This window comes from Micromonospora sp. MP36, from assembly GCF_008119785.1.
GTDB lineage: Bacteria > Actinomycetota > Actinomycetes > Mycobacteriales > Micromonosporaceae > Micromonospora.
Genome location: NZ_VSFA01000004.1, coordinates 1 through 113,616, shown reverse-complemented (window position 1 = coordinate 113,616; position 113,616 = coordinate 1). Strand labels below are relative to the sequence as shown.

General features: G+C 73.3%; 99 protein-coding genes, 2 tRNA genes, 3 pseudogenes and 1 riboswitch (1 of these 105 only partly in view). Of the genes and pseudogenes, 50 read left to right on the top strand and 54 right to left on the bottom strand.

The window, feature by feature from the left end:
• The 3 genes and pseudogenes from FXF52_RS06950 to FXF52_RS06945 all read right to left on the bottom strand — a co-directional run.
• Positions 1-901: pseudogene (locus tag FXF52_RS06950) on the bottom strand (thiamine pyrophosphate-dependent enzyme); its annotated part reaches 1,064 nt to the left of the window's first position; the annotation flags it as partial.
• A 240-nt stretch (positions 902-1,141) separates the two neighbouring features.
• Positions 1,142-1,636, bottom strand: a pseudogene (locus FXF52_RS43995) (transketolase); the annotation flags it as partial.
• 51 nt (positions 1,637-1,687) lie between these two features.
• The gene (locus FXF52_RS06945) at positions 1,688-2,170 is read right to left on the bottom strand and encodes a MarR family winged helix-turn-helix transcriptional regulator (RefSeq protein ID WP_148794566.1); all 483 of its coding nucleotides are present in this window, start codon (positions 2,168-2,170) and stop codon (positions 1,688-1,690) included.
• Between the two features lie 93 nt (positions 2,171-2,263).
• On the opposite strand from FXF52_RS06945, the gene FXF52_RS06940 reads away from it, so the two are divergent.
• Entirely contained in the window at positions 2,264-2,851 is a 588-nt protein-coding gene (locus tag FXF52_RS06940) for an NADPH-dependent FMN reductase (RefSeq protein ID WP_148794564.1), read from the top strand.
• 107 nt (positions 2,852-2,958) lie between these two features.
• Here the strand turns inward: FXF52_RS06940 and FXF52_RS06935 are convergent, their stop codons facing one another.
• Positions 2,959-3,363, bottom strand: a complete 405-nt coding sequence (locus tag FXF52_RS06935) for a YjbQ family protein (RefSeq protein WP_148794562.1) — start codon at positions 3,361-3,363, stop codon at positions 2,959-2,961.
• Between the two features lie 194 nt (positions 3,364-3,557).
• Between FXF52_RS06935 and aceE the strand changes: the two genes are divergently transcribed.
• On the top strand, positions 3,558-6,302 hold the full coding sequence (gene aceE, locus FXF52_RS06930) for a pyruvate dehydrogenase (acetyl-transferring), homodimeric type (protein ID WP_148794560.1): 2,745 nt from the start codon (positions 3,558-3,560) through the stop codon (positions 6,300-6,302).
• Between the two features lie 198 nt (positions 6,303-6,500).
• On the opposite strand, the gene FXF52_RS06925 is transcribed toward aceE, so the two are convergent.
• Both FXF52_RS06925 and FXF52_RS06920 read right to left on the bottom strand, forming a co-directional pair.
• Positions 6,501-7,202 (bottom strand): MBL fold metallo-hydrolase, encoded by a 702-nt coding sequence (locus FXF52_RS06925; protein WP_148794558.1) that lies wholly within the window; start codon positions 7,200-7,202, stop codon positions 6,501-6,503.
• 90 nt (positions 7,203-7,292) lie between these two features.
• Positions 7,293-8,102, bottom strand: coding sequence for an alpha/beta fold hydrolase (locus FXF52_RS06920; protein WP_148794556.1), 810 nt, complete (start codon positions 8,100-8,102; stop codon positions 7,293-7,295).
• A 75-nt stretch (positions 8,103-8,177) separates the two neighbouring features.
• On the opposite strand from FXF52_RS06920, the gene FXF52_RS06915 reads away from it, so the two are divergent.
• Positions 8,178-8,717: a PadR family transcriptional regulator gene (locus FXF52_RS06915; RefSeq protein ID WP_148794554.1), complete on the top strand. Its 540-nt coding sequence runs from the start codon at positions 8,178-8,180 to the stop codon at positions 8,715-8,717.
• Between the two features lie 85 nt (positions 8,718-8,802).
• On the opposite strand, the gene FXF52_RS06910 is transcribed toward FXF52_RS06915, so the two are convergent.
• Positions 8,803-9,249: an SRPBCC family protein gene (locus tag FXF52_RS06910; RefSeq protein WP_148794552.1), complete on the bottom strand. Its 447-nt coding sequence runs from the start codon at positions 9,247-9,249 to the stop codon at positions 8,803-8,805.
• A 184-nt stretch (positions 9,250-9,433) separates the two neighbouring features.
• Between FXF52_RS06910 and FXF52_RS06905 the strand changes: the two genes are divergently transcribed.
• The 3 genes from FXF52_RS06905 (at position 9,434) to gltX (ending at position 13,541) form a co-directional block, all read left to right on the top strand.
• Complete coding sequence (locus tag FXF52_RS06905) at positions 9,434-10,765, top strand: GH1 family beta-glucosidase (protein WP_148794550.1); 1,332 nt, start codon at positions 9,434-9,436, stop codon at positions 10,763-10,765.
• A complete protein-coding gene (locus tag FXF52_RS06900) occupies positions 10,762-12,039 on the top strand; it encodes an MFS transporter (protein ID WP_148794548.1) in 1,278 nt (425 codons plus the stop codon). Before FXF52_RS06905 ends, FXF52_RS06900 begins: the two co-directional genes overlap by 4 nt.
• 92 nt (positions 12,040-12,131) lie before the next feature.
• A complete protein-coding gene (gltX, locus tag FXF52_RS06895) occupies positions 12,132-13,541 on the top strand; it encodes a glutamate--tRNA ligase (RefSeq protein WP_148794546.1) in 1,410 nt (469 codons plus the stop codon).
• A gap of 58 nt (positions 13,542-13,599) precedes the next feature.
• Here the strand turns inward: gltX and FXF52_RS06890 are convergent, their stop codons facing one another.
• Positions 13,600-14,199, bottom strand: coding sequence for a copper resistance CopC family protein (locus tag FXF52_RS06890; protein WP_148794544.1), 600 nt, complete (start codon positions 14,197-14,199; stop codon positions 13,600-13,602).
• 226 nt (positions 14,200-14,425) lie between these two features.
• On the opposite strand from FXF52_RS06890, the gene FXF52_RS06885 reads away from it, so the two are divergent.
• Positions 14,426-15,097, top strand: coding sequence for a hypothetical protein (locus FXF52_RS06885; protein ID WP_148794542.1), 672 nt, complete (start codon positions 14,426-14,428; stop codon positions 15,095-15,097).
• A gap of 30 nt (positions 15,098-15,127) precedes the next feature.
• Here the strand turns inward: FXF52_RS06885 and FXF52_RS06880 are convergent, their stop codons facing one another.
• From FXF52_RS06880 to pyrE, 3 genes are all read right to left on the bottom strand, one after another.
• Positions 15,128-16,054 carry an NADP-dependent oxidoreductase gene (locus FXF52_RS06880; protein ID WP_187413359.1) on the bottom strand — a complete coding sequence of 309 codons (927 nt, stop codon included), beginning with the start codon at positions 16,052-16,054 and terminating at the stop codon, positions 15,128-15,130.
• Positions 16,055-16,109: 55 nt separating this feature from the next.
• Positions 16,110-16,433 carry a hypothetical protein gene (locus FXF52_RS06875; protein WP_148794540.1) on the bottom strand — a complete coding sequence of 108 codons (324 nt, stop codon included), beginning with the start codon at positions 16,431-16,433 and terminating at the stop codon, positions 16,110-16,112.
• Between the two features lie 121 nt (positions 16,434-16,554).
• Complete coding sequence (gene pyrE, locus FXF52_RS06870) at positions 16,555-17,097, bottom strand: orotate phosphoribosyltransferase (RefSeq protein ID WP_148794538.1); 543 nt, start codon at positions 17,095-17,097, stop codon at positions 16,555-16,557.
• Between pyrE and FXF52_RS06865 the strand changes: the two genes are divergently transcribed.
• The 6 genes and pseudogenes from FXF52_RS06865 (at position 17,057) to FXF52_RS06840 (ending at position 23,647) form a co-directional block, all read left to right on the top strand.
• Entirely contained in the window at positions 17,057-18,454 is a 1,398-nt protein-coding gene (locus FXF52_RS06865) for a PucR family transcriptional regulator (RefSeq protein WP_370517883.1), read from the top strand. The genes pyrE and FXF52_RS06865 overlap by 41 nt on opposite strands.
• 78 nt (positions 18,455-18,532) lie before the next feature.
• The gene (locus tag FXF52_RS06860; protein WP_148794535.1) at positions 18,533-19,702 is read left to right on the top strand and encodes an acyltransferase domain-containing protein; all 1,170 of its coding nucleotides are present in this window, start codon (positions 18,533-18,535) and stop codon (positions 19,700-19,702) included.
• Positions 19,699-20,643: a beta-ketoacyl-ACP synthase III gene (locus tag FXF52_RS06855; protein WP_148794533.1), complete on the top strand. Its 945-nt coding sequence runs from the start codon at positions 19,699-19,701 to the stop codon at positions 20,641-20,643. The genes FXF52_RS06860 and FXF52_RS06855 overlap by 4 nt, the downstream gene beginning before the upstream one ends.
• Before the next feature lie 87 nt (positions 20,644-20,730).
• On the top strand, positions 20,731-20,970 hold the full coding sequence (locus tag FXF52_RS06850) for an acyl carrier protein (protein ID WP_007072348.1): 240 nt from the start codon (positions 20,731-20,733) through the stop codon (positions 20,968-20,970).
• A gap of 2 nt (positions 20,971-20,972) precedes the next feature.
• Entirely contained in the window at positions 20,973-22,199 is a 1,227-nt protein-coding gene (gene fabF, locus FXF52_RS06845) for a beta-ketoacyl-ACP synthase II (protein ID WP_148794531.1), read from the top strand.
• A 10-nt stretch (positions 22,200-22,209) separates the two neighbouring features.
• A pseudogene (locus FXF52_RS06840) lies at positions 22,210-23,647 on the top strand (acyl-CoA carboxylase subunit beta).
• A gap of 58 nt (positions 23,648-23,705) precedes the next feature.
• Here FXF52_RS06840 and FXF52_RS06835 read toward each other — a convergent pair.
• The gene (locus FXF52_RS06835) at positions 23,706-23,927 is read right to left on the bottom strand and encodes a hypothetical protein (RefSeq protein ID WP_148794529.1); all 222 of its coding nucleotides are present in this window, start codon (positions 23,925-23,927) and stop codon (positions 23,706-23,708) included.
• 92 nt (positions 23,928-24,019) lie between these two features.
• Between FXF52_RS06835 and FXF52_RS06830 the strand changes: the two genes are divergently transcribed.
• Positions 24,020-24,730 (top strand): bifunctional 2-polyprenyl-6-hydroxyphenol methylase/3-demethylubiquinol 3-O-methyltransferase UbiG, encoded by a 711-nt coding sequence (locus FXF52_RS06830; RefSeq protein ID WP_148794527.1) that lies wholly within the window; start codon positions 24,020-24,022, stop codon positions 24,728-24,730.
• A 54-nt stretch (positions 24,731-24,784) separates the two neighbouring features.
• Here the strand turns inward: FXF52_RS06830 and FXF52_RS06825 are convergent, their stop codons facing one another.
• The 8 genes from FXF52_RS06825 to FXF52_RS06790 all read right to left on the bottom strand — a co-directional run bounded on the left by FXF52_RS06825 (position 24,785) and on the right by FXF52_RS06790 (position 34,227).
• The gene (locus FXF52_RS06825) at positions 24,785-25,705 is read right to left on the bottom strand and encodes an ROK family protein (protein ID WP_255471779.1); all 921 of its coding nucleotides are present in this window, start codon (positions 25,703-25,705) and stop codon (positions 24,785-24,787) included.
• Positions 25,702-27,159 (bottom strand): lyase family protein, encoded by a 1,458-nt coding sequence (locus FXF52_RS06820; RefSeq protein ID WP_148794525.1) that lies wholly within the window; start codon positions 27,157-27,159, stop codon positions 25,702-25,704. The genes FXF52_RS06825 and FXF52_RS06820 overlap by 4 nt, the downstream gene beginning before the upstream one ends.
• A 64-nt stretch (positions 27,160-27,223) precedes the next feature.
• A complete protein-coding gene (locus tag FXF52_RS06815; RefSeq protein ID WP_148794522.1) occupies positions 27,224-28,174 on the bottom strand; it encodes an amidohydrolase family protein in 951 nt (316 codons plus the stop codon).
• Positions 28,171-29,001 carry a creatininase family protein gene (locus tag FXF52_RS06810; RefSeq protein ID WP_148794520.1) on the bottom strand — a complete coding sequence of 277 codons (831 nt, stop codon included), beginning with the start codon at positions 28,999-29,001 and terminating at the stop codon, positions 28,171-28,173. The genes FXF52_RS06815 and FXF52_RS06810 overlap by 4 nt, the downstream gene beginning before the upstream one ends.
• Complete coding sequence (locus FXF52_RS06805; protein ID WP_148794517.1) at positions 28,989-30,773, bottom strand: iron ABC transporter permease; 1,785 nt, start codon at positions 30,771-30,773, stop codon at positions 28,989-28,991. The genes FXF52_RS06810 and FXF52_RS06805 overlap by 13 nt, the downstream gene beginning before the upstream one ends.
• A complete protein-coding gene (locus FXF52_RS06800) occupies positions 30,770-31,843 on the bottom strand; it encodes an ABC transporter ATP-binding protein (protein WP_148794515.1) in 1,074 nt (357 codons plus the stop codon). Before FXF52_RS06800 ends, FXF52_RS06805 begins: the two co-directional genes overlap by 4 nt.
• A gap of 125 nt (positions 31,844-31,968) precedes the next feature.
• Complete coding sequence (locus FXF52_RS06795; protein WP_148794513.1) at positions 31,969-33,012, bottom strand: extracellular solute-binding protein; 1,044 nt, start codon at positions 33,010-33,012, stop codon at positions 31,969-31,971.
• A 51-nt stretch (positions 33,013-33,063) separates the two neighbouring features.
• Entirely contained in the window at positions 33,064-34,227 is a 1,164-nt protein-coding gene (locus tag FXF52_RS06790; RefSeq protein WP_148794511.1) for an ROK family protein, read from the bottom strand.
• A gap of 417 nt (positions 34,228-34,644) precedes the next feature.
• Between FXF52_RS06790 and FXF52_RS06785 the strand changes: the two genes are divergently transcribed.
• Complete coding sequence (locus tag FXF52_RS06785) at positions 34,645-37,332, top strand: sugar-binding protein (protein ID WP_187413358.1); 2,688 nt, start codon at positions 34,645-34,647, stop codon at positions 37,330-37,332.
• A 57-nt stretch (positions 37,333-37,389) separates the two neighbouring features.
• On the opposite strand, the gene FXF52_RS06780 is transcribed toward FXF52_RS06785, so the two are convergent.
• The 4 genes from FXF52_RS06780 to FXF52_RS06765 all read right to left on the bottom strand — a co-directional run bounded on the left by FXF52_RS06780 (position 37,390) and on the right by FXF52_RS06765 (position 42,994).
• Positions 37,390-39,669: a DUF2298 domain-containing protein gene (locus FXF52_RS06780; RefSeq protein WP_148794507.1), complete on the bottom strand. Its 2,280-nt coding sequence runs from the start codon at positions 39,667-39,669 to the stop codon at positions 37,390-37,392.
• Positions 39,666-40,652: a glycosyltransferase family 2 protein gene (locus FXF52_RS06775; RefSeq protein WP_255471778.1), complete on the bottom strand. Its 987-nt coding sequence runs from the start codon at positions 40,650-40,652 to the stop codon at positions 39,666-39,668. The genes FXF52_RS06780 and FXF52_RS06775 overlap by 4 nt, the downstream gene beginning before the upstream one ends.
• Before the next feature lie 81 nt (positions 40,653-40,733).
• On the bottom strand, positions 40,734-42,455 hold the full coding sequence (locus FXF52_RS06770; RefSeq protein WP_148794504.1) for a glycoside hydrolase family 3 protein: 1,722 nt from the start codon (positions 42,453-42,455) through the stop codon (positions 40,734-40,736).
• A 47-nt stretch (positions 42,456-42,502) separates the two neighbouring features.
• Positions 42,503-42,994, bottom strand: coding sequence for a DUF3145 domain-containing protein (locus FXF52_RS06765; protein WP_148794502.1), 492 nt, complete (start codon positions 42,992-42,994; stop codon positions 42,503-42,505).
• A gap of 323 nt (positions 42,995-43,317) precedes the next feature.
• On the opposite strand from FXF52_RS06765, the gene FXF52_RS06760 reads away from it, so the two are divergent.
• Positions 43,318-43,647, top strand: coding sequence for a hypothetical protein (locus FXF52_RS06760; RefSeq protein WP_148794500.1), 330 nt, complete (start codon positions 43,318-43,320; stop codon positions 43,645-43,647).
• Between the two features lie 147 nt (positions 43,648-43,794).
• Here the strand turns inward: FXF52_RS06760 and FXF52_RS06755 are convergent, their stop codons facing one another.
• The 3 genes from FXF52_RS06755 to FXF52_RS42415 are packed head-to-tail and all read right to left on the bottom strand — an operon-like array spanning position 43,795 to position 45,779.
• Positions 43,795-44,415: a carbonic anhydrase gene (locus tag FXF52_RS06755; RefSeq protein ID WP_148794498.1), complete on the bottom strand. Its 621-nt coding sequence runs from the start codon at positions 44,413-44,415 to the stop codon at positions 43,795-43,797.
• Between the two features lie 18 nt (positions 44,416-44,433).
• Positions 44,434-45,531, bottom strand: a complete 1,098-nt coding sequence (locus FXF52_RS06750; protein ID WP_222870439.1) for a zinc ribbon domain-containing protein — start codon at positions 45,529-45,531, stop codon at positions 44,434-44,436.
• Positions 45,528-45,779, bottom strand: a complete 252-nt coding sequence (locus FXF52_RS42415) for a hypothetical protein (protein ID WP_222870438.1) — start codon at positions 45,777-45,779, stop codon at positions 45,528-45,530. Before FXF52_RS42415 ends, FXF52_RS06750 begins: the two co-directional genes overlap by 4 nt.
• A 336-nt stretch (positions 45,780-46,115) precedes the next feature.
• Between FXF52_RS42415 and FXF52_RS06745 the strand changes: the two genes are divergently transcribed.
• The 5 genes from FXF52_RS06745 (at position 46,116) to FXF52_RS06725 (ending at position 52,487) form a co-directional block, all read left to right on the top strand.
• Complete coding sequence (locus FXF52_RS06745; protein WP_148794496.1) at positions 46,116-47,078, top strand: alpha/beta fold hydrolase; 963 nt, start codon at positions 46,116-46,118, stop codon at positions 47,076-47,078.
• A 142-nt stretch (positions 47,079-47,220) separates the two neighbouring features.
• The gene (locus FXF52_RS06740) at positions 47,221-49,338 is read left to right on the top strand and encodes an AAA family ATPase (RefSeq protein ID WP_148794495.1); all 2,118 of its coding nucleotides are present in this window, start codon (positions 47,221-47,223) and stop codon (positions 49,336-49,338) included.
• A 165-nt stretch (positions 49,339-49,503) separates the two neighbouring features.
• A complete protein-coding gene (locus FXF52_RS06735; RefSeq protein ID WP_148794493.1) occupies positions 49,504-50,418 on the top strand; it encodes a cation diffusion facilitator family transporter in 915 nt (304 codons plus the stop codon).
• Positions 50,419-50,562: 144 nt separating this feature from the next.
• Positions 50,563-50,695: riboswitch (cyclic di-AMP (ydaO/yuaA leader) on the top strand.
• 4 nt (positions 50,696-50,699) lie between these two features.
• Positions 50,700-51,773 carry a hypothetical protein gene (locus FXF52_RS06730; RefSeq protein WP_148794491.1) on the top strand — a complete coding sequence of 358 codons (1,074 nt, stop codon included), beginning with the start codon at positions 50,700-50,702 and terminating at the stop codon, positions 51,771-51,773.
• Between the two features lie 108 nt (positions 51,774-51,881).
• Positions 51,882-52,487: a hypothetical protein gene (locus FXF52_RS06725; RefSeq protein WP_148794489.1), complete on the top strand. Its 606-nt coding sequence runs from the start codon at positions 51,882-51,884 to the stop codon at positions 52,485-52,487.
• Here the strand turns inward: FXF52_RS06725 and FXF52_RS06720 are convergent.
• Entirely contained in the window at positions 52,484-52,936 is a 453-nt protein-coding gene (locus FXF52_RS06720; RefSeq protein ID WP_148794487.1) for an SRPBCC family protein, read from the bottom strand. The genes FXF52_RS06725 and FXF52_RS06720 overlap by 4 nt on opposite strands.
• A gap of 102 nt (positions 52,937-53,038) precedes the next feature.
• A complete protein-coding gene (locus tag FXF52_RS06715; protein ID WP_370517885.1) occupies positions 53,039-53,377 on the bottom strand; it encodes an STAS domain-containing protein in 339 nt (112 codons plus the stop codon).
• Between the two features lie 453 nt (positions 53,378-53,830).
• Here FXF52_RS06715 and FXF52_RS06710 point away from each other — a divergent pair, with 453 nt between their 5' ends.
• Complete coding sequence (locus tag FXF52_RS06710) at positions 53,831-54,235, top strand: hypothetical protein (RefSeq protein WP_148794483.1); 405 nt, start codon at positions 53,831-53,833, stop codon at positions 54,233-54,235.
• Between the two features lie 52 nt (positions 54,236-54,287).
• Here FXF52_RS06710 and FXF52_RS06705 read toward each other — a convergent pair whose 3' ends face one another.
• Positions 54,288-54,926, bottom strand: coding sequence for a maleylpyruvate isomerase N-terminal domain-containing protein (locus tag FXF52_RS06705; RefSeq protein ID WP_148794481.1), 639 nt, complete (start codon positions 54,924-54,926; stop codon positions 54,288-54,290).
• Between the two features lie 245 nt (positions 54,927-55,171).
• On the opposite strand from FXF52_RS06705, the gene FXF52_RS06700 reads away from it, so the two are divergent.
• Entirely contained in the window at positions 55,172-55,852 is a 681-nt protein-coding gene (locus tag FXF52_RS06700) for a BON domain-containing protein (RefSeq protein WP_148794479.1), read from the top strand.
• Positions 55,853-56,012: 160 nt separating this feature from the next.
• Positions 56,013-56,564: a DsbA family protein gene (locus FXF52_RS06695; RefSeq protein ID WP_148794477.1), complete on the top strand. Its 552-nt coding sequence runs from the start codon at positions 56,013-56,015 to the stop codon at positions 56,562-56,564.
• A gap of 91 nt (positions 56,565-56,655) precedes the next feature.
• Here FXF52_RS06695 and FXF52_RS06690 read toward each other — a convergent pair whose 3' ends face one another.
• Positions 56,656-59,541: a LuxR C-terminal-related transcriptional regulator gene (locus tag FXF52_RS06690; protein WP_255471794.1), complete on the bottom strand. Its 2,886-nt coding sequence runs from the start codon at positions 59,539-59,541 to the stop codon at positions 56,656-56,658.
• 347 nt (positions 59,542-59,888) lie between these two features.
• Here FXF52_RS06690 and FXF52_RS06685 point away from each other — a divergent pair, with 347 nt between their 5' ends.
• From FXF52_RS06685 to serS, 5 genes are all read left to right on the top strand, one after another.
• Positions 59,889-60,323, top strand: a complete 435-nt coding sequence (locus tag FXF52_RS06685) for a hypothetical protein (RefSeq protein WP_148794475.1) — start codon at positions 59,889-59,891, stop codon at positions 60,321-60,323.
• Positions 60,320-61,471 (top strand): alcohol dehydrogenase catalytic domain-containing protein, encoded by a 1,152-nt coding sequence (locus FXF52_RS06680; RefSeq protein ID WP_148794472.1) that lies wholly within the window; start codon positions 60,320-60,322, stop codon positions 61,469-61,471. The genes FXF52_RS06685 and FXF52_RS06680 overlap by 4 nt, the downstream gene beginning before the upstream one ends.
• A 31-nt stretch (positions 61,472-61,502) precedes the next feature.
• Entirely contained in the window at positions 61,503-62,678 is a 1,176-nt protein-coding gene (locus tag FXF52_RS06675) for a trans-acting enoyl reductase family protein (protein ID WP_148794470.1), read from the top strand.
• Between the two features lie 54 nt (positions 62,679-62,732).
• Positions 62,733-63,812: a MerR family transcriptional regulator gene (locus FXF52_RS06670; RefSeq protein ID WP_148794800.1), complete on the top strand. Its 1,080-nt coding sequence runs from the start codon at positions 62,733-62,735 to the stop codon at positions 63,810-63,812.
• Positions 63,813-64,375: 563 nt separating this feature from the next.
• Entirely contained in the window at positions 64,376-65,662 is a 1,287-nt protein-coding gene (gene serS, locus FXF52_RS06665; RefSeq protein WP_148794468.1) for a serine--tRNA ligase, read from the top strand.
• Positions 65,663-65,815: 153 nt separating this feature from the next.
• On the opposite strand, the gene FXF52_RS06660 is transcribed toward serS, so the two are convergent.
• On the bottom strand, positions 65,816-65,941 hold the full coding sequence (locus tag FXF52_RS06660; RefSeq protein WP_370517882.1) for a hypothetical protein: 126 nt from the start codon (positions 65,939-65,941) through the stop codon (positions 65,816-65,818).
• Positions 65,942-66,230: 289 nt separating this feature from the next.
• Between FXF52_RS06660 and FXF52_RS06655 the strand changes: the two genes are divergently transcribed.
• Together FXF52_RS06655 and FXF52_RS06650 are read left to right on the top strand one after the other, a co-directional pair.
• Positions 66,231-67,730, top strand: coding sequence for an alpha-amylase family protein (locus FXF52_RS06655; RefSeq protein WP_148794466.1), 1,500 nt, complete (start codon positions 66,231-66,233; stop codon positions 67,728-67,730).
• Positions 67,731-67,829: 99 nt separating this feature from the next.
• Positions 67,830-68,753, top strand: a complete 924-nt coding sequence (locus tag FXF52_RS06650; RefSeq protein ID WP_148794464.1) for a L,D-transpeptidase — start codon at positions 67,830-67,832, stop codon at positions 68,751-68,753.
• A gap of 6 nt (positions 68,754-68,759) precedes the next feature.
• Here FXF52_RS06650 and FXF52_RS06645 read toward each other — a convergent pair whose 3' ends face one another.
• From FXF52_RS06645 to FXF52_RS06625, 5 genes are all read right to left on the bottom strand, one after another.
• Complete coding sequence (locus tag FXF52_RS06645) at positions 68,760-69,383, bottom strand: response regulator transcription factor (protein WP_148794462.1); 624 nt, start codon at positions 69,381-69,383, stop codon at positions 68,760-68,762.
• 49 nt (positions 69,384-69,432) lie between these two features.
• Positions 69,433-70,563, bottom strand: a complete 1,131-nt coding sequence (locus tag FXF52_RS06640) for a sensor histidine kinase (protein WP_148794460.1) — start codon at positions 70,561-70,563, stop codon at positions 69,433-69,435.
• 30 nt (positions 70,564-70,593) lie between these two features.
• Entirely contained in the window at positions 70,594-71,400 is an 807-nt protein-coding gene (locus FXF52_RS06635; RefSeq protein ID WP_148794458.1) for an ABC transporter permease, read from the bottom strand.
• 1 nt (position 71,401) lies between these two features.
• Positions 71,402-72,325: an ABC transporter ATP-binding protein gene (locus FXF52_RS06630; RefSeq protein ID WP_148794456.1), complete on the bottom strand. Its 924-nt coding sequence runs from the start codon at positions 72,323-72,325 to the stop codon at positions 71,402-71,404.
• Positions 72,326-72,413: 88 nt separating this feature from the next.
• Complete coding sequence (locus FXF52_RS06625) at positions 72,414-73,871, bottom strand: MFS transporter (protein ID WP_148794455.1); 1,458 nt, start codon at positions 73,869-73,871, stop codon at positions 72,414-72,416.
• Between the two features lie 163 nt (positions 73,872-74,034).
• On the opposite strand from FXF52_RS06625, the gene FXF52_RS06620 reads away from it, so the two are divergent.
• Positions 74,035-74,706: a TetR/AcrR family transcriptional regulator C-terminal domain-containing protein gene (locus tag FXF52_RS06620; protein ID WP_255471777.1), complete on the top strand. Its 672-nt coding sequence runs from the start codon at positions 74,035-74,037 to the stop codon at positions 74,704-74,706.
• A 56-nt stretch (positions 74,707-74,762) separates the two neighbouring features.
• Positions 74,763-75,614, top strand: coding sequence for an alpha/beta hydrolase (locus FXF52_RS06615; RefSeq protein ID WP_148794451.1), 852 nt, complete (start codon positions 74,763-74,765; stop codon positions 75,612-75,614).
• Positions 75,615-75,845: 231 nt separating this feature from the next.
• Here the strand turns inward: FXF52_RS06615 and FXF52_RS06610 are convergent, their stop codons facing one another.
• A complete protein-coding gene (locus FXF52_RS06610; RefSeq protein WP_148794448.1) occupies positions 75,846-77,825 on the bottom strand; it encodes a hypothetical protein in 1,980 nt (659 codons plus the stop codon).
• Between the two features lie 254 nt (positions 77,826-78,079).
• On the opposite strand from FXF52_RS06610, the gene FXF52_RS06605 reads away from it, so the two are divergent.
• Both FXF52_RS06605 and FXF52_RS06600 read left to right on the top strand, forming a co-directional pair.
• Positions 78,080-79,342, top strand: coding sequence for a trypsin-like serine protease (locus FXF52_RS06605; protein ID WP_148794446.1), 1,263 nt, complete (start codon positions 78,080-78,082; stop codon positions 79,340-79,342).
• A 374-nt stretch (positions 79,343-79,716) separates the two neighbouring features.
• A complete protein-coding gene (locus FXF52_RS06600; RefSeq protein WP_148794444.1) occupies positions 79,717-80,865 on the top strand; it encodes a site-2 protease family protein in 1,149 nt (382 codons plus the stop codon).
• A gap of 174 nt (positions 80,866-81,039) precedes the next feature.
• Here the strand turns inward: FXF52_RS06600 and FXF52_RS06595 are convergent, their stop codons facing one another.
• From FXF52_RS06595 to FXF52_RS06575, 4 genes are all read right to left on the bottom strand, one after another.
• The gene (locus FXF52_RS06595) at positions 81,040-84,774 is read right to left on the bottom strand and encodes a S8 family serine peptidase (RefSeq protein WP_148794442.1); all 3,735 of its coding nucleotides are present in this window, start codon (positions 84,772-84,774) and stop codon (positions 81,040-81,042) included.
• 218 nt (positions 84,775-84,992) lie between these two features.
• Positions 84,993-86,225: an FAD-binding protein gene (locus FXF52_RS06590; protein WP_148794440.1), complete on the bottom strand. Its 1,233-nt coding sequence runs from the start codon at positions 86,223-86,225 to the stop codon at positions 84,993-84,995.
• On the bottom strand, positions 86,222-86,950 hold the full coding sequence (locus tag FXF52_RS06585; protein WP_148794439.1) for a hypothetical protein: 729 nt from the start codon (positions 86,948-86,950) through the stop codon (positions 86,222-86,224). The genes FXF52_RS06590 and FXF52_RS06585 overlap by 4 nt, the downstream gene beginning before the upstream one ends.
• A gap of 297 nt (positions 86,951-87,247) precedes the next feature.
• Positions 87,248-88,177, bottom strand: a complete 930-nt coding sequence (locus FXF52_RS06575; RefSeq protein WP_148794435.1) for an LLM class F420-dependent oxidoreductase — start codon at positions 88,175-88,177, stop codon at positions 87,248-87,250.
• A gap of 119 nt (positions 88,178-88,296) precedes the next feature.
• Between FXF52_RS06575 and FXF52_RS06570 the strand changes: the two genes are divergently transcribed.
• Both FXF52_RS06570 and FXF52_RS06565 read left to right on the top strand, forming a co-directional pair.
• Positions 88,297-88,605, top strand: coding sequence for a helix-turn-helix transcriptional regulator (locus FXF52_RS06570; RefSeq protein ID WP_148794433.1), 309 nt, complete (start codon positions 88,297-88,299; stop codon positions 88,603-88,605).
• Between the two features lie 2 nt (positions 88,606-88,607).
• The gene (locus FXF52_RS06565) at positions 88,608-89,135 is read left to right on the top strand and encodes an SRPBCC family protein (RefSeq protein WP_148794431.1); all 528 of its coding nucleotides are present in this window, start codon (positions 88,608-88,610) and stop codon (positions 89,133-89,135) included.
• A gap of 52 nt (positions 89,136-89,187) precedes the next feature.
• Here the strand turns inward: FXF52_RS06565 and FXF52_RS06560 are convergent, their stop codons facing one another.
• The gene (locus tag FXF52_RS06560) at positions 89,188-90,393 is read right to left on the bottom strand and encodes an FAD-dependent monooxygenase (protein WP_148794429.1); all 1,206 of its coding nucleotides are present in this window, start codon (positions 90,391-90,393) and stop codon (positions 89,188-89,190) included.
• Between the two features lie 71 nt (positions 90,394-90,464).
• Between FXF52_RS06560 and FXF52_RS06555 the strand changes: the two genes are divergently transcribed.
• Positions 90,465-91,052: a TetR/AcrR family transcriptional regulator gene (locus FXF52_RS06555; RefSeq protein WP_148794427.1), complete on the top strand. Its 588-nt coding sequence runs from the start codon at positions 90,465-90,467 to the stop codon at positions 91,050-91,052.
• Here FXF52_RS06555 and FXF52_RS06550 read toward each other — a convergent pair.
• Genes FXF52_RS06550 through FXF52_RS06540 form a run of 3 tightly spaced genes read right to left on the bottom strand, consistent with a single transcriptional unit; the run spans position 91,043 to position 94,563 of the window.
• Positions 91,043-91,696: a response regulator transcription factor gene (locus FXF52_RS06550; RefSeq protein ID WP_222870436.1), complete on the bottom strand. Its 654-nt coding sequence runs from the start codon at positions 91,694-91,696 to the stop codon at positions 91,043-91,045. The genes FXF52_RS06555 and FXF52_RS06550 overlap by 10 nt on opposite strands.
• Positions 91,693-93,852, bottom strand: a complete 2,160-nt coding sequence (locus FXF52_RS06545; protein ID WP_148794425.1) for a histidine kinase — start codon at positions 93,850-93,852, stop codon at positions 91,693-91,695. The genes FXF52_RS06550 and FXF52_RS06545 overlap by 4 nt, the downstream gene beginning before the upstream one ends.
• 24 nt (positions 93,853-93,876) lie before the next feature.
• Positions 93,877-94,563, bottom strand: coding sequence for a hypothetical protein (locus tag FXF52_RS06540; protein ID WP_148794423.1), 687 nt, complete (start codon positions 94,561-94,563; stop codon positions 93,877-93,879).
• A 150-nt stretch (positions 94,564-94,713) separates the two neighbouring features.
• Here FXF52_RS06540 and FXF52_RS06535 point away from each other — a divergent pair, with 150 nt between their 5' ends.
• The 4 genes from FXF52_RS06535 (at position 94,714) to FXF52_RS06520 (ending at position 99,701) form a co-directional block, all read left to right on the top strand.
• A complete protein-coding gene (locus FXF52_RS06535; protein ID WP_255471776.1) occupies positions 94,714-95,943 on the top strand; it encodes an acyl-CoA dehydrogenase family protein in 1,230 nt (409 codons plus the stop codon).
• A gap of 635 nt (positions 95,944-96,578) precedes the next feature.
• Entirely contained in the window at positions 96,579-97,850 is a 1,272-nt protein-coding gene (locus FXF52_RS06530) for a glycine betaine/L-proline ABC transporter ATP-binding protein (protein WP_370517884.1), read from the top strand.
• Positions 97,847-98,740 carry a proline/glycine betaine ABC transporter permease gene (locus tag FXF52_RS06525; protein WP_148794418.1) on the top strand — a complete coding sequence of 298 codons (894 nt, stop codon included), beginning with the start codon at positions 97,847-97,849 and terminating at the stop codon, positions 98,738-98,740. The genes FXF52_RS06530 and FXF52_RS06525 overlap by 4 nt, the downstream gene beginning before the upstream one ends.
• A 76-nt stretch (positions 98,741-98,816) precedes the next feature.
• Positions 98,817-99,701, top strand: a complete 885-nt coding sequence (locus FXF52_RS06520) for a glycine betaine ABC transporter substrate-binding protein (protein WP_148794415.1) — start codon at positions 98,817-98,819, stop codon at positions 99,699-99,701.
• 75 nt (positions 99,702-99,776) lie between these two features.
• Here FXF52_RS06520 and FXF52_RS06515 read toward each other — a convergent pair whose 3' ends face one another.
• Both FXF52_RS06515 and FXF52_RS06510 read right to left on the bottom strand, forming a co-directional pair.
• Complete coding sequence (locus FXF52_RS06515) at positions 99,777-100,166, bottom strand: hypothetical protein (protein WP_255471774.1); 390 nt, start codon at positions 100,164-100,166, stop codon at positions 99,777-99,779.
• A gap of 68 nt (positions 100,167-100,234) precedes the next feature.
• Positions 100,235-101,242, bottom strand: a complete 1,008-nt coding sequence (locus FXF52_RS06510; protein WP_255471773.1) for an RNA polymerase sigma-70 factor — start codon at positions 101,240-101,242, stop codon at positions 100,235-100,237.
• 194 nt (positions 101,243-101,436) lie between these two features.
• On the opposite strand from FXF52_RS06510, the gene FXF52_RS06505 reads away from it, so the two are divergent.
• Positions 101,437-101,922 (top strand): carboxymuconolactone decarboxylase family protein, encoded by a 486-nt coding sequence (locus FXF52_RS06505; RefSeq protein ID WP_148794413.1) that lies wholly within the window; start codon positions 101,437-101,439, stop codon positions 101,920-101,922.
• A gap of 158 nt (positions 101,923-102,080) precedes the next feature.
• Here the strand turns inward: FXF52_RS06505 and FXF52_RS06500 are convergent, their stop codons facing one another.
• A complete protein-coding gene (locus FXF52_RS06500) occupies positions 102,081-102,803 on the bottom strand; it encodes a VOC family protein (protein ID WP_148794411.1) in 723 nt (240 codons plus the stop codon).
• Positions 102,804-103,000: 197 nt separating this feature from the next.
• On the opposite strand from FXF52_RS06500, the gene FXF52_RS06495 reads away from it, so the two are divergent.
• The 5 genes from FXF52_RS06495 to FXF52_RS06475 all read left to right on the top strand — a co-directional run bounded on the left by FXF52_RS06495 (position 103,001) and on the right by FXF52_RS06475 (position 106,480).
• Positions 103,001-103,534 (top strand): ribbon-helix-helix protein, CopG family, encoded by a 534-nt coding sequence (locus FXF52_RS06495; protein WP_148794409.1) that lies wholly within the window; start codon positions 103,001-103,003, stop codon positions 103,532-103,534.
• Positions 103,535-103,608: 74 nt separating this feature from the next.
• Complete coding sequence (locus FXF52_RS06490; RefSeq protein WP_148794407.1) at positions 103,609-104,448, top strand: DUF4097 family beta strand repeat-containing protein; 840 nt, start codon at positions 103,609-103,611, stop codon at positions 104,446-104,448.
• Positions 104,449-104,472: 24 nt separating this feature from the next.
• Positions 104,473-105,432 (top strand): ATP-binding cassette domain-containing protein, encoded by a 960-nt coding sequence (locus FXF52_RS06485; RefSeq protein ID WP_148794406.1) that lies wholly within the window; start codon positions 104,473-104,475, stop codon positions 105,430-105,432.
• The gene (locus FXF52_RS06480; protein WP_148794404.1) at positions 105,429-106,268 is read left to right on the top strand and encodes an ABC transporter permease; all 840 of its coding nucleotides are present in this window, start codon (positions 105,429-105,431) and stop codon (positions 106,266-106,268) included. Before FXF52_RS06485 ends, FXF52_RS06480 begins: the two co-directional genes overlap by 4 nt.
• Positions 106,199-106,480, top strand: coding sequence for a hypothetical protein (locus tag FXF52_RS06475; RefSeq protein WP_148794402.1), 282 nt, complete (start codon positions 106,199-106,201; stop codon positions 106,478-106,480). Before FXF52_RS06480 ends, FXF52_RS06475 begins: the two co-directional genes overlap by 70 nt.
• Here the strand turns inward: FXF52_RS06475 and FXF52_RS06470 are convergent.
• The 5 genes from FXF52_RS06470 to FXF52_RS06450 all read right to left on the bottom strand — a co-directional run bounded on the left by FXF52_RS06470 (position 106,475) and on the right by FXF52_RS06450 (position 111,144).
• Positions 106,475-106,915, bottom strand: coding sequence for a hypothetical protein (locus tag FXF52_RS06470; protein ID WP_148794400.1), 441 nt, complete (start codon positions 106,913-106,915; stop codon positions 106,475-106,477). The two genes, FXF52_RS06475 and FXF52_RS06470, sit on opposite strands and share 6 nt — an antisense overlap.
• Before the next feature lie 286 nt (positions 106,916-107,201).
• A tRNA-Ile gene (locus FXF52_RS06465) sits at positions 107,202-107,278 on the bottom strand.
• 143 nt (positions 107,279-107,421) lie between these two features.
• On the bottom strand, positions 107,422-108,663 hold the full coding sequence (locus tag FXF52_RS06460) for an NAD(P)/FAD-dependent oxidoreductase (RefSeq protein ID WP_148794398.1): 1,242 nt from the start codon (positions 108,661-108,663) through the stop codon (positions 107,422-107,424).
• The gene (locus tag FXF52_RS06455) at positions 108,653-110,791 is read right to left on the bottom strand and encodes an MMPL family transporter (RefSeq protein WP_148794396.1); all 2,139 of its coding nucleotides are present in this window, start codon (positions 110,789-110,791) and stop codon (positions 108,653-108,655) included. The genes FXF52_RS06460 and FXF52_RS06455 overlap by 11 nt, the downstream gene beginning before the upstream one ends.
• Positions 110,792-111,071: 280 nt before the next feature.
• Positions 111,072-111,144: transfer RNA gene (locus FXF52_RS06450), tRNA-Asn, on the bottom strand.
• A 285-nt stretch (positions 111,145-111,429) separates the two neighbouring features.
• On the opposite strand from FXF52_RS06450, the gene FXF52_RS06445 reads away from it, so the two are divergent.
• Both FXF52_RS06445 and FXF52_RS06440 read left to right on the top strand, forming a co-directional pair.
• Positions 111,430-111,810 (top strand): hypothetical protein, encoded by a 381-nt coding sequence (locus FXF52_RS06445; protein WP_148794394.1) that lies wholly within the window; start codon positions 111,430-111,432, stop codon positions 111,808-111,810.
• Positions 111,811-112,074: 264 nt separating this feature from the next.
• The coding region (locus FXF52_RS06440; RefSeq protein WP_187413357.1) for a ThuA domain-containing protein at positions 112,075-113,616 on the top strand (1,542 nt) is incomplete at its 3' end.

The window sequence follows — 113,616 nt, the reverse complement described above, 5'->3', positions numbered from 1 at the left end:
CGGCCCGGGCGCCCGCGCGAGGCCCGGCCGCCCGGTCCGCCGCCTCGGCCACCGCGCGCGAGATCCGTACCGGCCGGCGGGGGGCCAGCTCCGCCACCACCTCGACCGGCGACGCCAGCTTCGGCTCGTCGAGTACCTCCTCGGCGAGCCGGCGGATCTGCCAGCCGCGCTCGTCGTACCGGGCTAGCAGCTCCTCGCCGGTGGCGTAGCCCGCTGCCACCAGCAGCCGGGCGGTGGCCAGCAGGGGGTCCCGCGCCACGTCCGCGGCGATCTCGGCCGGGCTCCGGTACGCGGTCTCCGCGTCGGCCCCGGCATGCCCCATCAGCCGTACGGTGCTCAGGTGCAGCACGGCCGGCCGCCGGTGCCGGCGCACCCAGGCGGCCGCCTCCCCCGCCACCCGGTACGCCTCGACCGGATCGGTGCCGTCGGCGACGAAGTAGCGGATCCCCGGCTTGGCCCGCAGGGTGGCGGCCACCCAGCCCTGCGGGGAGCGGACGCTGATGCCGAGCCCGTTGTCCTCGCACACGAAGAGGACCGGGATGCGCAGCCCGGTGTGGTCGTACCAGCCGGCGGTGTTGAACGCGGCCGTGGCGGTGGCGTGGTTGACCGAGGCGTCGCCGAACGAGCAGACCACGATGGCGTCCGGCGGCCACGGCGAACCGGTGGCGGTGTCCCCGCCGGCCTCGGCCGGCGACCCGGGCACCCGCCGGCCGCCGACCCGACGCAGCCGCTCCAGGGCGAGCCCCATGCCGACCGCCCGGGGCAGGTGGGACGCGATGGTCGAGGTGGTCGGGATGACCGCGAGATCCGCCCGGCCGAACACCTTGTGCCGGCCCCCGGCGATCGGCTCCTGCGCCGAGGCGACCATCCCGCGCAGCACGTCCCGCGCCGCCACCGCGTACGCGTCGTCGGGATCCGGCGCGGGCAGCGCCGGCCGGCCGGCGGCCACGACCACCCCGGCCTGGGCGGGTGCCGGGCGACCGGTGGCCTCCGGGTGCTCGCCGGGCCCGGTGGGTACGCCGGCGGCCGGCTCGGGCCCGACCGCGTCGGGTACGGCGTCGGGCGAGGTCTCCGGGCCACCGGTCGGGAGCGCGGTCGACGGGGCAGACGTCCCGATCTCCGTGGCGTCCTCGGCGGAGTCCCCGTCCCCCGTCCCGGCGTCGGACGTGTCGGCCGCGCGCCGGGGTTCGGGTATCCGTGCCGCCGCGGGGGCCTGCGCGCCGGGCTCCGCATCCTCGGGATCGTCGTCGCCGGCCGCCTCGGCGCCGGCGGGCCCATCAGGGAAGCCGCCTGCCGCCTGGGCGGCGCGCAGGCAGTAGAAGGCCCCGGACCGGTAGTGCAGCAGGGCGGGATCGGTCGGCCGCAGGGCGGCGGCCACGGCGGCGTTGCCCTCGTGGCCCGCCGAGCCGATGGTGTAGTACCCCTCGCCGAAGCTGCGCAGCCACCGTCCGGCGAGGTCCAGCAGGCGGCTGGTCACCTGGGCGTCGAAGAGGGCCAGCACCTGCGCTCCGGTCAGCGACGCGCCGTCGGGCAGCGGTTCGCCCAGGTCACGCCGCCGGGCGGGCGCGTCGAGCGCGGCCAGGGCCGCCCGGAAGCGGTCGTCGAGATCTTGCGGGGTGGTCACGTCGGACAGCATTACCGACGGAGGGCCAGGTCGCCCAGCCGGACACGTTCCGCCTGGCTGGGATCAGACCTCGCCGCACTGCTCCGGGCAGCCGCCGTCGGAGACCTTCCAGACCAGCTCGCGCAGGGTGGCCAGCTCTGCGGTGCTGAGCCCGCCGAGGAGTCGGGAGTCCGACATCACCTGGCGCACCCGGTCCCGGACGCGTCGGCCCGCCTCGGTGACCACCAGCGTCTTCTGCCGCCGGTCGGCCGGGTCGACCCGGCGCTCCACCAGCCCGGCCTGCTCCAGCTTGTCGACCAGGGCGGTGACGTTGGAGCGGTCGCAGCCCAACTGCTCGGCCAGGTCGCGGCCGGGCAGCGGACGGTCGGGGTCGAGCTCGTGCAGGGCCCGGGCGGCGGCCGGGGTGAGCCCCAGCGCGGCGATCTCCTCGTCCTGGTAGTGCCGCATCGCCGCGGCGATGTGCAGGATTCGGCGCACGGTGTCCCCGGCCAGGCCGGAGCGGTCGCCCGCGGCCGGGCCGGCGGTGGAGACGAAGGGTTGCGCCATACCTCACATCGTACTTGCGAACCAATAGTGGAGGTGCTCAACTATTGACCGGCTCACGCAAGTCGTGTCGAGTTCCGTCACTGGAGGCGCAACATGTCCGAATTCTCTGTCCTGGCCCTTGCCGGCAGCCTGCGCGAGGCGTCGTTCAACACCGCCCTCATCCGGGCGGCGCAGCGGCTCGCGCCCGCGGGCATGACCATCGAGCGATACCGCGACCTCGGCGCCATCCCGCCGTTCAACGAGGACGTCGAGCCGGCCCCGCCGGCCGCCGTGGTGGACCTGCGGGAGCGGATCGCCGCCGCGGACGCCCTGCTCATCGCCACTCCGGAGTACAACTACGGGGTGCCCGGCGTACTCAAGAACGCCCTCGACTGGGCCTCCCGGCCGAGCTTCCCGATCACCTCGTGGGTCTCCCCGCTCGCCCACAAGCCGATCGCCATCGTCGGGGCCGCCCCGACCGGGATGGGCACCGTCCGGGCCCAGCTCCAGCTCCGCCAACTCTTCCTCTGGACCGACTCCGCCGTGGTCACCAAGCCGGAGATCATCGTGACCAACGCCCACGAGAAGCTCGCCCAGGACGGCACGGTCAAGGACGAGACCACGGAGACCCTGCTCCGCACCCTGCTCGACGCCCTGGCCACCAAGATCCGCGTCACCCAGCTGGCGGCCACCGCCGCCTGACCCGGATTCCCTCCCGAGCACCCGGATTCACGGAAAGAGTGGCCAGTCCGCGCCGGATGGCCACTCTTTCCGTGAAAGCGGGCCCCGCGCTGGCGCGGGGGTCCGGGTCAGCCGGGGAGGAAGGAGAAGCGGACCTTGCGGGTGGGGTTGTCGCCGTTGGTGTCGACCAGGCAGAGGGACTGCCAGGTGCCGAGCGCCAGCCGCCCGCCGAGCACCGGCAGGGTCGCGTACGGGGGGACGAAGGCCGGCAGCACGTGGTCCCGGCCGTGCCCGGGCGAGCCGTGCCGGTGCCGCCAGCGGTCGTCGGTGGGAAGCAGGTCGTCCAGCGCGCGCAGCAGGTCGTCGTCGGAGCCGGAGCCGGTCTCGATGAGGGCCAGCCCGGCGGTGGCGTGCGGCACGAAGACGTGCAGCAGCCCGTCCCCCTGGCCAGAGACGAATCGCTCGGCCTCGGCGGTGATATCCCGGACGGTCGGCCGGGACCCGGTCTGGACGCTGATCTCCTCACTCCGCATACGGCGCATTCTGCCGCAGCCGCCCGGAGCGCGCCGCGAACCGCGCAGCACTAGCGCAGGCGCCGGTAGCGCCAAGTTACTGGCGGGTACCTGTGTTCAGCGTCGCGTCTGGGGGAGGGAGACGTGACGACATGCGCCACGAGGGGGCAGGATGGCGCTAGAGACCTATCCCACACAGAACCGAGGGAACGCCTGTGGCTACGGAACGCAAGCGCCCGGTGATCACCGCTGGTCTGCCGAGCCAGCTTCCGGACATCGACCCTGAAGAGACCAGCGAATGGGTCGAGTCACTCGACGGTGTCATCGACGAGCGCGGGACAAAGCGCGCCCGCTACGTCATGCTGCGCCTGCTGGAGCGGGCCCGCGAGCGCCAGGTCGGGGTGCCGTCCCTGACCACCACCGATTACATCAACACCATCCCGCCGGAGCGCGAGCCGTGGTTCCCGGGTGACGAGCACATCGAGCGGCGGATCCGGGCGTACATCCGGTGGAACGCCGCCATGCTGGTGCACCGGGCCCAGCGCCCGGAGATCGGCGTGGGCGGCCACATCTCCACCTTCGCCAGCTCCGCGTCGCTCTACGAGGTGGGCTTCAACCACTTCTTCCGGGGCAAGGACCACCCGGGCGGCGGCGACCAGATCTTCTACCAGGGCCACGCCTCCCCCGGCATGTACGCGCGGGCCTTCATGGAGGGCCGGCTCAGCGAGGACCAGCTCGACGGCTTCCGCCAGGAGCTGTCGCACCCGGGCGGTGGGCTGCCGTCGTACCCGCACCCGCGGCTGATGCCGGACTTCTGGGAGTTCCCCACCGTCTCGATGGGTCTCGGCCCGATCAACGCGGTCTACCAGGCCCGATTCAACCGCTACCTGCACCACCGCGGCATCAAGGACACCTCCCAGCAGCACGTCTGGGCGTTCCTCGGCGACGGAGAGATGGACGAGGTGGAGTCGCTCGGCGCGATCGGCGTGGCCGCCCGCGAGGAGCTGGACAACCTCACCTTCGTGATCAACTGCAACCTGCAGCGGCTGGACGGCCCGGTCCGCGGCAACGGCAAGGTCATGCAGGAGCTGGAGGCGTTCTTCCGGGGCGCCGGCTGGAACGTGATCAAGGTGGTCTGGGGCCGGGAGTGGGACCCGCTGCTCGCGGCGGACACCGACGGCGCCCTGGTCAACCTCATGAACACCACGCCCGACGGCGACTACCAGACCTACAAGGCGGAGTCCGGGGCGTACGTGCGGGAGCACTTCTTCGGCCGCGACCCGCGGACCCGCAAGATGGTCGAGCACCTCAGCGACGACGAGATCTGGAACCTCAAGCGGGGTGGCCACGACTACCGCAAGCTCTACGCGGCCTACAAGGCGGCGATGGAGCACACCGGCCAGCCGACGGTGATCCTGGCCAAGACCATCAAGGGCTGGACGCTGGGCTCGCACTTCGAGGCCCGCAACGCCACCCACCAGATGAAGAAGCTGACGCTGGAGGACCTGAAGCTCTTCCGCGACCGGCTCTACCTGGACATCCCGGACAAGCAGCTGGAGGAGAACCCCTACCTCCCGCCGTACTACCACCCGGGTGCGAAGTCCGAGGAGATCGAGTACCTGCACGAGCGGCGGAAGCAGCTCGGCGGCTACCTGCCGACCCGCCGGACCGCCGGCAAGGTCCTGCAGATCCCGGGCAGCGAGCGCTTCTCCGACGTCAAGCGCGGCTCGGGCAAGCAGAAGGTCGCCACCACCATGGCCTTCGTCCGCCTGCTCAAGGACGTGATGAAGGACAAGGAGTTCGGCAAGCGCTGGGTGCCGATCATCCCGGACGAGGCCCGCACCTTCGGCATGGACTCGCTCTTCCCGACCGCGAAGATCTACTCGCCGCATGGCCAGCGCTACACCTCGGTGGACCGGGAGCTGTTCCTGTCCTACAAGGAGGCCACCGGCGGCCAGATCCTGCACGAGGGGATCAACGAGGCCGGCTCGGTCGCCTCGTTCACCGCGGCCGGCACCTCGTACGCCACCCACGGCGAGCCGATGATCCCGATGTACATGTTCTACTCGATGTTCGGGTTCCAGCGGACCGCCGACGGGCTGTGGGCCGCGGCCGACCAGATGGCGCGGGGCTTCCTGCTCGGCGCGACCGCCGGCCGGACCACGCTCAACGGTGAGGGCCTCCAGCACGAGGACGGCCACTCGCTGCTGATCGCCGCCACCAACCCGGCGGTCGTCGCCTACGACCCGGCGTTCGCGTACGAGATCGCGCACATCGTGGAGAACGGCCTGCACCGGATGTACGGCGAGGCGCAGGAGAACGTCTTCTACTACCTCACCGTCTACAACGAGCCGATTTTCCAGCCGGCCGAGCCGCAGGGCGTGGACGTCGAGGGCATCCTCAAGGGCATCTACCGCTACTCGCCCGCCCCGCAGGTCGGCGGGGACGCGCCGAAGGCGAACATCCTCGCCTCCGGCACGGGCATGCAGTGGGCGCTCAAGGCGCAGCAGCTGCTCGCCGAGGACTGGGGGGTGGCCGCCGACGTCTGGTCGGTGACCTCCTGGACCGAGCTGCGCCGGGACGCGGTGGAGTGCGAGGAGCACAACCTGCTCAACCCGGGCGCGGAGCAGCGGGTGCCGTACATCCAGCGGAAGCTGGCCGACGCCGAGGGGCCCAAGGTCGCGGTCAGCGACTGGATGCGCGCGGTACCGGACCTGATCGCCCGCTGGGTACCCGGCGACTACACCTCGCTCGGCACCGACGGCTTCGGCATGTCGGACACCCGGCACGCGCTGCGCCGCCACTTCCACGTGGACGCCGAGTCGGTGGCCGTCGCGACGCTGCGCCAGCTCGCCCTCCGCGGCGCGGTGCCGGCCCACGTGCCGGCCGAGGCCGCCAGCAAGTACGCGCTGGAGGACGTCAACGCCGCCCCGGTCGGCGAGACCGGCGGCGACAGCTGACCCATCCGGCACGAAGGGCCCGGCGCGGGTGCGCCGGGCCCTTCGTCGTTCGTCGGGTCCCTCTCCCGGGACTCGTCCGGCCGCCGTTCGCGATCGCGCTCTATCCCGGATGTAGTGGCCTCAGCCGCACCCGGGATGCCACTACCTCGTCTAAACAGCACGATCTTGCCAGCGCGGGCACGCGCCGGGACCGGGGCGTCAGTCCTCGGCGAGCGTGCCGGCCGCCGCTCGAAGGCGATCGCCGGCGCCGCCGAGGACCGGCTCGCCGTGACCGAAGCAGGCCAGGTCGACGTCGAGGGCCGCCAGGCGGCGGAAGGACTCCGCGGCCCGGGCCCGGTCGACGTGGAAGACCCCGAAGATCACCTCACCGCCGTACTCGGCGGCCACGTCGCCGGTGAAGAGCAGCCGGTGCCGGGGCAGGTGTAGCGCCACACTGCCGTCGGTGTGCCCGGGCGTACCCACCACCTCGGCGCCGCCGCCGAAGTCGAGCAGGTCCCGGTCGGTCACCTCCCGGTCGACCCGCACGGGCGGGGCCGGGGGCAGCCCGGCGGCGACCCGGGCGTGCAGGTCCCGCTCGGCCTCGGTGAAGGCGGGCGGCGGGCCGGGCCGCTCGCCGCGGAGCACCGGCGCGTCGGCGGCATGGGCCACCACCTCCACGTCGCCCCAGGCGGCGACCTCGGCGGCCGCCCCGGCATGGTCGTCGTGGAAGTGGGTGAGCACCACCCGGCGCAGGTCGGCGCGGCCGAGGCCGAGGTCGCGTAGCGAAGCCTCGATCGCCGGCCCCGACCCGGCCGGCCCGGTGTCGACCAGCGTGACGCCGTCGTCGTCGAGCCAGAGGTACGCCTGGAAGGCGCCGAGGAGGAGCCGGTACAGCCGGGGGTGGAGCCGTTCGCTGCTCATCGGGCCAGACTAGGCGTCACGGTGGGCCGGCGGCCCGCCCATCTGCCACGGGCAGAAGCGCCCCGACGACCCGGTTTCGGCGCGCTCGGTTCACGCCGGCGCGGCTGCCGCCACCAGTTCGGCCACGAACGGCTCGACGGCGGCCCGCCAGCCGGCCGGGTTGTCGTAGTGCAGCACGTGGCCGGCGCCGGGCACGAGCGCGAAGCGGCCGTCGGGGAGCAGTTCGGCCGTCTCCCGCTGCCGTTCGACCGGCTGGTCGCTCTCCGCGCCGGCCACCACGAGGGCGGGGCAGCCGACCCCTGCGAGTTCCGGCCGGTGGTCCCGGTCCGCCCAGTGCGACAGGGAGGCGAGCAGGTGCTCGGGCCGGGCCAGTGGGTGCCACCCGGCCGGGCCCTCGGCCATCACCTCCACGAAGGACTCCCCCTCCGTACGCCGCTCGGCGCCGAAGTAGTCGCGCACGTCGGCCAGGGTCGGGAACGGCACCGGCCAGTCGGCCAGCCAGCGCCGCCACCGGGCCACCAGGTCGGGCGGGGTCACCGGGCTCATGTCGGCGATCACCACCCCGCGGACCAGGTCCGGCCGGGCCGCGGCGAGCTGCCAGGCGGTGAGGCCGCCCATCGAGTGCCCAATCACCAGGGCCGGCGCCAGGTCGAGCGCCTCGATCACCGCGACCGCGTCGCCCACGTACGCCGCCCGGTCGAATGGGCCGTCGGGCTTGTCGCTGTGGCCGTGCCCGCGGGCGTCGTAGCCGATCACCCGGCCGTGGCGGGTCAGCCATCGGGCGGTCGCGGTCCAGTTCGCGGCCCGGCCGGTGAGTCCGTGCAGCAGCAGGATGCCGGGTCCGTCACCGCCGAAGTCGACCACGGTCAGCCCCGTCCCGCCGGATCCCTCGACCCGCATGCGCTCCTCCTCATACCTCGATTCGAGGTACACCGTATCGAGGCATGCGAGCGGCGGGCAAGGCAGAATGCGGGGGTGCTGGAGTTGGCGATCCTGGGGTTCCTGGGCGAGGGGCCGCTGCACGGGTACGAACTGAAGACCCGCATCTCGCGGCTCGCCGGGTATGCCCGGCCGGTGAGCGACGGCAGCCTCTATCCGGCGATCAATCGGTTGGCGCGCGCCAGCCTGGTCAGCCGGCAGCGGGAGCCGGGAGCGGCGGCGGCGCCCCGGCACACCCTCTCGCTCACCGAGGCGGGGCGGGCAGAGCTGCGGCGGCGGCTGTGCGAACCGGCGGAACTGGATGTCACCGACCAGAACCGGTTCTTCAGCCTGCTCGCGTTCCTCGGGCAGTTGGCCGATCCGGCGGCGCAGGCGGCGGTGCTGGAACGGCGGCTGGCGTTTCTCGACCAGCCGGCCAGCTTCTTCTACGCCGGCGACCGACCGCAGCGCGCGGCCGAGCAGGAGGATCGATTCCGGCGCGGCATGCTGGTCATGGCCGCCGCGATCAGCCGCGCCGAGAAGGCATGGCTGCGGGAGACCATCGCCGCGCTGCGCGGGTCCGAGCAGACCCGCTGACCGGGAGGTGAGTCGACGATGGTCCGGCGTCCCTGGCGGGAACGCCGGACCATCACCATCGCGGGCGACGCCGGGACCGGCTCGGTCAGCCGACGGCGGCCAGGTCGGTCAGCCGGGCCAGCGAGTCCTCCAGGTCGGCGCCGACCCGGCGCAGGCCGAGGCGGAGCAGGGCGGCCTTGACCGGCCCGGCGGGCCACCGTACGACGATGAGCCGCACGAGCGTCCCGCCCTCCTCCTCGTCCGGGGTCAGCTGCACGTAGATCTCGGTGCGCGCCTCGGCCCGGGCGCCAGCGCCCCTGGCCCGTTCGCGCCACCCGATCAGGGTCGGCTCCTGGTAGGCGATCACCTCGGCCTCGTGTGCCGCGCCGCGCCCGGCCTGGACCAGTTGTCGCCGGCCGAAGCCCTCCCCCGAGAGGACCTCGGCCGCGCGGACCCCCGCCAGCCAGGCCGGCAGTTGCTCGGCCCGCTGTACGACGTCCCAGACCGCTTCCACCGGCGCCATCACGTGCGCACTGCGTTCCACGAGGATCATGTCGTCTTTCCCCCACTAAGGACATCCGCGATATTACGCACTGTATGCGCAAATTCGGACTTACCCGGACGGGTTCGGAAAAGACACGCCGAAAACCCTTACGCCACCAGGCTTCCCGGCCTATGGCGCATCATCAATCCGCGCCCTAAAGTCCCGAACACGATTCGCGTTTACGGAGGGGCGAATGACGACCGCGCCGATGCCCGAATTCCCCAGCGGATTCCGATGGGGAGTGTCCACCTCCGCGTACCAGATCGAGGGCGCGGCCGGCGCCGACGGCCGGGGAGCGTCCATCTGGGACACCTTCGCCCGCTCCCCCGGCTGGATCGCCGACGGCAGCACCGGCGACGAGGCGTGCGACCACTACCACCGGTACGCCGAGGATGTGGCGCTGCTCGCCGGGCTCGGGGTGTCCGCGTACCGGTTCTCCATCGCCTGGCCACGGGTGCGGCCCACCGGCACGGGCGCGGTCAACCCGGCCGGGCTGGACTTCTATGAGCGGCTGGTGGACGCGCTGCTCGACCAGGGTGTGGACCCGGTGGCCACCCTGTTCCACTGGGACCTGCCGCAGGCCTTGGAGGACGCCGGCGGCTGGCTCAACCGGGACACCGCCCACCGCTTCGCCGAGTACGCCGACCTGGTCGCCGCCCGCCTCGGCGACCGGGTGAAGCTCTGGATCACCCTCAACGAGCCGTTCATCCACATGAGCCTCGGGTACGGCACCGGTGTGCACGCCCCCGGCCGGATGCTGCTCTTCGACGCCTTCCCGGTGGCCCACCACCAGCTCCTCGGGCACGGCCTCGCGGCCTCCGCGCTGCGCGCCCGCAACAGCGGCCCGGCCGCCATCGCGAACAACTACTCCCCCGTGCGGCTGGCCGGGGACACCGACGCCGACCGGGCCGCCGGGGCGGCGTACGACGCGCTGCACAACCGGCTCTTCACCGACCCGCTGCTCGGCCTCGGCTACCCGGCGGGGCTGGACTTCGACCCCGGGGTCGTCCGCGACGGGGACCTCAAGGTGATCGGCGCCCCGATCGACGTGCTCGGGGTGAACTACTACAACCCGACCGGCATCCGGGCCGCCGAGCCGGGCTCCCCCCTGCCGTTCGAGATCGTGCCGCTGGACGGTTACCCGCGGACCGCCTTCGACTGGCCGGTGGCCCCGGACGGGCTGCGCGACCTGCTGCTCCAACTGGGCGACACCTACGGGGACCGGCTGCCGCCGATCCAGGTGACCGAGAGCGGCTGCGCGTACGACGACGTGCCGGACGCCGAGGGCCGGGTGGCCGACCCGGAGCGGATCGCGTACCTGGACGCGCACCTGCGGGCAGTGCGGGAGGCGATCGACGCCGGGGTCGAGGTCACCGGGTACTTCGTCTGGTCCCTGCTGGACAACTGGGAGTGGGCCGAGGGCTTCACCAAGCGGTTCGGCCTGGTGCACGTCGACTACGCCACCCAGCGGCGTACCCCGAAATCCTCGTACGCCTGGTTCCGCGACCAGGTCGTGCGGCCGTGACCACGGTCGACCCGACGCCGGCCGCGTTGCCGGCAGCGCTGGCCGAACCGACCGTGCCGGTCCGGCGGAGCTGGATCGCACTGATCTTCGCGGCCAACCTCGGCGTCTGGATGGCCTTCTTCACCCCGATCCAGGTGCTGCTGCCGCAACAGGTGGAGCGCATCGCGCCGGGCGACAAGGAGGCCATGCTGGCTGTCGTCACCGGCCTCGGCGCGCTCGCCGCGGTCCTCGCGAACCCGCTCGCCGGGGCGCTGTCCGACCGGACCGTGCTCCGGGTGGCGAACCGGCACTTCGGTCGGCGGCACATCTGGACGGCGTCCGGGGCGGTCCTCGGCGCCCTGGCGCTGGTGCTGCTGGCCCGGCAGGACAGCATCGCCGGGGTGGCCGTCGGCTGGGTCGCCGCGCAGGTGTGCTTCAACGCGATGCTGGCCAGCCTCACCGCCGCGATTCCGGACCGGGTGCCGGTCGCCCAGCGTGGCGGCGTCTCCGGCTGGGTGGGCATCCCGCAGGCGCTCGGTCTGGTGCTCGGGGCGGTGCTGGTCACCGCCGTGGTCACCGGCAACGCCGCCGGGTACGCCGCCATCGCGCTCGCGGTGCTGCTGCTGTCGCTGCCGTTCACGCTGCTCACCGAGGACGACCCGCTGCCCCGGGAGCACCGGCCCGCGCTGCGGTTACGCGGGCTGCTCGCCTCGATGTGGATCAGCCCGCGCCGGCACCCGGACTTCGCCTGGGCCTGGTTCACCCGGTTCCTGGTGCAGACCGGCAACGCGCTGGGCACGCTCTACCTGCTGTACTTCCTCACCGACGGGGTGCGCGTCGCCGATCCCGAGGGCGCGCTGCTGGTGCTCATCCTGCTCTACACGCTCGGCATGATGCTGACCGCCGTGGTGGCCGGGCGGCTGTCCGACCGGTCCGGCCGGCGCAAGGTCTTCGTGATCGTCTCCGGGCTGATCATGGCGGTGGCGGCGCTGCTGCTCGCCGTGGCGGCGACCTGGCCCATGGCGGTTGCCGCCGCACTGCTGCTCGGTGCCGGCTACGGCGTCTACCTGGCAGTCGACGCGGCGCTGATCACCCAGGTGCTGCCGGCCGCCACCGACCGGGCCAAGGACCTCGGGGTGATCAACATCGCCAACTCCGCGCCCCAGGTGCTCGGCCCGGCGCTGTCCGCCCCGATCGTGGTCCACCTGGGCGGCTACCCCACCCTGTACGCGGTCACCGCGGCGGTCACCCTGCTCGGCAGCGCCCTGGTCCTCAAGATCCGCTCGGTTCCCTGAGGGGTGCCAGGAGGGGCCCCTCTACCCGCACGAGGCGGCGTTGAGAAGGGGCCCTTCCGTATTCGGTCGCGGCCGGCCGTAGGCTTGGGGGCGTGACGGTACGTGTACGCTTCGCCCCTTCCCCGACCGGTATGTTCCACGTCGGCGGCGCCCGCTCGGCCCTGCAGAACTGGATCTACGCCAAGCAGCAGGGCGGGGTGTTCGTGCTCCGCATCGAGGACACCGACGCCGCTCGCAACAAGCCCGAGTGGACCGAGGGCATCCTGTCGGCGCTCGACTGGATCGGCATCGAGCGGGGCAGCTACGAAGGCCCCTACTTCCAGTCGTCGTACGCCGGCGAGCATCGCGCCGCGGCCCTGCGGCTGTACGAGAGCGGCCGGGCGTACTACTGCGACTGCACCCGGGAGGACGTGCAGGCGCGTACCGGCTCCCAGTACGCCGGTTACGACGGCTTCTGCCGGGACCGGGGGCTCGGGCCCGGCGAGGGGCGGGCGCTGCGCTTCCGTACCCCGGACGAGGGCGAGACCGTGGTGGTCGACCTGATCCGCGGCGAGCCCACCTTCGAGAACAAGCTGATCGAGGACTTCGTCATCGCCCGCAGCGACGGTTCGCCGGTGTTCCTGCTCGCCAACGTGGTCGACGACATGACCATGGGGATCACCCACGTGATCCGGGCCGAGGAGCACCTGCCCAACACCCCGAAGCAGCAGCTGCTCTGGGACGCGCTCGGGGTCAAGCCGCCGGTCTGGGCGCACGTGCCGGTGGTGGTGAACGAGAAGCGGCAGAAGCTGTCCAAGCGGCGGGACAAGGTCGCCCTGGAGGCGTACCGGGACGAGGGCTACCTCGCCGACGCGATGCGCAACTACCTGATGCTGCTCGGCTGGGCCCCCTCCGGCGACCGGGAGATCGTGCCCTGGTCGGTGATCGAGGAGGAGTTCCGGCTGGCGGAGGTGAACCCGTCGCCGGCGTTCTTCGACGAGAAGAAGCTGCGCGCGTTCAACGGCGAGTACATCCGGGCGCTCGCGGTGGAGGACTTCATCACGGAATGCCAGCCCTGGCTGACCGGCACCGGCACCATCGCCCCGCCCCCGTGGCAGCCGGAGGAGTTCGACCCGGCCGCGTTCGCCGCGGTGGCGCCGCTGGCGCAGACCCGGATCGCGGTGCTCAGCGAGATCGTGCCGAACGTCGACTTCCTCTTCCTGGCCGACCCGCTGATCGACGAGGCGGCCTGGGCGAAGGCGATGAAGGAGGGCGCGGCCGACCTGCTGGACGCGGCGATCGCCGCGTTCGAGGCGCTGGAGTCGTGGCACGCCGAGTCGCTGAAGTCCACGCTGGAGGCGGTCGGCGCGGAGCGGGGCCTGAAGCTGGGCAAGGCGCAGGCGCCGGTCCGGGTGGCGGTCACCGGGCGTACCGTCGGCCTGCCGCTCTTCGAGTCCATCGAGGTGCTCGGCCGCGAGCGCACCCTGACCCGGCTGCGCGCCGCTCGGGTGCGCCTGGTCTGACGTCGGATCGCGACGGGCCCGCCGGTCGTCCGGCGGGCCCGTCGTCGTACGGCGGGGCTCAGCGGCTCGCGGAGCGCCGGCGCAGCAGCAGCCCGCCGCCCAGCGCGACGAGCGCCACCACGGCCCCGAGCGCCCACCACAGGCCGCTGCCGCCACCCTCGTCCGAGCGCGAGGCGACCGGGTCGGCGCTCGCCGCCGGGGTCGCCCCGGCGGCCGGGGTCGGGGGCGCCGCGGTGGTCGGCGACGCGCTGGCCGAGGGGGTGGCGGGGGCCGCGCCGGTGGTCAGGGTGAAGCTGACCTTCCCCTTGATCGGGTGCCCGTCGGTCGAGCCGACCTGGTACGCGACGGTGTAGACGCCGGCCGGGCCCGGGGTGAACGGCAGGCTCACCCGGTTGCCGGAGAAGGTCGGTTCGCCACCGGAGCCGGAGGCGTCGTCCGGCCCGGTCACCGTGATCTTCGTCGTACCGGGGGACAGCCTGGCCAGGAAGCGGAGTTCGATCCGCTTCGGCGCGGTCGCCACCGTGGCCCCGTCCTTCGGATCGCTGCCGGTCAGCGAGTTGTGCGCGGCGGCGGGGCTGGCCGGCAACACCGTCGCCCCCAGCGCCACCCCGAGAACGACCAGCCAGGTACGCGCCGCACGGGCGATCCTGCCCCCCATGAGCCCCTCCGTCCGGGTACGATCCGGCCGCTGATCAACAGCCGCTCACATTAGTCGGCCGCAGATCGCAAATAGTTCCAAATACTCTTCCAGCAGCTGCAACCGAACGGCGTTCTGCGGAGTCTTTGAGGTGGGCACCGGTGCTTCTTCCGGCGGCCACCACCGTCGGCCGATCCAGCGTGACCTGCAACGGAAGCCAGCCATCGAACGGGGCGAGGAGGCGGCGATGATCCGAAGGGTGACGCGACTGCTGGCAGCCGTGGCCGGCGCGGTGCTCGCGACCACGTGCGCACTGCTCCTGACCGGCCCGGCGGCGGCCCGGGCGGCGGGCCCCGGACCCAAGCTCGCACCGGCACCGGCCGGGGTGGACATCACCGGCGACCGGCTGGACCAGCCCCTGCAACTGCGCGCCGACACCCACCCCGCCGAGGTGAACGCGGTCATGGACCAGGTGAGCTGGCTGGCCAAGACCGGGCAGCAGCGCGGCCCGGAGGCGCAGGACCTCGGTCCGAAGTACACAGTCGTGGTGCTCACCGGCGGGGTGGCGATCAAGACGTACGACCTCTACCCACTCGCCAAGGGCGGGCCCCGGATCTACCGGCCGGCCAAGCAGCCCGACCTGAGCAAGACCCGGGCCGGCTGGTTCTTCGGCCGGCTGAACATGTCCGAGACGCTGCGTTCCGTCGGCGTGCCGCTGGAGCGGCAGTTCGACACGCTCAGCGGCGGCATCGGCGGCGGCGAGCGGGTCCTCCCGGAGGAGACGCTGAACCCGGCTCAGGACATCGACGCGGCGATGAGCGAACTCCAGCGGCTGCTGCTGCTCAACGTCGGGGTCGTGGTGGTCATCACCGCCGGGCTCGCCGGCATCGCGCTGCTGGTCCGCCGCCGCACCCGCTGAGCCGACCGCGCGGCGTCGCCGGGGCCCGGCTCAGATCTCCAGCACCACCTTGCCCCGGACGTGCCCCGCCGCCACCAGCCGCTGCGCCTCGGCCGCCTCGGCCAGCGGGAAGGTCCGGGCCACGTGCACGGTGAGCCGGTCGGCGTCGACCAGCCCGGCCAGCACACTCAGATCGGCGGTGGACGGCTTCACGAAGAGGTAGCTGCCGCCGAGCCGGGTGACGTGCTCCGGGTCGGCGGTGGAGACCAGCCGGGCCGGCCGGGCGAGCAGCTCGGCCGAGACGTCTAGCGCCTCGCCGCCAAAGAGGTCCAGCGCCACGTCCACCCCGTCGGGCGCGACCGCACGGATCCGGTCCAGCAGGCCGGCGCCGTAGCTGACCGGCTCGGCGCCCAGCGACCGGACGAAGTCGTGGTTGGCCTCGCTGGCCGTGCCGATCACCTTGCCGGCACCGAGCGCCCGGGCCAACTGCACCGCCAGGTGCCCCACCCCGCCGGACGCACCGTGCACCAGGACCGTGTCGTTGGCGCCCGTCCGGGCCAGCTGCAACGCCTGGTACGCGGTCAGCCCGGCCAGCGGCAGGGCACCCGCCTCCGCCCAGGACGCCTGGACCGGCTTGTCGGCGAGGCACCGCTCCGGAGCCGGCACCAGCTCCGCGTACGTGCCGTACTGGACGTCGTCGCGCCGGACGTACCCGATCACCTCGTCGCCCACCGCGAAGCCGGTCACCGCGGGGCCGACCGCCTCCACCACGCCGGCCGCGTCCCAGCCGGGCACCAGCGGGAAGTGCGCCGGCATGGCACCGGCCAGGTGGCCCTCGCGGACCTTCCAGTCGACCGGGTTCACCCCGGCGGTGCGCACCCGGACCAGCACCGTGTCCGGCCCGACCGGCGGGGTGGGCAGCTCACGCAGGGTGAGCTGGTCCGCCGAGCCGTACGCGTCGATCGCGATCGCCTTCACGGTGCCCACGCTAGCGGTGAACCTCAGCCGGGCTGGCCGGCCAGGCAAATTGGGGTCAGCACCAGCGGCGCGGGGGCCGCTCGCGGCGGACCACCCGGTTGCGCGGCCGCACCGCGCCGTGCCGGTGGGCGCCCGCCCAGCCGGACAGGTCGCTGCGGCAGCCCTGGCTGGGCGCCGGCTCGGGCAGGGCCGGCTCGGCGGCCCGCTGCCGCGGCGCAGGCGCGTCGTCCTCCCCGCGCTCCGGCCCCCAGCAGGCGGCCGTCTCGGCCGGATGCGGCAGGCCGGCCCGTCTCGGGTGCTTGGCGGACGCCGGCTGTTCGTGGCCCGGCCGGCCGGGCTCGCCCTGGGCGCAGCCGTGTTCGGCCTCCCCGTGCGCCATCCCGGTCTCCTCACCTTCGCCATCGCCCATCGGGCGGTCACCCCGACGTGCTCTGACACCGTACTGGCCGGGCCCGACGGGCTGGACGGCGCGTACCCGTGGAGATCAGCTGCGGCCCGGGTCAGGCCCGGCGGGCGGCGTCCAGGTCGGCGCGGGTGAGCAGGGCCCGCAGGCTGATCCCGTGCGCGGCCAGCGCCTCCGCGCCACCTTCGCCCCGGTCGATCACGCAGAGGGCGTGCGCGACCGTCGCCCCCAGCTCGCGGAGCTGGCCGGTGGAGATCACCACCTGGCCGCCCGAGGTCACCACGTCCTCGACCACCAGCACCCGCCGGCCGGCGACCTCCGCGCCCTCCGCCAGCCGCGCCGTCCCGTACGCCTTGGCGGTCTTGCGGACGAAGGCGCACGGCAGCCCGACGTGCCAGGCCAGTGCGGTGACCACGGGGATGCCGCCGAGCTCCAGGCCGGCCAGCACCTCGGTGCCGGGCGGGACCAGCTCGGCCAGCCCGGCCGCCACCCGGTCCAGCAGCACCGGGTCGGCTTCGAACCGGTACTTGTCGAAGTACTCGTCGGCGATCCGGCCGGACCGGAGCACGAACTGCCCGGTGAGCCGGCAGCGGACGGCGATGTCGCGGGCGAGGTCCGCCGCGGGTGAGGGGTCGGTCACAGGAGATCATTGTGGCATCGCGCCGCATGGCGGTCCGGCCGCCGCGACCCTCGGTGTGCACGCCCAGGTCAGGCCGTGTCAGGCTAAGGCGGTGAGCGAACCGGGCGGCACCGAACTGTCGGCCACGCTGCGCCGGATCGAACGCGCGGCGGGCGCGTTGGCCACCGCGAGCGTGGCCCGGATGGACGAGGCGCTGCCCTGGTTCCGGGAGCTGCCGGCGGACCAGCGGTCCTGGGTAATGCTGGTCGCCCAGGCCGGCGTCCGGTCCCTGGTGCAGTGGCTGCACCAGGGCGGCGGCGCGACCGACAGCACCCAGGAGGTGTCGGACGAGGTCTTCGCCGCCGCGCCGCAGGCCCTGGCCCGCTCGATCAGCCTCCAGCAGACCGTCGCGCTGATCAAGGTGACCATCGAGGTGGTCGAGGAGCAGGTGGCGCACCTGGCCGCCGAGGGCGAGGAGCAGCCGCTGCGGGAGGCGGTGCTGCGCTTCTCCCGGGAGATCGCCTTCGCCGCCGCCCGGGTGTACGCCCGCGCCGCCGAGTCGCGCGGCTCGTGGGACGCCCGGCTCCAGGCACTGCTGGTGGACGCGCTGCTGCGCGGCGACTCGCCGGACGTGCTGGCCAGCCGGGCGGCGGCACTGGGCTGGACCGACGCGCCCCCGGTGGCGGTCGCGGTCGGCCGCTCCCCCGGCGGCGAGGTGGCCGCCGTGCTGCACACCGTCTACCGGCAGGCCCGCCGGATCGGGGTCGAGGTGATCGGCGGCGTGCACGGCGACCGGCTGGTCATCGTGCTCGGCGGGGCGGCGGACCCGGTGACCGCGACGGACATGCTGCTGACCGCGTTCGGTGAGGGGCCGGTGGTGGTGGGCCCGGCCGTACCCAGCCTGGACGAGGCGACGGACTCGGCGCGGGCCGCGCTGGCCGGGTTCCGCGCGGCGCCGGCCTGGCCGACCGCGCCCCGCCCGGTGCCCGCCGCCGACCTGCTGCCCGAGCGGGCCCTGGCCGGCGACGCCGAGGCCCGCCGCCGGTTGCGCCACGACGTGTACGCGGCGCTGGTCCGCGCCGGGGGCGAACTGCTGGAGACCCTGGACGCCTTCTTCGCCGCCGGCGGCACGCTGGAGAGCGCCGCCCGGGCCCTCTTCGTGCACCCCAACACGGTGCGCTACCGGCTCAAGCGGGTCGCCGAGGTGACCGGGTTCTCGCCGCTCGCGCCGCGCGACGCGTTCGCCCTGCAGGTGGCGCTGACCGTGGGTCGGCTCGACCCGGTGGTCCCGGCCGTCGCACCGGTCCCGAGCCAGACAATGGCCGCAGGGGTCAGGAAAACATCACACACAGGTGATGATCGCCGCCGATTTTTGTAGGTTTCCTCTAAAGCTTCTAGTACGGTTTGGTGCCGTGCGTTACAGCGCGACTCGCGAGTATCCGTCAGAGTCGTAGACGTGCTCGCCGTTCTCTCACCCGGACAGGGTTCCCAGAAACCCGGCTTCCTGACTCCCTGGCTCGACCTGCCGGGCGCCGAGGCGCGCCTGCGCTGGTGGTCCGCGCTGGCCGGCGTCGACCTGGTCCGCCTCGGCACCCAGGCGGACGCGGACGAGATCAAGGACACCGCCCGCACGCAGCCGCTGCTCGTCGCGGCCGCGCTGCTCGCCGCGGAGCACCTGCCGATGTACGACGTCGCGCTCGTCGCCGGGCACAGCGTCGGCGAGCTGGGCGCCGCCGCCCTGGCCGGGGTGCTGCCCGCCGAGGCGGCCGTGACCCTCGCCGGCGTACGCGGCCGGGAGATGGCCGCCGCCTGCGCGCTGGAGCCGACCGGGATGGCCGCCGTGCTCGGCGGCGACCCGGCCGAGGTGCTCACCGCCATCGAGGCGCACGGCCTGCACCCGGCCAACCGCAACGGCACCGGCCAGGTCGTCGCCGCAGGCGCGGTGGCCGGCCTGGAGAAGCTGGCCGCCGAGCCGCCCGCGAAGGCCCGGGTCATCCGGCTCCAGGTCGCCGGCGCCTTCCACACCCCGTACATGGCCCCGGCCGAGGCCGCCCTGGCCGCCGTGGCCGGCGGTATCGTGCCGGCCGACCCGGCCCGGATCCTGCTCTCCAACCTGGACGGCGCCGCGGTCAACCACGGCCGGGAGCTGGTGCAGCGGCTGGTCCGGCAGGTCACCGCCCCGGTCCGCTGGGACCTGTGCATGCGGACCCTGGCCGACCTCGGGGTCACCGGCGTGATCGAGCTGCCGCCGGCCGGCACCCTGGCCGGCCTGGTCAAGCGGGAGCTCAAGGGCGAGGGTGCGCCCGAGATCGTCACCCTGAACACCCCCGACGACCTGCCCGCCGCGCGGGACCTGATCGCCCGGCACAGCGGCCCGGGCGGTCACGAGCCGGTGATCCAGTTCCGGGTGGTGGTCTCCCCCGCCGCCGGGACCTTCGAGCCGCTGACCGACCTGGCCGAGGGCGTCGACCTGCGCACCGGTCAGGTCATCGGCCACGTCGCGACCCGGCAGGGGCCGGTCGAGGTGACCGCGCACCACAGCGGGCTGCTCACCGAGTGGCTCGCCCACCACAACGACCCGGTCGCCCCGGGCCAGCCCCTCGCCCGCATCGGAGGACAGGCATGACCGCCAGCAAAATCGTGGCGATGGGGCACTACCAGCCCTCCCGCGTGGTGACCAACGACGACATCGCGCAGCTGGTCGACACCAACGACGAGTGGATCCGGGACCGGGTCGGCATCGTCACCCGGCGGATCGCCGGTGACGAGACGGTGGCCGACATGGCCACGGCCGCGGCCGGCAAGGCGCTGGCCAACTCCGGCCTGAGCGCCGCCGACATCGACCTCGTCGTGGTCGCCACCTGCACCTCGGTCGACCGCAGCCCGAACGTGGCCTGCCGGGTCGCCGCGAAGCTGGGCATCACCGCCCCGGCCGCGTACGACATCAACACCGCGTGCTCGGGCTTCGCCTACGCGCTGGGCACGGTCGACCACGCGATCCGGGCCGGGGTGGCGCGCAACGCGATCGTCATCGGCGCGGAGAAGCTGTCCGAATTCACCGACTGGACCGACCGCTCGACCTGCATCATCTTCGGCGACGGCGCCGGGGCCGCGGTGGTCACCGCGACCGCCGAGGGCGAGCCGGCCGGGGTCGGGCCGGTGGTCTGGGGCTCGGTGCCGGAGAAGAGCGACGCGGTCCGGATCGAGGGCTGGCGGCCGTACATCGCGCAGGAGGGGCAGGCCGTGTTCCGCTGGGCCACCACCGCGCTGGCGCCGCTCGCGCTGGAGGCCTGCGAGAAGGCCGGGGTGACCCCGTCCAAGCTGGCCGCGTTCGTGCCGCACCAGGCCAACGGCCGGATCATCGACGGCATCGCCAAGCGGCTGAACATCCCCGACGCGGTCATCGCGAAGGACATCGTCGAGTCCGGCAACACGTCGGCGGCGAGCATCCCGCTGGCCCTGTCCAAGCTGGTCGAGCGGCGTGAGGTGCCGGCGGGCGGGCCGGTGCTGCTGTTCGGCTTCGGCGGCGGTCTGACCTACGCCGGTCAGGTCGTCCGCTGCCCCTGAAGACCCCCTCGGGCGCGAGCGCGCCGAGGAGTGACGACCGGCGTCGCCGGCCGTCGAGTGAACCCCCGATGAGAGGAACCAACCGCAATGACCCGTGACGAGATCACCGCCGGCCTCGCCGAGATCCTCGAAGAGGTTGCCGGGGTGAACCCGGACGACGTGGCCGAGGGGAAGTCCTTCACCGACGACCTCGACGTCGACTCGCTCTCCATGGTGGAGGTCGTGGTGGCGGCCGAGGAGAAGTTCGGCGTCAAGATCCCGGACAACGAGGTGCAGAACCTGAAGACCGTCGGGGACGCCGTCAGCTACATCGAGGCGCAGTCCTGATCATGAGTCGCCCCGACGTCGTCGTCACCGGGCTCGGCGCGACGACCCCGCTCGGCGGGGACGTCGCGTCGACCTGGGACGCCATGCTCGCCGGCCGCTCCGGGGTGAGTGCGCTCACCCAGGAGTGGGCGGCGCAACTGACGGTCCGGATCGCGGCCCAGCTCGCCGTCGAGCCCACCGAGGTGCTGGACCGGGTCAAGCTGCGCCGGCTGGACCGGTCCGAGGCGATCGCGCTCATCGCGGCCCAGCAGGCCTGGGCCGACGCCGGGTTGGCCGACGCCGGGCTGGACCCGGAGCGGCTGGCGGTCAGCGTCGGCTCCGGCATCGGCGGGGCCACCACCCTGCTCGCCCAGGACGACATCCTGGAGGCGTCCGGCCCGCGGCGGGTCTCCCCGCACACCGTGCCGATGCTGATGCCGAACGGCCCGGCCGCCTGGGTCGGGTTGGAGCTGGGCGCCAAGGCCGGGGTGCACTCGGTGGCCAGCGCGTGCGCGACCGGCGCGGAGGCGATCGCGCTCGGGCTGGACATCATCCGCGCCGGCCGGGCCGACGTGGTGGTGGCCGGCGGCACCGAGGCGGTCATCCACCCGCTGCCGATCGCCGGTTTCGCCTCGATGCGGGCCATGTCGACCCGCAACGACGAGCCGGAGAAGGCCTCCCGGCCGTGGGACAAGGGCCGCGACGGCTTCGTGCTCGGTGAGGGCGCGGGCGTGGTGGTCCTGGAGCGCGCCGACCACGCCGCCGCCCGCGGCGCCCGGGTGTACGCCCGGCTCGCCGGCGCCGGCATCACCTCGGACGCGTACGACATCGTGCAGCCGCACGCCGAGGGCGAGGGCGCGATCCGGGCAATCGGGAAGGCGATCGCCGACGCGGATGTCGCCAAGATGGACATCGTGCACGTCAACGCGCACGCCACCTCGACCCCGGTGGGCGACATGCTGGAGATCGGCGCCCTGCGCAAGGCGCTGGGCGACCACCCCGTGCTGTCGGCCACCAAGTCGATGACCGGGCACCTGCTCGGCGCGGCCGGGGCGCTGGAGTCCATCGCCACCATCCTGTCCATCCGGGACGGTGTGGTACCGCCGACGATCAACCTCGACGACCCGGACGACGGCCTCACGTTGGAGGTGGCCGCGCACAAGGCGCGCCACATGGAGGTCCCCGCCGCGCTGAACAACGCGTTCGGCTTCGGCGGCCACAACGTGGCGCTCGTCTTCACGCGGGCCTGACCCCGCAGCCCTGGAGGCATCCGTGACCACCACCACCGCCGTCGGCGCGGACAGCGCGACCGTGGACCACCGGGATCCCGAGGCCCGGCTGCGGGCCCTGTTCGACGCCGGCTCGCTGCGCCTGCTGGCGCCGCGGGACGGCTCCGGCGTGCTCTGCGCGCGGGGCACGATCGACGGTACGCCGGCGATCGCGTACGCCAGCGACGCCACGAAGATGGGCGGCGCGATGGGCACCGAGGGGTGCCGGCACATCGTGGACGCCATCGACGCGGCGGTCCGGGAGCGGGTGCCGGTGCTCGGCCTCTGGCACTCCGGTGGTGCCCGGCTCGCCGAGGGCGTGGTCGCCCTCGACGCCGTCGGGCAGGTCTTCGCCGCCATGGTCCGGGCCTCCGGCCGGGTGCCGCAGATCTCCGTGGTGCTCGGGCCGGCCGCCGGTGGCGCCGCCTACGGGCCGGCGCTGACCGACATCGTGGTGATGAGCGGGGCCGGCCGGATCTTCGTCACCGGCCCCGAGGTGGTTCGCAGCGTCACCGGTGAGCAGGTCGACATGGAGCGGCTGGGCGGGCCCCGAGCCGCACGGCCGGCGCTCCGGCGTGGCGCACGTGACGTGCCGGGACGACGAGGAGGCGCTGGCCGAGGCGCGCAGGCTCGCGGCGCTCCTCGGTCGTCCGGGCCGGATCTCCCCGGACGACGTGGCCACCGGCGCGGACGGGCACGACCTGGCCGCGAGGATGCCGGCCGAGCTCAACCGGGCGTACGACGTGAAGCCGGTGGTCAAGGCGCTGCTCGACGCCCCCGGCGTGGAGCTGCACGCCAAGTGGGCGCCGAACATCGTCACCACGCTCGGCCGGTTCGCCGGCCGTACGGTCGGCGTGATCGCCAACAACCCGCTGCGGCTCGGTGGCTGCCTCGACGCGTCCAGCGCCGAGAAGGCCGCCCGGTTCGTGCGGATGTGCGACTCGCTCGGGGTGCCGCTGATCGTGCTGGTCGACGTCCCCGGCTACCTGCCCGGCTTGGGTCAGGAGTGGGAGGGCGTGGTCCGGCGCGGGGCGAAGCTGCTGCACGCCTTCGCCGAGGCGGTGGTGCCGCGGGTGACGCTGGTGACCCGCAAGGCGTACGGCGGCGCGTACATCGCGATGAACTCCCGCTCGCTGGGCGCGACCGCGGTGTTCGCCTGGCCGAACGCGGAGCTCGCGGTGATGGGGGCCAGCGCGGCGGTGAACATCCTGCACCGCAAGCGGCTGGCCGCCACCCCGGTCGAGGAGCGGGAGGCGCTGCGGGCGCAGCTGATCGAGGAGCAGGTCCGGGTCGCCGGCGGCGTCAACCGGGCGCTGGAGATCGGCGTGGTGGACGACGTGATCAAGCCGGCGGAGACCCGGCGGCGGATCGCCGAGGCGCTGGCCGCGGCGCCGGCCGCCCGGGGCGCGCACGGCAACATCCCGCTGTAGCCACCGGTCAAACCCTTCAGGGTCCGCGCCCACCCCGGGCGCGGGCCCTGACGTCTGCTCAGCCCTGGTTGCGGGGGTGCTGGCGGGCGGTCCGCTCGTTGCCCCGCCGGTAGTTGCCGGTCCACCGGGCCATCACCAGCTGCGGGTCGTCCTCGACCTCGGCCAGGAACTCCGTCGCGCGGCCGCCGCGCAGCGTGCCGGCCACCCGGCCGTGGTGCGTGATCACGACGGAGCCGTCGGCCCGCTCGACGTAGCGGAAACCCTGTGCCTGCTGTCCCATGGTCGGTCACCCTGCCAGGGTCGGTCGCGCGCCGCACCCGGGTTTGCCGCCGCCCGAGCCGCTAGGGTGAGGGCGCCGAGAAGGAGTACGCCCTGGAAGCCACCGAGATCCGCAAGCTCGCCGCGCTCGAGGACAGCCACTGGTGGTACCGGGAGCGGCGGGCCCTGCTGGGCCGGGCGCTGCGGCGGCTGGCGGCGGCCGGGGTGCGCCCGGGGCGGGCGCTGGACATCGGCGCGGCCGGCGGCGGCAACACCCGGGTGCTGTGGGCGTACGGCTGGCGGCCGCTCGCCCTGGAATACAGCGCGGCGGGCGCCGGGGTGGCCCGGGAGCGGGGCCTGGACGTGATCCGGGCCGACGCCCGGCACCTGCCGGTCCCCTCGGCCAGCCTGGGCCTGGTGGTCGCCTTCGACATCCTGGAGCACTTCGACGAGGATCACCTCGCCGCCGGCGAGATCCGCCGTGCCCTGCGGCCGGGCGGGACGGCACTGATCGCGGTGCCGGCCGACATGCGGCTCTGGTCTGCGCACGACGTGGCCGTCGGGCACGTCCGCCGCTACGACCGGGCCGGGCTGCGCGCGGTGGTGGAGAAGGCCGGGCTGGTGGTGGACGAGCTGTGGAGCTGGAACGTGCTGCTGCGCCCGGTCGCCGCCTGGCGGCGGCGCAGGTCCACCGGCAGCGACCTGGACGACCTGCCTCCCGTGGTCAACCTGGGGTTGCGCACGATCATCACCGCCGAGCGGTACCTGCCGGTGCGGGCGCTGCCCGGCGTCTCGCTGATGCTGCGCGCCCACCGCCTGAGCTGACCCGCCGGGCGCGCCCGCGCACGTAGCGCGCGGGCGGGCCGGCAGGTCACCAGGTCAGTGGGGCGCGGGCACCGCCTCGCGGGCCAGGGTGAGCGCGCCGAGCAGCGCGGCGTCGTCGGCGTGCCGGGAGAGCACCACGTCGGGTCGGTGCGGTAGCACCTCGTTGAGCCGGTCGACCAGCAGCCTGCGGATCAGCGCGCTGCGGGCCACCCCGCCCACCAGCACCACCCGCTGCGGGTCGAGCAGCAGGCAGCAGGTGGCCAGGTGCCGCGCTACCTCGTCGACCCGGGCGGTCAGCGCGTCGCGCGCCGGCCCGGGGCGTTCCGCCGCGTCGGCGAGCCCGGCCGCCCCGCCCGGCACGCCGAGGTCCCCGGCGAGCCGGTCCAGCGCCCGGCCGGAGAAGTCCAGCTCCAGCATGGTGCCGGGCCAGGGCCCGCCGGCCACGGCGTACCCGATCTCGCCGGCTGCCCCGCGGTGTCCGGCCAGGACGGTCCCGCCGACCGTCACGGCGGCCGCCACGCCGGTGCCGATGCCCACCACCAGGCCCGGGTCGGCGTCCCGCAGCGCGCCCAGCCGCAGCTCGGCCAGGGCGGCGGCGTTCAGGTCGTTGTCCACCGCCACCCGGGCGACGCCGAGCGTGTCGCGGACCGCGTCGGCCAGCCGCAGCCGCTCCCAGCCGGGCACGTTGGGGGCCAGGTCGATGCCGTCCGGACGGACCACGCCGGGCGAGGCCACCCCGGCCGCGACGAGCGGCCCACCCACCCCGGCGACCAGCTCCGCGGCGAGGTGCAGGGCGCGTTCCAGGGCCTGCGGCGCGCCCTGCTCGGCGTGGGTGGGGACCCGGCGCTGGACCAGGAGGTGGCCCTCGGCGTCGGCCAGCCCGACGGCCATCTTGGTGCCGCCGAAGTCGATGCCGAGCAGCAGCCCGCCGGTCCGGGTGCCGACCCCGGGGGACCCCGCCAGCCCCACGCTCACCGGGCCACCAGCTCGGCGGCGACGGCGTCCAGCGCCTCGTCCGCCCCGCGGAGCCGGTCGCGCACCGCCGCCAGCCGGTCGGCGACCGCCTCGAACGCGACGCGCAGCGTACCCACCTGGGCGCGGACCGCGGCGGCGCCGGGGCCGTCCACCTGGGCCCGGTGCAGCACCAGGTCGGGGCGGACGGCGGCGGCGATCAGGTCGGCGACGGCGGCGTCGTCGAGCGGGCCGGTCAGCCCCTCGGCGGCGGCCCGGACGCCCTCGGGGGTCCAGGTGTCCGGGCCCCCGGCCCGGACCAGCCGGCCGACCACCGAGTGGGCGGCCCGGAACGGCACCCCGTGGCGGGTCAGCGCGTCGGCCGCGGCGGTGGTGGTGGCGCCGGAGGCGACGATCTCCTCCCGGCTCGGCGGCGACAGCGGCTCCACCTCGGCCAGGAAGCCGCCGACCAGGGCGAAGAAGCGCTCGGCCCGGTCGTTGCTCTCCCAGAGCCGGACCTGCACGTCGGTGGTGGCGTTGTTGGAGTCCTCCCACCAGGCGGCGCCCACGTTGTTCAGCACCGAGGCGGCGTCCGCCGCGGCCGCGCCGGCGTACGAGACCAGGTGCTCCAGCACCACCGGGTTGCGCTTCTGCGGCATGATGCTGCTGCCCTGGGTGAAGTCGCCCGGCGTGGTGACCCACTGCCAGCTCAGCCAGTCCATCAGGGTGCGGGCCAGCCGCGCCCCGGTGGCCAGCGCCTGCGCGTTGAGGGTGCCGACCCGGACCAGGTGGTCGGCCCCGGCGACGGCCTCGTACGAGTTGGTCACCAGGCCGGCGAACCCGAGCAGCTCCGCCACCCGGGCCGGGGCGATGTCCAGGTCGGTGCCGGCGAACGCGCAGGAGCCCAGCGGCGAGACGTTGAGCTGGTCGATCAGGTCGGCGTAGGCGGCCGCCTCGCCGGCGAGCGCCTCGGCGTACCCGGCGAGCGCGTGACCGATCGTGGTGGGTTGGGCCGGCCGGCGGTGGGTGTAGCCGGTGATGACCACGTCCGCGTACCGGTCGGCGCGGTCCAGCGCGGTCCGGCCGGTGGCCAGCACCCGGTCCAGCACCCCGAGGAGTTGGTCCCGCAGCAGCATCCGGAACACCCCGGCGTCCAGGTCGTTCCGGCTGCGGGCCAGCTGCACGTCCAGCTCGGCGGTGGGAATGCCGCACGCCTCGGCGAGCCGCTTCTCCAGCAGGTAGTAGGTGTCCTCGAAACTGCCGTCGTAGGCCGGCGCCGGGGTGGTGTCGGCGCGCAGGGCGGCCAGCCCGCGCAGCAGCCGGGCGCCCCGCTCGGCGGGGATCAGCCCCTGCTCGGTCAGCATCACCACGTGTGCCTGGCTGGCGCGGACCATCGCCGGGTAGAGGTGGCCGACGTGGTGGTCGTAGGTGGGCGCCAGGTGGTGCCGCTGGTACGTGGTCAGCGCGGGTGTGCTCATGGCAGTTCCTTACTTCCTTCCAGTCCGCGTGGGCGGTCGGGCCGCCCACTGCGGGTTCGGCTGGTCAGTCGGTCAGGCCGAGCAGCCGTTCGGCGTTGCCGGCGAAGATCGCGCGCAGGTGGTCGTCGGGCAGGCCCAGCTCCCGGCAGACCCGGAGCTGGTCGTCGAGGTAGCGGGTGACGTAGCCGCGCGGGAACCAGGACGAGTCGCTGCCGAAGACGATCCGGTGCGGGCCGATCGTCTCGTAGCAGCGGCGGAACAGGTCCTCCAGGGTCAGCTTGTACGGCATCCACCGCACCCACTGGTTGGAGCCGGACGTGTCGACGTGGATGTTGGGGCAGCCCCAGGCGGCGAAGAAGAGTTCCTGCACGTGCTGGACGCCGAAGTGCGGCACCACCACGGCCAGCTCCGGGAAGCGGCGGGCCATCCGGGCCAGCTCCTCCGGACCGCCGTAGCGGCCGAAGCTGAGGCCGCCGGCGCTGCCGTAGTGCCCGATGTGGATCAGGACGGGCACGCCGAGGCGCTGGGCGGTGCCCCAGAGCGGGTCCAGGTCCTCGTGGTCGAGCGGGCCGCGCAGCAGCGGGGCGAACAGCTTCAGCCCGCGCAGGCCGCGCTCGGTGACCGCGCGGTCCAGTTCCCCGGCGGCGTCCGGGCCGTACGGGTCGTGGTGGGCGAAGCCGAGCAGCAGGTCCGGGTGGCGGTCGACCACGTCGGCGAGGGTGTCGTTGCCGCCGCCGGTCACGAAGACGGCCTTCCGGATGTTGACCGCGCGCAGCTCGTCGGCCCAGCGGTCGGCCTCGTCCGCCCAGTGCTCGGCCGGGGGCTCCGGGTCGGGGAAGCCCCACGCCTGCCGCCACTGCCGGGCGTACGGCGCCGAGCCGGCGGCCCGGACGGCACGCTCGTGCTCGCCGCCGGGGTGCATGCCGGCGGCCTGCTCGCAGGCGTGGATCGTCTCGTCCGCGCCGATCCGGAAGTGCAGGTGGAAGTCGACGACGTCCAGTCCCCTGTCGGTCATGCCCCTCCCTCGGTCGGCAGTGGATCGGCGGTGGGCGGCGCCGGCGGTGGGGCGGCCACCCAGGCGGCGACGATCTCCCGCAGCCGCTCCCCGGCCAGCGCGCGGACCTGCCGGCCGGCGTCCTCGCTGGCCAGCGAGACGTGCCCGGACCAGCCCTGCCAGGGCTCGGGGCGGGACTCCACCAGGACGTACGGGTGGCTCACCGGCAGCTTGGGCTTCGGTGGCAGGTCGGTGGCGGCGTCGAGGCGTACCGCGCCGGGGTCGAACCCGAGCACGCCGGAGGTCTCGTACGCCCCGCCGTGCCCGCGGGCCGGCGGCGCGCCGTAGATCTCCGTCGTCTCCGCCGGGGTGACCAGCTGGAACCAGTTGACCAGCAGCAGGCTGGCGGTACGCCGGCCGGAGACCCACTCCATGGCGGCCCGGGCCGTGGACATGTTCGCGTCGTGGCCGTTGACCACCAGCAGCCGGGGGAACCCGGCGGCGACGATGCCCTCGATCACGTCGGCGAGGTAGCCGACCGCGATCTCCGGACGGATCGCGACCGTCCCCGGCCAGGGCCGGGTCTGCCCCGGGCAGGCGGCGTACGCGACGGCGGGGAAGAGCACGCCCCGCGGCCCCGGCACGTCGCCGGCGGACTCGCCGGCGAAGCCCTCGGCGAGGATCAGGTCGGTGCCGAGCGGCAGATGCGGGCCGTGCCACTCGACCGCGCCGACCGGGAGCACCGCGAAGTCCGCCGCCGCGGCGACCGCGGCGAGTTCCCCGCCGGGGATCCGGGCGGCGGGGAGCAGTCCGCCGCCGGCCGGCCAGCGGTCCGTCACGCTGTCCACTGCGCCGCCTCCCGGCTGGCCTTCGGGCCGCTCTCCAGCCGCCCGGAGACCACCATCACCACGAAGATCAGCACGATCTGGAGCATGCCGTACGCGGCGGCGGTGCCCACCTCAAACGAGTACATCCGGTTGTTGATCTCGACGGAGATCGGCGCGGTCTCCGAGGTGTAGATGAGCACCGAGGCGACGAACTCGCCGACGCCGTGCACGAAGGCGAGCAGCGCGCCGGCCAGCACGCCCGGCAGCATCAGCCGCAGGGTGACCGTGCCGAACGCCCGCCACCAGGACGCGCCGAGGTTGCGGGCGGCCTCCTCCAGCGACGGGTCGAGCTGGGCCAGCGTGGCTGAGCTGGAGCGGAACACCAGCGGCAGGAACCGCACGAAGTACGCCAGCGGCATGATCCAGAAGGTCCCGATCAGCACCTGGCCGAGGCTGAACGCGTTGCCGGTGCTGAACGCCGAGATCAGGTTGATCGCCACCACCGTGCCGGGCAGCGCCCAGGCCAGCATGACCGCCACGTCGAGCAGGCCGCGCCCGCGGAAGTCCAGCCGGCGCACCGCGTACGCGACGAGCACGCCGACCACCACGCAGCCGACCGTGGCGATCAGGCTGATCTGCAGCGAGTTGACGATCGGCCGGTACGCCTCTGGGTCCGTGAAGATCGTGACGAAGTTCTGCATGGTGTACGCCGAGGGAACCACCTCGGTCGTCCACGAGCCGTCCAGCGAGAACGCCACCAGGGCGATCGTGCCCACCGGGGCGAGCAGCACCACGACGCCGACCAGCGAGGCGAGCAGGGCCAGCCACCGGCCGAACGGGTTGGTGAGCTCGCGGCGGTGCGAGGCGACGCCCTTGGACTGGGAGCGGTAGCTGCGCCGCCCCTCGTACCAGCGCATGCCGAGCAGGAAGAGCACCGACACCACGCCGAGCACCGAGGCGTACGTGGAGGCCATCGGCAGGTCGCCGTTGGTGCGGTTGATGTAGATCTGCATGGTCATCGTCTGGTCCACCCCGAACAGCAGCGGGGCGGTGTACGACGCCAGCGAGGTCATGAAGACCAGCAGCGAGGCGGAGACCAGCGCCGGGGTGAGCATCGGCAGCAGCACCGTGCGCCAGACCCGGACCCGGCCGGCACCCAGGTTGTACGCGGCCTCCTCCACCGACGGGTCCATGCCGACCAGCGCGGCCGAGGTGGCCAGGTAGAAGAACGGGTACATGGTGAAGGTGTGCACCACCAGCACCCCGGCGATGCCGGTGAACGGCAGCACCGGGCTCTCGGTGCCGAACAGGTGCTGGAGGCCCCGCGGCAGGATGCCGGTCTCGCTGTAGAGCAGCTGGAACGAGATCGCCCCGATCAGCGGCGGCAGCGCCGCCGGCACCAGGATGATCGCCTCGATCAGCCGGCGGCCCGGGAACGAGAAGCGCTTGAGCAGGAACGCCATCGCCACGCCGACGATGCCGCAGAGCACCACGCTGGCGGCCGAGATAACCAACGAGGTGACCAGCGAGGAGCGGGCCACCCCGTCGCCGGTGAAGAAGACCGTGTAGTTGGCCAGGCCGTCCACCCCGACGCTCTCCGCGAAGGTGGCGAACATCGGCTGGACCACGTAGCCGAAGAGGATCAGGGCCAGCGGGAAGACCAGCAGGTAGGGGAACCAGCGCGAGTTGGCGCCGCCGGCGAGCCGGCGGGAGCGGCGGGCCCGGGGTGGCCTCGGGTCCTCGGTGACCGGCGGGACCGTGGCCGCGTTGGGGGTGGCGGGGATGGTGCTCATGGGCGCACCACCCACATCCGCTCCCCGGGCAGCCGCAGCCCGACCTGGTCGCCGACCGCCAGGCCGGCGGGCACGTCGATGGCGGTGACCTGCACCGGCTCGCCGGCCACGTCGACCAGGAGGTTGGTGGACATGCCGGTGAACTCCAGCTCGCTCACCCGGCCGGACAGCGCGCCGGCCTCGGTGGCCGAGGTGAGCCCGATGTGCTCGGGCCGGACGGAGACCAGCGCGGTGCCGTTCTCGGCCAGGCCGTGCTCGGCGGGCGCGGCCACGGTCAGCTGGTCGCCGCCGGGCAGCGCGACGGTGACGGTCTGCGGGCCGGCGGCGGCGACCGGCAGGCTCAGCACGTTGCTACGGCCGATGAACCGGGCCACGAACGCGTTCGCCGGCCGGTGGTAGATCTCCTGCGGCGCGCCGATCTGCTGGACCCGGCCGGACTCCATGACGGCGATCCGGTCGGACATGGCCATCGCCTCGGCCTGGTCGTGGGTGACGTAGATGGCGGTGGTGCCGCTCTCCTTCTGGATCCGGCGGATCTCGACCCGGGTCTCCTCGCGCAGCTTGGCGTCGAGGTTGGACAGCGGCTCGTCGAGCAGCAGGGTGCGGGGGCGGATCACCAGGGCGCGGGCCAGCGCGACCCGCTGCTGCTGGCCGCCGGAGAGCTGGTCGATCCGGCGGTCGCCGTAGCCGGCCAGGTGCACCTGGCCCAGCGCCTCCTCCACCCGCCGCTTCGACTCGGCCCGGCCGACCTTGCGGATCTTCAGGCCGTACGCGACGTTCTGCGCCACGGTCATGTGCGGGAAGAGCGCGTAGTTCTGGAACACCATGCCGGTGTCGCGCTTGTTCGGCGGCCGGTGAGTGACGTCCTCATCGCCGAAGCGGATCCGGCCCGAGGTGGGGAAGTAGAAGCCGGCCACCATGCGCAAGGTGGTGGTCTTGCCGCAGCCACTCGGGCCGAGCAGGGTGAAGAACTCCCCCGCGGCGATCCTGATGTCGACGTCGTCGACGGCCGCAGTGTCGCCGGCGCGCGCGAAGCGCTTGCTCACCGACTCCAGCGTGACATCGATCATGATGTCTCTCCTTGCGTCCGGTTACCGGGTCTGACCGGTGGTGGGGTGGGGCCAGACCCGGTCTGGCGGCGATGCGTACGGGAAGCGGGTGCCGGGTGCGCGTCGCGCACCCGGCATCCCGGGGATCAGCCCTTGTTCTTGATCTGGCTGTTCCAGTGGTTGATCCACTCGGTCTCGTTCTTGCCGATCACGTCCCAGTCGACGTTCAGCGGCTTGAGGTCGAGCTGGGCCAGCCACTCCGGCTTCTGGGCGATGTCCACGGCCGGGATCTGGAAGTAGTCCTTGGCCAGGTCGGCGCGGAGCGAGTCGTCGAAGAGGAACTCGATGAACTTCTGCGCGCCGGTGGTGTTGCCGCCCTTGACCGCGGCCAGGCCGTCGACCAGGACCGGGGCGCCGGAGGCCGGCATCACGTACCCGAACGGCATGTTGGACTGGTTGGCCTGGAGCAGGATGTCCTGCAGGTTCCAGGCGCTGAGCACGCCCTGCTGGCGGGACATCTTCAGGTAGAGGTCGGTCGGGTTGGCCGCGTACGCGCCGGTGTTGGCGTCGAGCTTCTTGAGCCAGTCGTAGCCCGGCTGCGGGTTGCTGCCGTCCGGCGACTGCCGCTGGATCATCGAGGCGTAGATCGACCGCATCGTGCCGGAGGCGGCCACGTCCCGGATGATGATCTTGTCCTTCCACTCCGGCTTCAGCAGGTCGTCCCAGTCCTTCGGGGCCTGCTCCGGGGTGAGGGCCTTGTTGTTGTACATGATGACCTCGGGCAGCAGGATCTCGCCGAACCAGCGGCCCTCGGGGTCCTTGTACTTGGCGTCCATCTTGCCGGCGAACGACGGCTGCCAGGCGTTGAGCAGGCCCTCGGTGGCCCCGGCGGTCAGCCCCTGCTGGGTGCCGCCCCACCAGACGTCGGCCTGCGGGTTGGCCTTTTCGGCCCGGACCCGCTCCAGGATCTCCTGCGCGCCGAGGTTGAGGACCTCGACCTTGCCCTTGTACTCGGGGTACTTGGCGGTGAACTTGTCGACGACGAAGGTGGCCACCTTCTTGTCGCGGGCCGTGTAGATCGTCAGCTTCTCGGTGTCGCCGGCGGCCTTGTCGGTCGAGCCGCCGCCGCAGGCGGTGCCAGCGGCGAGGACGGCGGCGAGCGCTCCGGCGAGAAGAAGTCGGCGTCTCATGGGGTACCTCCGAGGGATGTGGGGGAACTGCGTTGTTCTGAAGGGAAAGGTCTAGGGGGCGGGCAGCAGGGTGGACAGGCCCGCGGCGGCGGCGGAGAGGGCGTAGCTGACCGCGCCGTGCAGCACGGCGCGGTCGCCGAGGACCGCCCGGCGGACCTCGGTGGGGCTGGGCGCGGCGGCCGACACCAGGGCCTGGAGCCGGTCGACCGCGGTGTCGTCCAGTTCGGCGGCGGCCCCGCTGAGCAGGACCCGGCCGGGGTCGACGACGCAGGCGCAGGAGACGATGAGGCGGGACCAGGCGGCCAGCACCTCGTCCAGGTACGCGGCGGCCCGGTCGTCGGCGGCGGCCAGGTCCACCAGCGCCCGCACCGGCGACCCGGGGCGGCGGCCCGGGGCCAGGGACACCACCTTCTCGGCGATGGCGCTCTCCGACCAGCGGGCCTCGAACGGACCGATCCCGTCGTGCCCCTGGTCGGCCGGGTCGAGGGGCAGGAAGCCCACCTCGCCGGCCGCCCCACCGGAGCCCCGGCGGACCTGCCCGTCCAGCACCAGGCCGGCGCCGATGCCGTCGGCCACGTGCAGCAGGAGCAGGTCGGCCACGTCCGTGCCGGCGCCGGCCGCGTGCTCGCCGGCGGCCATCAGGTTCACGTCGTTGTCCACCACCACCGGCACCCCGAGCCGCTGCCGCACCGACTCCCCTATCGGCCGCCCCTCGACCAGGCCGACTGAGGGGGCGAGCCGGACCGCGCCCCCGGAGGAGACGCCGGGGGCGGCGATCGCCACCCCGCGCAACGCGGGCAGGCCGTCGCCGGCCAGGTCGGGCACGGCCGTGCAGATCAGGTCGACGATGTCGCCGGTGAGCCGGACGGTCCGGTGCGCCACCACGGCGCCGTCGCTGTCGGCGATCTCGCAGCTGATCCGGGACGGCTCCAGCGAGACCGCGGCGACCAGCTCGGCACGGGGGTTGAACTCCAGCATGGCCCGCGGCCGTCCGGCCCGGGACGCGCCGGGTCCGCGCTCGATCAGGTAACCCTCGGCGATCAGGTCGCGGACCAGCGGGGTGAGCGTGGCCGGACTCAACCCGGTGAGCTCGGTCAGCTCGGCGCGGGAGAGCACCCGCACCTGGCGGGCGGCGGAGATCACGGAGAGCCGCTTGATCTCCTTCGACCGCTCCCGGCTCACCGGGCTCGTCGGTGGCGTCACCACGTCAGTCACACTTCCTTCCTACGGCGAACGAATTATCGAGTCAAGTAACAAATGGGTCTCGACCAGCCGACGCGACCGTGATGAGCAGCGGAAATGTCGACGAACCAGACCACGGGGGACGGCGCTCCCTGCCCGAACGGCAAGATCAAGAGCACCCATGACGGCGAGTTACTTTCTTCCGCAAATTAAGAAAGATCTTGCACAGCATTGACGGCCCGCCGCGCCGGTCCCTAGCGTCACCGGGCGAAGGCCTTCCAGTGTGTACGGAACCCCGTACCGCTGCGTACCCGGCGGCCCGGGGCGCCCACCGGCGCGCCCCCCGTCCCGCCGCCCACCACCCACCGTCCGAAAGCGACCACCACGTCGACGCCGTCGCGCCCGACGTCGATGGCCGCTGCCCGGACCCGCCCAGTCGGAAGGATCCGTATGCGACTCAAGGCGTTCCTGCTACCCACGGCACTCGCCCTGGCCCTCTCCGGGCTCCCGGGCGTGGCCCTCGCCGCACCCGTGTCCGCCCCACCCGCCGTCGACCTCGACGTGCTCTTCGTCAGCGCCCACCCGGACGACGAGGCCGGCAGCCTCGCCACCCTGGGCCAGTGGAAGGAGCGGTACGGCGCGAAGGCCGGCGTCGTGACCATCACCCGGGGCGAGGGCGGCGGCAACGCGGTCGGCCTCGAGGAGGGCCCACCGCTCGGCATCATCCGCGAGCGCGAGGAGCGCACCGCGATCGGCCGGGCCGGGGTGGAGAACCTCTACAACCTGGACCGGGTCGACTTCTGGTACACCGCCTCGGCTCCGCTCTCCGAGCGGATCTGGGGGCACGACGACACCCTCGCGCAGATCGTCCGGGTGATCCGGCAGACCCGGCCGGAGATCATCATGACGATGAACCCGTCGCCGACGCCGGGCAACCACGGCAACCACCAGCAGGCGGCCCGGTTCGCCGCGGAGGCGTTCCACGCCGCCGCCGACCCGAACGCCTTCCCCGAGCAGCTCACCAGGGAGGGCCTGAAGCCGTTCCGGCCGGCGAAGTTCCTGCGTACCGGCGGCACCGGCACCTCGTCCGCCGGCCCGGCGTGCGCGTCGAGCTTCGTCCCGACGGTGCCGACCGACCAGGTCTTCGGCGTCTGGGAGGGCACCCCGAGCAGCACCGGGAAGACCTGGGCGGAGATCGAGGTGGACGCCCGCCGCGACTACGCCACCCAGGGCTGGGCGGGCACCGCCGCCGCCCCGACCGATCCGGCGAAGATCCGCTGCGACTTCTACACCCTGGTCGACAGCCGGGTCCCGTACGACCCCGCGGACACCTCCCCCGAGGCGATCCTGCGCGGCTCGGTGCTACCGGCTGCGCCCGGCGGGCTGCCCCGGGGCACCGAGCTCTACCTGACCACGGACCGGTTCGACCTGGCCCCCGGCGAGAGCGTCGAGGTGATCGCACACGTACGGGCACCCCGCGACCGGGCGCTGACCCGGCCACGGATCGCCCTGCGGCTGCCCCAGGGCTGGACCGCCACCGGCTCCGGCACGCTGGCCGCGGTGCCGGCGGGCGGGGAGCGGACCGCCACCTTCACGGTCACCGTCCCGGCCGCCGCCGACACCAACCAGCAGCGGCTCGTCGGCGCGACCCTGACCACCGGGCAGGGCGCCGGCCGTACCGACCGGGCCGTGCGGGTGGTCGCCGACGTGCGGGGCACCCTGGAGCCGCTGCCCGAGGTGGGGATCTTCCGGGACTGGGCCGGCGAGAGCGGCTACCCGCAGCTCGACACGCTGATCAAGCCGGTGCTCTCCCTCGGTTCCGGGCAGAGCCGGTCGGTCCGGGTGGACCTGCGTAACCACGGCCAGGTCGCGCAGCGCGGCGAGGTCACCCTCGGTCTGCCGGCGGGGTTCACCGCCGACGCGGTCACCAAGAGCTACCCCGAACTGGCGCCCGGCGCGACCGGCGCGGTGAGCTTCACCGTCACCAACACCGACGCCAGCCTGCCCACCGCCAACGAGGGCGGCACCGACGGCGACTACGGGATCACCATCACCACCACCAGCGCCGCCGGCAGCACCGTCGAGACCGGCGCCCTGGAGATCGTCCCGACCAGCGAGGTGCCGCACGCCGGGGCCGGGCACGCGGTGGACGGGGTGGCCGCTCCCGGCGAGTACCCCGGCCCGGAGCTGAACCTGTCCCGGATCTGGGAGGGTGAGGCCACCACGCCGCAGGACGCGTCCGCGACCGGCCGGATCGCCTGGACGGAGGACGCCCTGAAGGTCTTCGTCAAGGTCACCGACGACGTGCTGGGCCGCAAGGTGGTGCCGCAGGACTGCAAGCGACAGCGCCGTACCGACAGCGTGGAGATCATCGTCGACCCGAAGGGGAACTCGGCGGACACCTCCACCGCATTCAAGGCCGGCATCTTCCCGGTCACCGACGACCCGGCCAACGGCGACCCGCCCTGCTGGCAGCGGGACGCCGACAACCGGCAGGGGCCGGGCGCGACCACCGCGCCGGGGATGACCGTGGTCAGCAAGGTCAGCGCGCCGTACGCCGGCTACACCATCGAGGCGAGCATCCCGTTCGCGGTGCTGCCGGACGCCGTCGACCCGGCCCGGATGGGCTTCAACGTGCTGGTCTACGACTCGGACACCCAGGACCTGACCTCCCAGTCCCGGCTGGGCTGGTCCACCTTCACCGGGGTCCGGGCCGACCCGTACCGGTACGGCCTGGTCACCCTGCCCGGGTACACGCCGGCGGCCCGGCAGCCCAGCGCCCCGGTCTTCCCGGACACCGCCGCGCGCAGCGTGCACAGCCCGCAGACCATCGCCCAGTCGGCGACGGACGGGGTCGCCCCAGCGGCCGTGCCGCTCCTGCCGGCGGGTGCCCTGCGGCTCACCGACACCCGCGCGGTCGCCGACGGCGTCTCGGTCACCCTCTCGGCGGACCGAGCCGGCACCGCGTACCTGTACGGCTGGGACGGTGACCGGTCCACCGGCGATCGCACGGTGAAGCTGACCGCCGGCTCGCCGGTGACCGTGGTGGTGCCGGTAACCGCCGGTACGCCGACGTCGCTGCTCGCGGCCTTCGAAGCGGACGGCGCGGCGCTCGCCCGGGCGGTCCCGCTCGGCTGACGCCGCACGGAAGGGGGCCCTTGTTGACGGACGTCTGTCGACAAGGGCCCCTTCCCGTCACCGCAGGCGGTAGACGGCCATCCGGGAGTTCGTGAACCGCAGGTCGGCCAGGCTCCGCAGCTCCGGAGCCTCCGGGGCGACCACACGGTCGACCACCAGCCAGCACACGCCGTACCGGTCACGCAGGGCGGCCAGCCCGGCGGCGGTGGGCGCGGTGAAGGCCTCGTCGTTGGCGCGCTGCCGGGCGGCGTCCCAGAACGGCGCGTACGGGCCCTCCGGCCGGCCCACCACCCGGGGCGCGAACGCCCAGCCCTCCAGCAGCACCGACCGCTCGGCGTAGCCGCTGAGCCAGAACGAGCGGGCGTCGCACCAGCCGTCCACCACGGCCCGGCAGTGCACGTTGGTGGCGAGCACGTCGTCCGGGTCGCTGTGCGCACGGACCCAGCGGGCCGCCTCGACCCGGGAGGCGGGCATCGCCACCACGGCGTACGCCCCGCCGTTCGGGTACTTCCGGGCCGCCGCGGCGTCCAGCACCAGGCCCGGCGCCCCGGCGACCAGCACCGCGGTGAGCAGCAGCAACCCGCCCCGGCCGGCCAGCCTGGGCCAGCGCCCGCACAGCGCCGGCCAGTACAGGGCCACCACCACCGCCACGGCGGCCAACGCGCCGGCCCAACAGAGCAGCGGCAGCACCGGGGCGTACGCCGGGGTGGCGGGCGTGCTGATCGCGGAGCCGAGCTGGACCGCGGTGAGCAGCACCGCGAACCCGGCCGCCGCCGCGCCGAGCAGCCGCCGACCCCGGGCGGAGAGGGCGGCCCGGTCGGCCACCTCGACCCAGCCCCACCCGGACAGCAGCACCCCGAACGCGAACCCGGTGCGGGTGAAGTACTGGTTGCTGCTGCCCGGGTGGCCGACGAGCAGGTAGATCGCCGGGCCGGCGAGCGCGCCGCCGAGCAGGAACACCTGCACCGGCTCCAGCCGCCACCGGCGGTGCCGCAGCAGGGCCAGGATGCCGGCCAGCCGGAGCTGGAGGTTGAGCAGGAACGCCACCGCCACGGCCGCCCAGACCAGCGCGGTGAGCGCCGCCGGACCGCCGGCCGGCACGTAGGTGCGCAGCCCGGAAAACGGGTCGAGGGTCACCCCGTGGCTCTCGAACGCGAACAGCACGGCGGTGGCGAACAGCTGCGCGGCCACGCACAGCCCGGCGGCGACCAGCACGGCCCGGGGCAACCGGCGGCGGACCAGCAACGCCAGCGCGGCGGTGAACGCGAGCGCAGCCAGCACCACGGGCAGCGAGCTGGCCTTCGCCCCGGTCGACGCGGCCAGGAAGAGCACCACCAGCAGCCAGGCACCCCGGCCGAACGCCGGTACGCGCACCCCGCGGGCCCGGCCGACCAGCTCGCCGAGCGCGGCGATCAGCGGCAGCAGCAGCACCCAGCTGTACGTCATCGACGGGCTGCCCCAGACGATGAAGGTGGCCTGGCTGCCGAAGAGCTGCCGCCAGCCGTTCTCGAACCCGAACTCCCCCACGGTGAACAGCAGCGCGGCGGCCACCACCCCGGCGTACGGCCGGCCGGTGATCCGCCAGCCGACGACGGCGACCAGCACGGCGGCGAGCGCGCAGAGCGCGGGTACCCCGAGCCGGAAGTAGACCGTCGGCAGGTCGACGCCGCTGACCAGGCTGGTCGCGGCCACGTGGGCGAAGCCGAACCAGTGGTAGTGCAGCGGTTCCCCGGCGACCTGCGGCAGGTCCGGCGGCACCTGGTGGGTGGCCGCCCCGGCCAGGGAGAGCTGGTACGCCAGGTCCAGGTACTGGGCCTGCCCCTCGTCGCGGGGCAGCACCGGGTTGACGGCGAGGAACGAGCCGTACAGGTAGAGGGTGAAGCCGGCCACCACCCCGGCCAGCGACCAGGCCCAGCCGGCCGGCGCGGCGGTGTCGTAGCGGACCCGCCAGTGCCGGCGCAGCCGGGGCACCGCGGCGAACGGCACCAGCACGGCGATCGGCCAGAGCCGCAGCCAGCCGGGCACGCCGAGGGCGGTGCACGCCGCCCAGGCCGCCAGCTCCAGCACCAGCCCGACGGCCGCGCCCAGGGCCAGGTCCTCGACCAGGGTGTGCGGCCGGCGGCGCAGCGCGCGGAACACCAGCGTGCCGGGGAGCAGCACGGCCAGCAGCGCGTACCCGGTCCAGCGGGCGATCGCGGCGACCGGCGTGCCGGCCACGAGCAGCACGGCGGCGACGAACGCGTACCCGGCCACCGCCGGGGCGTAGCGCAGCACGGCCGGACGGTGGCGCGGCGCCACGGTCGACGGGGCGACGTCCCCGCTGGCGAGGGCGGTCACCGCAGGCTGTCGGCCAGCTCGGCGGCGTCCGGGCGGGCCGGCTCACCGGCGGCGCTGTCGCTGGCCACCGCGTACGCCGGGCGGCCCTGCACCGCCGTGTAGATCCGGGCCACGTACTCGCCGAGCAGGCCGAGGCAGAGCAGCTGCACCGCGCCGAGGAAGAGGATCGCCACGTAGAGCGAGGGCCAGCCGGTGACCGTCGCGCCGGCGGACCAGGCCAGCACGGCGACCACCACCAGCACGCCGCAGACCGCGACGCCGACCAGCCCCAGCCAGGTGGCCACCCGCAGCGGGGCGGCGGAGAAGCTGGTGACGCTCTCCACGGCCAACCCGGCCATCCGGGACAGCGGGTACCTGGTCCGCCCGGCGGCGCGTTGCTGGCGCTCGTAGGCGACCTCGCCGCTGGGGAAGCCGAGCCAGGGCACCACCAGCCGCAGCACCGGAGCGCGCTCCGGCAGCTCCCGCAACGCCTCGACGACGGCCCGGCTGAGCAGCCGGAAGTCCCCGGCCTGGGTGGGCACCTGCTCGCCGACCAGGCGCCGGACCAGGCGGTAGTAGCCGCCCGCGGTCCACCGCTTGAACCGGGAGTCCCGGCTCCGGTCGGCCCGCACGCCGTAGACCACGTCCAGTCGGTCGGCGCGGGCCCGGCGGAGCATCTCGACGATCACCTCGGGCGGGTCCTGGAGGTCGGCGTCGATGCTGACCACGTACCCGCCCCGGGCGCGGAGCAGCCCGGCGGTCAGGGCGGCCTGGTGGCCGCTGTTGCGGCGCAGCCGCAGCACCCGCAGCTCGGGCCAGGCCGTCCGCAGCGCCGCCAGCCCCGCCGCGGTGCCGTCGGTGCTGCCGTCGTCGACGGCCACCACCTCGTATGTCTCGCCGAGCCGGTCCAGCACGCCGCGCAGCCGCTCGGCGAGCAGTGGCAGGACGGCCGCCTCGTTGAACATCGGCACCACCACGGAGAGCGCCGGCTGCGGTGCGGTCACGGCCCCTCCGTTCGTGCGGCGGACGGCCCGAACGCTACCAGTCGGGCTGGTCGCGCTCGGCCGGTTCAGGGCCCCCGCCGGTCAGGTGTCGCAGGCGGTGGCGGGCAGCCCGGTCACCGGCACCGGGGACCGTCCGGTCGGGCGGGCCTTGCCGGCGAGCACCCCGGCCAGCGCGGTCAGCGACGCCTTGCTGGACGAGTAGGTCGCCAGCAACGTCGGCGACTTCGCGCCGGCCAGCACGTACGGGGTGTCCATCGCGACCGTCACCGCCGCGTCGGCGCGCAGGTCGCCGGTGCCGTCGCCGTATCCGACGAGGTGCACCACGGTGCCGCCGCGCGGCACCACCCGGATCCCGGCGGCGGTGAGCGCCTCGGCCAGCGCGGCGCGGGTGCGGTCCCGCCCGGCGGAGGCGGTGACCGTGACCGGGCCGGGCACCGCGGCGCCGCACCGGCCGCGCAGCAGGGTGACCGCCGCGGCGGCCAGGTCGGTGGCGGCCTTGCGGTGCTCGGCGCTGGCCAGCGTCGACATGCCCGGGGCCGGCTGGTCGGCCAGCTTGAACTTCATGGTCAGCACCCGGGTGGCCGCCTCGACCAGGCGGGCCCGGGGCAGCGTGCCGTCGCGCAACGCGGCCAGCAGCCCGTCGTACGCCTGGCCCACGTTCGGGGTCATCAGGATGAGGTCGTTGCCGGCGTTGAGCGCCCGGACCGCGGCCTCTCCCGGCGACCACCGCTTGGCCGGCGGCATGTTCATCCCGTCGGTGACCAGCACGCCCTGGAAGCCGAACTGGCCGCGGAGCACGTCGGTGAGGAGCTTGCGGGAGAAGGTGGCGGGGGTGCCTGGGTCGACCGACTGCACGTCGAGGTGGGCGGACATCACCGCCATCGCGCCGGCGTCGATGCCGGCCCGGAACGGCGGGAACGCGGTGCGGTCCAACTCGGCGCGGGACTGGGTGATGACCGGGAGATCCTTGTGCGAGTCGTCGGCGCTCAGCCCGTGGCCGGGGAAGTGCTTCACGGTGGCGGCCACTCCGGCGGCCTGCAGCCCCCGGACCGCGCCGGCCACCTGATCGGAGGCGTTCTTCGGGTCCGCCCCGAAGGAGCGGGAGCCGATCACCGCGCTCCGGGTGGCGAGCACGTCGGCGACCGGGGCGAAGTCCATGTTGATCCCCATGGCGGCCAACTCGGCGCCGGCGGCCCGCCAGGCGGCCTCGGTCAGCGCCGGTTTCCCGGCCGCACCGGCCGCCATCGGGCTGGGCAGCAGGGTCACCCCGTCGGTGATGCGGGTGACCACGCCGTACTCCTGGTCGGTGCCGACCAGGAAGGGGGCCGGGCCGGCCGGGAGCTTCGCGGCGGCCGCCCGCAGCCCGGTGGTCAGCTCCCGGACCTGCTTCGGGTTGTCGACGTTGGTGGTGGCCTGGTTGCCGGAGGTGGGGTCGTCGGCGCTGAAGCCGACCAGGATCACCCCGCCCAGCCGGTACTTCGCCACCATCTCGGCCGGGGTGTCGACCCCGGCCAGGGCCCGGTTGCCGGCGGCCGACCCGGGCGAGACCTTGGTGGCGGAGCTGCCGTACGCGTACGGCATCAGCACCTGGCCGACCAGGTCCTCGTCACCGAGCGTGCCGACCAGCGCCGCCGCCCGGGCCGCCGGGCCGTCGGCGGCGGACGGGCTCGGTGACGCGGCCGACGGGGACGGGCTCGCCGGCCCGGCGGCCCGCTGACCCCCCGGCTGGTTCGCGCAGCCGGAGACGAGCAGCGCCGTCAGTGCGGCGAGCGCGACGAGGGCACGTCGAGGGGTGGCCGACATCCGCCCATTCCACCAGTTCCCCGCGTACCGGGGCAACTTGACCTTTGTCAGCCGACCCGGGTGAGCAGGGTCACCGGTGCACCGTCACCCGCATACCGGTACGGCTCCAGCTCGGCGTCCCAGGCGGTGCCGAGCGCCTTGTCGAGGGCGTGCGCGAGCGCCTCCGGGGCCCGGGCGGACGCCATGATGCTGCGCAGCCGATCCTCGCCGAGCTGGATGTCACCGGCCGCCCCCACGGTGGCCCGGAACAGGCCCCGCCCCGGGACGTACATGAAGCGCTCGCCGTCGACGCCCGGGCTCGGTTCCTCGGTCACCTCGAAACGGATCATGGGCCACTGCCGGAGGGCAGCAGCCAGCTCGGCGCCCGTCCCCGAGCTACCGGTCCACCCGCACTCGGCGCGCCGGGCGCCGGGATCGACGGGCTGGGCCGTCCACTGCAGGTTGACCGGCGCGGCAAGGACGCGCGCGATCGCCCACTCGACGTGCGAGCACACGGCGAGCGGGGTCGAGTGGACGTATACGACGCCACGCGTTGGCACGGTGACCTCCCGGAGAGCGAGGTGCGTCTTCCCCTACGACCTCGTTCACCCGAGTGGTATCCGCAACACATGATGACCGGTGTGACGGATGGTGCGCCAGCGAATCGGAAAATTCGCCGGGCCGGGATGGCGGAAATACCCGGGCGGCTAACCCGGTTGACCCTCCTGACGGCGCGATGACCAGCCAGGCATCGAGGTCGTGTACAGTTCTGTGGGCGGTTTTGTGCCGCCGCACATCTTCGCGGGCCGAGGCTCAACCGGGCATCACCCGCAACAGCCCCCGGACGTTTCAGTCCTCCCGTACGTCTGCAAGGAGTACCTCCGTGGCGAGCAACACCTCTAAGACCGCGCGCGCCTCAGTCCGGGCCGGCCAGGCTGGCCAGGGTGGCGCCCTCAGCGTGCTGGGCGAGTTCAAGTACCTCATCCCGCTCAACGGCGGCAAGCACGCCTACGTGCGCAACCTGACCAACGGCAAGACCGCGCACCTGCGCACCGACTCCGAGGCCTTCGTCGAGGAGATCCGGGCGCTGGCCGCCGCCGGCCACGCCGCCAAGGTCCGCGCCGAGATCAACAGCCTCGCGGCCGCCCACCCCGAGCACGGCTGGGACAAGACCGAGAAGCGTCTCGTCGAGGCCGGTGTCTTCGAGGGCTGAGTCCCGCAACCGCGACACCACGAACCGCCCGCCGGATCACCCGGCGGGCGGTTCGTCGTCTCCAGGCCCTGGCGCGGGCCGGCGGCTGGCCCGGCGCGGGCGGCTGGCCCGGCGCGGGCGGCCGGCGGGTCAGCCGGCGGCCCTTCCTTACTCCTCGGGCAGCAGGGCGACGTCGCCGGTGGCCAGGTCGTAGAGGGCGCCGACCACCGCGACCCGCCCGGCCGCGACCGGGCCGGCCAGCAGGTCGTCGGCGCGCAGCGTGGCCACCGTGCGCCGGACGTGCCGGCGCACGGCCAGCGGGTGGGCGGACGGGTCGTCCGCGCCGACCTCGAGGACCGCCGGGGCGATCTGGTCCACCAGGTATGCCAGCGAGCCGCCCGGCCGCTCGCCGGCGCGCAGCGCCTCCACCGCCGAGCCGACCGCCCCGCACCGCTCGTGCCCGAGCACCATCACCAGCGGCACGTCGAGCTGCCCCACCACGTACTCGATGGAGCCGCGCACCGCGTGGTCCAGCACGTGTGCCCCGGTGCGGATCACACAGATCGAGCCGAAGGTCTGGTCGAAGATCGCCTCCAACGGCACTCGCGAGTCGATGCACCCCAGCACCACCGCGTAGGGCTGCTGGCCGCCGGAGGCGACGGCCGCTGCGGCGGTGACGTCGTGGCCGTGCACCGGCTGCCCGCTGACGAACCGGCGGTTGCCGGCCAGCAGCTCGGCCAGGGCGGTACGCGGCGTCCGGGCCGTTCCGGCGGCCGGTGTCGGCGGCATGCCTTCCAGCGTCCCTGATCAGCTTAGTGATCCTGAGTCGGATTGAGTTTCCGGGATCGTTTCCCACCGTGGTGGGGACGCGTGGGCGTGGAAGTGGAATCCTGCGCCCAACGCGGCTCCGCGTGGCCGGTGGCCGGTGGTGGGTGTGCTGATCGTGTTCACGCCCTGGTGTCGGTGGGCTGCGCGGGGCAGCCTCAGCCGGTCCGTTGGTGCGTGTCCCTCCGGACGCTTACCCGCCGAGCCGTGAGGCCGGGTGGGGGAGGGTGCCCTGCGTCGCCTGGGCGCGGGGCGTGATGCCTTGCGCCGGGTGGGACCGGTCTTCGACCGGTCCCCCCGGCAGGTCTTCGTGATGACTGCTGCGGCTTCGAGTTTGTCGACCACGGCGCGGATCACCATGTGCCCGCTGGCCTTGTCGATGACGGTCTTGGCCTGATGGCTCAGGCCGCGGGCGGCGATCCGCCGCCAGGCACCCTGGTCACGGTCGCCCTGCCACCGGCAGGACTGGTGGAGACAGACAGCCCACTTCCAACCCGGCACCGTGGGCTTGTCGGGAGCCTTACAGTGCCGCAGCGGAGTCAGGCACTGCGGGCAATGCTTCGAGGTGTTCCGGGCGGGGACGGTGACCACGGCGATACCCGCCTCGGCGGCGAGGTGCCGCATCCGGTCGACGATCTGCCCACGGACCTGCTGCGACAGGCGCGTGTTCAGGGTGGCGCCCATGCCCTTGGCTTCCAACGACCGCAGGTCTTCCACATAGATCACGCTCGCCGCGGCGGCGATCGCCTGGTCCACGGCCCATCTGGCGGCGGCCCACGCAAGCGCGACGTTCAGGTTCGTCCGGCTGTCGGAGACGTGGCGGATCTCGGCGCGCAGGACCGCCAGTTTGCCGACGAGGTGATGCCGCTCGTCACGGCCGGCGAGGCGTTGGTAGTGGTCGGCTTTGGCGTGCAACCGCTCTGACAGCCGCCGGAGGCGGTGCTGTTTCGCGAGGATGCCGGCGGCCCGGAACTGGCCACCCGCCCCCAACGCGGTGATCCGCCCGCCCTCGTGCAGGCGACCAACGCCAGCTACGCTGGCCCCGGCCGCATAAACCCCGTGTCCAGGATCAGGGGTCAAGCCCCAAGCTTCCGATCGCTGGCGTCCACGCCGGAGGCGAGCACGTCCACATCCGCGGGATTCCAGCGCTCCGCCAACAGGTCGGAGACCATCCCCGCCACCAGGTCGGCGCACCAGCCGATACGTTGCGCAAGCACGGCCTGCGACAGGACCTCACCGGTCCCCTCGTCCACGCCTGTCCGCAGCACGGCGCGGGCACAAGCGGTGCGGAACGTCTCGCCTTCGCCCAGCGGCACCTTCCCGCTCACCAAGCCATCGCCTCGACAACACCGATGCCGGACAACCAGCACTTACGCCCGACCCGCGTCACCTGAATCTCTCCCGAGTCAACCCACACACCTAGCGTCACAGGGGTACACCGAAACGCTGCGCGGCTTTTAAGAGTCGGGGAGGTTCCACACGGCCAATCTATGATCACTGATGATTCCTAATCAAGTCGGTGAGCCTGGTCGCTGATCCGATCGTGCGCGGGGTGGACGGGAATCTTCTCCGTGGCACGGTTGGCGTGCTGTCATGGCGGGTAGCCGGTTGTTACCGCCGGGTTACGCCGGTGCGCAGACATCGGCCGGCCCGGGGAGGTGGACATGCCGGAGCACCTGGAGGTACGGCTGTCCGACGGCGTACGGCTGCACGTGACGGCGACCGGGCCGGTCGACGCGGAGGTCACCGCGGTCCTGCTGCACGGCTGGACGCTGGACGGGCGCAGCTGGCACCGGCAGCTCGGCGAACTGCGGGCGCGGTTCGGCGACCGGGTCCGGGTGGTCACCTACGACGCCCGCGGGCATGGCCGGTCGAGCTGCATGACGCTGCGCACGGCCACCCTGGCCCAGCTCGGCGACGACCTGGCCGCGGTGCTCGAGGAGATCGTCCCGCACGGGAAGGTCGTCCTGGTCGGGCACTCGATGGGCGGGATGACGGTGATGGAGTACGCCCACCGCCACCCCGCGCACTTCGCCGCCCGGACCGCCGGGCTGGTCTTCGTGTCGACCACCGCCGAGGGGCACACCCACACCGGCTACGGACTCTCGCCCCGGATCGCCCGGTTGATCCGGCTCGCCGAGACCACCGGGGCCGGAGTGCTCGCCCGCTGCGGCTCGTGGCGTCCGCCGCACGCCCTGCTCCGCGCGTTGCGCCCGAGCATCCGCTGGATGCTCTTCGGCGACCGCTGCGACCCGGCCGACATCCGGCTGGTCACCTCGGCGGTGGCACACGCCTCGCTCCGCTCGATCGGCGGCTTCCGCGCCTCGATCGGCGCCCAGCACCGGCTGGACACCCTGGCCGCGCTCGGCCGGGTGCCGGCCGCCGCGCTGGTAGGGGACCGGGACCGGCTCACCCCGCCGCCGTGCGCCGAGTCCATCGCCGCGGCGCTGCCCACCACCGAGCTGACGGTGTGCCCCGGCGCCGGTCACATGCTGATGCTGGAACGCCCCGACGCGGTGAACACCGCCCTCGCGGCGGTGCTGCACCAGGCGCTGGCCCGCCCGGTGCCGCCGGCCGCCCGGCCGGTGCCGCCCGGTGGCGCCGGGCTCGCCCTGGAAGCGGCCTGACCAGGGGTGGGAACGCCCGGATAACGGGCAACCGGGACGCCCGGGTGCCGGGCACCGGCATGGCCGCGACAACGGCCGGGACGGCGGCCCGTACCCTCATTCAGCCCGCCGTGCCCGCCGCGTGACCACAGGAGCCCCCGCCGTGAGCGACCAGACCACCCTGGAACGGGAGATCGCCGTCGAACAGCGGCATCTCGACCGGGTGTACGCCCGGCTGGCGGAGCTGCGCCGGTCGGCGGCCGACGCCGAGCGGGAGGGCTACCGGCTGGCCCGGGTCGGCAACTTCGGCGCGCTGGTGGAACGGGACGCGATGGTCTTCCACGCCGCCCAGCGGCGGCACGTGCTGGACGCCGAGCACGAGGGGCTGGTCTTCGGCCGGCTGGACCTGCGCAGCGGGCAGGTGCTGCACGTGGGACGGCTCGGCATCCGCGGGCAGAACGCCGAGACGCTGGTGGTGGACTGGCGGGCGCCGGCCGCCGCCGCCTTCTACCGGGCCACCCCGGCCGAGCCGATGGGGGTGGTCCGCCGGCGCACCATCCAGTCGTCGGCGGAGAAGGTCACCCGGATCGAGGACGACCTGCTGGACCCGGAGGCGGCGCCGCCGGATCTGGCGGTGGTCGGCGACGGCGCGCTGCTGGCCACACTGTCCCGGGCCACCGGGCGAGGCATGCGGGACATCGTCGCCACCATCCAGCGCGAGCAGGACGAGGCGATCCGCTCCCCCGGCTCGGGCGTCACGATCGTCTCCGGCGGTCCGGGCACCGGCAAGACCGCGGTGGCCCTGCACCGGGCCGCGTACCTGCTCTACTCCGACCGGGCCCGGTACGCCGGCGGCGGCATCCTGGTGGTCGGCCCGTCCAGCGTGTTCGTCGAGTACATCGCCTCGGTGCTGCCCTCGCTCGGCGAGGAGACCGCCACCCTGCACTCGCTCGGCTCGCTCTTCCCCGGCATGTCGGCGACGCGTACCGATCCGCCGGAGGTGGCGGCGGTCAAGGGGTCACTGCGGATGCGCCGGGTGTTGGAACGCGCGGTCCGGGACGCCGTGCCGGACTCCCCCACCGAGCTGCGCCTGCTCTACCGGGGCGAACTGCTCCGCCTGCAGCGGGCCGAGTTGGACGCGATCCGGGACCGGGCGCTGCCCCGCGGCGCGCGGCGCAACGAGGTGCGCCGGGCCGGGTTCGACGGCGTCCTCGCCGCCCTGTACGCGCAGGCCCGCCGGCTGCGGATCGGCCGGCTGCCGGAGCAGCCCGCGTTCGAGGACGAGATCATCGACCGGCCGGAGTTCCGCGAGTTCCTGAAGGCCTGGTGGCCCCGTCTGCACCCGCGACACGTGCTCGGTTGGCTGGCCCGCCCGGAGCGGCTGCGCCGGTACGCGGGCGGCATCCTGTCCGGGGCCGAGATCCGGCTGCTCACCGAGGCGTACCGGACGCTGGACCGGGCCGGGCTGACCATCGCCGACATCGCCCTGCTGGACGAGCTGGACGCGCTGCTCGGCAAGCCGGTGCAGCGGGCGAAGCCGAAGCGCGACCCGTTCCAGCTCGCCGGGGGCGTCCGGGAGCTGAGCACGTTCGCCGACCGGCAGCGGGCGGCCCGGGCGGCGGCCCGCGAGCGCCCGGAGGACTACCGCGACTACGCCCACGTGGTGGTCGATGAGTCGCAGGACGTCTCCCCGATGCAGTGGCGGATGATCGGCCGGCGGGGCCGGCTGGCCTCCTGGACCGTGGTGGGCGACCCGGCCCAGACTGCCTGGACCGGCGACCCGGAGGAACTGACCCGGGCCCGGGACCAGGCGCTGGGGCGGCGGCGCCGGCACCGCTACGAACTCACCACCAACTACCGCAACTCGGCGGAGATCTTCGCGGTGGCGGCGGCGGAGATCCGCCGGCTCTACCCGGACCTGCCGCTGCCCACCGCCGTCCGTACCACCGGCGTCGAACCGGTCGAGCTGACGGTGCCGCCCGCCGAACTGGCCCCGGCCACCGTGGCGGCCGCCCGCACGCTGCTGGCCGAGGTGGAGGGGACGGTCGGCGTGATCACGCCGGTGCTGCGCCGGGACGAGGTGGCCGGCTGGCTGGGCGAACTCGGCGGCGGCCGACTCCAGGTGGTGACCAGCCTCCAGGCCAAGGGCATGGAGTACGACGGCGTGGTGCTGGTGGCGCCGAGCGAGATCCGGGCCGATCCGGGGTCCGGGGTCCGGACGCTCTACGTGGCGCTCTCCCGGGCGACCCAGCGCCTCACCACGCTCGACCCGGTCGGCTGACGACGGCCCCAGCGACGACTCCAGCGACGGCTTCAGGTCGCCGCGCGGGGAAAGACGCGCCGGGCTGAAGGCGTCGTAGTGGCACCGCGCCGCCGATCACTTGCATATATAGCGATGTGAGCATAGATTGGGCCTGGCCGGGGTGCGGGACGAAAGGGTGTGGGCGTGGGCGCAGGTCATGACCACAGCGGCACGGTGGCCAACGCCGCGCACCGCCACCGGGGCCGACTCTGGGCCGCTTTCGCGCTGCTCAGCGCTCTGATGCTGGTCGAGGCGGTGACCGCCTTCGCGACCGGTTCGCTGGCCCTGCTCTCCGACGCCGGGCACATGTTCACCGACGTCCTCGGCATCGGCATGGCCCTCGCCGCGATCACCGCCACCCGGCGCGCCGACACCGACCCGCAGCGCACCTTCGGGCTCTACCGGCTGGAGGTGCTGGCCGCCCTCGCCAACGCGGTGCTGCTCGGCGCGGTCGCTGCGTACGTGCTCGTCGAGGCCGTCCGCCGGTTCGGCGAGCCACCGGAGGTCCTCGCCGGACCGATGCTCGCCGTGGCGGTGCTCGGCCTGCTCGCCAACCTGGCCGCGTTCGCGCTGCTGCGCAGCGGGGCGCAGGAGAGCATCAACCTGCAGGGGGCGTACCTGGAGGTGCTCGGCGACCTGCTCGGCTCGCTCGGGGTGATCGCCGCCGCCCTGGTCATCACGTTCACCCGGTGGTGGTGGGCGGACCCGCTGGTCGCCGTGGCGATCGGGCTGTTCATCCTGCCGCGCACCTGGCGGCTCGGTCGGGCCGCGGTCCGCATCCTGGTGCAGGCCGCCCCGGAGCACCTGCAGGTGACCGCGGTGCACGACCGGCTGGCCGCGGTGCCCGGCGTCGCCGAGGTGCACGACCTGCACGTCTGGACGCTCACCTCCGGCATGGACGTGGCCTCGGCGCACCTCACCACGACCCCCGGCACCGAGGTGGGCGAGGTGCTCGCCGCCGCGCGGGCCGCGCTGCACGAGGACTTCCGGATCGATCACGCCACGTTGCAGATCGAACCCGGGGCGTCACCCGGTGCCTGCGGCACCGTTGAGTGGTAATTGAGGACAACCTTAAATTCAAGTGGCTGTTGCCACTAATGCCGGCTTATGCCCGATTTTCGATCACCGCCACCGGGGACGGGTCGAGGCAGCGCCGGTAGGCTCGGTCGCGGCCTCCGCCGGGCGGCGCTCCTGCGGCGCCCGTGGTGGCCGTCGCCTAATCGCCGCAGCACGGCGAGCCGGGGAACCACGTACCTGGGGTGCATCCGCGTCAGCGGTAGGGATCTTCCGTCCCGAACCCGTCAGCTAACCCGGTCGGCGGTTGACGGAAGGACATGTGAATGCCAGCAGTGGCACCTGTACGACGGACGGCCGCCCGGTTGGCGGCCCTGCTCGTCGCGGCGCTCGCCCTCGCCCTCGGCGTCGCGACCGCGCCGGTCTCCCCCGCCTCGGCGGCTCCCCCGACCGGCCTGCTCGCCGCCGCGCCCGGCGACGACGAGGGCGGCACGCCGGCGCTGCGCGCCCAGCTCGACGCGGCCAGCAAGGGCTGGCTGGAGGCGCGGGCGGCGTTGAACCGGTCGGTGAGCCGGCAGCAGCAGCTCACCGCCCAACTCAAGACGATCAACGCGGAGCTGGGCGTACGCGACGCCAAGGTGGGCGAGATCGCCGGGTTGGCGTACCGGACCGGACGGCTCGGCACCGCCGCGGCGCTGCTCGGCAGCAGCAACCCCGAGGGCTTCATGGACCGGGCGCTCACCCTGCAGCAGGTCGCCGCGCACGAGGACCGCGCGCTGCGTGACCTGATCGACACCCGGGATCAGGCCACCCGCACCCAGGCCGCGCTCAACCGCGAGATCCAGGAACAGCGCAAGCAGGTCGCGGTGATGGCCAAGCGCAAGGACCAGGCGGAACGCGCGCTGAAGGTGGCGAACAACCGGGCCACCGGCACCGCCGGCGGCAGCGTGCAGGGCACGTCCCGGGCGAACGCCACCCCCGCGCCGCGCAACGCCGACGGCTCCTGGCCGCCGGAGTCGTGCAGCGTAAGCGACCCGACGCCGGCCGACGGCTGCATCACCCCGCGTACGCTGCACGCCCTGCAGCAGGCCAAGGCGGCCGGGTTCACCCGGTACGTCTCCTGCTACCGCCCCAGCGGCTCGGGTGAGCACCCGAAGGGCCGGGCGTGCGACTTCGCCGCCCAGAAGGACGGTTTCGGCGGGGTGGCCACCGGCGGCGACAAGACGTACGGCAACAACCTGGCGGCGTACTTCATCCGCAACGCCGACGCGCTCGCCGTGCTCTACGTGATCTGGTACAAGCAGATCTGGCTGCCCAGCAGCGGGTGGAAGGCGTACAGCGGGGGCAACGGCGACCCGTCCAGCGACCACACCAACCACGTGCACCTGTCGGTGTACTGAGCGCGCGGTGGCCCGCTGCCCGGCGGGCCACCGTACGCCCACCGACGTACGCCGGATGTCGCCGTGCGCCCCACGACGCCGGGGCGGCGACGGTCGAGCATCGAGGGCATGAGCCGACTCTCGCCCACCACGCGCAAGGCCCTGCTCACCCTGCACCTGGTCACCTCGCTGGGCTGGCTCGGCGCGGACCTGGTGCTGCTCACCCTGGGCATCGCCGGGCTGCGCGGCGCCGATCCCGGGGTGGTCTACCCGGCCGCGGGGCTGCTGGTCACGTACCTCTTCGCGCCACTGAGCGTGGCGGTCTGGCTGATCGGGCTGGTCAGTGCGCTGCTCACCCCGTGGGGCCTGCTGCGCTGGCGCTGGGTGCTGGTGAAGTTCGCGATCAGCACCGGGATGCTCGGCCTGGTCCTGCTGCTGCTCACCCCGACCGTGCGGGGGCTCGGTGAGCTCGGGCCGGAACTCGCCACCGGGGACCGGCTGGACCTGGTCATCCCGCCGGCGGTCTCCAGCAGCCTGCTGATCCTCATGACCGTGTTGTCCACCTACAAGCCGTGGGGACGGCTGCGCCGGGCCCGGCCGGCGACCCGACGGCCGGCCGCCGGCGCCAGCGACGGCTTCGGGGCGCGGCGCGGATCGCCAGCTGGCGGCGCGAAGGCCGAATCACGGCCGCCAGCCGAGCTGGAGTTGCCGCAAACCGCCGGGCGGCGGGCCTAGGCGGTGCCGCCCTCCAACCTCGCGCCGAGCCGGCTGGCGAGGCCGAGGTGGGCCGCCCGGGCCTGCCGGAAGGCGTACCCGAACAGGGGCGCGGGGGCGGACAGGGTGATCTCGACGTCGATCCGCACCACGCCGCCGGGCTCGTCCCGCAGCCGAGTGTGGTTACGGACGGTGGTGGCCGGCTGCTGCCGGGCCACGGTCACCACCTCGTCCTCGTTGGCGACCAGCACGTCGGCCTGGTAGGTGACCGGGAAGTGCAACGGCCCGAGCGCCAGCCGGTCGGTGATCGCGTAGCTGGCCAGGGCGCCGGGCCGGGGCGGCAGCTGGCGGACCCGGACGATCAGCGGATGCAGCTCGCCCTGGCGGGTGAGGTCGCTGAGCAGGGCGACCGCCTCCGCCCGCGAGCACCGAGCCTGCACGGTGTAGCTGAAACTGTCGCTGCTGAGCAAGCCGTACTCCCCTAGCCGTCGCCGGTGGGCACGATCGTCCCGTACCGGGGGCCGGCTGGCAACGGTCGGAAGACCCTGGCGCGAGCGGTCCGCCGGGCGGGATCAGGCGCCGGGGAGCACCTCGGGCGTGGGGGTGTCGGCGAAGTACGGCTCGGGGGCGCCGAAGAGGCCGAGCAGGCCGGTGACCCAGAGCTGCCGGTGCACGAACCGGCTCGGCTCGGTGACCACCAGCTTGACGCCGCTCACCTCGGCGGTCTGGAACCCAGCGACCATGGCGCTGATGCCGACCGAGTCGATGAAGGTGACCAGGCGCATGTTCAGCTCGATGCGGGCGGGCCGGCCCTTGGCGAGCACCTCGGCGATCGCTTCCCGCACCTCGTACGCGGTGTCGACGTCGATCTCGCCCCGCGGGGCGATCTGGACGACACCACCCGGCAGCATCGACTTCACGATCGACAGGCTCACGCGAACACCTCCACTCGCCCGTACGGGCGCCTCATCAGTACGCGGGCCGCGACCGAGCGTATTCCTCCGACGGCCTCGGTCGCCACCCCTCGGGATGAGCAATTCGCGGACTGGGCACACCTGGGCATCCCAATCCGGACCTTCCAGTTCCTGTTTCTGCGACGACAGGTTCTCGCACTCTTCAACGACCGACCGGGGTCGCCGATCCGCCGACCCAGGGTAGCGGTCCCCCGCCCGTCGGGCCCGCACCACGCCCTCGGCGCGTTCGGGTGGTCTGTCCCACCCTGCCCCCGATCGACCGCGAACGCCACCGGGCTGGTTTGCGCCGGCGCCGCTCCGGGCACTGGCCCCGGTGACCGAACCGCACCGCGCCGGATCATCGCCGGAGTCCGAAGTGGCCCCCGGGCTTCGGCACCCGAGGAGGTAACCATGTTCGGATTCACTCTGCTGGACCGCCGCAGCAAGCCCGAACGGATCGCGGACCAGGCGTGGCAGCAGCTGCTCTCCGTCGTCGACTCCGCAGGCGACAGCGTCCGGGACGCCGCCCGGTCCGCCCGCCGCAACGGCTCCGGCCTCGCCGACGACGCGAGCGACCTGGTCGGCTCGGCGGCCGAGGAGGCCCGCCGCCGGACCAGCCTGGCCTTCGACGCGCTCGCCGGCCGCCGGCCGGCGCTGCCCTGGGCGCTGCTGATCGGCGCCGCACTGGCCGGCGCGGCGCTCGGCTGGGCGGCTGGCACCTTCGCCCGCGCCGCCGGCAGCCGCGCCCGCGAACTCGGTGAGGTCGAGTTCGTGGACGTGGACCGGCCGGACTCGCCGGCCGGCCTGGACCGCTGACCCCGCCTGACACGGCGGCGGTGTCCCGACCCGGGGCACCGCCGCCCGAGCGTCAGAACGCGGTGACGCTCGCCGGCGCCCGCTCGGCCCGGCTGAGCGCCCGCAGCACGGCCGGCTGGCCGTGCCGGCGTACGGCGAGGCGGGCGAGCAGGGCCAGCACCGGGTCCAGCACCTCGGCCGGCAGCTCCGGGGTGGGTACGCCGAGGCTGAACGCGAGGTCGTCGGAGTGCACCGCGAGCTCCATCAGCCGGGTGGTGAGGTAGTCGTCCAGCGCCAGCGACCAGGGCCCCCGGGCCAGGTGCACCACCCGCCCGTCCGGCTCGGCCGGCAGCGCGACGGCCAGCTCGTCGACCGCGGCGCCGACCGCGGCCAGCAGGGCTCCCGGGCCGTCCGCGGCGACCCGCTCGCCCGACCGGCGGATGCCCACGTTCACCTCGTCGTCGACCGACGCGCCGATCCAGGTGCCCCGGGCGTAGTGGTCGAGCAGGCCGATCGGCTCGCCCGGCGGCACCGGTTCCGCCAGCACCCCGGGCACGGCCAGGATCTGGAAGGCGAGGTGACCGGCGAGCCCGCCGACCTGGAACTCGGCCAACGCGCTCGGGGCGTCCCACTGCCGCGCCACCGCCGGGTCGGCGAGCAGCGCCGCGGCCGAGCGGGCGGCGGTCAGGTAGGCGGTCCTGATCGGGTGCATCGGGCGTACCCCTCTCGTCACGCGTCCGGGAGGCCGAGCCTACCCACCAAGATCGACCACGGCGGTCCGGAGGCGGCGGTGGCCGCCCCGCGACGGGGACCGACTGGAAGCGCTTCCCACCAGGTCGGCTCACCCGGAACGGAGGAGGGCAGGTCACCCGGGGCGCGGACAGGATCGGGGCTGGCGCGGTTCGTGCCGGCACCGTCGCGCCCGCACCGCGAACCGATCCGGGAGGGAGAGCACCGATGGCCGCAGGGACGATCACGCGGACCGACCAGGACATCCAGTCCGACGTCCTCGACGAGCTGACCTGGGAGCCCCGGGTACGCCCCAACGAGATCGGGGTGACCGTCACCGAGGGGGTGGTGACGTTGACCGGCTGGGTGGACAGCTACGCCAAGAAGTGGGCCGCTGAGCGGGCCGCGCACCGGGTGTCCCGGGTACGCGCGGTAGCCAACGACCTCGCCGTGCGGATCGCCACCGCCGCCGAGAAGAGCGACCCGGAGATCGCCACCGCGGCCACCCGGGCCCTGGAGTGGGACGCGTTCGTGCCGGTCGAGACGCTGGACGTGACGGTCAGCGACGGTTGGGTCACCCTGCACGGCCAGGTCGAGTGGGAATACCAGCGCCGGGCCGCCGAGCGGTCGGTCGGCCGGCTCAGCGGCGTACGCGGGGTGAGCAACGGGATCACCGTCCGGCCCGGCACCCGCACCGACACGCGTGACCTAGCCGAGCGGATCGTCGACGCGCTCGCCCGCAACGGCGCCACCGAGGTGGAGGGGATCAGCGTCCGGGTGCACGGTGGGGACGAGGTGGTCCTGGAGGGCCTGGTCCGCTCGATCCCGGAGCGGGAGGAGATCGAGCGGGTCGTCTGGTCCGCCCCGGGCATCCGCACCGTGCACAACCACGTGGCCGTCTCGCCGTGAGAATGACCCGGGCCGGGTGATCCCGGCTCACCCCGTCGCGGACGAGGCTGGGAACCATGACTGATCCGAACGGGTTGATCACACCCGGGCGCGGCGCGTCCGGGTCGCCCCGGCCGGCGATCCCGGCCGGGCGGGTCCTCGGGCGGCCGGAGGTGGACCGATGACGACACCGCTGCAGGTCACCAGCGCCCGACTGCGCCTACCGGTGACCGAGACGGACCACGCCCGGGGGCCGGCCGACGCGCCGGTCACCATCGTCCAGTACGGCGACTACCAGTGCCGGTTCTGCGGAGCCGCGTACGCGAACCTGGCCGAGGTGCTGCGCCAGCGTGGCGACACCGTCCGGCTGGTCTACCGGCACTTCCCCATCGCCAACGTCCACCCGTACGCGGAGAGCGCGGCGGAGGCGGCCGAGGCCGCCGGCCGGCGCGGGCGGTTCTGGGACATGCACGACTGGCTCTACCAGCACCAGGACCAGCTCGACCCGGTGCACCTGTCGCTCGGCGTCGAGCAGCTCGGGCTGCCACCCGACGACGTCAACGCGGAGGTGGGCGGGCACGCCCACGCCGATCGGGTCCGGCGGGACTTCGTCGGCGGCATCCGCAGCGGGGTGACCGCCACCCCGACGCTCTTCGTCAACGACGTCCGCCACGAGGGCGGCTACGACGTCGCGGAACTGCTGGCCGCGGTGGACGCCGCGGCCACCACCTGAGCCGCGCCGCCGCAGCCGCGCAGAGTCACCGAAAGGGTGCCCACTCCCGCCGGGTGGGCACTCTTTCCGTGAACGAGGGCGCCGGGCCGCGTCAGATCAGGCGGAGTTCGCGGGCTCGGCGGACCGCTTCGCGCCGGCGGGTCGCGTCGAGCTTCCGGTAGATGTTGCGGACGTGGGTCTTCACCGTGTTGACCGACAGCGACAGCTCGCTGGCGATCTCCACATTGGACAGGATGCTCTGCAGGTAGCGCAGGATGGTCAGCTCCCGCTCGGTGAGCGGCTCGTCCAGCGCGCGCTCCGGCCCGCCCGGACGCTCCGGCGGCTCGTCGGCCCGGCGCTCGTCCGCCCCGCGTACCAGGTCGCTCACCGTCGCCCAGTGCGCCGTGCCGGAGTCCAGGTGGGCGGCGAGCAGGTCGCGTACCCCCGGCTCGGCGCGGGTGAAGAGGCGCCGGTAGCCGTCCGGCTCGGCCAGGTCGAGCACCTGCTCCAGGACCCGCCCGGCCCGCCGGTCGTCGCCGCTGTCCCGGGCCAGGACCGCGTCGAGCAGGCCGGCGGCGAGCCGCACCGGCAGCGGCCAGGACTCCGCTCCGGGCGTCGACCAGTCGGGCAGCGCCCGCCCGGCCGCCCGCCGGTCCCCGGCCCGCAGCTCCACCCGGGCCAGGGCCACCCCCAGCGTCGCCACCTCCCCGCCCGCACCGTCCGGCCGGACCTCGCCGGACCCGCCCGCACCGTCCGACCGGGGCCCGACGGTCGACGCCGGCCCGGCGGTCGGCGGGTCGGTGCGGGCCCGCCCGGCCGCCCCGGCCGGGCCGGCCGGCCCCGGCCTACCGAGGGCCGGGCTTGACGCCGGGCCTCCTCCGACGGCAGCGATGCCGGGTGGGCCGCTGGCGTCGCGCAGCGCGTCGGTAAGCAGGGTGCGGGCGCTGTCCACGTCGCCGACGGCGGCGCGGAGCTGCGCCTCGGCGGCGGTCAGCCAGGCGGCCAGCTCCCGGCCGGGCACCCCCTCCCGGGCCTCGGCGAGGATCCGCAGGGCGGCGGCCGGCTCGCCGTCCGCGGCCAGCAGTTCGGCCCGGCAGAGCGCGGCCAGCCCGGCCGCGCCCGGCGCGCCAGTGGCCGGGCCGGCGAGGGTCAGGTTCGCGGCCGCCTCCGCCGGCTCGTCCCGATGCCACGCCACCACGGCCAACGCCAGGTACGCGTGCCCGCAGTCCAGCCGGCACGACCAGCCCCGGCAGGACGGCATGGTCAGCGCCTCCCGCGCGATCCGTTCGGCCGCCCGCAACCCGCCCCGGGCCGCCGCCAGCAGCGCCGACCGGCTGGCGCAGACCAACTCGGTGCGCGGCCGGCCCGCCCGCCGGGCCGCGTCCAAGGCCGCGGCGAACCGCTCGGCGGCGACGGGCAGCTCCCCCTCGGCCAGCGCCACCAGCCCGAGCGCCGTACCGGCCACCGCCCCGGCGTCGGCGTCCTCGCCCGCCCCGGCCCGGGGATCGTCGCCCGGCCCGACGGCGGTGCGGGTGGCGAGCAGCCGGGTGGCGGCCCGGCGTACCTCGGCGTGGTCACCGGCCAGCCGGGCCAGGGTCAGCTCCAGCGCCGTGGCCAACCGCCGGAACCGGTCCCGGCGCGGTTCGGGCAGCGCACCCGCTTGGTCGGCGGCGCGCCGCAGGTAACCGGCCGCCGCGTCGACGTCACCGGCGTACGCCCGCTCGGCGGCGCACGCCAGCGCGAGCTCCGGGTCCCGACGCACCGCCTCGGCGGGCGGCTCGGGCGGGGGTGGGGCGCCGGGCAGATCCCGGTCGTACGGGGTCAGCTCCGGCCACCGGGCGATCAGCAGCTCGGTGGCCCGGTTCCACTCGCCTCCGGCCAGCGCGTGCCGCAGCGCCTCGGCCGGGCGGTCGTTGTCCGCGTACCAGCCGGCGGCGCGCAGGTGCAGGTCGCGCAGCTCCCCGGCGGGAAGCCGGCCCAGCTCGTCGCGGAGCAGGTCGGCCAGCAGGGGGTGGCACCGGTACCAGGGCGGGCTGCCCCCGTCGTGCTGGACGAAGCCCCCCTCCCTAGCCAGGTCGGCGAGGACCTGGCCGGCGTCGCTCCGCCCGGTCACCGCCTCGGCGAGGTCGGCGCAGACGGTGGTGGCGACGGCGCTGCGCCGGAGCACGTCGCGGGCGTCCGGATGCAGCGGGGCGAGCACCTCGTCGCGCAGGTACCCGGCGACATCCGGCTGGTCACCGGTGAACCGTTCGACGGCGCGGGCCGGGTCGGCCTGGCTGCGCAGCGCGAGCGCGGCGAAGCGCAGCCCGGCCGGCCAGCCACCGGTCCGCTCGCGCAGTCGGGGCACCGCCGCGGCGGGCAGCGGCACGCCGTGCGCGACCAGCAGCTCGGCCACCTCGTCGTCGGTGAAGGCCAACTCGTCCGGGCCGACCTCGGTCAGCTCCCCGGCCAGCCGCCAGCGGTGCAGGGCCAGCGGCGGGTCGAACCGCGCGCCGACCACCAGCCGCAGCCGCCCCTCCGTATGCCGCAGCAGGAACTCCAACCCGGTCAGCGCGCCGGGGTCGGTGATCCGGTGCAGATCGTCCAGGACCAGCCGCACCGGGCGTTCCCGGGCGGCGAGCGCCGCGGCGAGCAGTTCGAGCTGGTCGGGGCGGGGCGGGCGGTCCGGCACCGGCGGCTGCGGGCCCTCGTCCGGGACGCCCTCCGCCGCGGCCCGCAACGCGGCGGCCAGGTACGACCAGAGCCGGGTCCCGGTGTCGCCCTCCTCCACGGTCACCCAGGCCGGCGGAGGCTCGTCGCGGGCCGCGCGCGCCCACGAGGCGAGCAGGATGCTCTTGCCCCAGCCCGCCGGTGCGGCGACCAGGGTGACCGGCCCGGCCACCCCCTGGTTCAGCCGGTCGAGCAACCGGGGCCGGACCAGCACCGGCTCGGGCAGGGCCGCCGGGACGAGCCGGGAAGCCAACAGCGGCGGCGCACCTGGCACCGACGCGTCCGCCATGCGGCCGGCCGGCCGGGTCCCGCCGGCGGGCGGCGGGCGGCGGGCGGTGGGGGCCGCTTCCGGCGCGTCCGTAGCCGGAAGCGGCATGCCGGCCGGCCCCGGGCCGGCCGGCGCCGTGACGTCGGCCGGCGTCTCGGCCACCTCGGCGCGGTCAGCCTCCTCCGGCATGCGGCCCTCCCCGTCGCGTCCGCTCCCCCGGTCCGTGCCGGCAGCGGTTACCCGGCCCGGACCGGTTCACCCCTTCGGGGCGAACCCGCTTCACCCCGACCGGCCGCACGCTGGAGACACGCGGGCGGCCGGCCGCGCGTGACCGGCCGCCCGACGACCCGCGACGACGGGAGGGGCCCGTGGCACGGATGGGACGGCTGGCCGGTGGCGGGATGGCGATGGCGAAGACCGCGCGCACCCTGGTCGTACGCCGGCGGGAGCGCTGGCCGCGGGCGGCCGAAACCGACCCGCGGCCCGGGCGCTGGCAGGTGGTGACCGTGGCCGGCCGGCCCGAGGAGGTGCTGCCGCGCGGCCGGTGGCCGGAGCCGCTGCGCCGGCTCTACGGCGCCGTGGAGCTGTACGCCCGCCCGGCGCCCGGCGGGCGCGGCACCGAGCTGGCCGCCCGGCTGCTCGGCAACGGTCCGGGGCTGCGCGGGATGGCCGCCCACCTGGTCGGCGACGATCCCGGCCGGTTCCTCCGGCAGGCGCTGCGGGAGGCCAAGCAGCTCGCCGAAACTGGCGAGGTGCTCCGGGCGGACCGCTCCCGGGTGGACCGACCCGGGGGGCCCGGGTGAGGGCGCTCTGTTGGGAGGGTGCCAACGCGCTGGCGGTACGCGAGGTCCCCGACCCGGAGCTGCGTAACGCCCACGACATGATCGTCCGGGTACGCCGGAGCGCGACCTGCGGGGCCGACCTGCCGCTGCTGGCCGGGCGCATCCCGTACCTGGCCGCCGGGGACGTGCTCGGGCACGAGTTCCTCGGCGAGGTGGTCGAGGTCGGGCCGGAGGTGCGCCGGCACCGGATCGCCGACCGGGTGGTGGTCTGCGCCGGGATCGCCTGCGGGGCCTGCTGGTTCTGCCGGCAGGGACTCTTCGCCTGCTGCGACAACGGCACCACCGGCGCGTCGGCGGCCGAGTCGGCCTGGGGCCAGCCCACCGGCGGCTGCTACGGCCACCCGGCCCCGCTGGGCGGCTTCGCCGGCAGCCACGCCGAGTACGTGCGGGTGCCGTACGCCGACGTCGGCGCGTTCGCCGTGCCGGAGGCGGTCAGCGACGACCGGGCGGTCTTCGCCTCGGACGCCGCGCCGACCGGCTGGCTGGGCGCCGAGCTGGGCGAGGTGCGGCCCGGTGACGTGGTGGCGGTCTGGGGCGCGGGCGCGGTCGGCCAGCTCACCGCCGGGGCCGCGCTGCTGCGCGGCGCGGACCGGGTCGTCGTGGTGGACGACCACGACGAGCGGCTGCGGATGGTCGAGCGCCACGTCGGCGCGGAACCGCTCAACTACCGGGACGTGGACGTCCTCGCCGAACTGCGGGAACGCAGCGGCGGCCGGGGCCCGGACGTGTGCGTCGAGGCGGTCGGCATGGCGGCCGAGCCGCCGGGGCTGCTGGCCGGCCGGCTCGGCGGCGGCGCGGAGCGGTCGCTGGCGTTGCGCGAGGCGGTGCACGCCTGCCGCAAGGGCGGCACCGTGGTGGTGCTCGGCACCTGGACCGGCGTCGTCGACACGTTCCCGCTCGGCGCGGTGATGCAGAAGGCGCTGACCGTCCGCAGCGGCCGGCAGCACGGGCAGCGCTGGATCCCGATGCTGCTGGACCGGATGGCCCGCGACGAACTGCGGACCGAGCACCTGGCCACCCACCGGCTGCCGCTGGAGCGGGCCGCGGACGGGTACGTGCTCTTCCGGGAGCGCGCCGACGGCTGCGTCCGGGCGGTGTTCTCCCCGTGAGCCGGACGGCGGTGGGTGGCACACTCGGCGGATGCGCGACGACCGGCCGTACGACCTCGTCCTGCTCGGCGCCACCGGGTTCACCGGCGGCCTGACCGCCGAGTACCTGGCCCGGCACGCCCCGGCCGGGCTGCGATGGGCGCTGGCCGGCCGCAATCCGGGCAAGCTGGCCGCGGTCCGCGATCGGCTGGCCGCGATCGACCCGGCGCTGGCCGAGCTGCCGCTGCTGACCGCCGACGTCACCGACCCGGCGTCGCTGCGCGCGGTCGCGGAGAGCGGCCGGGTCGTCGCCACCACCGTCGGCCCGTACATCCACCACGGGGAGCCGCTGGTCGCGGCCTGCGCCGCCGCCGGCACCGACTACGTCGACATCACCGGCGAGCCGGAGTTCGTCGACCTGATGTACGTGCGGCACCACGCCGAGGCGGTCCGCACCGGCGCCCGCCTGGTGCACGCCTGCGGCTTCGACTCGGTCCCGCACGACCTGGGTGCCTGGTTCACCGTCAAGCAACTCCCCGCCGACGGGGCGGTCAGCGTGGACGGCTTCGTCCGGGCCGGCGGGCGGTTCTCCGCCGGGACGTACCACTCGGCACTGACCGCGCTCTCCCGCGCCGGGGAGACGCGCCGGGCGGCGCGGGCCCGCAGGGCGGTCGAGCCCCGGCCGGAGGGGCGCCGGGTCCGCGCCGTACCGGGAAAGGTGGGCCGGTCGGCGGAGATCGGCATGTGGGCGGTGCCGCTGCCCACCATCGACCCGCAGATCGTCCGCCGGTCGGCCGCGGCCCGCCCGGAGTACGGCCCGGACTTCCGCTACCGCCACTTCGCCGCGGTGAGGCGGCTGCCCACCGTCCTCATCGCCGGGGCGGGCCTGGCCGGTCTGCTCGCGCTGGTGAAGCTGCCGCCGACCCGGCGCTGGCTGCTCGGCCGGCTCTCCTCCGGGCAGGGGCCGAGCGCCGAGCAGCGGGCCCGCTCCTGGTTCCGCGTCCGGTTCGTCGGCACCGGCGGCGGCCGGACGGTGCACACCGAGGTGGCCGGCGGCGACCCCGGGTACGACGAGACCGCGAAGATGCTCGCCGAGTCCGCCCTGTGCCTGGCGTTCGACGACCTGCCGCCCACCGCCGGTCAGGTGACCACGGCCACCGCGATGGGTGACGCCCTGCTGGACCGGCTCACCCGCGCCGGCATCACCTTCCGTGTGCTGGAGCGGTGAGACTTGACCCTCGAGCGGGTTGAGGGCCCAGGATCCGGCGTCGTGGAGAGCGAACTGCGCAGCATCGGCGAGCTGGCCCGGGCCAGCGGCCTCACGGTGAGCGCGCTGCGGTTCTACGACCGGTCGGGCGTGCTGGTCCCAGCGCTGGTCGACCCGGCCACCGGCTACCGCTGGTACACCGACGACCAGGTCGCGCCGGCCCGGCTGGTCGCCGGGCTGCGCCGGGTGGGGATGCCGCTGGCCGGGATCGCCGAGGCGCTTCGGCACCGGCACGAGCCGGCGGTGGTCCACCGGCTGCTGGACGCGCACCTGCGGCGGCTGGAGGACGGCCTGGCCGACGCCCGCCGCGAGCTCTCCCGGATCCGTACCCTGGTCGATCCGGAGGAGATCCCCATGACCACCCGTCTCGTGCTTGACCGCGGCGACCTGGCCGCCGCCGTCGACGCTGTCCGGTTCGCCGTCGGCACCGACCCGGACCTGCCGGTGCTGGCCGGCGTGCTGCTGGAGGTGGAGGCGGACGGCGTACGGCTGGTCGCCACCGACCGGCACCGGCTGGCCGTGGCCCGGGCGGCCGGAAAGGTCGACGGCCCGGAGGTCCGCGCGCTGCTCCCGGCGGACGCCGTCGACGAACTGCGTGGTCTGCTCGACACCGGGGTCGGGATCACCCCGGAGGCGCACCTGACCATCGCTCATGACCGGGTCGAGGTCTCGGTCGCCGGCCGGGCGGTGGCCGCCGCGGCGCTGCCGTACGACTTCCCGGACTACCGCCGGCTGCTGCACGGCCACGTCGGCGGCGTGCCGGCGTACCGCATCCCGGTCGACGTGGTCGCGCTGCGCGGCGCGCTCACCGCCGAAGACACCCCGCTGCTGCTCCGCGAGTACGCCGGGGTGCCCGTCATGGTGACCGTGCTCGGTGTGGACGGCCGGGGCGGCCTGCGCGTCGTCCAGCCGGCCGAGGCGGCGGACCCGGACACGGTACGGGTCGGGGTGAACCGGGAGTACCTGCTCGACGCGCTCGACGCCGGCGACCGGGGCCAGCTCGTGATGGAGCTGGACGGCCCGATCACCCCGCTGGCCGTACGCCGTCCGGACGACGCGGACGCCTTCTCCATCCTCATGCCGATCCGCCTCTGATCGACCGGCGGACGGCGGACCGCGGACAGCGGGCCGCGGGCCGCGGATGGCGGACGGCGGACGGCGGACCGCGGACGGCGGACCGCGGACGGCGGACGGCGGACGGCGCCGGTCACCCTGAGTCACTCACGCACCGGCCAGGGGCCACCCTCGCTCCCGCCTTTGCTCTGCAGCCACCCGCGCAGCAGGCACCCAGCGTTGCCGCTGCGTCCGTGGCTGCAGAGCAAAGGGGCGGGAGGGGTGTGTCGGGGCGGGTTGCGTCTCCCCGAGGATGACCAGGTCAAGCGGCACAAGGAAGTGGGGGCGACCCGATCGGGCCCTCCGGGTGGTCGGTGCCTGTCACGCACCGTAACCTCGCCGGCCGGAGCGTCGGGATCACCTACCGTCACCAATGGCCGTCCGCCGTGCACCGGCGCCGCGGCGGGCCCGCCCGGCCCGTCCTGCGCCGGCCGCGCCCGATCCGTCCCGGCCGGCCCCGCCCGGCCCGGGCCGGCCGCAGGGGGCCGCGACGGTAGCATCTGGGAGTCCCACCTGACTGCCTGGACGGAGGCGTACGGAGCAGCATGCTCGACATGGAGTTGATCCGGAAGGATCGCGAGGCGGTGGCGACCGCGCTGGCGAAGCGTCTGGATCCCGCCGAGGTCAACCGGGCGCTGGACGAGATCCAGCGGCTCGACCAGGAACGCCGCGCCCTGATCAGCGAGATCGACGCCGAGCGGCAGCGCCGCAAGGCGGAGGCGCGGGCGTACGCGCAGGCGAAGCGGGCCGGCAAGGAGCCGGAGCCGGTCGCGCCGGAGGCCGAGCGCAAGCAGCTCGCCGAGCTGGAGTCCCAGCTGGACGAGGTGCAGTCCCGGCTGCGCGAGCGGATGAGCGAGCTGCCCAACCTGCCCGCCGACGACGTCGTCTCCGGCGGCAAGGAGGCCAACCGGGTCGTCCGGACGTTCGGCGAGCCGCCGGCGATCGAGAAGGTCCGCGACCACGTCGAGCTGTCCCGCGCGCTGGGTCTGGTCGACCACGAGCGCGGCGTGAAGCTCGGCGGCTCCGGCTTCTGGATGTACACCGGCATGGGCGCTCGACTGGAGTGGGCGCTGCTCAACTGGCTGATCGACCAGGACATCCAGGCCGGGTACGAGTTCCTGCTCCCGCCGCACCTGCTGCTGGACAGCGCCGGCTTCGCCGCCGGGCAGTTCCCCAAGTTCTACGACGACGTCTACCACCTGGACCGGCAGTCCGCCCCGCGCGGCCAGTTCCTGCTGCCCACCGCCGAGACGGCGATCCTCGGAGCGTTCCAGGACGAGATCCTGGAGACCGCGAAGCTGCCGCTGAAGGCGTTCGCCTACACCCCGTGCTACCGGCGGGAGGCCGCCGGCTCGCACTCCGACGAGCGCGGCACGGTCCGCGGCCACCAGTTCAACAAGGTGGAGATCTTCCAGTTCACCCTGCCCGAGCAGGCGGACACCGCGCTGGCCGAGATGGTCGCCCACGTGGAGAGCCTGGTCGAGGGGCTGGGCCTGCACTACCAGACCAGCCTGCTCGCGGCCGGCGACGCCAGCGCCTCGATGCGGAAGACCCTCGACATCGAGGTCTGGATGCCGAGCACCGGCAAGTACAAGGAGGTCTCCTCGGTGTCCTGGGCCGGCGACTACCAGGCCCGCCGGGCGGCCATCCGCTACCGGGAGCCGGGCGGCAAGCAGACCCGCTTCGTGCACACGCTCAACGGCTCGGCGCTGGCCACCAGCCGGCTCTTCCCGGCCATCCTGGAGCAGTTCCAGCAGGCCGACGGCTCGGTGCTCGTGCCCGAGGTGCTCCGCGACCGGCTCGGCACCGACCGCCTCACCCCGGTCCGCTGACCCGCTGACGGCCGGCGGCGGGGGTCGGGTCCACCGACCTCCGCCGCCGGCCGTCAGCAGCAGGGCGACCCGGGCGACGACCGCGGCGAATCGGGCCGCGCGGCCCCCGGGGCGGGGGAACGGCGTGGCGTCCGCGTCTCCTCCTGCGGTCGGCTACTCGGCCTTCACCAGGAGTCCGGGACAGACCGCCTTGAGCGCGCCCGCCCGCAGCCAGGTCGGCACGGGGGTGGCGGGGAAAGCGGGGTAACCGCTGCCGTCGAGCCGGATGACGTCCGGCACCACGTGGGCGCAGAGCCCGTGCCCGCCGCAACGGGACCAGTCCAGGGCGGCTTCTGCAGCTCACGCGCCCCGGGCAGCCCCAGCACGCCCTTCACCGCGGATTTCTCGGCCGGCCCGTCGAACCGCCCCGCCCCGGCGCGTGTGTAGCGCGATTCGCAACGACGTATGTGCATACGTTGACAGGTCTTGCAGCACGCTTGTAACCTTCCCGAAAATTTCAGGCCGCTCCTGCAAGAAGACGGCAGCGACCTACCTCGCCACCCCCGTCCCCCGCACCCCAGGAGTCCCGATGCATCGACGCCGATGCCGGCAACGACGGCTCCAACTCGGCGCGTCCGACGCCGCACCGCGACCTGGAGCCGTCGCGGCAGCCCTCACCCTCGGCCTGGTCGCCGGCCTGCTCGTCCCGACCGGCCTGGCCGCACCCTCGGCCTCCGCGGCCACCCCCGGCAGCAAGAAGGTCATCGTCCAACTCTTCGAGTGGAACTGGAACTCGGTGGCCACCGAGTGCACCACCGTGCTCGGCCCCAAGGGCTACGGCTACGTCCAGGTCTCCCCGCCGCAGGAACACGTCAGGGGCAACCAGTGGTGGGTCGCCTACCAGCCGGTGAGCTACCGGATCGAGTCCCGCAAGGGCACCCGCGCCGAGTTCCAGGCGATGGTGAACACCTGCCACAACGCCGGAGTCAAGGTGCTCGTGGACGCCGTCGTCAACCACATGTCCGGCCAGGACAACGGCGGCACCGGCTGGGCCGGCACCACGTACGGCCACTACAGCTACCCGGGCACCTACGGCGCGCAGGACTTCCACTACTGCGGCCGCAACGGCAACAACGACATCGTCAACTACCACGACCGGTACGAGGTGCAGAACTGCGAGCTGGTCAACCTGGCCGACCTCAAGACCGAGTCGGACTACGTGCGCACCCGGCTCGCCACGTACCTGAACGACCTGCTCTCGCTCGGGGTGGACGGGTTCCGGCTGGACGCCAGCAAGCACATGCCGGCTTCCGACATCGCCGCGATCAAGGGCAAGCTCTCCCGCTCGGCCTACGTCGTGCAGGAGGTCATCTACGGCGCCGGCGAGCCGATCCAGCCGACCGAGTACACCGGCAACGGCGACGTGCACGAGTTCCGGTACGGCAAGGACCTGGCCCGGATGTTCAACAGCGAACGGCTGGCGTACCTGCGGACCTTCGGCGAGTCCTGGGGCTACCTGCCGGGCAGCCAGGCGGTGGTCTTCACCGACAACCACGACACCCAGCGCGACGGTGGCGTGCTGACCTACCGGGACCGCGGCGAGTACGCACTGGCCAACGCCTTCATGCTGGCCTGGCCGTACGGCACTCCGGCGGTGATGTCGAGCTACACCTACAGCAACCGGGACCAGGGCCCGCCGTCGGACGCCAACAACAAGACGTTGAACACCACCTGCTACTCCGGCTGGGAGTGCGAGCACCGCTGGCGGGTGATCGCCAACATGGTCGCGTTCAACAACGCCACCCAGGGCGCCGGGGTCGCCAACTGGTACGACAACGGCTGGCAGCACATCGCGTTCAGCCGGGCCGGCAAGGGCTACCTCACCATCAACGACGAGGACTTCGCCATCACCGGTCGCTCGTACTACACGGGCCTGCCCGCCGGCCGCTACTGCGACGTCATCCACGGCGACTTCAGCAACGGCTCGTGCAGCGGGCCGGTGATCACGGTGGACGGCAACGGCTGGTTCGCCGCCAACATCCCCGCCCACGACGCGGTCGCCATCCACATCGGGGCGAAGCTGTCCTGACCGGAAACGTCTGACCGCGGCTCCGACCGCGCCGCACCGGAGGCCCCCCGCACCCGCCAATCACGGAGCGGGGGTCTTCTGTCCACTAAAGTCGGGATCATGCTGCTTCGCCGCCTTGCCTCGCGCTGGACCCTCGGCTGGCTGCTCGCCGCGCTCGGCGTACCGCTGCTGCTGGTGACCGCCCTGCTGGTCGGGCACGCGCTCACCGGCGGACCGGCCCCCACGCCGGTCGGCGCGCCGGCCGGCACCGCGTCGGTCGGCGCCCCGGCGGAGTCTCCCGCCCCGCACCCGACGGCGGCCGAGTCGGCGCCGCCCGCGGCGCCCGCCCCGGACGACCTGCCGGTGGTCACGTACGCCCCGGCGCCCGGCGGGTTCCCCGCCGATCCCGGTACGGGCGACACCCGACCGCTCACCGAGGGGCTGACGCCGGCCCGGCGCGTCGCCGCGTACGACGCACCCGGTGGCCGGCCGCGCGCCTTCCTCGCCCCCACCATCAGCGGGGTCCCGCTGACCATGCCGATCGTCGAGCGCCGGGTCGGCTGGACCGCCGTCCTGCTCCCCTCGGCGAACCGCCGGATCGCCTGGCTGCCGGCCGGCGGCTGGACCACGGTCGCGCTGCCCGACCAGCTCGTGGTGGAACGCCGCCCGCACCGGCTCACCTGGTACCGCAACGGCCGCGTGGTCCGCTCCTGGGCGGTCAGCCTCGGCAAGCCCGGCCAGTCCACTCCGCTCGGCCGCACCTTCATCCTCGGCCGCACGCCCCCGCCCCAGACGGTCTACGGCGGCGTCGACATCTTCGCCCTGGGCGCGATCCCCGACGACCCGGACGCCGTGCCGACCGGGCTGCGCGGTGCCCACATCGGACTGCACAGCTGGTACACCGACGCGACGCTCGGCAAGGACATCACCAACGGCTGCATCCGGTTGACCCGCAGCGGGCAGCGCCAGCTCCTCGCCGAGCTGCCCGCCGGCACCAGCGTCGTGGTGGTCGACCAGCTCGCCACCCCGCCACCGGCCGCCTGAGCCGGCTCACTCGCCGAGCAGCCAGCCGTTCTCCTCGGCGACCCGCACGGCGTCGGCCCGGTTGCGGGCCCCGGTCTTGCCGATCGCCGCCGAGAGGTGGTTGCGTACCGTGCCCTCGGAGAGGTGCAGCGTCGCCGCCAGCTCGGCCACCGTGCCACCGCCCCGGGCGGTCCGCAGCACCTCGGTCTCCCGCTCGGTCAGCGGGCTCGGCCCGGTGGCGAGGGTCTCCGCGGCCAGGGTCGGGTCGACCACCCGCAGGCCGGCGTGCACCCGGCGCACCGCGTCGGCGAGCTGCCGGGCCGGGGTGTCCTTGACCACGAAGCCGTTCGCGCCCGCCTCCATCGCCCGCCGCAGATAGCCGGGCCGCCCGAAGGTGGTCACCACCAGCACCCGGCAGCCGGGCACCGCCGCCCGCAGGGCGGTGGTGGCGGCGAGCCCGTCCAGGCCGGGCATCTCCACGTCGAGCAGCGCCACATCGGGTCGGGTGCGCCGAGCCTCCGGGACCACCTCGTCGCCCCGGCCCACCTCGGCGACGACCGTCAGGTCCGGCTCCAACGACAGCAACGCGGCCAGCGCGCCCCGGACCAGCGCCTGGTCGTCGGCGAGCAGCAGCCTGATCGGCTCGGTCACCGCGCCTCCTCTCCACTCCCGGGGCTGGCTGCCCCGCTCGCCGCGCCGCTCAGCGCTCCGCCGGCAGGGCGACACGCAGCAGGAACCCCCGGCTGTCCGGAGGGCGGCCGACGGTGACGGTGGCGTCCAGCCGCCGCGCCCGCTCCCGCAGCCCGACCAGCCCGTGGCCCGCCGCGCCCGGCTCCCCGACCGGCCCCCGGCCGTCGTCGCGGACCTCCACCGCCGCCGGGCTCACCCGGATCTCGCAGCGCCGCGCGCCGCTGTGCCGGACCACGTTGGTCACGCCCTCGCGTACGGTCCAGCCGAACAGTTCGTCCCGCTCCGCCGGCAGGGACGGCACCGTCTCCGGCAGCGCGGCGACGATGCCTGCGGCGGCGAGCGCCGAGTGGGCGCCGGCCAGCTCCGTCTTCAGGCTCACCCCGCGGTACGCCCCGACGGTGCCCCGCACGTCCGCGAGGGCCTGCCGGGCCAGCCGCTCCACGTCGGCGATCTCGGTGGCCGCCCGGGCCGGATCCAGCTCCAGCAGCCGCCCGGCGAGCTCCGCCTTGACCGCCACCACGGTCAGCGAGTGGCCGAGGATGTCGTGCAGGTCGCGGGCGGTACGGGCCCGTTCCTCGGCCACCGCGAGCCGGTGGATCTCCTGCTGGGCGGCCTGGAGTTCGGCGTTGCGCTGGGTCAGCCGGGTCACCCCGAACATGGCGAACGAGGCGAGCAGCACCGCGAAGACCACGGTGCCCTCCGCCTCCCAGCCGGGCACCAGCGCGGCCGCGACCGGCGGGGTCACCGCGGCCAGCGCCACCACGACGAACGCCTGCCGGTTCGGCAGCAGGAACACCGCCGCCGCGGCCACGAAGACCAGCGTGGTCAGCCAGTCGCCGTCGGTGCCCGGGATGCCGGCCAGCCCGAGCCCGACCAGCGCGGTCAGGGCGACCCACGCCCGGCCGAGCGGAACGGGCCGGGCGGCGATCCGGCAGGCCCGGGCCCACTGGAAGACCCAGACGTAGCAGACACCGAACGCGACCAGCGTCGTCGCCCCCACCACCCGCCGCCAGACCTCGGGCTGGTGCAGGGCGGTGAGCAGCGGGATGTTGAGGAAAAAGAGCCAGACCGCGGCCAGCAGCCAGCCGGTGAACCGCCAGTGGCGGCGCACCGGCCGGTGCGGGTCGGACGGAGTGCTCACCCGGAACACGCTAGCCTCCGCCGTACGGGGTCAGACGCGGGTGGTGTCGCGGCGGAACAGCCGCGCCGCGCCGAGCCCGAACACCACCGTCCAGGCGGCCAGGTTGCCCAGCGCCACCCAGTCCAGCCCGTCCCCGGTGAGCGGGGCCCTGGCGAGCTGGCCGACGCCGTACACCGGGGTGAACTTGGCGATCTGCTGGAAGGCGTGCGGCAGCATCTCCAGCGGCACGAACAGCCCGCCGAACATGGCCAGGATGGCCAGGATCGGGCCCATGAACTGCATGACGTTCTCGGCCGGGGCCAGGTAGCCGACGAACAGGCCGAAGGCGGCGAAGACCAGCGAGCCGAGCCAGGCGGCCAGCCCGGCGAGCAGCCAGACGTCGGCCGGGATGCGGACCCCGGCGGCGGCGCCGACGGCGAACTCGACCAGCACGCCGAGCAGGCCGAGCACCATCGCGGTGGCCACCTTCGTCGCCACGTACGCGGCCGGGCGCAGCGGGGTCAGCCGGAGCTGGCGGCTCCAGCCGAGGGCCCGCTCGGTGGCGACCGCGGCGCCGGCGCTGGTGGTGGCGACCATGGCCGCGTACACGGCGAGGCTGATCATGATCCAGGCGGTGACCGGTTGGCCGTTGGGCAGGTCCTGGCCGCGCTGCGGCAGTCCGAAGAGGAGGAAGAAGACCGCCGGCATGATCAGGGTGAACATCAGCGTCCGGCGGTTGCGCAGCACGCGGCGGATCTCGATGCCGAGCACCGCGGTGGAGAACCCGCCCAGGGCGGGCGGTCGCCGATCGACCGGGCGGGCGGGCGACGTGGTCGTGGAGGAGGTGGCGACGGTCATCTCAGACTCCGATGGGCTGCGTGGGTTCGGCGGTCAGGGTGTCGGTGGTGAGGGCGAGGAACGCGTCCTCGAGGTTGCGGGAGGTGATTTCGAGGTCCCGCGCGGCGGTGCGGGTGAGCAGGTGCCGGGCGACCTGGTCGGAGTCGTCGGTGCGGACCAGCACCGCGTCGCCGCGTACCTCGACCGCCTGGACGCCGGGCAGCGCGGCGAGCGCGGCCTGGTCGGCGCCGGGGAGGGTGGCGCGGACGATCCGGCCGGCGGCCAGGTTCTTGATCTCGGCGGTGGTGCCGTCGGCGACCACCCGGCCCTGCCGGACCAGCACGATCCGGTCCGCGTACGCGTCGGCCTCGTCGAGGTAGTGGGTGGCGAAGATGATGGTCCGCCCGTTCCGGGCGTCGGCCCGGATGGCCTGCCAGAAGTCCCGCCGCCCCTCGACGTCCATCCCGGTGGTGGGCTCGTCCAGCACCATCAGGTCGGGATCCGGCAGCAGCGCCAGGGCGAAGCGCAGCCGCTGCTGCTGGCCGCCGGAGCACTTGCCCACCGGGCGGTCGGCGATGTCGGCGATGCCGGCCCGCTCCAGCACCTCCGCCACCGGACGGGGCTGCGCGTGGAAGTGCGCGGTCATCCGTACCGTCTCGGCGACGGTGAGGTCCTTGAGCAGGCCGCCGGTCTGCATCACGGCGGCGACCCGGCCGAGCCGGACGGCGTCGGCCGGGGTGCCGCCGAAGACCCGGACGGTGCCGGCGTCCGGGCGGGCCAGCCCGAGCAGCATGTCCACGGTGGTGGTCTTGCCGGCGCCGTTGGGGCCGAGGAAGGCCACCACCTCGCCCGGCTCGATGCGGAGGCTGAGCCCGTCGACGGCGGTCACCGGGCCGAAGGTCTTGGTGAGTCCGGCCAGCTCGACGGCCGGTGGGATGTCGGTCATGACACTGATACTGCGGGGAACGGCCGGGCCGTCCCCGGAGCGTGCGTCACCTTCCACCCGTGACATTTGTCAGGGCGGTGGACGCCGGTCAGTGTGCGGCACCGGCCCCCTCGCGAGCCCGGCGGGGCAGCAGGAACGCGCCGACGAAGGTGATCACCAGCAGGCCCAGCTCCGCGGCCAGGGTGAGCTGCACGGCCGGCTGGACGCCGTGGTCGAGGCCGCTGAAGAAGACGGTGCCCAGCACGGCGACGCCGAGCGCCCCGCCGAGTTGCTGGACGGCGGTGAGCGTCCCCGAGGCCGAGCCGGTCTCGGACTCCGCCACGCCGGAGAGCACGATGTCGAAGAACGGCGCCATCACCAGCCCCATGCCGAAGCCGACGGCCAGCAGGGCGGGTGCCATCCGCCACGGGCCGACCGTACTGCCGGCCGAGGCCAGGGTGAGCAGCAGGCCGCCGACCCCCGCGATCACCACGGCGAGACCGATGTGGATCAACCGCCGGCCCAGGCGCTGCGCGAGGCCGGCGCCGGCGAGCACGAAGGCGATCACCATGCCGAGCGCCTGGGGGACACCGGCCAACCCGGCGCGCAGCGGCGACCAGCCCAGCCCGACCTGGAGATAGAGGCTGAAGACCAGCGAGAAGCCGGTCAGCGCGGTGAAGAAGGCGAGGCCGGCGACGAGGCCGCCGGTGAACGCGCGGCGGTGGAACAGCGACGGCACCACCAGCGGATCCCGGCCGGACCGCTCGCGCCGCACCTCGTAGCGGGCGAAGAGGACGAAGACGGCGACCGCGCCGGCCATCATGGCGAAGGTCCACGCCGGCCAGTCGCGCTCCCGTCCCTGCACCAGCGGGTAGACCAGCAGGAACGCGGCGAGCGAGACCAGCCCGACGCCGGGCAGATCGAGTCGGCTGGCGTGGTTGGCGCGGGACTCCGGCAGGAACCGCAGCGCGCCGGCGGCGGCGAGCAGGCCGAGCGGCACGTTGATCAGGAAGATGGCCCGCCAGCCGGTGCCGGCGAGGTCGGCGTCGACCAGCCAGCCGGCGAGGATCGGGCCGCCGACCGCGGAGATGCCCATCACCGGGCCGAACGCGCCGAAGGCGGCGGCGAGCTGGTGCGGCGGGAACATCTCCCTGATCAGGCCGAGGCCTTGCGGCAGCAGCAGCGCGCCGAAGAGCCCCTGCGCGACCCGGGCGGCGATCAGGGTGCCCGGCGTGCCGGACAGGGCGCACAGCGCGGAGGCGGCGGTGAAGCCGAGCACGCCGAGCAGGAACATCCGGCGGCGGCCGTACAGGTCGCCGAGGCGGCCGCCGGTGACCAGGCCGACGGCCATGGCCAGGGTGTAACCGGCGCCGAGCCATTGGATCAGGCTCGCCGATCCGCCCAGGTCGGCGCGGATCGCCGGGCCGGCGAGGTTGGTGACGAGGGCGTCGAGGAGGTCCATCACCTCGGCGGCGAGGATCACCGCGAGGGCGGCCCAGCGCCAGCGGTGACCGGTCTCCGCCGGTCCGGCGCGATCCGGCGCGAGCGTGGTGGCCAGGTCTGACATCGAGTACTCCCGGGCATGAGCGAACACTGTTCGTTTACGAACAGTGTTCTATCAACGAACAGCGTTCGCAGCAAGTACGATGTTCGGGCCACCCCGGATCCGGAGGTCATCCGTGAGCGAACCACCCAGCCCGCCCTGGCGTACCCGGCCCAGGACCCGCGCCGTGAAACAGCCGCTGAGCCAGACCGCGGTCGTCGACGCCGCCCTCGCGGTGATCAACCGGGAGGGGCTGGGCGGGCTGAGCATGCGGCGGGTGGCCCAGGAGCTGGGCACCGGCCCGGCCTCCCTCTACGCCCACGTCTCCGGCAAGGAGGAGCTGCTCGAACTGCTCGTCGACCGGGCCAGCGCGGAGATCTCCGTACCCGAGCCGGATCCGCAGCGGTGGGCGGAGCAGATCCGGGACGTGGCCTGGCAGGCGTACCGGGTCTACGCCACGCACACCAACCTGGCCCTGGCCTCGCTGGCCACCATCCCCAGCGGCCCGAACGCGCTGCGCGTCACCGAGGGCATGCTCGCCATCCTGCTCGCCGGCGGCGTGCCGCCCCCGCAGGCCGCCTGGTTCCTCGACCGGCTCTTCCTGTACATCGCCGGAGACGCCTACGAGGGGGCCCTGTACGCGGAGAAGATCCGCGCGTCCGGGGAGGACCAGGCGACCTACTGGAGCCGATTCTCCGCCCAGTTGCGGAGCTACTACCTGAGCCTGCCGGCCGAGTCGTACCCGAACCTCCGCCGGCACGTGGACGACCTGCTGGCCGGCGGCGGCGACGAGCGCTTCGCCTTCGGCCTGGACCTGCTGATCCGCGGCGTCGCCGGGCATGTCCGGACCGGTGACTGACGGCCGCCGGGCCGGGTAACCGCCGGGCCGGGCAACCGCGACACCGGGAGGCCACCATGGCGACACCGACGGGACGGGTCGACACGATCGTGCTAATCCACGGGCTCTGGATGACCGCACGCAGCTGGGAGCACTGGGCCGACCGGTACCGGGCGCGCGGCTTCCGGGTGCTGACGCCGGCGTGGCCCGGCATGGAGGGCGAGGTCGAGGAGCTGCGGGCCGACCCCGCCCCGATCGCCGGGCAGCGGATCGCCGACATCACCGACCACTACGCCCGGATCGTCCGGGACCAGCCCCGGCCGCCGATCATCATGGGGCACTCGTTCGGCGGCCTGATCACCCAACTCCTGCTCGACCGCAAGCTCGGCGCCGCCGGGGTCGCCCTGCATTCCGCTCCGGTCAAGGGCGTGCTCCGGCTGCCGCTCAACACGCTGCGCTCCGCGTTCTCCATCCTGCGCAGCCCCGCGAACCGAAACCGAGCGGTGCCGTTCACCAGGGAGGACTTCCGGTTCGCCTTCGGCAACACGCTGAGCCCGGAGGACTCGGACCGGGCCTGGGAGCGGTACGCCGTACCCGGCGCCGGCCGCGTCCTGTTCGAGGCGGCGTTCGCCAACCTGGACCCGGACGCGGTCACCGAGGTGGACAAGAGGCGGGAGAACCGCCCCCCGCTGCTGCTGACGGCCGGGGGCGCCGACCACGTGGTGCCACCGTCGGTGGTCGTCGCCAACGTCAACCTCTACCGGGGCTCGACCGCGCTCACCGGGTTCCGCTGCAACCCCCACCGGTCGCACTTCGTCGGCGGCGAGCCGGGCTGGGAGGAGGAGGCCGACTACGCGCTGGAGTGGGCCGTCGAGGCGGCCAACCAGTTCTCGCCGACCGTGGTCAGCGAGGCCCCGCCGCGGCAGTGACCGGTGAGCCGGGCACACCACGTCTCAGACGACCACGAATCGGGCCGGACGGGCCGGCAGCCTCGGGTCCGAGCCCACCCACACCGCGTCCAGGCTGGGCGGGCCCCGTCACCGCAGCCGGAACCGCCGGGAACACCTGTCTGACGACTGTGGCGGGGCACGGATTCCGTGCCCCGCCACAGTCTTCTGCGCGCTCAGCGCACCTTGTTCACGCCAGGCCGGCTCCGCAATTCAGGCGACTATGAACTGGTAGAAGTTGCCGTAGTCGCCCCAGGTGCCGTCCGGGCGGATCACGAATACGTCGAGGTTCACCCCGCCACTCGTTTCCGGTGTCCAGGTGACGCTGGCCCGACCATCAGGTCCAGCCGGTACGTCGAAGAAGTCCTCGCCATTGAAGGAGTAACGGTAGTAGCCCACCTCGCTCCAGCCCACCGGCGGTGAGAAGGTGAAGGTACCGGGCACGCCGACACCGCCATGCGGCTCGCCGTCGGACAGGTAGACGTCGGACGTGACACCGGGCCCGGGATCGAACGCGAAGGACCAGTTCCCGTACGGCGAGATCCAACCGTTGGCGCTGTGGCTCCGCGCGGTGACGGAATGCCCGGAGGCGTTGTCAGTGATGATGCTGATGGTGGCGGTACCGTCCTCTGCGGCTGCCACAAACTGCGGTTCGCCGTTGTTCAGGCGATACTCGTACTTTGTGACACCCGGCATCCCGGGCGCGGGAGTGAACTTCAGCGTCAACGGCTTGCCCCACTCCGGCGTACCGATGGCCTTGATCGTCGGCTCGGTCCACGGCACCCGCATCTCGTACCCGACCCCGGCAGAGGTGTTTCCCGCGCGGTCGACCGATTGTACGTAGAGCGTGTTGGTAAAGGGTCTCGGCGGGATGATCGGCAGCGTCACCGTACCGCCCGGCACATCCGCCTTGAGCACCCTGTCACTGGTGAGTGGGTCGTCGCAGTCGAACCGGCCGCCGGTTACCACGTTGCAACCCTGCACTCCGCTCGAGGGAGGGTCAGACCATTGGTAGACAAATCCGATGACGTCGGTGTCTCCACCGGCGGAGAAGGTGAATTCTCCCGGGACGCCAGGGGGCGTCCACTGCCCGGTATCGGCCGTCGGGTAATTCGACGATGAGACCTGTGGCCGTGAAGGCAAGGTCTTGTCGACGACGAAGGTGCACACCTTCGACCAAGCGGAGGTCGCAAGCCCGTCACTCACGCGGGCCTGCCAGGAGTAGCTCCTACCGTCGACGAGAACGCCAGCCGGCACCGTGCCCGTGCTGAACATTCCCGCACTGCCATCCGGCACGCTGATCTCCGTCCGCTTGGACGGATCGTCGACGGGCCACAACGCGAACTCGTACCCCAGTTTGTCGAACTGCTGCAGGTCGGGGTCGCTACCGATGACCTGGAGCTTGTCGGCGACGACCGACAGCGCCGGGTAGGGCGCCGCAGTCGCGCACAACCGACCACCGTTGTACAGCTGGGTCTCGTCCAGCGCCGGCGCCGAGTTGTACCGCACGCTCAGACTCACGCTGTTGTACCAGTTCAGAGTCCGGCCGTAGCTGACATCACCCTCGTGCTTTTCGGGAACCCGCAGCGCGAACGTCACCCGCGTCTCGCCCTTGGCCGCCGCGTCCTTCAGCGCCACGGAGACATCAAAGGTGAGGTTGGCGGTGGGGCAGTATTCCGGAGTGGTGATCTCGTCGAGTTTCGTCAACTCTTCGGGGGCGCTCGCCCAGGTCGGCGTCTCGCTTACCGGATTCGTCCGCCAGATTTCGATGGCCCTTTTGGTGCAGTCGGCCGCGCTCCGCTCCCGGATACGCACAGTGCCACCGAAGACTTCCTTACCGGCGAATTGTGACAGATCAAAGGTCGCATAGACACGAGACTTGTGCTTCCCACCGGACGTGTCGATTCGAGCACCCAATGGCAGATCGACACCCTCGGTCCAGTCGTACGCCGTGTGCGTGCTCGCCCGATCCGTGTATCCGATCTGGACGGATGGGGCGTACGCGTAATGCGGTGCCGCCGCGGCGGGCTCGGCTGTGGCGAACACCGCGAGTCCGGTCGCGCCGAGCACCGCGGCAAGGGCAATAGAAAGCCCGCGCGGACGCGTAGATCTAAGCAAGTTTGGCACGCCTCCCGATTTCTGGCTCGCACCCGTGTGCGCGCTTGCGGCACGGATCATATCCAGGTAGTTCAAACTGATCTACCGGATGCACCGCAGCCACCAAAAGGTAACCTTCTATGACAAATAGCGACGTCAGAGCTGAGCCGGGACAGTTCGGCGCAATGCTTGACCGGTCCACTTAGGAGGACGATCATGACCGGATGAAAAGAGTTATCGGCCGCTGCCTCGCCCTCACTCTCACGGCCGTCGCCGGAATCGTTTGGCTCCCCTCGCCCGCCCACGCTGAAATCACCACGGATCAGCCAGCCACCAGCACCGCGGTGGCCGTGACGACCACGCAGCCGACAACGGACGAAACGCTCTGGCCCGGGTACGCCGAGGCCCTGGACATCGCGGTGGAACGGGCATACGCGAGCCCGACCGAATACTCGATGCCCTACGTGGAGAACGACCAGCTCATGGTGCCGGTGTCTCAGACCGCTTCGGCCGAGACGCTCGCCGCCGCATCGGCCGACATGGCCATCACGCCGACGTCAACCGGGACGATCACCGACGACCCGGACACTCCTAGCACGGATCCCGACAAGAGCACTCTCCCGACCGACACGACGAGCCCGACGGGGGAAACCTTCGGCCCGATGAAGGCCGAGGTCATCGTCGAGCCGATCGTGGAGGTGGTGCCGTACACCATGAACCAACTGACCGCCGTTCAGGACGAGGTGCTCAACCTCAGCGACGACCAGTTGGCCGGCGCGAGCAACCTGCGCACGGCCACGATTGACCCGATGAACAACCGGGTCATCATCAAGGCGGCCACGGTAACCCAGGAAATGCGCGAGGCGTTGGCCGCCCGATACGGCGCCTACCGGGTCGCCCTCCAGTTGGTGCCGGGCATGACGGTGCCGTCGCCGAAGCTCGGGCGGCAATACGACACCGCACCGTACTACGGCGGGGCATACTTCTACACCTCGGTCGGTTCATGCTCGACCGCCTTCGCCTGGACCCACCAGGGCGCGCACTACATGCTCACGGCCGGCCACTGCACGTCGCTGAACGGTAAGGCGTACAACCGGAACGGGACCCTCGGTACGGTCACGGCCGACAACTGGAACAACACCACCGGTTCGGTGATGGTCAGCGGTCATAACCACTACTCGGGTGACGCGTCCACCATAAAGCTGACCCAGACCTCCTACGGCCGCGTCTACAGGGGCTCATCCACGTCGACCAGCTCACGGGCGGTCACTGGACGGATGGGCCGGCGCTCCTACGTCGGGGACACCTACTGCGTCAGCGGCCAAGTCACCGGCGAGATGTGCGGCTACCGCGTGGTGTCCACGTACGTGACCGTGCGATACAGCGACGGCGCGACCCTGCGCAACGCCATGGAGGGATACCGCTACGGCACCTGCACCAAGGGCGGCGATTCGGGCGCGCCGATCTACAACATCAAGAGCGACGGTACGGTCACTGCCCGGGGCATCCTCAGCGGTGGCACCTACAACACCAGCGGTCACTGCTACGACTACTTCACCGACACCTACCTGGCCGAAGAGGCCCTGCCGGGCATCATCAAGCTCGGCACGTAGTACCTCAGCCGCCGGTATCAGATTCCGCCCTTCGGGAGCGGATAGACGTGGCGCGGCCACCGGGAGATCCTGCGCTTGTTGTGGACATAACTCGCGGATCTGCGGTGGCCGCGTGCCACAGCTTCAGATCAACGTGCCGCAGGTCGCCGTGCCGGAAAACGGTCAACTGGCGCTCAACTCCGCAGCTGACGAAGGGCGAGGTGCGCCAGCGCGCCAGGGACCGTCTCGACCTGGCTCCAGACGTGGACGTGGTCCAGCGAGGTCGGGTGGAACTCACGAACATGTTCGCTCGGCACGGGAAGGCGGTCGGACAGTCCAAGCAGTGACCCTTCCGCCTCTGGCATAGGAACCCTCGGCACGGGTATGAGCGGGGCATGAGGGCGAGCTTCCGGCTTGGCCGGATCGCGGGCGTACCGATCGGGGTCAACTGGAGCGTCCTGGTCATCTTCGTGCTGATCGCCTGGGCGCTGTCGGCCAGTCTGTTCCCGCGCAGCTATCCCGGCCATTCGACCTTCGCGTACGTGGTGGCGGGGCTGGCCGCGGCGGTGGTCTTCTTCCTCGGCCTGCTCGCGCACGAGGTGGCCCACGCGGTCATCGCCAAGCGCAATGGCATCGAGGTCGGCAGCATCACGCTCTGGCTCTTCGGCGGGGTGTCCGAGCTGAAGGGGGAGGCGCGGGACCCGGGGGCCGAGTTGCGGATCGCCGGGATCGGGCCGCTGGTCAGCCTGCTGATCGGCATCTTCTTCGGCGTGATCGCGTTGCTCGCCTCGCTGGCCACCGGGCGCGGCCTGCTGGTCGGCGCGCTGTCCTGGCTGGCCGGCATCAACGTGCTGCTGGCGATCTTCAACGTGCTGCCGGCCGCGCCGCTGGACGGCGGGCGGTTGCTGCGTGCGGTGGTGTGGCGGGCCACCGGCGACCGGACGAAGGCGTCGGTGGTGGCCGCCCGGGCCGGCTGGGGGCTCGGCATCGTGCTGATCGCCGTCGGGATCTGGCAGTTCTTCAGGGGCGCCGGGGTGGGCGGACTCTGGCTGGCGCTGATCGGCTGGTTCCTGATCGGGGCGGCGGGCGCGGAGGAGCGCCAGGCCCGGATGGGCAGTGCCCTGCGCGGGGTACGCGTCGCCGACGTGATGACCCCGCAGCCGCAGACCGCCTCCAAGGACATGACCGTCGCCGACTTCGTGGACCACCATCTCTTCGCGTACCGGCACTCGGCACTACCGCTGACCGAGGATGGCGGACGCCCCATCGGCCTGGTCACCCTCGACCGGGTCCGCGGCATCCCGGCCGACCAGCGCGGCTCGACCACGCTGGCCGAGGTGTCCTGCCGGGCCGGCGAACTGGTGCTCGCCTCCCCGGACGAGCAGCTCACCGACCTGCTCCCCCGGCTCAGCGAGTGCGCCGACGGCCGGGCGCTGGTGGTGACCGACCAGCGGCTGGTCGGCATCGTCTCGCCCAGCGACATCAGCCGGGCCGTGCAGCGCGGCGGCATGCGCCAGCAGATGACCGGCGGGCGCGGTAGCTGAGCGGCTGCCGCCAACCGGTTCATGGATCTGACCCGGCCGCCGCGAAGGCGAGCTCGTCGGGTCGGGGAAATTCACCTGGACCGAAGCGGTGACGGGATCCCGGGACACTGGCCGAGTGGTGGTTGATCAGGGCGCCGACGGGTCGACGTGCCGGACGCCCTGATCAACCGGCGGTCAGCGCAGCCCGTACGCTCGCAGGATCGTCTGGGTGACCTCGTTCCCATCGGTATCGGTGCCATGAACCCGCAGCGAGACCGTGCCGCTGCCCGACGGCACGACCGCATGGAAGGCGCCGTCCTCGCCCGCCACCTTCACCGAGCGCCACGTCGCCCCTTCGTCGAACGACACCTCAACCCCGACGCTGCCTCCGGCTGGAGCCGCCAACCCGTCCTGGTTGCGCAGCGCTATACCGATGGTGTGCGGGTGGTCCCCGGGCACCGTTCCGGCCAGGTCGGCGGGAATGGAGTAGTCGAGTTGCAGCAGCGGCAGTGGCTGCGACCTCTCCGGGTCACCGTCCGGGTGCCCGGACCGGAAGCTCCACGCCGTCTGCGTGCGCGTCGCCCACTGCCACTCTTTGGACTCCCGCTGGGTGGTCAACTCCAGCCGGTAGGAGGCGTCGCCAGCCACCGTCGGCACATCCCGCCGCGCATCGGGCAATTCGGCGAGCACGGCGCCGTCACGCAACAGTCGTGCCGACACCAGATCGCGCTCACCGCCGCTGCCCGCGAGCGTGTAGTGGCCGGCGGCGTCGACGAATTCCGGTACCCGCAGGGCCAGGATGTCGCCACGGCGGGTCGACACCAGGCCCGCGACACCGCGGGGCGCCGCCGGACGCACCACTGGGGTGAACCAGTCCTCGCGGGTACGGGACTCGCCCTGGTAGCTGCGCGGCGCGTCCCGCATCCCGACGCCGAGCGGATTCGTCTCATCCCACGTGTAGTAATGCGCCACCCGGTGCTGCCACACCGAGTCACCGGCGGAAACCCACTCCTCGCGCTCCCCGCCCGTACGCACCATGCGCTGGGTGTCGTTCCACGAGTACGTCTGCCAGGGGCGCCAGCCGAAGCGCTGCTCCTTGGCCCACTCATCCCCGCCGGTGTTGGCGTACCTGGTGATGATCCGTGCCGAGTTCTCTGCGGTCACCCGGTGGACGACCTGCGACGGGATCCGGCCCCGCTCGACATGGAACACGTCGTACAGGTACGGACTGGACACCGTGAGGGTGAGGCTGAGCATCGGCTTTCCCGTCGTGGCGGCGGCCTTCAGGCGCTGGCCGTCGTCGTTGGCGACCACCATCGCCGGGATCGGCTCCCGGGTGGCGATCGGCCGCCACACCGTCCATGCGGAAGAGGTGGCCGGCCGCACGATCAGCGCGGCCGCGGCTCCGGCCGCTGCCGCGGCAGCCACCTGGGCGCTCTCGGAACGGCCCTGCGCACTGTCCATGAGCACCGCGGCTCCGCGTACGTCAGCTGCGGCCAGCTCGGCGTCGGTGCCGGTGCCGGCCCAGACCAGCGGGAAGTTGCGTACACCGTCGAAGGCCGGTGAACGGTGCAGCAGGTTGATGTCCAGCGGCCCGGACACGCCGGACACGTGGGCGCTCACCATGGGCGCGACAAGTTGCCATCGGGAGGCGAATTCGTAGTCACCGTCGGTGACTTGGTCGGTGGGCGTCACGTTGACCTGCTGCACGGTGCTGAAATGCATGACCCCGTGGCTGATGCTCCGGCCGTTGCCGAAGGTGCGGTGTACGTAGTAGCTCAGCACCGCCTGCTGCTCGGCGGGTTTCGGGGTCTTGATAGTGATCGGGGTCCCCTTGCGGGCGTCGATGACCACCTCGATGTCGCGGGTGACCTTCAGCTGCGGGTCGGTGATCAGGGTGGCCTGTGAGTCGAGTGGCCCACCGTCCGAGATCAGGCCGTGCAGTAGATAGTTGCCCTCCTCGACCTCGACGGTCAGGGGCTTGCCCTTCTGAATCCACTTCACCATGTCCGAGCGGCGGTCGGCGCCGTGCAGGGCGACCACGGGCACGCTCGTGTCCGCGCCGCTGCGGTCGACCCCGCGCAGGGTCACGGTGTGCTTGGGCCCATCGAGGGTCACCCCCAGGGCGGTGGTGGTCAGCACCCCGCCGGCGCCGTTGGCCGTGAGCCAACCGCCGTGCCGCCCACGGGTCAGCTTGGCTGGGTCGATTGTGACCGGCACCTGCCGGCTCGTGCCTGCGGGCACGACGATCTGGTCGGCGCCGAGCGTGACAGCGTCCTGGTCCGTGGCGTGAGAGTCGAGGTTCTCCAGGCGGGCGGCGAGCGACAGCGTCACCGCGCTGTCCCCAGTATTGGTGACGGAGACCTGCCGGGTGATCGGCGCCTCGTCCGGCGTGGTGTCGGTATGCACCCCGAAGTTGAGCACTCCGGTCGCGTGCACCGGCTGGGCAGTCGCCCGCGCCACGTCGACCCGGCCGGCGCCCTGCTGGTGCACGGTCAGGGCAGGATTGGTGCGGGCCGTGCTCACCAGCGCGTCCTTGAGTTGCGCGGCGTTCCAGTCGGGGTGGCGCTGGGCGAGGATCGCCGCCGCACCCGCCACGTGCGGCGCAGCCATGGACGTGCCGGACGCCGCGGTGTAGTACGCGTCGAGCGGCGTTCCCATCGCGGTACCGGCGGCCCGCGCCGCGACGATCCCGACACCCGGTGCGGTGATTTCCGGCTTCACGGCATAGTCACCCAACCGCGGACCCCGACTGGAAAAACTCGCAAGGCTCTCGTCGCGGTCCACCGCACCGACAGTGAGCGCGGCATCGGCCGCACCCGGGTTGCCTACGGTCGACTCCTCCCCCTCGTTACCAGCCGAGACGACGAAGAGGGTGCCGCTGCTCGCGGTGAGCCGGTTGACCGCCTCGCTCAACGGATCGGTGCCATCGGTAGCATCTCCGCCGAGGCTCATGTTGACCACGTCGGCTCCGGAACTGACCGCCCACTCCATTCCGGCGATGATCCACGACTCGGAGCCGGAGCCACTGTCGTTCAACACCTTGCCGATGAGCAGGTTCGCCCCGGGTGCGACGCCCTTGCGTCGGCCGTCCGAGGCGGCGCCGGTGCCGGCGATCGTGCTGGCAACGTGCGTGCCGTGTCCGAACTTGTCAGCGGTCGTGGCGCTGTTGGAGAAGTTCTTCGTCGCGCTGATCTTTCCTGCGAAGTCGGGGTGTGTCGCGTCGATGCCGGTGTCCAGTACCGCCACCGTGACACCGTCGCCGTCGTACCCCGACGCCCATGCTGCCGGAGCGCCGATCTGCGCCACGCTACGATCGAGCGTCGGCTTCACCCGCCCGTCGAGCCAGATCTGCGCGATGCCGGACCCCAGCTGCGGCGTGTCCCCGCCGAGCGAACGGACGCCCGGGCTGCCGCCGGCTGCTGCCTGCCAGAACCCGGTCAGCGCCGCCTTGTCCTCGACGACCGCAGCGGCGCCGATGCTGTCCAGCCTGGAGACACGCCGTGCCCCGGCTATCGTCTGCTCGCGGGTATCCCGGTAGCGAATGATCAGTGGCAGGTTCGGCGCCGCGTCGTCGCCGAGGCCCTGCGCGATGAGCTCCTGTACGTCGAACAGGTCACCGTCGAGAACGCCGGTGGACACGTACGGCACGACGTCGCTGGGCAGTACGCGCAGGCCGCTGTCGACTTCCAGGGTGTGGAACGTGATCCCTTCCCGGCCCGGCGCCGGCCGGACCGAGGCGGCGTACCTGCCGGGCGACGCCTCGACCAACTCCACCACGTCGCCCGTTATCAGGGTGACGCGGGACGGGCTAGCGGTCGCCGCGGCTCCGCTAGCTTCTGCCGGGGGCGGTGGCGCTGCCTCGGCGGGAACGCCCACCGCCAGGACGCCGACCAACGCCATGGCCGTCCAGCGTAAGAGCCGGTTCATCGTGCTACTCCTCTGCTCAGCGAAGCTGGCAACCACTGTTGACACCACCGGAGTCTGATAGGCGACAGGGATGGTGGTCACTAGGTGCCAGGTGCCACAGAGGCGACATGTCGCCAACTGGACACGCCCCGGCAGGCAAGCTCGACGGTGTCGACGATGTGCTGTAGAAGCGCGAAGGTGGCGGCCCGCACGCCCACCGCGGCGGGTCTTGCCGCCGCCTATCCGCGGGGAAAGTAGCGGTCCAGCTCGTCGGTACGGAACTTCCCGGCCGGGTCGAGGTCGGCCATCAGGGCGCGGAAGTCGTCACAGCGGGAGTACGTCGCGGCCGGGTTCCGGGCGAAGAGCTTGCCCCAGTGCGGGCGCGGGGCGAAGGGGACCAGCCGCTCCTCCACCTCGGCCACCACCGGCGTCACCTGCGCCGGGTCGCCGATCCAGGTGAAGTGGAGCGCCAGGCTGTCCCGGTTGTGGTTGGGGCTGAGCCACAACCCGTCGGCGGCGATGGTGCGCAGCTCACAGACCTGGAGCACCGCGGCGATCCGCTCGGCGGCCGGGTCGAGCGCGGCGAGCGCCGCGGCGGCCGAGGCGCGCGGCAGGTGCCACTCCGACTGGAGCTCGTCGCCGCTGCTCGGGGTGAAGCCGAGCCGGAAGTGCGGCAGCCGTTCGTGCCACGGCCCGGGCGCGCCGAGCTGGGCGGTGCAGTGCTCGGCCGGCATGCCGGGCACCGGGTGGCAGGGCGCGTCGGCGGCGACGGTGTCCAGCCAGTCCGCCGGGGGTGGCGGCGCGTCGGCCCGCTGCTTGAGCCACACCTGGTCCAGCCGGGACGAGCGCCAGCCGGTGAAGACGCTCACGCTGTACGCGGCGTCGCAGGCGGCGCCGAGCGCCTCGCGGGGCAGGCCGAGCCGGACGTACTGCCGGACGTCGAAGGTGGGCACCACGTCGAGGGTGACCCGGGTGACCACGCCCAGCGCGCCGAGGTTGACCACCATGCCGGCGAAGCGCGGGTCGGCGCGGTCCACGGTGAGCAGGTCGCCGTCGGCGGTGACCAGCTCCAGGGCGGCCACGGCGGTGGCCAGGTTGCCGTGGGCGGCACCCGAGCCGTGGGTGGCGGTGGCGACCGCGCCGGCCACCGAGATGTGCGGCAGCGAGGCGAGGTTGGCCAGCGCATACCCCTCGGCGTGCAGGCGGGTGGCGGCGTCGCCGTAGCACAGGCCGGCGGCGACGGTGACCGTGCCGCGGTCGCGGTCCAGCACGACGGTGGGCGGCAGCCCGGCCACCGAGACCAGCTCTCCCCTGGTGTCGCCCAGCCGGTTGAACGAGTGCCCGGTGCCCACCGCCCGGACCCGGTCCGCCCCCGCCACCAGCCGGCGCAGCTCGTCCAGGTTGGATGGCCGATGGCGGGCCCGGGCGGCGTACCGGACGTTGCCCGCCCAGTTGCGGCCGGCGCCGGTCACGTGGTGGTCTCTCGATCGGTGGTGGGCTCCGCGGTGAGGGCGGCGCAGAGCGCGTCGAGCGCCGCGTCGACCTGGCCGACGTCGTAGCCACGCAGCCCGACCGGGATACCGGCCGCCCGGGCCTGCTCGATCTCCGCGCGGGCGGCCCGCCGCTCGGCCGGGCCGCCCTGGGCCAGCGCGTCCTGGGCGCGGTGCACCAACTGGTCGACCTGCGCCGTGAAGTAGCCGCGCAGGGCGACGGTGAAGTCGATCTCCGCCCCGGCGAGCCGGGCGGCTACCGGCGTACGCGCGTCGGTGAAGCGGCCGCCGGAGTACCGGCTCAGCGCCGCCGCCACGTCGTCCGGGCTCTCCCGGATCTGGCGGAGATCGAGGAGTTCGACGGCGGCCCGCCCGTCGCGCGGGTGCCGCGCGGTGGTCCGCAGGCCCAGCCCCGCCGCAGGCACCGCGACCAGCCGGCCGGCGTCGTCGAGGGCGAGCGCCTCGAACTGCTCCCACCGGTACGTCCCGCGCAGACCCGGGCGGCGCACCTCGATCCCCGCCGGCCCGATCAGGAAGCGGAACGGCCGCACGGCGCCGACCAGCACCACGCCGCCGAGCACCACGGCCCCGAGGGCCGCCAGCACCCGCAGCACCGAACCCTCGCCGGCGAGGGCGAGCACCGTCACCCCGCCCAACACGCAGGCGACGGCCAGCGGCAGTGTCCCCCGGCTGCGATGCACTTCCATGTCGTACCCCCGATCCGACACCGTCGTCCGGGTGCATTTTCCGCCCACCTGTCAAGGCACGGTTGGCCCGCCACGGACGGGGAATGCGGTGCGGATGAGCAGCTACCGCGACCCGACCCGCCGCGGCGACGGGCACCCGTCGGAGCAGGAGATCGACCCGACCGGTGCGGGCCGCGGCCCGGTCGGCGGGTCACCGGCCGGGCATCCGGTGCCGGGACCGGTCCCGGAGCCCGAGCCGGAGCCGCCGGGCCCCGGGCCGGCGCCTCGGGGCGGCCGTCGGCCCGGCGTGGTCGATCGTCAGAGCTGCGGCATGGCTTCGGCGGCGACCAGCTCCAGGTGGTCCAGGTCGGTCAGGTCGAGCAGCTGGAGGTAGACCCGCTGGCTGCCGATCGCGGCATACCGGCCGAGCTTGTCGACGACCTCGGCGGGTGTGCCGGCGAGGCCGTTCTTGCGCAGCTCGGCGGGCTCCCGGCCGATCGCCGCGGCGCGCCGGGCCACCTCGGCCTCGTCCCGGCCGCAGCAGAGGACCAGGGCGTTGGACCAGACCATGGTGGACGGGTCCCGGTCGATCTCCGCGCAGGCGGCGCGTACCCGCTGGAACTGGGCCGCCGAGTCCTCGACCGAGACGAACGGCAGGTTGAACTCGTCGGCGTAGCGGGCAGCGAGGCGGGGCGTCCGCTTCGGGCCCTTCCCGCCGAGCAGGATCGGCGGGCGCGGCTGCTGCACCGGCTTGGGCAGCGCGGGCGAGTCGCTGACCGGGTAGTACTTGCCGGGGAAGTCGAAGGTCCGGCCGGCCGGGGTCGCCCAGAGACCGGTGATCACCGCCAGCTGCTCCTCCAGCCGGTCGAAGCGCTCCCCGAGCGGCGGGAACGGGATGCCGTACGCGGTGTGCTCGTCCGCGTACCAGCCGGTGCCGATGCCCAGCTCGACCCGGCCGCCGCTCATCTGGTCGACCTGCGCGACGGTGATGGCGAGCGGGCCGGGGAGCCGGAAGGTGGCCGCGGTCATCAGTGTGCCGAGTCGGATCCGGGTGGTGTCCCGGGCCAGGCCGGCGAGGGTGGTCCAGGCGTCGGTCGGGCCCGGCTCGCCGCTCCCCGAGCCCATCTTCAGGTAGTGGTCGGAGCGGAAGAACGCGCCGAAGCCCGTCTCCTCCGCGCGCCGGGCCACGGCGAGCAGCTGGTCGTAGCTGGCGCCCTGCTGGGGTTCGGTGAAGATCCGCAGTTCCATGATCCGAGCATAGGAAGCGGATCGGTGGCCCGCCCCGGGCACCGGTCCCCGTCACCCGCACCGGCTCCAACAGCGGCCATGCCTTTACAGGCATATAACTGCTGAGGCATATTGGTCTGGTGTCCGTCGACGTCTTCGCCGTCCTGGCCGAGCCCACCCGACGCCGCATCCTCGACCGGCTGCGCCGCACCGAGAGCAGCGTCGGTGACCTGGTGGACACGCTCGGGATGAGCCAGCCGGCCGTCTCCAAGCACCTCAGGGTGCTCCGCGAGGCCGGCTTCGTCACCTGCCGCACCGCCGCCCAGCAGCGGATCTACCGGATCGACCCGCGCCCGCTGCGCACGGTCGACGACTGGCTCGGGCCGTACCGGCGGATGTGGGCGGACCACCTCGACGCCCTGGAGCGCCATCTCGACAGTCAGGAGTGACGATGGAACGCGACAACTTCCGGCCCGGCCCGCTCGCCGAGGTCGCCCGGGTGCCGGCCGGCGACCGGTGGGACCTCGTGTTCGTCCGGGACCTGCGGCATCCGCCGGAGAAGGTCTGGGCCGCGCTGACCGAGCCCGACCAGCTCGCCCAGTGGGCGCCCTTCCTGGCCAGCCGGGATCTCGGTACGCCCGGCGACGCCACGCTCAGCGCCGTCGACGGCGAGCGGACCTTCGACGCGCCGGCCACCGTGATCCGGGCGGAGTGCCCGTCGCTGCTGGAGTACACCTGGGGCGACGACCGGCTGCGCTGGGAGCTGACCCCGACGGACGCGGGCACCCGGCTGACCCTGCGGCACCGGATCGAGAAGGCCGACCAGGCCCCGCTGATGGCCGCGGGCTGGCACCTCTGCCTGGACGTCGCCGGTCACCTGCTCGACGGGGACCCGGTCGGCCCGATCCGCGGCGGCGAGGCGCTGGACTTCGGCTGGGAGCAGCTGCGCGCCGCGTACGCCGAGCGCCTGGACTCCTGACGCGGCCGGCGCGGGGCGGCGAGCCGCCACCCCGCGCCGCCGCCTGCCGCCCTCAGCGCGCGACGGCCGGGACGTCCGGCAGGGTGATCGCGGTGGCCGCCTTGCGGATCGGCTCGGTGACCCGGCGGATCATCCCCTCCCGGCCCGGCAGGTGCGGCATGAGCCGCAGCATCAGCGTCTGGAACCGGATCTGCGCGGCCGAGCCGAGCACCATGCCCTTCAGGTTGCGCTCGGCGAGCTGCTGGTTCGCCGCCACGAACGGGCGCATCCGCCGCTCGTACGCCGCGAACCCGGCGGCGGGGTCGCCACCCGCCTCGGCCAGCGAGGCGGCCAGCACGTACGCCCCGACCAGGCTCAGGCTGGTGCCCTGCCCGGACGCCGGCGAGGCGCCGTAGCCGGCGTCGCCGACCAGCCCGATCCGCCCGGTCGACCAGCGGTCCATCCGCACCTGGCTCATCGCGTCGAAGTAGAAGTCCGGCGCATCGTCCATCGCGGCGAGCAGGTCCGGCACCCGCCAGCTGGCCCCGGCGTACGCCCGGGCCAGCGCCGCCCGCTGCGCGGCGACGTCCCGGCGGTCGGGCTCCTCGGCGGGTGACGGGAAGAGGAAGAGGGCCCGCGCGTCCGGCGCGCCGGCGGTCCGGTAGACGCCGACCGTCCGCCCCGGGGCGGGGTGCATCAGTTCGACGCACTCCTCGCCGTACTCGGCGGGCACCGTGAAGATCGCGATGTGGTGCCCGAGCGGGCGCAGGTGGGCCGAGCCGGGGCCGAAGGCCAGCCGCCGCACCGTCGAGTGCAGCCCGTCGGCGCCGATCACCAGGTCGAAGCGGCGGTTCGGCGCCCGCTCGAAGGCGACCTCCACCCCGTCGGCCCGCTGATCCAGCGCGACGATCGAGTCGTCGAAGAGGTAGTCCACGTCGCCGGTGGCGTCGACCAGGATGCGGGCCAGGTCGCCGCGCATGACCTCGACGTCGTCCCCCTCCCGGCCGCCGAAGAGCGCGGCGTCCATGGTGGCGAGCTGTCGGCCGGACGAGTCCACGAAGCGGGCCAGCCGCATGCCGGTGTCGTGCCGCCGCACCTCGTGCCCCATCCCCATCCGGTCGATGACGTCCAGGGCAGCGCCCCGGATGTCCACCTTGTAGCCCCCGGCGCGGAGCATCGGGGCCCGCTCGACGACGGTCGGACGGAAGCCGTGACGGCGCAGCCACCAGGCCAGCGCGGGGCCGGCGACACCGGCCCCGGAGATCAGCACATTGGTCATGCCAGCAACTGTACAAGCGTGTTAGACAGTTGTGCAAGACGCCTGTCCAAGAAATCCGCTACGCTGTCGGCATGGGAAATCGGGAGGACCTGCTCGCCGGCGCCAAGCGCTGCCTGATCGAGAAGGGGTACACGGCCACCACGGCCCGGGACGTCGCCACCGCGGCCGGCACCAGCCTGGCCGCCATCGGCTACCACTTCCGCACCACGAAGGCCCTGCTCAACGAGGCGCTGATCGAGGCGATGGCGGAGTGGGGTGAGGAGCTGGGCCGCGCCCTCGCAGAGGACGCCGGCCCGACGGCCACCCCCGCCCAGCGGTTCGAGGCGGCCTGGGAGCGGATCCTCGAATCCTTCGCCCGGCTACCCCGGCTCTGGGCCATCCAGTTCGAGCTGATCGCGCAGCTGGACCGCGTACCCGAACTGCGGGAGGCGTTCGCCGCCGCCAACCGGCAGGCCCGGCTCGGCCTCGCCGAGGTCTTCCACCGGATCGACCCGGCCGCCGACGAGCCGACCGCGCTCGCGCTCGGCGCGTTCCACCAGGCGCTGCTCGGCGGCCTGGCCGCCCAGTGGCTGGTCGACCCGGCGGCGGCACCGTCGGCGGCGGAGCTGACCCGGGCCCTGCGGGCCGTCGCCGACGAGTTCCGCGCCGGTCAGGGCTGACCGAGACCGGCCTCCCGGGCCCGGACGATGGCCTGGCCGCGATCGGCCACCTGAAGCTTGGCGAGCACGTTGGACAGGTGGTTGCGGACGGTCTTCGGGCTGAGCGTCAGCCGGCGGGCGATGACCACGTTGCTCAACCCCTGGGCGACCAGGTCGAGCACCTCGCGCTCCCGGTCGGTCAGCTCGGGAAACGGCGCGGACCCGGACGCCCGGGCCCCGGACAGGTAGCTCACCGCCCGGCTCGCGATCACCGGGCCGAGCAGTACCTCGCCGTTGGCGACCGCTCGGACCGCCCGCTCCACCTCGGCCGGCGCCGCGCCCTTGAGCAGATAGCCCCGGGCACCCGCGCGCAGCGCCGCGAAGACCCAGTCGTCGTCGTCCAGCATGGTCACCACCAGCACCCCGATGCCCGGGTGCCGGGCGACGATCTCCCGGGTCGCCGCCACCCCGGACCGGCCGCCCAGGTGCAGGTCCATGATGATCACGTCCGGTCGCTGCTGGTCGGCGACGCGGAGCGCGCCGTCCGCGTCGGCGGCCTCGCCGACCACCGCCAGCCCGGCCGTCGAGGCGAGCAGCGCGGTCATGCCCAGCCGGAAGACCGGGTGGTCGTCCACCACCGCGACCCGGATCGTCGGCTCGGTCACGGCTCCACCGCCGCCGCCCGTACCGCCCCCGAGCCGGCGTCGGACCAGGCCGGGTCGCCGGAGGCGGCGGGGTCGGGCCCCGCAGCGTCCGCCGTCGGCGCCGCGCGCTCCGACGCGTACGCCGACAGCCGCGCGGCCGGCACCCGGACGAGCACGGTGGTGCCACCCCCCTCCCTCGGCGCGACGACGCAGACCCCGCCGATCCCCTCGGCCCGTTCCCGCATCGAGCGCATCCCGATCCCGTCCGGCGTCCCCGGCGCCACCCCCCGCCCCTCGTCCTCGACCCGCACGCTGAGCCCGGCGGCTTCCCGGTCGACGCGCACCCGGCAGCTCGCCGCGCCGGAGTGCCGGTGCACGTTCCGGACCGCCTCGGAGACGATGCCGTAGATCGCGGTCGCCACCGGCTCGGGCAGCGGCAGCGGCGCGGCCAGCACCTGGACGGCCAGCCCCGAGCCCGCGTACCGCTGGGCCAGCTCGTGCAGGGCCGGGGCGAGGCCACGCTCGCCCAACACCGGCGGAAGCAGCCCCCGGGCCAGGTCCCGGACGTGCTCGACGCGCTGGTCGACCTCGTCGCGCAGCCGGTCCAGCAACCGGCCGGCCGCCTCGGGATCCACGGTGAGCAGGTTACGGGTCGCCTGCAGACCCAACGCCACCCCGGCCAGCGCCGGGCCGAGCCCGTCGTGCAGGTCTCGCCGCAGCTTGCGCCGTTCCTCCTCGCGCGCCTCGGCCAGCCGGGCCCGGGAGGCGGCCAGCGCCCGGCTGGTGGCGGCCAGGCTGGCCGCCGACGCGACCACCGGCACCAGGTCGACCAGCGCCGACCGGGTACGCCCGTCCAGCCGTTCCCCCGCCCGGGCCCACGCGACCAGCCGGCCGATCTCGGTCCCGCCCCGGCGCAGCGGCAGCACCAGCGGCGCGCCGACCGGCCCGGCGGACACTCCGCCCGCGGCGTACGGCTCCGGGCCGTCCACCTCGATCGCACAGGCGCCGAGGCGGAGCAGGTCGGTCAGGCTCTGCGCCACTCCGGTGAGCACGTCGGCCGGGTCCGCGGACGCGCTGATCCGGTGCCCGACGCCGCGTACCACGCCGAGCGGCTCCACCGCCTCGCCGTGGATCAGCCGGTCGACGCCGCGCTGCACCCGGGCCCGCGCGGGCTGCATGCCCACCGCCACCAGCGCGGTGACCAGCACCCCTGGCACCGCGGGAGTGGCCGGCAGCAGCTCGTCGAGCACGCTCACCCCCACCACGTACGCGGTCACCAGCAGGAAGGTGAGCAGGAACCAGACCAGGGTGCGGCGGACGGCGATCTCGATCCCCCACAGCCGCTGCCGGAGCACCACGGCCAGCACCGCGGCCGGGAAGAACGCCTGGGAGGCGAGCATGGCGGTCGGGGCGAGCCAGTCCGGGACGTACCCGGCCCAGCCGGGGAAGCCCAGCGGGGCGAAGCTCACCGCGAGCAGCATGGTGCCGACGGCCAGCCAGCCCAGCCCGACCCGCTCGGCCGGCGGCCCGCTACGCCACCGGCGGACCAGGCCGGCGGCGGCGAGCAGCCCGAGCACCGGCACCGCCCGGAACAGCAGCAGGTCCCCGGTGTCCACCACGTCCGCCCAGCCCGGCACGGCGAGCGGCAGCGCGCCGGAGGGCCGGCCCGGCTGGCCGGGCCAGGTCAGGTGGAACAGCTCGATCCCGGCGGTCACCAGCGCGCCGGCGGTCACGGCGAGCCGGGCCGGCACGGGCAGTCGCCCCTCCCGGACCAGCCAGGGCACCACCGTGATGAGCGAGAGCATCCCCGGCACCCAGGCCCAGTCGCGGGCGGAGGTGAGCAGCACCGGGGCCGGCAGGCCGGGCCGTACCGCGAGCAGGTCCACGTACTGCGCGCTCAACGCGGAGAACCCGCCGCCCACGCCGGTCGCGGCGAGCAGCCAGGCGACGGGATGACCGCGCCGCAGCAGCACCAGCCAGGCGACCGTGCCGTACACCGCGCAGTCGGTGAAGTCGACCAGGAAGTAGAGCTGGGACAGGCCCCACGGCCGGCGGGCGAGGACCCAGCAGACGGCCGTACCGGTGAGCAGGAGCGCGCAGCCGACGGCGACCAGCCGGGCGGCGACCGGATGGCGCCGGTCGCCGCCCCGTGGTGTCGTCGTCGGCGCGGCGGGCATGCGCTGATCCTGACAGTCGCCGGGTCAGTTGCCGAGACCCCGGCGCTCCAGCGCGAATGTCAGTCCGGCGACAGTGGCCCAGAGCGCCGCGGGAGCCAGCGCCAGGTACTGCAGCGGCACCGCCTGGGTGACGACCACCAGCAGGGTCATCAGCAGGCTGAACACTGCCAGCCACCGGCTCACCGACCGGCGGCGCAGCCCGGCGACCGCCACCGCGCCGGCGCTGAGGCCCGCCCCCGCCCAGACCCACGGGAAGGTGTTGTAGCCGGTGGCCAGCGTCGCGACCGTGTCGGCGTCGGTCTCGGCCAGGTGCAGCAGGTCCCAGTACAGCTCGGTGGACACCCCGCCGCCGACCAGCAGCAGCGCCGCGGTGAGCAGCAGGCCGGCGGCCGCCACGTCGGGCAGCAGCCCGCCGGCCGGCTCGCGGGCGGCCAGCCGCCGCCGCAGCCCGGCCGCGAACACCGCCAGGCAGCCGGCGGCCAGCCCGGTCAGCACCTGGAAGACCCAGACGTACGCCTCCTTGCCGTCCATCGCGGCCGCCAAACGCGCGTTGTCGGCGAGCAGCGACGTGTCCACGTTGGCCAGTTGCGGACCGAACTGGAAGATCGCGATGCCGGTGAGCCCGGCGACGGCCCCGGCGACCGCCCAGCCCCGGCGGGGACGGCCGGTGGCGGTCGGGGTGGCGGTGGCGTCGAGCGTGGCGCTGGTCATGGTTCCTCCTCAGGTCGGGGGCACGGCGGGTCGCCGCAGGCGAAGCGTGGCGGGCCCGGCGTCCCGGGCGCATGGGCCACGGTGTCCCGACCGGCCGGGCGGTTTCCCGGCCGGCCCGGGGCACCGCGATGTCCCGTCCGATCGGTACGGGTGTCCCTGGCGGCCGGGACGGTGGACGCGCCACGGTGGACCCGCCACACCGACGAGGAGGCCGCCATGGACCACCGCCACGACCTGCTGACCGCCGTACGCGAGCTGGCGCCGGAGCTGACCGCCCGGGCCGAGGAGATCGAGCGGACCCGGGAGCTGCCCGCCGACCTGCTCGACCGGCTCCGCGCGGCCGGCTGCTTCCGGATGTTCGTGCCCCGCAGCCACGGCGGGTACGAGGTGGACCTGCGCACCGGGATGGCGGTGCTGGAGACCCTGGCCCGGGCGGACGGCTCGACCGGCTGGACCGTGATGATCGGCGCGGAGACCCCGCACCTGCTGGCGATGCTCTCCCGCGACCGGTTCGACAAGCTCTACGCCGCCGGCCCGGACGTGGTGGTGGCCGGCGGTTTCGCGCCGCAGGGCCGGGCCGAGCTGGCCGACGGCGGGTTCCAGGTGAGCGGGCGGTGGGGGTTCGCCAGCGGCTGCCGGCACGCCGACTGGATCTTCGGCAACTGCCTGGTCACCGCGGACGGCCAGCCGCTGCCCGGGGTGGACGGGCAGCCGCCGGAGACCCGCTCGATGCTCTTCGCGGCCGACCGGGTGACCGTGGTGGACACCTGGCACGTGCTCGGCCTGCGCGGCACCGGCAGCCACGACGTGCTGGTCGAGTCGGCGTTCTGCCCGGCGGAGGAGAGCTTCGACCTGTTCACCGGCACGCCGTGCGTGCCCGGGCCGGGGTTCGTGGCGCCGCTGGTGCACTTCGTGCTGCACCTGGGCGCGGTCGCGGTCGGCATCGCGCAGGGGGCGCTGGACGACATGACCGCGCTGCTCGGCGACGGCCGGCAGCGCCTCTACGCCCGGCAGCCGCTCGCCGACTCGCCCGCGTTCCGGGTCCAGCTCGGTCGGGCCGACCTGAACGTCCGCGCGGCGCGGGCCCTGCTGGCCGCGCTCGCCGACGACCTCTGGGCGGCCTGCGCCGAGGACCCGGGGCGGATCGCCGCCCTGCACCCGACCATCTCCGCGTCGCTGCCCTGGGTGACCGAGCAGGCGATCGCCGCCGTGGACACCTGCTACCGGGCGGCCGGCGGCGGCGCCGCTCGGGACTCCTCCCCGATCCAGCGCCGGTTCCGGGACATCCACACCTTCGCGCAGCACGCGGCGGCCGCGGAGGGCTGGCTGGGCAACAACGGGGCCCGGCTGCTGGGCCGGCCGGTGGCACTGGCGTACTGACCTTCCCGGGCCGGTGGGTGGAGGGGTCCGCCGGCCCGCGCGGGGCCGGCCGCCGATTCGGCGGCCGGCCCCGACGCGTCAGCCGAGCTTCGGCACGACCTCGCGCGAAGAGCCGCATCGCTTGTCTACGGCGTCGGCTTCTTCCGCGGCCCCACCGATCCGTTCGACGATTTCCGCGAGACGACCACACCTGATTTGCGGAACCGCCCCGCCCGACGAGCCGGAAGCGCCGGCCGAAATATGACGGTCACATGACAGAGAATCACGAACACATGACAGTTCTCTATCGCCGTTGTCATATTCGGGGACGAACGGCGGCAGCGGACCGCCATCATCCGGCACCCTCGCTGGCGGCACAAAGGCCCCATACGTGGTCTAATCGGCCCGGCTTCCCGGCGATGGAGGCACGTCCTCGGTGCGTACGGACGACCGAATTTGACGGTGTCGAGGGCACCAGTTTTTGTGGTTAATTCCACAGCCCCCCCGGTTGCGACTGGATTCCCGCCGATGACGTCGGTAAGTTTCCGGGCCGGCCCCTACGGCCTGCGGAATGTGACCGATGTTGATATCGACGGACGAGACGCGAAGATGGCTACCGATGGTGCGACGCGCCAGCGGTTTCCATCGGAGAGGGGATCGTGCCCGCACTCGCAGTGAAGTCGCTCTACAAGATATTCGGCAGTCGAACTGACGAGGCGATGAGGCGCCTCGCGAGCGGCGCCCCGCGCGCCGAGGCGCTGGCCGGCCTGCCGGCCACGGCCGCCGTGATCGACGCGAACTTCGAGGTCCGCCCCGGCGAGATCTTCGTCGTGATGGGCCTCTCCGGCTCGGGCAAGTCCACCCTCATCCGGATGCTCAACGGCCTGCTCCGGCCGACCCGGGGCAGCGTGCAGGTCGACGGGGTCGAACTGACCACGCTCAAGCCCGCCGCGCTGCGCAAGCTGCGGCGGGAGAAGATCAGCATGGTCTTCCAGCACTTCGCGCTGATGCCACACCGGACGGTGCTGGAGAACGCGGGCTACGCGCTGGAGGTCGCCGGCCTGCCCAAGGCCGAGCGGCGCGAACGCGCCCTGGACGCGCTGCGCATGGTCGGGCTCGAGGAGTGGGCGGACAACCTGCCCCACGACCTCTCCGGCGGCATGCGGCAGCGGGTCGGGTTGGCCCGCGCGCTCGCGGCCGGCACCGACATCCTGCTGATGGACGAGGCGTTCTCGGCGCTGGACCCGCTCATCCGCCGGGAGATCCAGGACCAACTCCTGGAACTCCAGGCCGAGCTGGGCAAGACCATCATCTTCATCACCCACGACCTCAACGAGGCCATGCGGCTCGGCGACCGGATCGCCGTCATGCGGGACGGCCGGATCGTCCAGATCGGCACCGCCGAGGAGATCCTCACCGACCCGGCCAACGGGTACGTGGCGCAGTTCGTCGCCGACGTCGACCGGACCCGGATCCTGACCGCCGCGTCGGTGATGGAGAAGCCGCACCACGTGCTGGACGTCAACGCCGGCCCCCGGGTGGCCGCCAAGGCGCTGCGGGAGAGCCAGACCTCGGTGGTCTACGTGACCGGGCCGATGAAGCGGTTCCTCGGCACGGTCACCGAGGACGAGGTGCTGCGGGCGCTGCGCGAGGGCCACCCGAACCTCGACGGGTACGTGTCGACCGAGCGGGTCCGCACGGTCACCGCGGACACGGCGGTGGCGGACCTGTTCGCCGACTGCGCGGAGAGCCAGCACCCGGTGGCCGTCCTGGACGACCGGGGCCGGCTGGCCGGGGTGATCCCCCGGATCACCCTGCTCAGCGCCCTGGCCAGCGCGACACCGGAGAGTGTCGCGGCAGTGGAGAAGGCGGCCATCCCGGCGCAGCCCGACGTCGAACTCGTCGCCGCGAAGGGAGAGCCGGCATGAGCATCGCGCAGTCCCCGCTCGACTCCTGGCTGCCCCGGCTGCCGCTCGGCACCTGGACCGAGTCCGCCGTCGACTGGGCCACCCGTACCCTCGGCCCGGTCTTCGACGCGGTCGCGACCGTGGTCGACACCCTGGTCCGCCCGCTCGAGAACCTGCTCACCGGCGTACCGGCGGTGGTGGTCGTGCTGGTGCTCGCCGGGCTGGGCTGGTGGCTGCGCGGCTGGAAGTTCGGGCTCGGCACCGCGGTCGGCCTCGGCCTGGTGGCCGGGATGCCGTACTGGGAGGAGACCATGAGCACGCTCGCCCAGGTGCTCGTGGCCAGCCTGCTCGCTCTGCTGCTGGCGATCCCGCTCGGCGTCTTCATCGCGGAGAACCGGCGGGCGTCTGCCGTGGCCCGGCCGGTGCTGGACCTCATGCAGACCCTGCCGGCGTTCGTCTACCTGATCCCCGCCATCTTCTTCTTCGGCATCGGCACCGTGCCCGGCGTGCTGGCCACGCTGGTGTTCAGCATGCCGCCCGGGGTACGCCTGACCGAGCTCGGCCTGCGCCAGGTCGACAAGGAGATCGTCCAGGCCGCGGAGTCGTTCGGCGCGCCGCCGTGGATGGTGCTGCTGCGGACCAAGGTGCCACTGGCCCTGCCGACGATCATGACCGGCGTCAACCAGGTCATCATGCTGGCCCTGTCCATGGTGGTCATCGCCGGCATGGTCGGCGCCGGCGGCCTCGGCGACGTGATCATGTTCGCGCTCTCTCAGGTCGAGGTCGGCAGCGGGTTCGAGGGCGGCATCGCCGTCGTGGTCCTCGCCGTGGTGCTCGACCGGCTCACCGACTCCGTGGGCGACCGGTTCCCCTCCGCGCGGGCGCAGCGCCTCGCGCGGCAGGCCGCCTGACCGTCGCCCCTCCGCCGGCACCCCTGTTCCCGCGTACGCGGGACCGCCGGCTGCTCCGAATCAGGAAGGAAGATCTGTGTTCACCACCCTGAAACGCGTCCTCGCCCTCGCGGTGACCGCCACCCTGGCTCTCGGCGGTGCCGCCGCCTGCGGCGAGAAGTCGGACGGCGCGTCCGGCAGCGGCAAGAAGATCACCATCGGCTACATGGCCTGGGACGAGGCGGTCGCCGCCTCCCACCTGTGGCAGCACATCCTCGAGGAGAAGGGCTACCGGGTCCAGCTCAAGAACCTGGAGGCCGGTCTCGTCTACGGCGGTCTCGCCAACGGCGACATCGACCTCTTCTTGGACGGCTGGCTGCCCCAGACGCACGCCTCCTACCTGGAGAAGTACGGCGACAAGCTGGAGAAGATCGGCGTCTGGTACGACGATGCCAGCCTGAGCATCGCCGTGCCGAAGTACGTCGAGGGCGTCGACTCGCTCGAGGACCTGGCCGCCCAGGCCGGCACCTTCGGCGGGCAGATGATCGGCATCGAGCCGGGCGCCGGCCTCACCAAGGCCACCCAGGAGAAGGTGCTGCCCGGCTACGGCCTGTCCGGCATGAAGCTGAAGACCTCCTCCACCCCGGCCATGCTGGCGGCGTTGGACGGCGCGATCGCCGACAAGAAGCCGATCGTGGTCACCCTCTGGCACCCGCACTGGGCGTACGCGAAGTACGAGCTGAAGGACCTGGCCGACCCGAAGGGCACCCTGGGCCAGGCCGAGCAGATCAACACCTTCGGCCGCAAGGGCTTCGGCAAGGACTTCCCCGAGGTCGCGAAGATGCTGGAGAAGTTCAAGATGGACGGCCAGCAGCTCGGGTCCCTGGAGGACCTGATGTTCAACACCCACAAGGGCGACGAGAAGAAGGCCGTCGAGGAGTGGCTGAAGGCCAACCCCGACTACCTGAAGGCGCTCGCCTGACCTGCCCCCGCGCGTGAAGGAAGGGGCCCCTGTCAACGCCTGGCGTTGTGCAAGGGGCCCCTTCTGGCACCCCGGTCACCCGCCCCGGCGGCGCCGCAGCCAGCCGGCACCGGCGCTCACCACGGTGGAACCGATCGCGGTGCCGATCGCCACCAGCGCCGCCCCGACCGCCCAGAGCCCGGTGTCGTCGATCGACGCGGCGTGCCGCGCCCAGACGGCCGTGAAGGCCACCGTCATCACCGGGGCCACCAGCCACGGACCGCGCCACCAGCCGCCGACGCCGGCGATCAGGGCCAGGGTCAGCACGCAGCCGGCCACCTGCCACACCGCGTACGGGCCGCTGGTCGCGCCGGTCCGCGGGTCGACCGTGTAGCCGGTCTCCCAGCCCAGCCAGGCCCACCAGGCGCCGACCGTCGCCGCCGCTATCAGCAGCCCGCCGAGCAGAGTACGCATCGTTGTGGTCACGGCTCGATCCTTCCGGTCCGGGCGGTCGGGCGGATGAGCATCCGTACTCGGCCTGAGCGGGCCCGGGTTCAGCGGCGCAGGGTGGTCTCCCGCGCCATGTGCGACAGCTTTTCGGGGTTGCGCACGGCGTAGAGCCCGGTGATGAGGCCGTCGTCGATACGCAACGCCAGGACGCTGTCGAGCTCGCCGTCGAGGTGGAGGATCAGCGCCGGGTAGCCGTTGACCTGTGCCGGCCGCAGCGACGCCGTGTCGGCGAACTTGCCCAGCCCGGCGGCCAGCAGGCGGGCCACCTTGTCGGCCCCCACGACGGGCCGCGGGACGGCCTGCTTGACTCCGCCACCGTCACCCAGCAGGACGACATCCGGTGCGAGGATGTCGAGCAGGCTCTGCAGGTCGCCCGTTTCGACCGCCCGCTGGAACGCGTCGAGGGCGTCTCGGGTCTCGGCCACGCTAACGACGTGGCGCGGCCGGCGCGCCGCGACGTGTGCCCGTGCCCGGTGCGCGATCTGGCGGACCGCGGCCGGGGTCTTGTCGACGGCTTCGGCGATCTCGTCGTACTCGACGTCGAACACCTCGCGCAGCACGAACACCGCCCGCTCGGTGGGGGTGAGCGTCTCCAGCACCAGCAGCATCGCCATCGAGACGCTGTCGGCCAACTCGACGTCGTCGGCTACGTCGGGCGCGGTGAGCAGTGGCTCAGGCAGCCAGGGGCCGACGTAGGACTCCCTGCGGCGGCCGAGCGTACGCAGCCGGGCGAGCGCCTGGCGGGTGGTGATCCGGACCAGGTACGCACGCTGATCCCGCACCGTGCCGAGCTCGACGCCCGCCCACCGCAACCAGGTCTCCTGCAGGACGTCCTCCGCGTCGGCGGCCGAGCCGAGCATTTCGTAGGCGACGGTGAACAGCAGGTTGCGGTGGGCGAGGAACGCCTCGGTGGCGGGACCGGGGCGATCGTCCCGGCTGCTGCCCCGGGCGCGATCGTCGGATGCGGTCTGCGGCGTGCCGACCATGGGTGACTCCTGTTCGCTCTCGACTGCGTCACCCATCAGATGCCGGGCCCCGCCGTTCTGTGACATCGGAACGGTAGCCAATCCTCGTCGTCCGGCAGCGAATCGCGGGACGGCGGGGCAGCGCCCTGGGCAGCGGCGCGTCGTACGTCACCGATGCGCCAACTGCTTGTGGTGCGCGTCACGTAGCCGCACCGTCACAGGGATCGGGTCGCCGGCATCTCATGTTCGTCCAGTGCAGCACAAGCAGTGAGGACGGAGCCATGGACGCCCGATTCAACATGTTCGACAACGAGATCGCCGCCAAGTTCTTCAAGCGGTTCGCCAACGCCGGCCTGGTGATCCATCAGTCGCCGTTGCCGAGGTCCACCCAGGAGTTGGTGTCGCTGCGCGCCAGCCAGATCAACGGCTGCGGTTGGTGCATCGACATGCACACCAAGGAGGCCGCAGCCGCCGGTGAAACCTCGGTCCGGCTCAACCTGGTCGCCGCCTGGCGCGAGTCCACGGTCTTCACCGAGGCCGAGCGGGCCGCGCTGGCGCTCGCCGAAGAGGGCACCCGGCTCGCCGACGCCCACCAGGGCGTGTCCGACGAGACCTGGGCCCAGGTACGCAAGCACTACGACGACGACCAGATCGCGGCGCTGGTCTGCCTGGTCGCCCTGATCAACGCGGCCAACCGGCTCGCCGTGATCGTGCACCAGCAGGGGGGTTCCTACGAGCCCGGCATGTTCGCCGCCGCGCTCAACTGATCGGCGAACGAATCCGGCTCGGCCCAGGATCATTCGGTCCTGGGCCGGGCCCGCCCATGCCCAGGCGCACCGGCCATGACGCCGTGCCGCCCGAACGCGACGAGTCGCTCTTCCGGAGCGGTCGTGCGGGTCGCCGGCTACCCGGGATTCTGTTCGCGCTATCGCGGGGTCAGCACGCAGAACTCGTGGCCATCGGGATCGGCCATGGCCACCCAGCTGACGTCGCCCTGGCCGATGTCGATGCGCGTTGCCCCGAGGGAGATGAGGCGGTCGACCTCCGCCTGCTGATCACCGTCGGCGGGTGGAGCGAGGTCGAAATGCAGCCGGTTCTTGCCGGTCTTCGGCATCAGCGGCGGACCGCCCCAGGTGATCTTCGGACCGCCGTGCGGCGAGCGGATCGCGGTCTCCTGGTCCTGGTCCCAGACCAACGGCCAGCCCAGCGCTTCGCTCCAGAAGTATCCGACCTCCTGCGAACCGTCGCACGCAAGCGCTCCGATGAATCCGCAGTCGGCGAGGAACTTGTTGCCCGGCTCGATGACGCAGAACTCGTTGCCTTCGGGGTCTGCCAGCACCACATGACCATCGTCCGGGTCTTGGCCAATGTCGATGTGCCGGCCACCGAGTTCGAGCGCCCGCGCCACCGTCTGCTGCTGGTCCTCGAGGGACGTGCTCGTCAGGTCGAAGTGCATCTGGTTCTGGCCGACCTTCTGCTCCTGACTTGGCAGAAATCGGAGCCGGAACCCGGTGTCGTCGCTCGGCAGCAGCGTGATGCCGCCTCGGGGGTCGTCGATCAACTCCCAGCCGAGGACGCCGGCCCAGAAGCGCGCGAGCCGGAGCGGGTCGTGCGCGTCGAAGCAGAGCGCGAGGAGATGACTGATCATTCCGCTCCGCACCTCCCATCTGCTCATTCAGAGCCGCGGAGAGGCAGGTCCTCCGCGCCTACAGGGAGGGACAACGCTAGGCGCTGGGGGGCTCGCCACGCAAAGAGAATTAGCCAGCGCGCCAAGGATGCCAGCCTGGCACCGCAAGTGAGCCAAGACGGCTTGCCTGTGTGCCAGCGGTGTGCCATATTGGCACCATGGACTTGACCCCGTATGTGAGCAACCTCGGACGTGAGTTCGCCACGCTTGCCGAGGCCGGCGGTGAAGAGGCGCGTACGCTGGTCGAGCGCCTGACCGGGTCGCTCGAGTCGGCGATCCGGATGACGCTGCTGGACGCGCTGTCGGCCGCCGCCGACGAGATCACCCGGGACCTGGCTCCGGGTTCGGTGGAGCTGCGCCTGCGCGGACGCGATCCGAACTTCGTCGTGACCCCGCCACCCGCCGAGCCGATCGAGGTCGCGGCCGAGAAAGCTGCGGCGACGGCCGACGGCGCGCCGGACAGCGATCTGCTGATCGCCGAGGACGGCCCCGCCGCCCGGATCAACGTACGCATGCCCGAGCAGCTCAAGGCCGCGATCGAGGAGGCCGCGGCCAAGGAGGGGCGCTCGGTCAACGCCTGGCTGGTCCGGGCGGCCGCCGCCGGCCTGCAGCGGACCGACCGCGATCAGCGCCCCGAGCCACGCGGCAGCGGGAAACGAACCAGGCAGGGCTTCACCGGCTGGGTCCGCTAGCCACGCTGTTCTCACACCGCGTCCCCGGCCTGCGGGGACGAATCACCCACCCAACCCATGATGCGGGGACAACCATGCCAAAGTACGAGACGCCCGAATCGATTTCCGTCACGCTCGAACTCGCCGTCGGCTACGTGCGGATCGCCGCGAGCGACCGCACCGACACCCTCGTCGAGGTCCGCCCGAGCGACGAGGCCGACGAGTCCGATGTGCAGGCCGCTGCGCAGGTCCGTGTCGACTACACCAACGGCATTCTCCAGGTCACCGGCCCGAAGCGCACTTTCGACTTCTCGAAGAAGAGCAGGTCGGTGGACGTTTCCATCGAACTGCCCAGCGGTTCCCAACTGTCCGCTCATCTGCAGATGGGCGACATCCGCTGCGCCGGCCAGCTCGGGGAGTGCCGGCTCAAGACCACCGGCAACGTCTGGCTCGAACGAACCGGCCCGCTGCGCCTGCACACGGGGGCCGGTCACATCACCGCCGACGGCATCACGGGCGACGCCGAGATCTCCACCGGCTCCGGCAAGATCCAGATCGGCGAGGTCGAGGGCGCCGTGGTGGTCAAGAACTCCAACGGCGACACCACGATCGACGCCGTCACCGGCGACGTGCGGGTGCGCAACGCCAACGGCGCCATCGACGTCCAGCGGGCCGGCGCCGGCGTCGACGCGAAGACGTCCAACGGCAGCATCCGCCTCGGCGAGGTGGTCCGCGGCTCGGTCGTGCTCGGGACCGCCATGGGCGACCTGGACATCGGCATCGCCGAGGGAACCGCCGCCTGGCTCGAGGTCAACACCGGATTCGGGCACGTACGCAACCTGCTGGAGAACGCCACCCGGCCCGACGAGACCGACCAGACCGTCGAGGTGCGCGGCCGTACCTCCTACGGCGATATCACCATCCACCGCTCCTGATCCACTTCCGGCCCCGGAGGAAACATGACCATCACGCAATCCCGGCCGGCGATCGCCGCGACCGGGCTACGGAAATCGTTCGGCGACCATGTCGTGCTCGACGGTCTCGATCTGAACGTGCCACGGGGAACGGTCTTCTCGCTGCTCGGCGCGAACGGCGCCGGGAAGACCACCACGGTCAAGATTCTGTCCACTTTGCTCGGCGCCGACGCCGGTGACGTTCAGGTCGCCGGGCACGACCTCGCCCGCGAACCGGACGCGGTACGCGCCGCGATCGGCGTCACCGGTCAGTTCTCCGCCGTGGACAAGCTGCTCACCGGCGAGGAAAACCTACGGCTGATGGCGGATCTGCACCACCTCGCCCGGGGCGAAGGCCGCCGGCGCGCCGCCCGACTGCTCGAACAATTCGACCTGACCGAGGCGGCCAGAAGGCCGGCATCGACCTACTCCGGGGGCATGCTGCGGCGGCTCGACCTGGCGATGACCCTGGTCGGCAGCCCACAAGTGATCTTCCTCGACGAGCCGACCACCGGACTGGACCCGCGCAGCCGCCGGGACATGTGGCAGACCGTCCGGGACCTGGTGGCCGGCGGCGTCACCATCTTCCTGACCACGCAGTACCTGGAAGAGGCCGACGAGCTGGCCGACCGGATCGCGGTCCTCAACCACGGCCGCGTGGTCGCCGAGGGAACTGCGGAGGAACTGAAGCGCCGCATCCCCGGCGGACACGTTCGCCTGCGCTTCGCCGACCAGCAGGGCCTCGACGCGGCCATGCGCGTGCTGGGTCAGGCCGCGCGCGACAACGACGCGCTCGCCCTGCGGGTGCCCGGCGACGGCAGCCTGCGCTCGCTGAAGACCCTGATCGACCGGCTCGACGACCGGGCCATCGAGGTCGACGAGCTCTCCGTGCACACCCCCGATCTCGACGACGTCTTCCTCGCCCTCACCGGCAACCCCACCAACGAGAAGGTGACCACCCGATGAGCACCCCCGCCCTCACCGGCCCGGCTCCGGCAAGCCTCCGTTTCCATCCGCTACGCGACTCGGCGACGATGCTGCGCCGCAACCTCAAGCGCATGCTGCGGTACCCGTCGATGACCGTGATGCTCGTCGGGATGCCCGTCGTCTTCCTGCTGCTGTTCGTTTACGTGCTCGGCGGCACACTGGGCGCCGGGCTCGGCGGGCCACTGGCCGGCGGTGCGGCCGGCGGGCGCGCCGCGTACGCCAACTACGTGGCGCCCGCGATCATCCTGATGACCGTGGCGGCCACGGTCCAGGGGACCGCGATCTCGATCGCCATGGACATGACCGAAGGCATCATCACCCGGTTTCGCACCATGCACATCGCCCGCGTCTCGGTGCTGACCGGACACGTCCTGGGCAGCATGATCCAGGCCGTGATCAGCCTGGCGGTCGTGATCGGCGTAGCGCTGCTGGTCGGCTTCCGGCCCACCGCAGGGCTGGGTGAGTGGCTGGCCACGGCCGGTTTCCTGGTGGTGGTGACCTTCGCGCTCGTCTGGTTGTCCGTCGCGCTGGGCCAGGTGAGCGGGAGCGTCGAGACCGCGAGCAACCTGCCCATGCCGCTTATTCTGCTGCCCTTCCTCGGCAGCGGGTTCGTCCCCACCGACTCCATGCCGGCCGGTCTGCGCTGGTTCGCCGAGTACCAGCCGTTCACGCCGATCATCGAAACCCTGCGCAGCCTACTGATGGACGAGCCGATCGGGAACAACGCGTGGATCGCGCTCGCCTGGTGCGCCGTCATCGCGCTGGGCGGATACCTCTGGTCGAAGCGACTGTTCGACCGCGAGTCCTCCCACTGAAAGGCAACACCTTCGTCACGATCAACCCCGCCGACGACCCGGCCTGGTACGCCTCGATCTCACTACTCGACGACGACACCTACGAAGTCGAACGCCGCGACGCCCGCCAGCGAATCCACGACCTCACCACCGAGACCGACCACGGTCACATCGCCAAGGACCTCACCATCTGGCTGGCCGGCCGCCACCAGCGAGAAGGCGGTGTCTCATGACCCAACGGACCATTGAGACAGGCTGTAGCAGGCAGACTTCTGGACGAAGGTCTCGCGCTCCCCGGTGTCCGGGTCGTCGGCCCACTGCCACAGGCTCACCTCCCCCCGCCAGCTGCGCTGAGTGTTCAATTCAAGGTTTGCTTTGGCATCCTTCATCCGCAGAACTAGCTGACCATCCGCTGCCAAGTCGCCCGGGCGCAGCTGGCCGCTACCGGAAACCGTGTCCGTAGATCCGTCCGCGTTGAAACCGAACGTGGCCTCAGACACCGTGAAGGCGTGATCTGGCGTGATCTGGATGACCCCTCCCTGGCGGGACTGGAAGACCCCGCACAGAGCGTCGATGCGAACCGGCCACAGTGCGCGCCAGGCAAGGGCACCTGGCAACAGCGCTACCAGGAGACCGGCAGCCACAAGCACCGCCTTTCCCCTACTCATGCTCGTCTCCTGCCGATGTCCGCCGTCAGCTTGGCCAGCACCCTGTCCGCGCTCATCCCGGCAGCGTAGGCGGCGCTGCCGCCAACCGCTCCTCTGCCTGAAGCCCATCTCTGTCAATTCAGCAGCACACGGAGTCGAATCTCGGAGCCGAATGGCGCGTCCCGCTTTCGGCAGTCACGCGCGCCGACGTTGGCGGCTCGTGCTGCTGCGGGCTAAGGGCGTTGGTCCCGACCTTGACGCCGACCGTCCGGGTCGGCAGCACCAGGCCTGACCAGGGCGTTTTCCGTGGTGGGGCGGGCGGGACTCGAACCCGCGACCGAGGGATTATGAGTCCCCTGCTCTAACCCGCTGAGCTACCGCCCCGCTGCCGCGCCGGATCGTAACCCGCTCAACGGATCACCGGCCACCACCCGAACGGGCCGGACTCAAGATCCGACCGGCACGATGGGCAACGCGAGAATAACAGCGCGTCGTGGGGGCGACGGCGGCCGAGCCGTCCATTGCGCTCAACCTGCGCCGCGTAGCTCCGCCAGCACCGCCCCGGCCGCCCGCCAGCCGCTGGCGAGCGCTCCCTGGATGGACGGGCTGTCCCGGTGGTCGCCGGCGACGAAGAGCCCGTCGCCGAGCGCGACCGGTTTGCGCAGCCGGCCCTGCGGCGGCGGCGCGGCGGGCAGCGCGTTCGGGACGGTGACGGTGGTCAGGTGGGTCCAGTCGGCGGTGGACCGCCCGTAGAGCCGGTCCAACTCCCGCCGGATGACCGCCTCGGGCGGGGGCTGCGGCCCGACCACCGAGGTGGCCACCAGGTGCTTCCCGGCCGGCGCGTACGCGGGCACGGCTCGGCTGAGCACCGCCGTGTTGGCCACCAGTTCCCGCCGCTCCCCGTCGAGCAGCAGGATCGGCTCGTCCAGGGGCGGCGTGTCGGCGCTGTGGTAGTAGGTCGTGCAGCTGTGCATGCGTACCCGGTCGAGCTGGGGCAGCAGCGTGGTCGCCGCCGGCGGGTCGACGGCGACCACGACGGCGCGGCAGGCGAGGTCGCCGGTCTGGGTGCGGACCCGGCCCGGCGCGACCTCGGTGACCCGGGTGTGCAGCTCGATCAGCTCGGCGGGCAGCGGGGCGGCGACGGCCTGCGGCAGTGCCGCCATCCCCTGGGCGGGCAGGCTGCTCCGCCCGCGGGCGAACGAGCGAAGGATCATGGCCAGCACGTGGCTGGAGGCCGCCAGCTCCCGGTCGAGGAGGACGCCGGAGAGGAACGGCCGGAGCAGCCCCTCGATGATCGCGTCGGAGAGGCCGGCCCGGCGCAGCGCCGCCTCGGTGGTGGTCTCCGGTGCGGTGAGCAGTCGACTCACCGGCAGGGTGGCGCAGCCGGTGACGAGCCCGGCGAAGCGCATCCGGTCCGACAGCGACCCGACCCCGGCGGTCAGCGTGCCGGCGACGCCGGCGGGCTCGCGCAGCGGGTTGACCAGCCGGTCGAGCCGGTCGCCGCGGCGGAGCAGCACGCCGGGGGTGAATAAGCCCAGGTCCAGGGTGGCCAGGTCGAGCAGGCCGCCGAGCCGCGGGTACGCGGTGTTGAGCACCTGGAAGCCCCGGTCCAGCAGGTAGCCGTCGACCTGGTCGGTGGCGACCCGGCCGCCGAGCCGGTCGCCGGCCTCGAGCAGCCGCCACGGCACGCCGGCGCGGTGCAGCCGGCGGGCCGCGGTGAGGCCGGCCAGGCCGCCACCGACGATGACCACGTCGGCCTCAGCGGACATGCGTCACCTCCGCCCCGGCCCGGTCGCCGTCCCGGTTGGCCCGGGACAGCCGGCTCGGCCACCAGACCTTCGGCCCGATGTCGTACGCGAGCGCGGGCACCAGCAGGGACCGGACGACGACGGTGTCGAGCAGCACCCCGACGGCGACCGCCACGCCGAGCTCGACGAGCACCACCAGCGGCAGCACGGCGAGCGCGGAGAAGGTGGCGGCGAGCACGATGCCGGCGGAGGTGATCACGCCGCCGGTGACGGCGAGGCCGGCGAGCACCCCGGCCCGGGTGCCCCGGCGGACCGATTCCTCGCGCACCCGGCTCATCAGGAAGATGTTGTAGTCGATGCCGAGGGCGACCAGGAACACGAACGCGAAGAGCGGGAACGACTGGTCGACGCCGGGGAAGTCGAGGCCGTACCTGAAGATCAACGCGCAGAGGCCGAGCGTGGCCAGGAACGACAGGACCACGGTGGCGATCAGCAGCAGCGGGGCGAGCAGGGCGCGCAGCAGCAGGGCCAGGATGACCGCGATGACGAGCAGCACCACCGGGATGATGACGTTGCGGTCCCGGACGGCGGCGTCGGCGGTGTCCACGTTGACGGCGGTGAAGCCGCCCACCACGGCGCCGGCGCCGGGCACCTTGTGCACCGCCTCGCGCAGGTCGCGGATGGTCCGCTCGGCGGCGTGGCTGTCCGGCGGGTCGGCGAGGGTGGCCTCCAGCTCCACCCGCCCGTCGACCACCTTGGGCGGCGCGTTCGGGTCGGGTGGCCCGCCCGGTCCCTGGCCGGTGACCGGGCGCACTGCGGACACCCCGGGTACGCCCTGGGCCACCTGGGCGACCTGCCGGGCGCTGGCCTCGGTGGTGAAGATGGTGGCCGGGCTGCCGGTGCCGGCCGGGAAGTGCCTCGTGATCACCTCCTGGCCGGCCACCGAGTCGGTGCGCTTGGTGAACAGATGGGACTGCCCCAGGGTGGTGGCGCCGAGCTGGGTCACGCCGACGGCGAGCGCGGCCAGGACGACCGCGGTGACCAGCCAGACGGGCCGGGAGCGCCGGGCGACGAAGCCGGCGATGCGGCCCCAGACGCCGTGCTCGGTCCGCGGGTCGGCGTGGTCGTACCGGGGCCGTCGCGGCCAGAACGCCCAGCGTCCGCCGAGCAGCAGCAGGGCCGGGAGGAAGGTCAGCATCACCAGCAGGGTGGCGGCGATGCCGACGGCGGCGACCGGCCCGAGCGCGCGGTTGGAGTTGAGGGTGGACAGCAGGAGGCAGAGCAGGCTGAGGATGACAGTGGCGCCGGAGGCGATGATGGCCGGGCCGGCGCCCTTCCAGGCGGTGCGCATCGCGGCCCAGGGGCGCTCGTGCCGGTGCAGTTCCTCCCGGTAGCGAGCGATGAGCAGCAGCGCGTAGTCGGTGCCCGCGCCGAACACCAGCACGGTGAGGATGCCCTGCGCCTGCCCGTTCAGCTTGATGACGTCGTTGCGCGCCAGGTGATAGACGAAGAGCGAGGCGAGCGCGTACGACAGGCCGGCGGCGAGCAGCGGAAAGATCCAGAGCACCGGGCTGCGGTAGACGATCAGCAGGATGACCAGCACCACCACCAGGGTGACCAGCAGCAGCGGTCCGTCGATGGCGGTGAAGACCTCGATCAGGTCGGCGAGCAGGCCCGCCGGTCCGGCCACGTCGACGGTGAGCCCGTCCCGGTCGGTGCCGGCGATGCCGCGCAACTGGTCGACGACCTGCCGGATCCGCTCGCCTTCGGCGCTGTCGATCGGGACGATCACCTGTACGGCCTGGCCGTCCTGGCTGGCGATCGGTGGCGGCAGCGGGGTGACCACGCCCGGCACCCGGGCGAAGCGGGCGGCGTCGGCCTGGACGCGCTGCTGGTCGGTCGGGGTGATGCCGGAGGTGCGCTCGTAGACGACGAGGGCGGGGGTGGTCTCCCTTGTCATGAAGCCGGCGGAGAGGTCCAGCGCCCGGGTCGCCTCGGCGTTGGCCGGCAGGAAGGAGGCGTTGTCGTTGGTGGCGACGTCGCCGAGCTTCCCCGAGTACGGTCCGGCGATCGCCCCGACCACGAGCCAGCCCAGCACGACCGCCGCCGCGATCAGCGTGGCCGTCCAGCGGCGGGCTCCTCCGGCCATCTCCACCCACCCTCTGAACCGACGCACGAACCGACGCAGTGGGAGTCCCAGTCGATGTCCATCCTGCCGGGCAGAGCGGTCTTTTCGGGGGGAAACCGCCCGGGAGGCCCGCTTGCCGGGCACAGTCGCGACGGGTGAATCGTCTGCGCCATCAGCTCGACAGCGAGCGCGAGGCAAGGTCGGCGACGCCCGGAGGCGGGACCGAAGGCGCCGGCCATGGCGGGGCCAGGAACGAGAAACGCCCGCCGACCTGGGTCGGCGGGCGCGCTGTGCAGAGAAGCTCCCCCGTTTGGACTCGAACCAAAAACCTGCCGGTTAACAGCCGGCTGCTCTGCCAATTGAGCTACGGGGGACCGCAGATCACCCGGTTACGGATCTCTCCGCGCCGGGCGACGGGGACAAGAGTACAGGACATCCGGGGGTGGCGCGCCAGGGGGTTACCCGCCTTCGTGGCGGGGTTTCCGACGACACGATCAAGCATCAATACGGACAAATCGCCATCTGGGCACCCGGAGGCATGAGGGGAGAGCAGGATGGGTAGTTAGCCGCCGACAGAGGACGCAGGCGCGAGATGGCCACTGCCGGTCGGGAACCACCCGGTCGGCAACGGCGGCGCGTCAGGTACGGAAGGAGCCGCCATGCGCGGAAAGATCATGTTTCTTGGCGGGCTGGCTGCGGGATTCGTCCTGGGCGCCCGTGCCGGTCGGGAGAAGTACGAGGAACTCGTCGTCCGGGGCCGTAAGGTGCTCGACCACCCGACCGTCCAGGAGGCGGCGGGCGTGGCGCAGGCCCAGGCGACCCGGCTCTACGCCGAGGGCAAGGACAAACTGGGGCAGACGAAGCTCGGCGAGAAGCTGACCAGTGGCAACGGCAACCGGCAGGGGCTGACCGAGGCCGACAAGCCCTTCGCGGGCACGCCGGCCTCGGTCGGCGCCAAGTCGGGTTCGACCAGCACGGGCTCGACCAGCGGCGGGAGCACCAAGCCGTCCGGCACGAGCGGCAGCAGCAGCAACTCCTGACGCCGCCAGGGCAGCGGGCCGGTCGCCATCGGGCGATCGGCCCGTTCTCGTCTGTCCGGACGGGACCCAACCGCCCCACTTTTGCTGATCCTGAACAAAAGTCGAAGCGATTCATAGAAAACTTTTGGCTCCCACCTCTTCTCTTTGCTCGCCTCCGCAAATATCGTCTCGCGTAGAACCTGGCCAGGCTCTCGTCACCACATCAGCGACCTCCTCAGCTTCGTCCCGCGCTGAGGCGGACCCGCCCGACCAGAGCGAGGTTCGATGCGCAGACCCTTCGGCCGCAGGGCCGCCACCCACCTCAGCCTGCTCGCTCTCGTCGGCGCGACGCTCGTCGCGACGGCGGAGCAGGCTCCGACCCCGGCGCAGGCCGCGCCGGTGCTCACCACCCCCGCACCCAACAGCAACGGCATGCAGTACAAGGTGCTCGTGTTCACCCGGTCGGCCAGCGGCAACAACGCCGCCACCGCCGCCGGCGTGCAGGCCATCCAACAACTCGGGCAGGAGCGACGCTTCACCGTCGAGGTCACCAACGACGCTCGAAAGTTCGACGAGCCGCACCTGAAGCAGTTCCGCGCGGTGGTGTTCCTGAACACCGCCGGTGACGTGCTCAACGACGCCCAGCAGGCGGCCTTCGAGCAGTACTACCGCGACGGCGGCGGCTTCGTCGGCGTCAACTCCGCCATCGAGGCCGAACCGGACTGGTCCTTCCTGACCAACGTGCTCGGCACCCGGGCCACCGGCGCGCCGTCCGCGGTCAGCAAGGCCACGGTCACCGTCGCCGACCGGGTCCACCCGGCCTCGAAGACGCTGCCGCAGCGGTGGAGCACCACCGACCGCTGGTACAACTTCGCGGCCAACGTCCGGGGCGTCTCGCACGTGCTGGCCACGGTGGACGAGAAGACGTACACCGGCGGCACCATGGGCTTTGACCACCCCATCACCTGGTGCAAGGACTACCAGGGCGGCCGGTCGTTCTACACCGGACTCGGCGCCACTCCGGAGAGCTACGGCACCGTGGACCTGCGGGCCCACCTGGGCGGCGCGATCCAGTGGGCGGCCGGCGTGACCGACGGCGACTGCGGCGCGACCGTGCTGGCCAACTACCAGATGACGGTCATCGGAGCGCAGCCCAACGTCAACGAGCCGATCGGTTTCGACGTGCTCCCCGACGGCCGGGTGATCCAGACCGACCGGCGCGGCGGCGTACGCCTGCACAACCCGGAGACCAACAAGACCACCATCCTGGCCCAGATCCCGGTCTACACCCACAGCGAGGACGGGATGTACGGCCCGGCGATCGACAACGACTTCGCCACCAACAAGTGGGTCTACCTGTACTACGCGCCCCCGTTGAACACCCCCGCCGGGAGCGCGCCGACCACCAGCACCGACCCGCAAGCCTGGGACCAGTGGAAGGGCTACTTCCAGCTCTCCCGGTTCAAGTTCGTCGACGGGGAGAACCCGTCGCTCGACCTCAGCACCGAGCAGAAGATCATGCAGGTGCCGGTCGACCGGGGCGCCTGCTGCCACGTGGCCGGTGACATCGCCTTCGACTCGAAGAACAACCTCTGGCTGGTCACCGGGGACGACACCCCGGCCGGCGGCGGCGGGTCGGGCGGCTTCTCGCCGCACAACGACTCGGTCAGCGCCACCGGTGTCTACCAGGCGCCCTTCGTGGACGCCCGGCGCAGCTCGGCCAACACCAACGACCTGCGGGGCAAGATCCTCCGGATCACCGTGGGCGCGGACGGCTCGTACACCGTCCCGGCGGGCAACCTGTTCCCGGCCGGCACGGAGAAGACC

What these genes read in the sequence shown, in the direction of transcription:
- FXF52_RS06945 (WP_148794566.1), bottom strand. Translation starts at nt 2,170, where the DNA reads ATGGCGCAACCCTTCGTCTCCACCGCCGGCCCGGCCGCGGGCGACCGC.
- FXF52_RS06940 (WP_148794564.1), top strand. Translation starts at nt 2,264, where the DNA reads ATGTCCGAATTCTCTGTCCTGGCCCTTGCCGGCAGCCTGCGCGAGGCG.
- FXF52_RS06935 (WP_148794562.1), bottom strand. Translation starts at nt 3,363, where the DNA reads ATGCGGAGTGAGGAGATCAGCGTCCAGACCGGGTCCCGGCCGACCGTC.
- FXF52_RS06925 (WP_148794558.1), bottom strand. Translation starts at nt 7,202, where the DNA reads ATGAGCAGCGAACGGCTCCACCCCCGGCTGTACCGGCTCCTCCTCGGC.
- FXF52_RS06920 (WP_148794556.1), bottom strand. Translation starts at nt 8,102, where the DNA reads ATGCGGGTCGAGGGATCCGGCGGGACGGGGCTGACCGTGGTCGACTTC.
- FXF52_RS06910 (WP_148794552.1), bottom strand. Translation starts at nt 9,249, where the DNA reads ATGATCCTCGTGGAACGCAGTGCGCACGTGATGGCGCCGGTGGAAGCG.
- FXF52_RS06905 (WP_148794550.1), top strand. Translation starts at nt 9,434, where the DNA reads ATGACGACCGCGCCGATGCCCGAATTCCCCAGCGGATTCCGATGGGGA.
- FXF52_RS06890 (WP_148794544.1), bottom strand. Translation starts at nt 14,199, where the DNA reads ATGGGGGGCAGGATCGCCCGTGCGGCGCGTACCTGGCTGGTCGTTCTC.
- FXF52_RS06885 (WP_148794542.1), top strand. Translation starts at nt 14,426, where the DNA reads ATGATCCGAAGGGTGACGCGACTGCTGGCAGCCGTGGCCGGCGCGGTG.
- FXF52_RS06875 (WP_148794540.1), bottom strand. Translation starts at nt 16,433, where the DNA reads ATGGCGCACGGGGAGGCCGAACACGGCTGCGCCCAGGGCGAGCCCGGC.
- FXF52_RS06865 (WP_370517883.1), top strand. Translation starts at nt 17,057, where the DNA reads ATGTCGCGGGCGAGGTCCGCCGCGGGTGAGGGGTCGGTCACAGGAGAT.
- FXF52_RS06855 (WP_148794533.1), top strand. Translation starts at nt 19,699, where the DNA reads ATGACCGCCAGCAAAATCGTGGCGATGGGGCACTACCAGCCCTCCCGC.
- FXF52_RS06850 (WP_007072348.1), top strand. Translation starts at nt 20,731, where the DNA reads ATGACCCGTGACGAGATCACCGCCGGCCTCGCCGAGATCCTCGAAGAG.
- fabF (WP_148794531.1), top strand. Translation starts at nt 20,973, where the DNA reads ATGAGTCGCCCCGACGTCGTCGTCACCGGGCTCGGCGCGACGACCCCG.
- FXF52_RS06835 (WP_148794529.1), bottom strand. Translation starts at nt 23,927, where the DNA reads ATGGGACAGCAGGCACAGGGTTTCCGCTACGTCGAGCGGGCCGACGGC.
- FXF52_RS06820 (WP_148794525.1), bottom strand. Translation starts at nt 27,159, where the DNA reads ATGAGCACACCCGCGCTGACCACGTACCAGCGGCACCACCTGGCGCCC.
- FXF52_RS06815 (WP_148794522.1), bottom strand. Translation starts at nt 28,174, where the DNA reads ATGACCGACAGGGGACTGGACGTCGTCGACTTCCACCTGCACTTCCGG.
- FXF52_RS06805 (WP_148794517.1), bottom strand. Translation starts at nt 30,773, where the DNA reads ATGAGCACCATCCCCGCCACCCCCAACGCGGCCACGGTCCCGCCGGTC.
- FXF52_RS06800 (WP_148794515.1), bottom strand. Translation starts at nt 31,843, where the DNA reads ATGATCGATGTCACGCTGGAGTCGGTGAGCAAGCGCTTCGCGCGCGCC.
- FXF52_RS06795 (WP_148794513.1), bottom strand. Translation starts at nt 33,012, where the DNA reads ATGAGACGCCGACTTCTTCTCGCCGGAGCGCTCGCCGCCGTCCTCGCC.
- FXF52_RS06785 (WP_187413358.1), top strand. Translation starts at nt 34,645, where the DNA reads ATGCGACTCAAGGCGTTCCTGCTACCCACGGCACTCGCCCTGGCCCTC.
- FXF52_RS06770 (WP_148794504.1), bottom strand. Translation starts at nt 42,455, where the DNA reads ATGTCGGCCACCCCTCGACGTGCCCTCGTCGCGCTCGCCGCACTGACG.
- FXF52_RS06755 (WP_148794498.1), bottom strand. Translation starts at nt 44,415, where the DNA reads ATGCCGCCGACACCGGCCGCCGGAACGGCCCGGACGCCGCGTACCGCC.
- FXF52_RS06745 (WP_148794496.1), top strand. Translation starts at nt 46,116, where the DNA reads ATGCCGGAGCACCTGGAGGTACGGCTGTCCGACGGCGTACGGCTGCAC.
- FXF52_RS06730 (WP_148794491.1), top strand. Translation starts at nt 50,700, where the DNA reads ATGCCAGCAGTGGCACCTGTACGACGGACGGCCGCCCGGTTGGCGGCC.
- FXF52_RS06725 (WP_148794489.1), top strand. Translation starts at nt 51,882, where the DNA reads ATGAGCCGACTCTCGCCCACCACGCGCAAGGCCCTGCTCACCCTGCAC.
- FXF52_RS06715 (WP_370517885.1), bottom strand. Translation starts at nt 53,377, where the DNA reads ATGCTGCCGGGTGGTGTCGTCCAGATCGCCCCGCGGGGCGAGATCGAC.
- FXF52_RS06710 (WP_148794483.1), top strand. Translation starts at nt 53,831, where the DNA reads ATGTTCGGATTCACTCTGCTGGACCGCCGCAGCAAGCCCGAACGGATC.
- FXF52_RS06705 (WP_148794481.1), bottom strand. Translation starts at nt 54,926, where the DNA reads ATGCACCCGATCAGGACCGCCTACCTGACCGCCGCCCGCTCGGCCGCG.
- FXF52_RS06700 (WP_148794479.1), top strand. Translation starts at nt 55,172, where the DNA reads ATGGCCGCAGGGACGATCACGCGGACCGACCAGGACATCCAGTCCGAC.
- FXF52_RS06695 (WP_148794477.1), top strand. Translation starts at nt 56,013, where the DNA reads ATGACGACACCGCTGCAGGTCACCAGCGCCCGACTGCGCCTACCGGTG.
- FXF52_RS06690 (WP_255471794.1), bottom strand. Translation starts at nt 59,541, where the DNA reads ATGGCGGACGCGTCGGTGCCAGGTGCGCCGCCGCTGTTGGCTTCCCGG.
- FXF52_RS06675 (WP_148794470.1), top strand. Translation starts at nt 61,503, where the DNA reads ATGCGCGACGACCGGCCGTACGACCTCGTCCTGCTCGGCGCCACCGGG.
- serS (WP_148794468.1), top strand. Translation starts at nt 64,376, where the DNA reads ATGCTCGACATGGAGTTGATCCGGAAGGATCGCGAGGCGGTGGCGACC.
- FXF52_RS06655 (WP_148794466.1), top strand. Translation starts at nt 66,231, where the DNA reads ATGCATCGACGCCGATGCCGGCAACGACGGCTCCAACTCGGCGCGTCC.
- FXF52_RS06650 (WP_148794464.1), top strand. Translation starts at nt 67,830, where the DNA reads ATGCTGCTTCGCCGCCTTGCCTCGCGCTGGACCCTCGGCTGGCTGCTC.
- FXF52_RS06635 (WP_148794458.1), bottom strand. Translation starts at nt 71,400, where the DNA reads ATGACCGTCGCCACCTCCTCCACGACCACGTCGCCCGCCCGCCCGGTC.
- FXF52_RS06630 (WP_148794456.1), bottom strand. Translation starts at nt 72,325, where the DNA reads ATGACCGACATCCCACCGGCCGTCGAGCTGGCCGGACTCACCAAGACC.
- FXF52_RS06625 (WP_148794455.1), bottom strand. Translation starts at nt 73,871, where the DNA reads ATGTCAGACCTGGCCACCACGCTCGCGCCGGATCGCGCCGGACCGGCG.
- FXF52_RS06615 (WP_148794451.1), top strand. Translation starts at nt 74,763, where the DNA reads ATGGCGACACCGACGGGACGGGTCGACACGATCGTGCTAATCCACGGG.
- FXF52_RS06600 (WP_148794444.1), top strand. Translation starts at nt 79,717, where the DNA reads ATGAGGGCGAGCTTCCGGCTTGGCCGGATCGCGGGCGTACCGATCGGG.
- FXF52_RS06595 (WP_148794442.1), bottom strand. Translation starts at nt 84,774, where the DNA reads ATGAACCGGCTCTTACGCTGGACGGCCATGGCGTTGGTCGGCGTCCTG.
- FXF52_RS06585 (WP_148794439.1), bottom strand. Translation starts at nt 86,950, where the DNA reads ATGGAAGTGCATCGCAGCCGGGGGACACTGCCGCTGGCCGTCGCCTGC.
- FXF52_RS06575 (WP_148794435.1), bottom strand. Translation starts at nt 88,177, where the DNA reads ATGGAACTGCGGATCTTCACCGAACCCCAGCAGGGCGCCAGCTACGAC.
- FXF52_RS06565 (WP_148794431.1), top strand. Translation starts at nt 88,608, where the DNA reads ATGGAACGCGACAACTTCCGGCCCGGCCCGCTCGCCGAGGTCGCCCGG.
- FXF52_RS06560 (WP_148794429.1), bottom strand. Translation starts at nt 90,393, where the DNA reads ATGACCAATGTGCTGATCTCCGGGGCCGGTGTCGCCGGCCCCGCGCTG.
- FXF52_RS06555 (WP_148794427.1), top strand. Translation starts at nt 90,465, where the DNA reads ATGGGAAATCGGGAGGACCTGCTCGCCGGCGCCAAGCGCTGCCTGATC.
- FXF52_RS06545 (WP_148794425.1), bottom strand. Translation starts at nt 93,852, where the DNA reads ATGCCCGCCGCGCCGACGACGACACCACGGGGCGGCGACCGGCGCCAT.
- FXF52_RS06540 (WP_148794423.1), bottom strand. Translation starts at nt 94,563, where the DNA reads ATGACCAGCGCCACGCTCGACGCCACCGCCACCCCGACCGCCACCGGC.
- FXF52_RS06525 (WP_148794418.1), top strand. Translation starts at nt 97,847, where the DNA reads ATGAGCATCGCGCAGTCCCCGCTCGACTCCTGGCTGCCCCGGCTGCCG.
- FXF52_RS06510 (WP_255471773.1), bottom strand. Translation starts at nt 101,242, where the DNA reads ATGTCACAGAACGGCGGGGCCCGGCATCTGATGGGTGACGCAGTCGAG.
- FXF52_RS06505 (WP_148794413.1), top strand. Translation starts at nt 101,437, where the DNA reads ATGGACGCCCGATTCAACATGTTCGACAACGAGATCGCCGCCAAGTTC.
- FXF52_RS06500 (WP_148794411.1), bottom strand. Translation starts at nt 102,803, where the DNA reads ATGATCAGTCATCTCCTCGCGCTCTGCTTCGACGCGCACGACCCGCTC.
- FXF52_RS06495 (WP_148794409.1), top strand. Translation starts at nt 103,001, where the DNA reads ATGGACTTGACCCCGTATGTGAGCAACCTCGGACGTGAGTTCGCCACG.
- FXF52_RS06490 (WP_148794407.1), top strand. Translation starts at nt 103,609, where the DNA reads ATGCCAAAGTACGAGACGCCCGAATCGATTTCCGTCACGCTCGAACTC.
- FXF52_RS06485 (WP_148794406.1), top strand. Translation starts at nt 104,473, where the DNA reads ATGACCATCACGCAATCCCGGCCGGCGATCGCCGCGACCGGGCTACGG.
- FXF52_RS06480 (WP_148794404.1), top strand. Translation starts at nt 105,429, where the DNA reads ATGAGCACCCCCGCCCTCACCGGCCCGGCTCCGGCAAGCCTCCGTTTC.
- FXF52_RS06470 (WP_148794400.1), bottom strand. Translation starts at nt 106,915, where the DNA reads ATGAGTAGGGGAAAGGCGGTGCTTGTGGCTGCCGGTCTCCTGGTAGCG.
- FXF52_RS06460 (WP_148794398.1), bottom strand. Translation starts at nt 108,663, where the DNA reads ATGTCCGCTGAGGCCGACGTGGTCATCGTCGGTGGCGGCCTGGCCGGC.
- FXF52_RS06455 (WP_148794396.1), bottom strand. Translation starts at nt 110,791, where the DNA reads ATGGCCGGAGGAGCCCGCCGCTGGACGGCCACGCTGATCGCGGCGGCG.
- FXF52_RS06445 (WP_148794394.1), top strand. Translation starts at nt 111,430, where the DNA reads ATGCGCGGAAAGATCATGTTTCTTGGCGGGCTGGCTGCGGGATTCGTC.